This is a genomic window from Paenibacillus wuxiensis, from assembly GCF_040195695.1.
Classification (GTDB): Bacteria; Bacillota; Bacilli; order Paenibacillales; family Paenibacillaceae; genus Paenibacillus_B; species Paenibacillus_B suaedae.
Genome location: NZ_JBEFZI010000014.1, coordinates 1 through 115,343 on the forward strand (window position 1 = coordinate 1; position 115,343 = coordinate 115,343).

The 115,343-nt window shown below is 45.2% G+C and carries 102 protein-coding genes and 1 pseudogene (1 of these 103 running past the window's edge); 30 read left to right on the forward strand and 73 right to left on the reverse strand.

Annotated elements, in window-relative coordinates; all coding sequences use genetic code 11:
- Positions 1 to 83: 83 nt before the first annotated feature.
- The 8 genes from ABN764_RS25640 to ABN764_RS25675 all read right to left on the reverse strand — a co-directional run bounded on the left by ABN764_RS25640 (position 84) and on the right by ABN764_RS25675 (position 6,214).
- Positions 84 to 338, reverse strand: coding sequence for a hypothetical protein (locus tag ABN764_RS25640; protein WP_446673469.1), 255 nt, complete (start codon positions 336 to 338; stop codon positions 84 to 86).
- 268 nt (positions 339 to 606) lie between these two features.
- Complete coding sequence (locus tag ABN764_RS25645) at positions 607 to 1,539, reverse strand: DUF1266 domain-containing protein (RefSeq protein ID WP_446673470.1); 933 nt, start codon at positions 1,537 to 1,539, stop codon at positions 607 to 609.
- A 4-nt stretch (positions 1,540 to 1,543) separates the two neighbouring features.
- Entirely contained in the window at positions 1,544 to 1,789 is a 246-nt protein-coding gene (locus ABN764_RS25650) for an IS3 family transposase (protein WP_446673471.1), read from the reverse strand.
- A gap of 33 nt (positions 1,790 to 1,822) precedes the next feature.
- Complete coding sequence (locus ABN764_RS25655) at positions 1,823 to 2,737, reverse strand: tetratricopeptide repeat protein (protein WP_446673472.1); 915 nt, start codon at positions 2,735 to 2,737, stop codon at positions 1,823 to 1,825.
- Between the two features lie 77 nt (positions 2,738 to 2,814).
- The gene (locus ABN764_RS25660; RefSeq protein ID WP_446673473.1) at positions 2,815 to 3,942 is read right to left on the reverse strand and encodes an ABC-2 transporter permease; all 1,128 of its coding nucleotides are present in this window, start codon (positions 3,940 to 3,942) and stop codon (positions 2,815 to 2,817) included.
- Positions 3,942 to 4,811 carry an ABC transporter ATP-binding protein gene (locus tag ABN764_RS25665; protein ID WP_446673474.1) on the reverse strand — a complete coding sequence of 290 codons (870 nt, stop codon included), beginning with the start codon at positions 4,809 to 4,811 and terminating at the stop codon, positions 3,942 to 3,944. The genes ABN764_RS25660 and ABN764_RS25665 overlap by 1 nt, the downstream gene beginning before the upstream one ends.
- On the reverse strand, positions 4,783 to 5,664 hold the full coding sequence (locus ABN764_RS25670; protein ID WP_446673475.1) for a hypothetical protein: 882 nt from the start codon (positions 5,662 to 5,664) through the stop codon (positions 4,783 to 4,785). The genes ABN764_RS25665 and ABN764_RS25670 overlap by 29 nt, the downstream gene beginning before the upstream one ends.
- Positions 5,636 to 6,214 carry an RNA polymerase sigma factor gene (locus ABN764_RS25675; RefSeq protein ID WP_446673476.1) on the reverse strand — a complete coding sequence of 193 codons (579 nt, stop codon included), beginning with the start codon at positions 6,212 to 6,214 and terminating at the stop codon, positions 5,636 to 5,638. Before ABN764_RS25675 ends, ABN764_RS25670 begins: the two co-directional genes overlap by 29 nt.
- Positions 6,215 to 6,584: 370 nt before the next feature.
- On the opposite strand from ABN764_RS25675, the gene ABN764_RS25680 reads away from it, so the two are divergent.
- Positions 6,585 to 7,151, forward strand: a complete 567-nt coding sequence (locus tag ABN764_RS25680; protein WP_446673477.1) for a GNAT family N-acetyltransferase — start codon at positions 6,585 to 6,587, stop codon at positions 7,149 to 7,151.
- Positions 7,152 to 7,320: 169 nt separating this feature from the next.
- On the opposite strand, the gene ABN764_RS25685 is transcribed toward ABN764_RS25680, so the two are convergent.
- The gene (locus tag ABN764_RS25685) at positions 7,321 to 7,902 is read right to left on the reverse strand and encodes a TetR/AcrR family transcriptional regulator (RefSeq protein WP_446673478.1); all 582 of its coding nucleotides are present in this window, start codon (positions 7,900 to 7,902) and stop codon (positions 7,321 to 7,323) included.
- A gap of 92 nt (positions 7,903 to 7,994) precedes the next feature.
- Entirely contained in the window at positions 7,995 to 8,873 is an 879-nt protein-coding gene (locus tag ABN764_RS25690) for a fumarylacetoacetate hydrolase family protein (protein ID WP_446673479.1), read from the reverse strand.
- 194 nt (positions 8,874 to 9,067) lie between these two features.
- On the opposite strand from ABN764_RS25690, the gene ABN764_RS25695 reads away from it, so the two are divergent.
- Positions 9,068 to 10,090, forward strand: a complete 1,023-nt coding sequence (locus ABN764_RS25695; RefSeq protein ID WP_446673480.1) for an MBL fold metallo-hydrolase — start codon at positions 9,068 to 9,070, stop codon at positions 10,088 to 10,090.
- A 165-nt stretch (positions 10,091 to 10,255) separates the two neighbouring features.
- On the opposite strand, the gene ABN764_RS25700 is transcribed toward ABN764_RS25695, so the two are convergent.
- The 6 genes from ABN764_RS25700 to ABN764_RS25725 form a co-directional block, all read right to left on the reverse strand.
- On the reverse strand, positions 10,256 to 10,801 hold the full coding sequence (locus ABN764_RS25700; protein WP_446673481.1) for a nucleotidyltransferase family protein: 546 nt from the start codon (positions 10,799 to 10,801) through the stop codon (positions 10,256 to 10,258).
- Positions 10,802 to 10,830: 29 nt separating this feature from the next.
- Positions 10,831 to 11,220, reverse strand: coding sequence for a VOC family protein (locus tag ABN764_RS25705; RefSeq protein ID WP_072732084.1), 390 nt, complete (start codon positions 11,218 to 11,220; stop codon positions 10,831 to 10,833).
- A gap of 103 nt (positions 11,221 to 11,323) precedes the next feature.
- Positions 11,324 to 12,328 (reverse strand): SPFH domain-containing protein, encoded by a 1,005-nt coding sequence (locus tag ABN764_RS25710; RefSeq protein WP_446673482.1) that lies wholly within the window; start codon positions 12,326 to 12,328, stop codon positions 11,324 to 11,326.
- Between the two features lie 21 nt (positions 12,329 to 12,349).
- Positions 12,350 to 13,819 carry a TPM domain-containing protein gene (locus tag ABN764_RS25715; protein WP_446673483.1) on the reverse strand — a complete coding sequence of 490 codons (1,470 nt, stop codon included), beginning with the start codon at positions 13,817 to 13,819 and terminating at the stop codon, positions 12,350 to 12,352.
- Positions 13,819 to 14,853, reverse strand: a complete 1,035-nt coding sequence (locus ABN764_RS25720; RefSeq protein WP_446673484.1) for a TFIIB-type zinc ribbon-containing protein — start codon at positions 14,851 to 14,853, stop codon at positions 13,819 to 13,821. The genes ABN764_RS25715 and ABN764_RS25720 overlap by 1 nt, the downstream gene beginning before the upstream one ends.
- A 60-nt stretch (positions 14,854 to 14,913) precedes the next feature.
- Entirely contained in the window at positions 14,914 to 15,534 is a 621-nt protein-coding gene (locus tag ABN764_RS25725; RefSeq protein WP_446673561.1) for a PspA/IM30 family protein, read from the reverse strand.
- A gap of 446 nt (positions 15,535 to 15,980) precedes the next feature.
- Here ABN764_RS25725 and ABN764_RS25730 point away from each other — a divergent pair, with 446 nt between their 5' ends.
- The 3 genes from ABN764_RS25730 to ABN764_RS25740 all read left to right on the forward strand — a co-directional run bounded on the left by ABN764_RS25730 (position 15,981) and on the right by ABN764_RS25740 (position 20,353).
- Positions 15,981 to 17,816 (forward strand): Ig-like domain-containing protein, encoded by a 1,836-nt coding sequence (locus tag ABN764_RS25730; protein WP_446673485.1) that lies wholly within the window; start codon positions 15,981 to 15,983, stop codon positions 17,814 to 17,816.
- An 832-nt stretch (positions 17,817 to 18,648) separates the two neighbouring features.
- Positions 18,649 to 19,929 (forward strand): helix-turn-helix domain-containing protein, encoded by a 1,281-nt coding sequence (locus ABN764_RS25735; protein ID WP_446673486.1) that lies wholly within the window; start codon positions 18,649 to 18,651, stop codon positions 19,927 to 19,929.
- 283 nt (positions 19,930 to 20,212) lie between these two features.
- Positions 20,213 to 20,353, forward strand: coding sequence for an aspartyl-phosphate phosphatase Spo0E family protein (locus ABN764_RS25740; RefSeq protein WP_446673562.1), 141 nt, complete (start codon positions 20,213 to 20,215; stop codon positions 20,351 to 20,353).
- 622 nt (positions 20,354 to 20,975) lie between these two features.
- On the opposite strand, the gene ABN764_RS25745 is transcribed toward ABN764_RS25740, so the two are convergent.
- Entirely contained in the window at positions 20,976 to 21,674 is a 699-nt protein-coding gene (locus tag ABN764_RS25745) for a hypothetical protein (protein WP_251490937.1), read from the reverse strand.
- A gap of 176 nt (positions 21,675 to 21,850) precedes the next feature.
- On the opposite strand from ABN764_RS25745, the gene ABN764_RS25750 reads away from it, so the two are divergent.
- Positions 21,851 to 22,120, forward strand: coding sequence for a hypothetical protein (locus ABN764_RS25750; protein ID WP_446673487.1), 270 nt, complete (start codon positions 21,851 to 21,853; stop codon positions 22,118 to 22,120).
- Between the two features lie 595 nt (positions 22,121 to 22,715).
- Here the strand turns inward: ABN764_RS25750 and ABN764_RS25755 are convergent.
- The 13 genes from ABN764_RS25755 to ABN764_RS25815 all read right to left on the reverse strand — a co-directional run bounded on the left by ABN764_RS25755 (position 22,716) and on the right by ABN764_RS25815 (position 33,819).
- Positions 22,716 to 22,895: a hypothetical protein gene (locus tag ABN764_RS25755; RefSeq protein WP_028532681.1), complete on the reverse strand. Its 180-nt coding sequence runs from the start codon at positions 22,893 to 22,895 to the stop codon at positions 22,716 to 22,718.
- A 130-nt stretch (positions 22,896 to 23,025) separates the two neighbouring features.
- On the reverse strand, positions 23,026 to 23,214 hold the full coding sequence (locus ABN764_RS25760) for a hypothetical protein (protein WP_446673488.1): 189 nt from the start codon (positions 23,212 to 23,214) through the stop codon (positions 23,026 to 23,028).
- A 249-nt stretch (positions 23,215 to 23,463) separates the two neighbouring features.
- Entirely contained in the window at positions 23,464 to 24,249 is a 786-nt protein-coding gene (locus ABN764_RS25765) for an arylamine N-acetyltransferase (protein ID WP_446673563.1), read from the reverse strand.
- Positions 24,250 to 24,532: 283 nt separating this feature from the next.
- The gene (locus ABN764_RS25770; RefSeq protein ID WP_446673489.1) at positions 24,533 to 25,525 is read right to left on the reverse strand and encodes a helveticin J family class III bacteriocin; all 993 of its coding nucleotides are present in this window, start codon (positions 25,523 to 25,525) and stop codon (positions 24,533 to 24,535) included.
- Positions 25,526 to 25,782: 257 nt separating this feature from the next.
- Complete coding sequence (locus ABN764_RS25775; RefSeq protein ID WP_446673564.1) at positions 25,783 to 26,001, reverse strand: protein tyrosine phosphatase; 219 nt, start codon at positions 25,999 to 26,001, stop codon at positions 25,783 to 25,785.
- Positions 26,002 to 26,133: 132 nt separating this feature from the next.
- Entirely contained in the window at positions 26,134 to 26,910 is a 777-nt protein-coding gene (locus tag ABN764_RS25780) for a hypothetical protein (protein ID WP_446673490.1), read from the reverse strand.
- A gap of 336 nt (positions 26,911 to 27,246) precedes the next feature.
- A complete protein-coding gene (locus ABN764_RS25785; protein ID WP_446673491.1) occupies positions 27,247 to 29,001 on the reverse strand; it encodes an ATP-dependent nuclease in 1,755 nt (584 codons plus the stop codon).
- A 217-nt stretch (positions 29,002 to 29,218) separates the two neighbouring features.
- Positions 29,219 to 29,737: a hypothetical protein gene (locus ABN764_RS25790; protein ID WP_446673492.1), complete on the reverse strand. Its 519-nt coding sequence runs from the start codon at positions 29,735 to 29,737 to the stop codon at positions 29,219 to 29,221.
- A 367-nt stretch (positions 29,738 to 30,104) separates the two neighbouring features.
- The gene (locus ABN764_RS25795; RefSeq protein WP_446673493.1) at positions 30,105 to 31,469 is read right to left on the reverse strand and encodes a stalk domain-containing protein; all 1,365 of its coding nucleotides are present in this window, start codon (positions 31,467 to 31,469) and stop codon (positions 30,105 to 30,107) included.
- Positions 31,470 to 31,657: 188 nt separating this feature from the next.
- A complete protein-coding gene (locus ABN764_RS25800; RefSeq protein WP_446673494.1) occupies positions 31,658 to 31,945 on the reverse strand; it encodes a hypothetical protein in 288 nt (95 codons plus the stop codon).
- Between the two features lie 25 nt (positions 31,946 to 31,970).
- Entirely contained in the window at positions 31,971 to 32,531 is a 561-nt protein-coding gene (locus ABN764_RS25805) for a hypothetical protein (RefSeq protein WP_446673495.1), read from the reverse strand.
- Positions 32,532 to 32,536: 5 nt separating this feature from the next.
- Positions 32,537 to 33,193 carry a hypothetical protein gene (locus tag ABN764_RS25810; RefSeq protein ID WP_446673496.1) on the reverse strand — a complete coding sequence of 219 codons (657 nt, stop codon included), beginning with the start codon at positions 33,191 to 33,193 and terminating at the stop codon, positions 32,537 to 32,539.
- Positions 33,194 to 33,210: 17 nt separating this feature from the next.
- On the reverse strand, positions 33,211 to 33,819 hold the full coding sequence (locus tag ABN764_RS25815) for a hypothetical protein (protein ID WP_446673497.1): 609 nt from the start codon (positions 33,817 to 33,819) through the stop codon (positions 33,211 to 33,213).
- A 371-nt stretch (positions 33,820 to 34,190) separates the two neighbouring features.
- Here ABN764_RS25815 and ABN764_RS25820 point away from each other — a divergent pair, with 371 nt between their 5' ends.
- The 6 genes from ABN764_RS25820 to ald all read left to right on the forward strand — a co-directional run bounded on the left by ABN764_RS25820 (position 34,191) and on the right by ald (position 42,258).
- Positions 34,191 to 35,906: an alkaline phosphatase gene (locus tag ABN764_RS25820; RefSeq protein WP_446673565.1), complete on the forward strand. Its 1,716-nt coding sequence runs from the start codon at positions 34,191 to 34,193 to the stop codon at positions 35,904 to 35,906.
- A gap of 74 nt (positions 35,907 to 35,980) precedes the next feature.
- Entirely contained in the window at positions 35,981 to 36,709 is a 729-nt protein-coding gene (locus tag ABN764_RS25825) for an ABC transporter ATP-binding protein (protein ID WP_446673498.1), read from the forward strand.
- The gene (locus ABN764_RS25830) at positions 36,706 to 38,040 is read left to right on the forward strand and encodes an ABC transporter permease (RefSeq protein ID WP_446673499.1); all 1,335 of its coding nucleotides are present in this window, start codon (positions 36,706 to 36,708) and stop codon (positions 38,038 to 38,040) included. Before ABN764_RS25825 ends, ABN764_RS25830 begins: the two co-directional genes overlap by 4 nt.
- Before the next feature lie 45 nt (positions 38,041 to 38,085).
- The gene (locus ABN764_RS25835; protein ID WP_446673500.1) at positions 38,086 to 39,528 is read left to right on the forward strand and encodes a hypothetical protein; all 1,443 of its coding nucleotides are present in this window, start codon (positions 38,086 to 38,088) and stop codon (positions 39,526 to 39,528) included.
- A 124-nt stretch (positions 39,529 to 39,652) separates the two neighbouring features.
- Positions 39,653 to 40,942: a PucR family transcriptional regulator gene (locus ABN764_RS25840; RefSeq protein ID WP_446673501.1), complete on the forward strand. Its 1,290-nt coding sequence runs from the start codon at positions 39,653 to 39,655 to the stop codon at positions 40,940 to 40,942.
- Between the two features lie 185 nt (positions 40,943 to 41,127).
- Positions 41,128 to 42,258 (forward strand): alanine dehydrogenase, encoded by a 1,131-nt coding sequence (ald, locus tag ABN764_RS25845; RefSeq protein WP_446673502.1) that lies wholly within the window; start codon positions 41,128 to 41,130, stop codon positions 42,256 to 42,258.
- A gap of 210 nt (positions 42,259 to 42,468) precedes the next feature.
- Here ald and ABN764_RS25850 read toward each other — a convergent pair whose 3' ends face one another.
- Positions 42,469 to 43,521, reverse strand: a complete 1,053-nt coding sequence (locus tag ABN764_RS25850) for a YeiH family protein (RefSeq protein WP_142547031.1) — start codon at positions 43,519 to 43,521, stop codon at positions 42,469 to 42,471.
- A gap of 424 nt (positions 43,522 to 43,945) precedes the next feature.
- Between ABN764_RS25850 and ABN764_RS25855 the strand changes: the two genes are divergently transcribed.
- From ABN764_RS25855 to ABN764_RS25865, 3 genes are all read left to right on the forward strand, one after another.
- Positions 43,946 to 44,029 (forward strand): putative holin-like toxin, encoded by an 84-nt coding sequence (locus tag ABN764_RS25855; protein WP_227775197.1) that lies wholly within the window; start codon positions 43,946 to 43,948, stop codon positions 44,027 to 44,029.
- Positions 44,030 to 44,302: 273 nt separating this feature from the next.
- The gene (locus tag ABN764_RS25860) at positions 44,303 to 44,656 is read left to right on the forward strand and encodes a DUF4260 domain-containing protein (protein WP_446673503.1); all 354 of its coding nucleotides are present in this window, start codon (positions 44,303 to 44,305) and stop codon (positions 44,654 to 44,656) included.
- Between the two features lie 26 nt (positions 44,657 to 44,682).
- The gene (locus ABN764_RS25865; RefSeq protein WP_021255754.1) at positions 44,683 to 45,573 is read left to right on the forward strand and encodes a LysR family transcriptional regulator; all 891 of its coding nucleotides are present in this window, start codon (positions 44,683 to 44,685) and stop codon (positions 45,571 to 45,573) included.
- A 7-nt stretch (positions 45,574 to 45,580) separates the two neighbouring features.
- Here the strand turns inward: ABN764_RS25865 and ABN764_RS25870 are convergent, their stop codons facing one another.
- Complete coding sequence (locus ABN764_RS25870) at positions 45,581 to 46,429, reverse strand: HAD family hydrolase (RefSeq protein WP_446673504.1); 849 nt, start codon at positions 46,427 to 46,429, stop codon at positions 45,581 to 45,583.
- Positions 46,430 to 46,521: 92 nt separating this feature from the next.
- The gene (gene pdxR, locus ABN764_RS25875) at positions 46,522 to 48,015 is read right to left on the reverse strand and encodes a MocR-like pyridoxine biosynthesis transcription factor PdxR (protein WP_446673505.1); all 1,494 of its coding nucleotides are present in this window, start codon (positions 48,013 to 48,015) and stop codon (positions 46,522 to 46,524) included.
- 104 nt (positions 48,016 to 48,119) lie between these two features.
- On the opposite strand from pdxR, the gene ABN764_RS25880 reads away from it, so the two are divergent.
- Complete coding sequence (locus tag ABN764_RS25880; protein WP_065293273.1) at positions 48,120 to 48,761, forward strand: LysE family transporter; 642 nt, start codon at positions 48,120 to 48,122, stop codon at positions 48,759 to 48,761.
- Positions 48,762 to 48,824: 63 nt separating this feature from the next.
- Entirely contained in the window at positions 48,825 to 49,631 is an 807-nt protein-coding gene (locus ABN764_RS25885; RefSeq protein WP_446673506.1) for an HAD-IIB family hydrolase, read from the forward strand.
- Between the two features lie 274 nt (positions 49,632 to 49,905).
- Here ABN764_RS25885 and ABN764_RS25890 read toward each other — a convergent pair whose 3' ends face one another.
- A complete protein-coding gene (locus ABN764_RS25890) occupies positions 49,906 to 50,424 on the reverse strand; it encodes an NAD(P)H-dependent oxidoreductase (RefSeq protein WP_446673507.1) in 519 nt (172 codons plus the stop codon).
- A gap of 445 nt (positions 50,425 to 50,869) precedes the next feature.
- On the opposite strand from ABN764_RS25890, the gene ABN764_RS25895 reads away from it, so the two are divergent.
- From ABN764_RS25895 to ABN764_RS25905, 3 genes are all read left to right on the forward strand, one after another.
- Complete coding sequence (locus tag ABN764_RS25895) at positions 50,870 to 51,160, forward strand: winged helix-turn-helix transcriptional regulator (protein ID WP_072732098.1); 291 nt, start codon at positions 50,870 to 50,872, stop codon at positions 51,158 to 51,160.
- A gap of 227 nt (positions 51,161 to 51,387) precedes the next feature.
- Entirely contained in the window at positions 51,388 to 51,702 is a 315-nt protein-coding gene (locus tag ABN764_RS25900) for an antibiotic biosynthesis monooxygenase (protein ID WP_446673508.1), read from the forward strand.
- A gap of 23 nt (positions 51,703 to 51,725) precedes the next feature.
- Positions 51,726 to 52,454, forward strand: a complete 729-nt coding sequence (locus tag ABN764_RS25905) for a 3-ketoacyl-ACP reductase (RefSeq protein ID WP_446673509.1) — start codon at positions 51,726 to 51,728, stop codon at positions 52,452 to 52,454.
- Between the two features lie 118 nt (positions 52,455 to 52,572).
- Here the strand turns inward: ABN764_RS25905 and ABN764_RS25910 are convergent, their stop codons facing one another.
- The 7 genes from ABN764_RS25910 to ABN764_RS25940 form a co-directional block, all read right to left on the reverse strand.
- Positions 52,573 to 53,322, reverse strand: a complete 750-nt coding sequence (locus ABN764_RS25910; protein ID WP_138189467.1) for an alpha/beta hydrolase — start codon at positions 53,320 to 53,322, stop codon at positions 52,573 to 52,575.
- Positions 53,323 to 53,648: 326 nt separating this feature from the next.
- Complete coding sequence (locus tag ABN764_RS25915) at positions 53,649 to 55,403, reverse strand: CocE/NonD family hydrolase (RefSeq protein WP_446673510.1); 1,755 nt, start codon at positions 55,401 to 55,403, stop codon at positions 53,649 to 53,651.
- Positions 55,400 to 56,434, reverse strand: coding sequence for a P1 family peptidase (locus ABN764_RS25920; protein WP_446673511.1), 1,035 nt, complete (start codon positions 56,432 to 56,434; stop codon positions 55,400 to 55,402). Before ABN764_RS25920 ends, ABN764_RS25915 begins: the two co-directional genes overlap by 4 nt.
- The gene (locus tag ABN764_RS25925) at positions 56,434 to 57,000 is read right to left on the reverse strand and encodes an ECF transporter S component (RefSeq protein ID WP_446673512.1); all 567 of its coding nucleotides are present in this window, start codon (positions 56,998 to 57,000) and stop codon (positions 56,434 to 56,436) included. The genes ABN764_RS25920 and ABN764_RS25925 overlap by 1 nt, the downstream gene beginning before the upstream one ends.
- A gap of 60 nt (positions 57,001 to 57,060) precedes the next feature.
- Positions 57,061 to 57,888: an energy-coupling factor transporter transmembrane component T family protein gene (locus tag ABN764_RS25930; protein WP_446673513.1), complete on the reverse strand. Its 828-nt coding sequence runs from the start codon at positions 57,886 to 57,888 to the stop codon at positions 57,061 to 57,063.
- A 4-nt stretch (positions 57,889 to 57,892) separates the two neighbouring features.
- Positions 57,893 to 58,768 carry an energy-coupling factor transporter ATPase gene (locus ABN764_RS25935; RefSeq protein ID WP_446673514.1) on the reverse strand — a complete coding sequence of 292 codons (876 nt, stop codon included), beginning with the start codon at positions 58,766 to 58,768 and terminating at the stop codon, positions 57,893 to 57,895.
- Complete coding sequence (locus tag ABN764_RS25940) at positions 58,765 to 59,736, reverse strand: energy-coupling factor transporter ATPase (RefSeq protein WP_446673515.1); 972 nt, start codon at positions 59,734 to 59,736, stop codon at positions 58,765 to 58,767. The genes ABN764_RS25935 and ABN764_RS25940 overlap by 4 nt, the downstream gene beginning before the upstream one ends.
- A 288-nt stretch (positions 59,737 to 60,024) precedes the next feature.
- On the opposite strand from ABN764_RS25940, the gene ABN764_RS25945 reads away from it, so the two are divergent.
- Positions 60,025 to 61,326, forward strand: a complete 1,302-nt coding sequence (locus ABN764_RS25945) for a hypothetical protein (protein WP_446673516.1) — start codon at positions 60,025 to 60,027, stop codon at positions 61,324 to 61,326.
- Between the two features lie 54 nt (positions 61,327 to 61,380).
- On the opposite strand, the gene ABN764_RS25950 is transcribed toward ABN764_RS25945, so the two are convergent.
- Positions 61,381 to 62,022, reverse strand: coding sequence for a GTP pyrophosphokinase (locus ABN764_RS25950; RefSeq protein ID WP_021262317.1), 642 nt, complete (start codon positions 62,020 to 62,022; stop codon positions 61,381 to 61,383).
- A 170-nt stretch (positions 62,023 to 62,192) separates the two neighbouring features.
- Positions 62,193 to 62,456, reverse strand: a complete 264-nt coding sequence (locus tag ABN764_RS25955; protein WP_028532639.1) for a YqkE family protein — start codon at positions 62,454 to 62,456, stop codon at positions 62,193 to 62,195.
- A gap of 228 nt (positions 62,457 to 62,684) precedes the next feature.
- On the opposite strand from ABN764_RS25955, the gene ABN764_RS25960 reads away from it, so the two are divergent.
- Both ABN764_RS25960 and ABN764_RS25965 read left to right on the forward strand, forming a co-directional pair.
- Complete coding sequence (locus ABN764_RS25960) at positions 62,685 to 68,261, forward strand: hypothetical protein (RefSeq protein WP_446673517.1); 5,577 nt, start codon at positions 62,685 to 62,687, stop codon at positions 68,259 to 68,261.
- Positions 68,262 to 68,410: 149 nt separating this feature from the next.
- Positions 68,411 to 69,230, forward strand: a pseudogene (locus tag ABN764_RS25965) (glycosyltransferase).
- Positions 69,231 to 69,349: 119 nt separating this feature from the next.
- Here ABN764_RS25965 and ABN764_RS25970 read toward each other — a convergent pair.
- The 6 genes from ABN764_RS25970 to ABN764_RS25995 form a co-directional block, all read right to left on the reverse strand.
- Positions 69,350 to 69,826 carry a GNAT family N-acetyltransferase gene (locus ABN764_RS25970; RefSeq protein ID WP_446673518.1) on the reverse strand — a complete coding sequence of 159 codons (477 nt, stop codon included), beginning with the start codon at positions 69,824 to 69,826 and terminating at the stop codon, positions 69,350 to 69,352.
- Between the two features lie 49 nt (positions 69,827 to 69,875).
- A complete protein-coding gene (locus ABN764_RS25975) occupies positions 69,876 to 70,403 on the reverse strand; it encodes a hypothetical protein (RefSeq protein ID WP_446673519.1) in 528 nt (175 codons plus the stop codon).
- Positions 70,404 to 70,476: 73 nt separating this feature from the next.
- Positions 70,477 to 70,983, reverse strand: coding sequence for a hypothetical protein (locus ABN764_RS25980; RefSeq protein ID WP_446673520.1), 507 nt, complete (start codon positions 70,981 to 70,983; stop codon positions 70,477 to 70,479).
- 166 nt (positions 70,984 to 71,149) lie between these two features.
- Positions 71,150 to 73,432 (reverse strand): accessory Sec system translocase SecA2, encoded by a 2,283-nt coding sequence (gene secA2, locus ABN764_RS25985; RefSeq protein ID WP_446673521.1) that lies wholly within the window; start codon positions 73,430 to 73,432, stop codon positions 71,150 to 71,152.
- 31 nt (positions 73,433 to 73,463) lie between these two features.
- Complete coding sequence (locus tag ABN764_RS25990) at positions 73,464 to 73,766, reverse strand: hypothetical protein (RefSeq protein WP_446673522.1); 303 nt, start codon at positions 73,764 to 73,766, stop codon at positions 73,464 to 73,466.
- A 220-nt stretch (positions 73,767 to 73,986) separates the two neighbouring features.
- Positions 73,987 to 74,184, reverse strand: a complete 198-nt coding sequence (locus ABN764_RS25995) for a hypothetical protein (RefSeq protein WP_446673523.1) — start codon at positions 74,182 to 74,184, stop codon at positions 73,987 to 73,989.
- A gap of 741 nt (positions 74,185 to 74,925) precedes the next feature.
- Here ABN764_RS25995 and wecB point away from each other — a divergent pair.
- The 3 genes from wecB (at position 74,926) to ABN764_RS26010 (ending at position 79,108) form a co-directional block, all read left to right on the forward strand.
- Complete coding sequence (gene wecB / locus ABN764_RS26000; protein WP_446673524.1) at positions 74,926 to 76,083, forward strand: non-hydrolyzing UDP-N-acetylglucosamine 2-epimerase; 1,158 nt, start codon at positions 74,926 to 74,928, stop codon at positions 76,081 to 76,083.
- A 200-nt stretch (positions 76,084 to 76,283) separates the two neighbouring features.
- On the forward strand, positions 76,284 to 77,444 hold the full coding sequence (locus ABN764_RS26005) for an acyltransferase family protein (RefSeq protein ID WP_446673525.1): 1,161 nt from the start codon (positions 76,284 to 76,286) through the stop codon (positions 77,442 to 77,444).
- Between the two features lie 410 nt (positions 77,445 to 77,854).
- Positions 77,855 to 79,108, forward strand: a complete 1,254-nt coding sequence (locus ABN764_RS26010; protein ID WP_446673526.1) for an MFS transporter — start codon at positions 77,855 to 77,857, stop codon at positions 79,106 to 79,108.
- A gap of 310 nt (positions 79,109 to 79,418) precedes the next feature.
- On the opposite strand, the gene ABN764_RS26015 is transcribed toward ABN764_RS26010, so the two are convergent.
- Positions 79,419 to 79,760 (reverse strand): cupin domain-containing protein, encoded by a 342-nt coding sequence (locus ABN764_RS26015; RefSeq protein ID WP_446673527.1) that lies wholly within the window; start codon positions 79,758 to 79,760, stop codon positions 79,419 to 79,421.
- A gap of 316 nt (positions 79,761 to 80,076) precedes the next feature.
- Between ABN764_RS26015 and ABN764_RS26020 the strand changes: the two genes are divergently transcribed.
- Both ABN764_RS26020 and ABN764_RS26025 read left to right on the forward strand, forming a co-directional pair.
- Positions 80,077 to 80,457 (forward strand): VOC family protein, encoded by a 381-nt coding sequence (locus ABN764_RS26020; RefSeq protein WP_446673528.1) that lies wholly within the window; start codon positions 80,077 to 80,079, stop codon positions 80,455 to 80,457.
- Between the two features lie 156 nt (positions 80,458 to 80,613).
- Positions 80,614 to 81,834: a GNAT family N-acetyltransferase gene (locus ABN764_RS26025; RefSeq protein WP_065292801.1), complete on the forward strand. Its 1,221-nt coding sequence runs from the start codon at positions 80,614 to 80,616 to the stop codon at positions 81,832 to 81,834.
- 162 nt (positions 81,835 to 81,996) lie between these two features.
- Here ABN764_RS26025 and ABN764_RS26030 read toward each other — a convergent pair whose 3' ends face one another.
- The 4 genes from ABN764_RS26030 to ABN764_RS26045 form a co-directional block, all read right to left on the reverse strand.
- Positions 81,997 to 82,929: an aminoglycoside phosphotransferase family protein gene (locus ABN764_RS26030; RefSeq protein WP_446673529.1), complete on the reverse strand. Its 933-nt coding sequence runs from the start codon at positions 82,927 to 82,929 to the stop codon at positions 81,997 to 81,999.
- 28 nt (positions 82,930 to 82,957) lie between these two features.
- Positions 82,958 to 83,638, reverse strand: coding sequence for a YdeI/OmpD-associated family protein (locus tag ABN764_RS26035; protein ID WP_446673530.1), 681 nt, complete (start codon positions 83,636 to 83,638; stop codon positions 82,958 to 82,960).
- Between the two features lie 201 nt (positions 83,639 to 83,839).
- The gene (locus ABN764_RS26040; protein ID WP_446673531.1) at positions 83,840 to 85,366 is read right to left on the reverse strand and encodes a serine hydrolase domain-containing protein; all 1,527 of its coding nucleotides are present in this window, start codon (positions 85,364 to 85,366) and stop codon (positions 83,840 to 83,842) included.
- On the reverse strand, positions 85,363 to 85,962 hold the full coding sequence (locus tag ABN764_RS26045) for a DUF2087 domain-containing protein (RefSeq protein ID WP_446673532.1): 600 nt from the start codon (positions 85,960 to 85,962) through the stop codon (positions 85,363 to 85,365). Before ABN764_RS26045 ends, ABN764_RS26040 begins: the two co-directional genes overlap by 4 nt.
- Before the next feature lie 230 nt (positions 85,963 to 86,192).
- On the opposite strand from ABN764_RS26045, the gene ABN764_RS26050 reads away from it, so the two are divergent.
- Positions 86,193 to 87,113, forward strand: coding sequence for a GNAT family N-acetyltransferase (locus tag ABN764_RS26050; protein WP_446673533.1), 921 nt, complete (start codon positions 86,193 to 86,195; stop codon positions 87,111 to 87,113).
- Between the two features lie 101 nt (positions 87,114 to 87,214).
- On the opposite strand, the gene ABN764_RS26055 is transcribed toward ABN764_RS26050, so the two are convergent.
- Together ABN764_RS26055 and gnpA are read right to left on the reverse strand one after the other, a co-directional pair.
- Entirely contained in the window at positions 87,215 to 87,841 is a 627-nt protein-coding gene (locus tag ABN764_RS26055) for an alpha/beta fold hydrolase (RefSeq protein WP_446673534.1), read from the reverse strand.
- Positions 87,842 to 88,205: 364 nt separating this feature from the next.
- Positions 88,206 to 90,377, reverse strand: coding sequence for a 1,3-beta-galactosyl-N-acetylhexosamine phosphorylase (gene gnpA, locus ABN764_RS26060; RefSeq protein WP_446673535.1), 2,172 nt, complete (start codon positions 90,375 to 90,377; stop codon positions 88,206 to 88,208).
- A gap of 310 nt (positions 90,378 to 90,687) precedes the next feature.
- Here gnpA and ABN764_RS26065 point away from each other — a divergent pair, with 310 nt between their 5' ends.
- A complete protein-coding gene (locus ABN764_RS26065; RefSeq protein WP_446673536.1) occupies positions 90,688 to 91,395 on the forward strand; it encodes an alpha/beta hydrolase in 708 nt (235 codons plus the stop codon).
- A 187-nt stretch (positions 91,396 to 91,582) separates the two neighbouring features.
- Here ABN764_RS26065 and ABN764_RS26070 read toward each other — a convergent pair whose 3' ends face one another.
- The 17 genes from ABN764_RS26070 to ABN764_RS26150 form a co-directional block, all read right to left on the reverse strand.
- A complete protein-coding gene (locus ABN764_RS26070; RefSeq protein WP_446673537.1) occupies positions 91,583 to 92,785 on the reverse strand; it encodes a hypothetical protein in 1,203 nt (400 codons plus the stop codon).
- Between the two features lie 23 nt (positions 92,786 to 92,808).
- The gene (locus ABN764_RS26075; protein ID WP_446673538.1) at positions 92,809 to 93,654 is read right to left on the reverse strand and encodes a hypothetical protein; all 846 of its coding nucleotides are present in this window, start codon (positions 93,652 to 93,654) and stop codon (positions 92,809 to 92,811) included.
- The gene (locus tag ABN764_RS26080; RefSeq protein WP_446673539.1) at positions 93,651 to 94,337 is read right to left on the reverse strand and encodes an ATP-binding cassette domain-containing protein; all 687 of its coding nucleotides are present in this window, start codon (positions 94,335 to 94,337) and stop codon (positions 93,651 to 93,653) included. Before ABN764_RS26080 ends, ABN764_RS26075 begins: the two co-directional genes overlap by 4 nt.
- On the reverse strand, positions 94,334 to 94,750 hold the full coding sequence (locus tag ABN764_RS26085) for a GntR family transcriptional regulator (protein ID WP_174807822.1): 417 nt from the start codon (positions 94,748 to 94,750) through the stop codon (positions 94,334 to 94,336). Before ABN764_RS26085 ends, ABN764_RS26080 begins: the two co-directional genes overlap by 4 nt.
- A 390-nt stretch (positions 94,751 to 95,140) precedes the next feature.
- A complete protein-coding gene (locus ABN764_RS26090; protein ID WP_446673540.1) occupies positions 95,141 to 95,944 on the reverse strand; it encodes a carbohydrate-binding protein in 804 nt (267 codons plus the stop codon).
- A 38-nt stretch (positions 95,945 to 95,982) separates the two neighbouring features.
- Positions 95,983 to 97,578 (reverse strand): response regulator transcription factor, encoded by a 1,596-nt coding sequence (locus tag ABN764_RS26095; RefSeq protein ID WP_446673541.1) that lies wholly within the window; start codon positions 97,576 to 97,578, stop codon positions 95,983 to 95,985.
- The gene (locus ABN764_RS26100; protein WP_446673542.1) at positions 97,553 to 99,310 is read right to left on the reverse strand and encodes a sensor histidine kinase; all 1,758 of its coding nucleotides are present in this window, start codon (positions 99,308 to 99,310) and stop codon (positions 97,553 to 97,555) included. The genes ABN764_RS26095 and ABN764_RS26100 overlap by 26 nt, the downstream gene beginning before the upstream one ends.
- An 84-nt stretch (positions 99,311 to 99,394) precedes the next feature.
- The gene (locus tag ABN764_RS26105; RefSeq protein WP_446673543.1) at positions 99,395 to 100,582 is read right to left on the reverse strand and encodes a glycoside hydrolase family 88 protein; all 1,188 of its coding nucleotides are present in this window, start codon (positions 100,580 to 100,582) and stop codon (positions 99,395 to 99,397) included.
- A gap of 126 nt (positions 100,583 to 100,708) precedes the next feature.
- The gene (locus ABN764_RS26110) at positions 100,709 to 102,505 is read right to left on the reverse strand and encodes a DUF2264 domain-containing protein (protein WP_446673544.1); all 1,797 of its coding nucleotides are present in this window, start codon (positions 102,503 to 102,505) and stop codon (positions 100,709 to 100,711) included.
- A 157-nt stretch (positions 102,506 to 102,662) separates the two neighbouring features.
- Positions 102,663 to 103,469 carry a gluconate 5-dehydrogenase gene (locus tag ABN764_RS26115; RefSeq protein ID WP_021254845.1) on the reverse strand — a complete coding sequence of 269 codons (807 nt, stop codon included), beginning with the start codon at positions 103,467 to 103,469 and terminating at the stop codon, positions 102,663 to 102,665.
- 43 nt (positions 103,470 to 103,512) lie between these two features.
- Complete coding sequence (gene kduI / locus ABN764_RS26120) at positions 103,513 to 104,343, reverse strand: 5-dehydro-4-deoxy-D-glucuronate isomerase (protein WP_446673566.1); 831 nt, start codon at positions 104,341 to 104,343, stop codon at positions 103,513 to 103,515.
- Positions 104,344 to 104,553: 210 nt separating this feature from the next.
- Entirely contained in the window at positions 104,554 to 106,929 is a 2,376-nt protein-coding gene (locus ABN764_RS26125) for a glycoside hydrolase family 95 protein (protein ID WP_446673545.1), read from the reverse strand.
- A 289-nt stretch (positions 106,930 to 107,218) separates the two neighbouring features.
- On the reverse strand, positions 107,219 to 107,884 hold the full coding sequence (locus ABN764_RS26130; protein ID WP_446673546.1) for a bifunctional 2-keto-4-hydroxyglutarate aldolase/2-keto-3-deoxy-6-phosphogluconate aldolase: 666 nt from the start codon (positions 107,882 to 107,884) through the stop codon (positions 107,219 to 107,221).
- Positions 107,885 to 107,945: 61 nt separating this feature from the next.
- A complete protein-coding gene (locus ABN764_RS26135) occupies positions 107,946 to 108,908 on the reverse strand; it encodes a sugar kinase (protein WP_174807831.1) in 963 nt (320 codons plus the stop codon).
- Complete coding sequence (locus tag ABN764_RS26140; RefSeq protein ID WP_446673547.1) at positions 108,905 to 110,425, reverse strand: alpha-L-fucosidase; 1,521 nt, start codon at positions 110,423 to 110,425, stop codon at positions 108,905 to 108,907. The genes ABN764_RS26135 and ABN764_RS26140 overlap by 4 nt, the downstream gene beginning before the upstream one ends.
- Positions 110,426 to 110,796: 371 nt before the next feature.
- Positions 110,797 to 114,876 carry a polysaccharide lyase family 8 super-sandwich domain-containing protein gene (locus tag ABN764_RS26145; RefSeq protein ID WP_446673548.1) on the reverse strand — a complete coding sequence of 1,360 codons (4,080 nt, stop codon included), beginning with the start codon at positions 114,874 to 114,876 and terminating at the stop codon, positions 110,797 to 110,799.
- A gap of 132 nt (positions 114,877 to 115,008) precedes the next feature.
- A protein-coding gene (locus ABN764_RS26150; RefSeq protein ID WP_021254838.1) for an ABC transporter substrate-binding protein crosses the window boundary here: on the reverse strand, positions 115,009 to 115,343 show its 3' portion. It continues 1,036 nt past the right edge of the window; the window shows 335 of its 1,371 coding nt (coding positions 1,037-1,371); its start codon lies off the right edge, out of view — the gene reads right to left on this strand; the stop codon is at positions 115,009 to 115,011.

The following is a 115,343-nucleotide window of genomic DNA, read 5'->3' on the forward strand; positions in this document are numbered from 1 at the left end:
TCCTCACATTTACCATAGGGTGAAATCCTGCGAATTCATGAGTCTGAGTGAGGAAACTTAATCATTTTGAGGGAGCTTAATGATTAATTTGACTCGTCTTTATAATGAAAATGTTCGTGATGAATAGCATCCATTCCAACTATCTTTCCACTCTTTTGGAAATACGAAAAGTCTTTATTTATCGGCATCCGAAGTAACTGATAATTATTATCTCTGGGCATGGCTTCAATTTGGTTAATAGCTAATTCGCGTGTTGTAGATAGTCCAACTGGAAAGAAATTAGGGAATGGCTTTGAACTATCGGCTACAAATATCCCCCCAACAAATGTATCATCCATTGTCCCCGTCCACCTTACACACTCAATAGTTATACTAAAGTACCCGTTAGTTGAATGACAAATATTTATCTGCTTTACAACTTAAAGCGAAGAAATCGCTGGCTGTGTTTGCGCAGAATAATTATTTCCCTATGATTTAGTCATTTATTTAACCATCGACTTAACTTTTGGTACATGAATTAATCCGCTGAAGGTTATCTGTATTACTGATCCGGCGTGGAAATGGGCCACGAATTTTTGTTTTGCATCTAATCGAATCCTTTCATAATTACCAGTCTTTGTTCAATGGAAGATGAAAGTCTAAGCTATAAGGGCCATTTTCTAATTTTAATAACATTTCATGAATATCTTTGCGTTCTCTTGCATCATTCGTTTTTCCATTCAAGTCCTCTTTAGACCAAAAACTATATCCAAGCAAGTAGCTTTGCCCCATTTCATCAAAACTCGAATAAACTCTTTGCAGTATTTCTGCAGCTTGTAAACATAGATCCAATGCTTCTTCTTTCGTATAGATACCTGCAATATAGCACATGGAAGCTACATGGATAAGTCTAACTAAATCCCAAGCCAAAACCCCTTTATCGCCCATTTTTTCTTTTATAACATGACACAATTCATATCTAAATGGGTCTGCTACTTCTTTGGATTTTTTTAATTCTTCTATGTACTGTACATTCGTCTTGCCGGAAAATAATAATTCCATAACTTCATCTGCTTCTTCTCTGGATTCAATTCCCCAATCTGCTGCTAAAATAGAAAATTGCTCTTCTTTAGCCCCTTCGGTAGGAACCACTCCGCCAAACACTCCCAAATCCCTCCAAGTTGCTACAGCAAAAATAGCATATGCCGCATTAAACCATTTAATTGTCTCACTTGTTTCTTTATTGCTTAATAGTGGCCTCCATTCTTGTTCAAACAATTTTTCAAGCTTTTCTACACCCCTGCCTAATAAAGACTTCGTTAAATCTAATCTCCATTCTTCTCCATCGGCACTTTTATATAATATGACAAAGCTTTTTTCGCATAATCTGTAAGGCTCTGCGATGAAAATATTAATTATATTCTCGAAGTTTACTTTTTCGCTACTTCTTGGATTTTGAAAATAGAAACCGTCATTGTAGGCGATAAATATGATAGGTTTCTTAAAAAATCTCTTGCGCTTTAATTTAAATATCTCTTTGCTGATTACACTGGTTACCAATTCGTCATCTCCTTTTAAACACCCTGTTTTCCTTTATTATATATATTGGATTGTCAACAGTAAATTTCAGACAGGAAAAGGCTTCTTGGTGATACGGAACAGGCGTCAGATATCCCAGCGTTCCGTAAATTCGATGTTTATTAAACCAGTTGACATAATCGTATAGCTCCAATTCCAGATGGTGAAGATTCGACGAATGTCCCCGCCCAAAATGAGGATTGCTAATAATCAACAAAAAATGGGCTATCATCTTATGGATAGCCCATCAAATCAACTTTTCCTTTTATTCTTGGTACTCTGGGTGATTGTGTCGTTTACATCCGAACAAGTAACAGCCCGAGCTCATTGAAGTGTTAAATTCCATCGAGGGAATAAATCCTAATGAAATTTTCTCAAACATATGCTCATATTCTTTTTTCTCATCAAGCAATTGCTTAATGTGCTCTTCTTTCTCCCATTCTGTCCAATCCTCGTCACAATCATCTTCATGAGCTTCTTTTATTTCCTCAATTTTTTGTTGAATTACTTCATTCAAGATGTCACGAGCTCGATTTTCATTTTGGGTTTTACATAAAGCGTATACGAATCTACTAACCCAGTCTGGTGTTTTCCAATACTGTTCCCACCCTTTGTCAAACCAATAAATAGACTCATTGAAACAGTCTAATTCAAGATATAACTCTGCAACTTCTACATCACCGACAAAATCATCATCATCTTCAGAAAATACATCTAGTTTCTTCTTCGCTTCTATTTTTCTCCCAAGCTCGATTAAGCACTTAACATGACTGTACATTGCATAATCAGAATTTCGGGAACATTGAAGAAAAAAGTCTGAAGCTTCTTGTATTTGTCCAAGATGATATTTGGCAATAGCCAAATTGTTATAAGCTTCATTTGAAGGGTGTATGATCAAAGATTGGTTCAAGGCATCTGCGGCCTGTTGCCACATTTCCTTCTCAACATAAATTTCCCCCAAAATATTGTAAGGAAAATGAGATGAAGGATTTAATTCAATAGCCTCTTTGATAAGTATCAGGGCTGTTTCCTTGTCACATTCTTCATGCAGATATATCCATGCAAGGTTATTTAATGATTGTACATTACGTGATTCCCTTACGGCTTCATGGAAAAGATCTAAAGATTTGTCATATTCATTACTTTCCAAATATTCAATAGCTTTTTGATTGGCACTCAACGAATGTTTTCCCCTTTATAATCATCATTTTCCTTGTTTAACAGCCCTCAAGACCTAGCCAACATCCTTTGTCACCACTAACATGCTTGCCGTCGGCGGAATAACAAGGCTGTTACCCATACTAGAACGGCCGTTACTATCAAGAGAATAGCTAATGCAGCTATCGGATATAGGATAGGCTCCCCAAAGAGATTAACTGTACGGAAGCTGTTGAAAAGATGTGTAACCCGGATAAACTGACTGTAGCCGAATGTCACCATCCATTCGATAATCGGATAACGAATATTACGAACATCCAATAGTAGATAGGGAATTCCAAGTACGCCCCCCGCTAGCAACATCGTGACCAACGATGAACGGCTAAGTGAGGAAATAAACGTCACGGCAATCGCAAATGCTGCACAGCCAATGGTTTGCACCCCTAATTGAATAAAATAGTACTCTAACACGGTGAATGAATACGGATATTCTGCAAAAGGACGTGTGTCTCCATACCTTCTCATACTATCAAGAGGTGTGGTGGCTCCATCCAAGTTGCCAAACAACAAGGCCGTTACCCCCATATTGATCAGCTGAAATACCAGGACACACAACAAGGTGTACAGAATAGCTGCTAAGCATTTTGCATGAATAAGCTTGCTTCGCCCATGTCTGCTGCTTAAGAGCAAGCTGTCCATCCTCCTAGTATATTCTTCTGAATAGATTGGAGAAAGTCCGATGAGAAGCATGGCTCCCATGAAGGCAACACCAAATTGATCGACCATATAGATCAATTCGCCCCATGGCATATTATAGTATAATTGAGCGGTTGGCGGCCCTTGCTCCGACAGTAGTTTTTCTTGTAATTTGTTTTGTTTATATTCGTATGAGTCAGGCTTGCTTAGCATGAGCCGCATGTCGATATCGATCAGTTTCTGTTCATATTTATGCAGCATATTGGGTATTCCTGAGATATCCTCCATAATACTTTTTTCTTGAATCGGCAGCTGATGCCAGTTGCTCCTCTTGTATCTTTCATCCACCCGCTGAATATCTTCTGCTGTAATCTCACGCGCATATGAGCGGTATTCCTTTGACCCATCTTGATAATATTCAGCATGAAATGCAATAACCACCGTATAGATAGCTGCAATTAATAGACCAACAACAAATACGCTCTTGCGCCATACGATCTTCAACAGCTCGTACCTCAATAACTGTCTCATTACATAATCTCCTCATTAAAATAATGAAAATATAGGTCTTCCAATCCTGCCGTCACTGGCTGAGCTGTCAGCAGCGGCTTGTCTGGAGACAGGATACGAACCTCAACCCCACTGTCACGGCGAAGGATATTGACTATCTTGTAACGCTGTTTCAAGACGGGGAGCTGATTTTCATCAACTGTGACCTTCCATACCGATTCCTTCAATTCTTCCAATAAAGAGACGAGCCTATCTTGCTTGAGCAGACATCCTTGTTTCATAAGCAGCACATCTTTGGCAACGTACTCGATATCCGACACAATATGAGTTGATAATAGGATGATTCGATTTGCGGACATTTCCGATAATATATTGCGGAAACGAATTCGTTCTGTTGGATCAAGCCCGGCAGTTGGCTCGTCCAGAATCAGCACCTTCGGATCATTCAATAATGCTTGCGCGATACCGAGCCGCTGCCGCATACCGCCGGAGTAGGATTTTATTTTAGAATCTGCTTCATAACCAAGACCGACCAGTTGAAGAACTTCCTCGACCTTTGCAGCTGCAGCCCTTTTTTCAAGCCCTTTTAGCGCCGCAATGTACATGAGAAATCGTCGACCAGTGAACTGCCTGTAGTATCCAAATTGCTGGGGCAAGTAGCCAAGAACCTCCCGGTAACGCTCTCCCATCGAGCGTATATCCTGCCCGTTCAACTGAATCATGCCGCTAGTTGGTCGCAGAATATCCGCAAGCATGCGTAGCAACGTTGTCTTTCCCGCTCCATTCGGGCCCAGCAAGCCATATACACCGCAGCTGAATTCAGCAGTAAATTGATTGACGGCAACTCGCTCTTTGAACTGTTTAGAAATATTCTGAATCGTTAGCTCCATAGCTTAAGCTTCCTTCCGCAATAAAGGTGTGATTCCGCAGCAGCTTCCATCCTTGTCTTAATAGAAGATACACTGCACCTGCATTAACCAAAATCGTTATGAGAATATGTAAATGCATCATGCGCGTTAGCATGTCCGGGCGTGTAAGCAAGATCATTCCGACAGCCATCCATATGCTTATTGTCACCATCGAACTGACGGTACATCGTATACGCATAGCCAGCCATAGAGACGAACTAGCAACGATGATAAACGGTGTAAACCAAGTCCAAGTCAGACCCCAGAATGAAATATCGCCACGAACAAGATACAATAGGCCAGATAAGCAAGTGTTTAAAATAAGACTATTCATTACGATAAAAAGCAAACGCGACAGCATTAACTCCTGTGCAGAAACTTTGCAGGCCAACTCCATTTCCAGAACTCCCTGCTCCCTTCCCTTGAACACTTCTAACAGCCCAATCACGAACGGAAGCGGTGAAAAAAGAACGGCCACAACAGCAGGCATCTGCTGCACAGTCACACCAATCCATACCCCTGCCCCGAACAAAACAAGACAACTCATCCAATACAGCTTGCTGAATATGCCAATATCAGCAGCGGCTATCGTCCACAGATTGATCCATCGCCGCCAATGGCCCATCATTGATACTTCCCGCGAGTTTTCGCTTATATCAGGGACATATTGCCTCAGTACGTCAATGGTAGTATTGATTCGCTGTTCCTCTGGCAGTTCCACTCGGTATTGCTGCAATATCGATTCAAGCTCAGAATCAAAATATTCTGACTCCTTAACGTCATTCATGTCATCCGCCCAAACTGCTTTACCCTTGTTTTCTCTGTTCATGCTCATCGCTCATTTCCTCCTCTCCTAGCAGCATTTTCTTCAGCCTTGAAATTCCCGCACGAATACGAGATTTTATCGTGGATTCATTTGCTCCCGTCACATCCGCAATCTCTCGTATCTTCAGCCCGTTATAATAATTGAGAATAATTGCTTCTCGCTGATGTTCCGGCAGAGCGAGCACAGCCTGCTTCGCTTGTTCCTGCTGGTCATGCAACTGGAATAAGTCCCATACGTTGCTATGAGCATCCGGAATCGTCTCGTCCAGTTCGTCTTGGATGTGCGAGTTACGGTACTGCTTGCTGCGGTAGTAGTCGAGACAGTGATTAACAGCAATTTTCAGCAGCCAATGTTCGAACTTGCCGTGGCTCTGATAGCTGGACAGCGATTGCATCATCTTGATGAATACTTCTTGCGTCAGATCATATGCAGTATGATGGTTCCCGATCTTGCGATAGATGTAGGAGTAGATCATCGCGTAATGCCGCTTGACCAGCATCTCCATTGCAGCTTGGCTGCCGCTTCGTATTTCTGTAATTAGCTCCTCATCGGAAAGCACAGTACTCCCCCCCCTCATCTCTATTAACGATATGAATCATCAAAAAGACGATGTTCAGTAAAAATATTTTAAATTACAAAAAAAACCGACTCCCTAATAGAGAATCGGCGAAAATCATCGTATCTAATAATTCTCCAGTATTTCAGTGTGCCGGACAGAGCATACATCAGTGGCTCGATGGCAACGTCCTTGCAACCTCCTACTGCTGCATCTGCACAAGCTGCTCCTAGCTCCCACATGTCTTCACTCTGTGCAGTCTCCTAGCATTGTAAACCAATCAAGAGCAGTGAAAATGATGTACGATGTTGATAAATATGCTAAAATCATGAGCACATAGATTGCGACAACATTAATAGAAAGGCGAGCGTATATGAACCAAGATATTTACATTCGCATGGCAGAAGAAGCTGATGCGCAGGAGCTGTTACACATCTACGCTCCCTATGTCACCGATACGGCTATCACCTTCGAGTATACCGTACCAACCGTCCAAGAATTTGCAAGTCGAATTCGGCAAACGCTGCAAAGATACCCCTATCTAGTAATCCTTCAAAACGAGAGAATCTGCGGATATGCCTATGCATCTGTCTTTAAAGGCCGTGCGGCGTATGACTGGTCAGTTGAAACAAGCGTGTATCTGCGGCAGGATTGCCGCGGTGCTGGACTAGGCAAGAAGCTGTATTATGCTTTGGAGGACGCCTTGAAGCGGCAGAACGTCATTAACGTGAACGCATGTATCTCATATCCATGTGAGCCGAATGAATATTTGGACAACGGCAGCGAGAAATTCCACAGCCATCTAGGCTATAAGAAGGTAGCTCATTTCACCAAATGCGCTTACAAATTTGATCAGTGGTACGATATGATCTGGATGGAGAAAATGATAGGCGATCACACTGACAAGCCCGAACCTTTCATCCCGATTACCGAGTTGTAAACGGCGGCAGTCTTAGACTGCCGCTATTTTATTGAGCTATCGTTTCCCTTTAATTCAATAACATCCACAGAGTCTTAGTATGGTAAGAACTAACGAATCACAATAATGGTTGCAATAGATAGAGTGGATATAATAAGTTTAGACTTATCATTAAATAAATCGACAAAGCTTATGACTGAGACAAAATTCCTTTAACAAACAATGAGACACTGTGCTTGTAGAACTCTTCCTCGGTGACGAGTTGGGTCTGATATTGCCGGTGAATCAACTCGCTCATCTGAAATCCGTAGCACATCGAGAGGAAAGACATGGCGGCAAGACGCTCATCCTGTATGGCTATAACTTTTTTCTTCTGCAGGCGTTCAAAATATTCAACCAGTAAGGAGTGCAGCTTCACCGGCGGATCGGCCAGCACTCTGTCCAATTCGGGAAACATTCCTTTGTCACGGATGCCAATCAAAATGATGTCCGCATTTTTATGAAAAAACAAACGGTACTGCTGACTTACATTCAGCAGATCGACTTCAGGATTATCGGTCGCGTCCTCTTTTAACAGCTTCTCAAATTGTGGGATATCCGAGTGTCTTTCAATGATGGCTTCCAATACGCCTTGCTTGCTTCCAAATTGCCGGAAAATCGTAGATTCATTGACTTTAGCTTCCGTTGCAATGGCTTTGGTACTTACTCCCCGATAGCCGTTCTTTTTGATGAGCCGTGTCGCAGCTTCAACGATTCTGTCTGAAGTATGCATTGTATTTCTCCTTTTGTATATGTTAAACCCATTCTACTACAAGTTTTGCATATTCAGCATGGTCAGGGTTCATCATTTTCATAAACGTTTATTTAAAGCAAATCGCTTCTTTGTTCCCAGCGGCTTGGTTCCGTAATCTTGACATGATCAGGCACCAATTGGGTGAGCGTTCCTAATTTATCAAATGTAATCAGGATTCGGTCAGAGGGCAACAGCCATTGTTCGGTCTCGATTGCGCAGCAATCCGGTATCGTCCCCATTCCTATTATCGTGCCTGGTAGCGGCGTGAATACTTTGAGAACCTCCTCCATCACTTTTGCAGGGTGTGCAGAATACTCGGATGTGCTTCCCTTCCAGTGTAATCTCTCCCCGATGCGTACATCCACATCCAGTGCCAGCGGGTTGTCGATTTCATCCGGCGTAACCAGAAATGGTCCTATTCCTTTGCTGCGATCAAAATCTTTGCAGCGCGTCGGTCCGGTCAGCGCCTGGAAATCCGGCCACTGCACATCGCGGACAGTACTGTCGTTAAAAATAACATAACCTGCAATGCAGTTCCCCTTCCCTGTAACAAAGGCCAGCTCCGGTTCGATATCCAGGTAGGAAGAGTACGAAGGCCAATGAATCGTATCCCCATCGCCAATTAATGCATTATGGTTACACTTGTAATAACTGAAAGTTACTTTATTCGGATCTCGCTGGAATTTTTCGCCAATTTTCCGTTTAAGCTCTTCTCTTTCTGGCCCTGTATATTCTCTTCGCAGCAGATTTACACCAGCATTTCTTAGATGTCTTGGCGTCAGCCCGAAATCGATAAGCGCGGCCGGATTCGGAACCGGCGGCAGCAGTCTTACTGCTGCAATGGGGCAGATTTCATTTTCATTGAATTGATGCGACTGTTCGATAGCATATTGCATCAATTCCTTAGCGGCATCATAACTTGCCGGCAAATAATGAAGATAGCTATCCATGTCTTCGTTTGAAAGGTTACTAGCTTCATATTCCAGCGCCCCCATCTATGTAGTGTGATGTAGTTCTGCAACTATCATATAGCATAGAATAAATGCATGCAAGTACTTGCTTGCATTTATGTTTTCCATTCTCTATTATAAAGACATAGTCAGTATGCCTTACCTCAAAAACATATACGCAAAGGAGAATTCTCATGAAGTATGGACGTATTATCCAAAAACCTCGCGTTAAATTTTTTGAAGTCGCAGATGGAGTCTTTGCCGGTATTTCGCCGTATCGCGGCATCAGTTGGGCCAATGCCGGGTTCATCAACAAGGGTGAAGGGCTGGTGTATGACACGTTCTTTGATTTGTTCCATGCGCGGGAAATGCGGGAGGCTTTTATGGAAGTAAGCAACGGCAGATCTCCCGTATATGTGGTGAACTCACACTATAACAGCGACCATGCCTGGGGAAACAAAGTGTTTGAAGATGCTTGCATTATTATGCACAAGGAAGCGTCTAGAGAGCGTCTCACCGAAAATATCGCCTGGATGGACAGCGTCATCAGAAGAGGAAAGGATTCTCCAGAATCGACATCGGGCGAGCGTTTTTTTGCAGCGGAATTTGAAGGATTCGACCTGGAAGGCGTAGAATGGGTGCTCCCGAATATTGAGATAAAGGACGATATCAACATCCGTCTCGGTGATACGGAACTTATGATATACAACGTAGCTCCGGCCCACTCTGACAGTGACTTGCTGCTGTGGATGCCAAAAGAAAAAGTGCTGTTCGCCGGCGATGTCGTGTTTAACGGTTGTACAGCATACAGCGAAGAGGGAACCCTCAATTGGGTTAAAGTGCTTGATCGCATTATTGATGAAATGAAACCCGAAATCGTTGTTCCAGGACATGGCGCCATCTGCGGCCTGGACTTCGTGAAGGAGCAGAGAGACTACCTCCTGAACCTGATCAGCGAGTTCAACAAGCATTACAATGACGAAATTGATGCCTTGTCCCTGACCAAGCAAATTGATATTTCCCGCTTCCTTCATTGGATTCAGCCAGAACGCTTGTATGTTACAGTGGACATCCTATTGAAAAGCAAACGAGGGTTAGCCCCCCTTCCAATTTGGAACGAGGTGCCTGCTAAACTAGAAGACATGAAAGCTTTTTTGGCCGGAAAATATGGAGTTCAGATCAAGCCATGGGACCCTATGAGTGTTTGGCAAGAATAGCAATTTGAAGCTAGTCTGCGAAAAACAAAAATCGGCCCTGTCGCAGACGATGCGAACAGCGGCCGTTTTTTTGGATTGTTCCACGGAATTAAAATCGGTGCTTAAGGAGCGGTGCCATCGTCGATTTCGAAGTCGTGTTCAACCACAAATTCCATATTCAACCATTTATTCTATGATCGTAAGAAGCGTCCACTGATCCTTCCAATTCTTACGCTTAACACGCTCAACATAATAGCTGTGATTCGGAAACTGCGGACATCTTCTCACGGCGAGCTGAAATAAATCTTCCAGTCCATACGGTGCACAAATATCCAATTGATCGTGTTCGTCCAGACGAGCACCGACAGCCGTCGCCGTTTCTGGCCAGTGATACAGTGCGTCCCATGTTGATGTATAGGGTTCTACTCCATTATGAGTGTGCATTCTTGCTTGATTTTTGACCGACCATTTCTCATTTCCCGTCTGCTGAATCAGCGCCCGCTCCAAGCGAAGATCCCGTTCCTCGGATACATCATCGCGATCAAAATACACAACATCAATATCACTATGTCTGCTGCGATTATCGAACCCATGGAGCTTGTCCCATACATAGTTGCGGATGTATCCCGCCGCAATATAGCATTGCGGCAGTTGTAGCTCCTGAACGATACGCAAATCACGCATGAACGCTTCATGCTCACGCAAATATTGTTTCAGCTGTTGCTCTAGCATTCTTTGCTAACCCTCATTTCCATTGGAAACTATGATTGCTTCATTCCGACCGCGATCCATCTTCCGTCTACATCCTCGAATACGAATTCTCGATTGTTATAGTCAGTTGTCGTGAGTGGACGCACAATCTTGACGCCTCTCGCGGTCAATTCCTCCAGCATTCCCTGCTGATCTGTCGTAATAAAGTATCCGTCGTACCCATATCCATGGAGCAATCGATTCGGTTTGAAGTTCTCTGGATTCCCCTTCGTCAACACAATTTCCATTGCATCTCGGTACAAGCATACATGCGGTTCAGCAGATTCTAAATAATAGACCGAACGGTATCCTAGATTCTCATAGTACTCAGCTGTACGATGCAAATCTGGTGTCGGAAACATTTGAAGGCAGCAAGCAAATGATGCAGATGTTGTTGTCATTCCATTCATCTCCCTTTTGACTTTTGTATACTATCTATCGTTTCAATGACATGTCACTATTTAGGAACAACTCTATCACTTCTACAATCTATTATGGTTGACGTTACCCCAGCTTGTGGCCACAATTCGGACAGAAATTAGAGCCTTCATTCTTCGCTCCACAGTTCGGACAGAAGTTCGGCTTCTGATTGCCTTCCGTAAAAGCAGAAGTAATGGAAGCACTAGCATCGGATGATGATGCTGATTCGCCTGTTGCCGTCTGCTGGACTTGATTCATATTTTTCATCATCTCGTTCGCCATGTTCATTCCCATCATCATGCCTGCCATATCAGAGGCCATTCCCCCGCCGCTTACATCACCGGAAGCGATCCCGTCCGTCATCGCGACTTGCTGATACTTCTGCATATCGCCAATCATCTCGTGTGATGCCGTCTTCGTAATCATGTCTTGGATTTCTTCTGGGTAATTGAAGCTCATGACCTGGAAGCCTGTTATAGTAATTCCATTGTTTATTACTTCCATATCCAGATCTTCCTTTATCCCTCTGGAAATATCAAATGCATTCGCCTGCAAATTGAATAAGTCCTTGCCTTCTCTAGAAATCCATTTCATTAACAATTGATCCAAAATGGACGTAATCCGAAACTTCACATCCTCAACGAGATAGCTCTCTTTGACTCCGGCAATCTTATCAATCAGGGTAACATAATCATTCACCTTAAAGTTGAACGTGCCGTTCGCACGAATTGGCATGCCGCCTGGGAGTTTTGGGTGAGGAATCAGGATTGGATTTCGCGTTCCCCATCTGACCATGAACTCCTTCGTATTGACGAAAAGCACCTCTACCCGCATTCCGCTGTTGAAGCCGAACTTAAAGCCTTTGAGTGTAGAAAGGAATGGAATGATATCGGAATCAATGCTATACTCGCCATCATCCTGAAAGATCCCTTCGATTTTGCCATTATTGATAAATATCGCATCTTGACCCGCGCGAATAATCAGCTTGCTCCCTTTTTTAATCTCTCGATTACTCCATTTCCAAAAGATCATATCATCGCGGAACTCTTCCCATTCCACCACATTTGCAAATTGATTCTTGAAAAACATATGCTAACCTCCGTCTCTCCCCTAGAATGATCCTCTGCTGCCGCTATGCGAATGACCACCTGATGTCGTGCCACCGCCTCCGCTGCCACCACCACTGCTTGAACTGGAGCTGCTGCTATATCTTCTCGTTCTTGTTGTACAGGTACGGATATATTGATCCGAATAATCAACCAAACCTGCCGAATTCGGATCTTCATACGTCTGAGCATCTACGGTAACTCGTCCGCCGGAACGATATACGAGCAGCGTAACGATGCCGCCTCCCATGACTAAAGCCGCACCTAGTTGAACCCATATATTCAATAAGAGATTGTCAGGATTCACTCCTGGGCGGTAGCCCATGTATTTATGAACCGTCTTCAGATAGGTTAAAAATCCATCCTTGTATTCCTTATCCGCTAAATACGGGGCAATCTTATCTCTGATTTGATCCAATCTATCATCGTCGAAATATACCTTCGCCTTATAGAATCCAGCAAGATATATCTCTCTATGTGTCATGTCTACCATTAAAATGATAGCGTTGCCATGACGCATTTTATAACCAGGGCCATATTCATCATAGAAGTCTTGAGTCATTCTCTTTACGTCATAAGCAGATGGATCATTTGTCGTATAAATAATCATGTCCGTTTTTCGCTCTTCGCTGTACTGCTTTGCCAGTTCTTGCAGCTCTTCGTATTCTCGCCCAGTCAGCAGCTTTGCCTCATCGAAGATCAGCTGATTTCCTTTTTTATTGCTCGCGTCGCTCCATTTTTTGAACATGCTTGGATTGGAGCTATTCATTGCACCATTTGAACTCTCACCGCTGCTTGAACTAGTGAAGCTAGTCCCATTCGTAGTGCTGGTGGTGGTGCTCGTAAAAGTGCTGCTGGTTGTGCCTGATGTACTACTGCTTGTCGTAGTTGTCGTGCTCGTAAACGTAGTCCCATCGTTCGTGCTGCTGATCATACTGCTAACGGTACTGTTCTTACCCGAATCAACTGCTTGCGATCCCGTTGTTACATACTGATAGACGGACTCAATATACCTTTGAAAAGCAGCCTTATAACGGCCTTCCCCGTATTCATCAGCGACAATATCGGTTATGCTGCTTAGCCGTTCATCGTCCAAATGATCTGCCGCCTTTTGAGATACATTTATGTAGATTTTCTCGTGATTCGTATTCAGAATCAGCACAGCTGCATTACTGACAGAAAAATCTTCATTGGAGTTATTCTTCGCGTATAAATCCTGCAGCACTTCCCAAGTCCCTTGATCTTTATCTGTTACAATCCCGATGATATTGATCCCTATTTCCGATCCATACCGATTAGCCAACTCGTTCAATTCTTTTACTTCCTTCTTACTGAGTACACCCACGGAATCATCAATTAACTGCTTGTTATTCTTGGCAGCCGCACTGACGCTTCCCGTGATCACCTCCATGGGGATGGCGAGCAGCAATGCTGCGAACAGCAGGACGACAGCGATAACACGATGCCTTCTCATCAGAATTTCCCTCCTATATACAAATAGGACACAACCTGAAATACGAGGAAGAATATCGCCGATAATCCCGCAAACCATGCGAACACCTTCGACTTGCTGATCGGAGGCTTGCCGACCACCTTGCCCGTCTGTCCATTCATCGCAAACGTATATTCCAGTTTATTATAGTCATAATGCAGTACCCAGACCGGGAGCAGAACATAGTCAGCTCGCTGCGTCTCCGTGTGAATATGAACATTGTCATACTTCGCTGACGTATACTCCGTTACGGTTGAATCTATGAATTCAAAAATATACTCTTTTATTTTTTCCTTTACCCGCGGCAGCAGCTCTTCCTCGTTATAACTATACGTTTCAGCAACATAACCTGCTAAGTATGGAGTCTTGAAGTTCTCAAGCTTTTCATAGGGAAAAGGTTCAAGCTTATCCATAAGTTCATCTGTCATCTTTGCCGAAGCATCCACCGGAACTTTTATATAGTCCAGGCAAATCTCGCGATAGAAATCATAATGTGCTGTTTCCGTATAATCGTAATCGCCTGAGCGGTATTTGCTGACCTTCGTGGCGCTGCCATGAACCTCAATTTCATTCTGCAAATCATAGAGCCAGAATGGGACATACATCCCCGTTATACCCTTAATTCGGTTCGCCGACATGAACCCTTTCGGAGTAATGAGTCCCTTTCCACACCATCTTTTGAACTCCATCACTGCTTCTTCCTTGCTAATGGCAAAAGGAATAATCTTCACCGGCGCCAAATTTCCCGTCAATCGATCTCCTAATACAATGGCAGATCCACAGAAGCTGCAGCTCGTTGCGCTCGTCTCTGCTTCTGTGATAATGACAGCGCCACAGCTATGGCAGTGATATTCCTCCGCAGCATCTTCCTCTGTGAACACGTATTTGGTCATCGGATCCTGCATGTCCTGAACATTGTCTTCTCTTCCACAGCTATGACAGGTTAACATCTCCGAATACGTATCATACTCCATCCCGCTACCGCAGTTCGGGCATTTATATTCAATAACCGGCAACCTATTCACCCCTAGAGCATAGAAAGTATCTATTAATATGTAATGCCTATGAATCGAGATTCAATTCTTTTCCTTCTTCAACTGCTCAATCAGTTCGTCCAAATCGTCTTTCTTCTCACCTCGAAGTTCAGCAAGCGCCATCGCTTCGTCGTAAGCACGGTTCACCTTGTCTTCCATCGCATCGAATGCCGAAGCCTGATCTCCATGTATAGAGTTACTTGCATTTAATCGTTCCTGTGCCTGGGCCGCTGCAAGCTTCCCCATAAGTGCTGCACGCCGCGCCTCCAGCTCGCCGATATCAGAGACCAGCTTGTCCTGCAGCTGCTTCATTTGAGAAGCAGTTGAAGCTGCAATATCATAAGCCGTTTGCAGCTGCTGCAACTTTTCCGAATGAACTGCCTTTTTCTCTAAAAAAGCACGTGCCCCTGCTTCATTCCCATCTGCCTCTGATTTCTCTGCATATCGCTGCAGTTTTGCGATTTCCGCTGCGCATTCGTCCAATGCTCGTTTGGCTCGCTGCTCTGCTGCAACAACGGAAGCCGTCTCAGCCTTCACCTTGCCGAGATCATCGTTCAACTTCCGCATGTAATCATCAATGGTTTTCTCAGGATCTTCTGACTTCTGAAATAGACTATTGATGTTGATGGACATGAGTTCCTTGACTCTCGATAAGATTTCGATAATGCTTCCCTCCATTAGAAGAATTTTCATCTACAATCTATACGTTAATCATACAGCAAATATAGGTAAAAAGGATGGGGAAATTCGACATTTTGAACTACGGATCGATTTCTTGCGACATGTGTAAGGAACCACACCCTAACCAAACTGCTGCTAACATCATTCCAATTGCGCTTACTTATTTGGTGCAAATAGGAAGGGGTTAAGTAATTACCATAAATATAACAATATCATTTGCTTTTTTCACCGGAGCTTATGGGTAGGCCGTCCCTATCGTGCAGGATTAAAAACCGTTCGAGCGTCATACAGAATTATGCAATTCGTGGGATACACAGGAATGATGATCCAATGAATAATCATAATAGAGCCTATCCACACCACTTGCTTCGACAGCAATCATCAAGCTTAAAGCTTCAAGCAATAATTCATGGAGAGAGGTGAGTCATTTGTTCAACACATGTACACGCTTGATAGCCGCGTGCGTTGCCGGAATCATGCTAACACTCGGGTTACAGGGCACGATGAGTCCAGCAGCTGCCGAGCCATCGCAACCGCGGGCTGCCGTGGAATGGTTTAGGGATTATGGAAGTAGTTCCAGAGGGGAAGCGGTCATCCCTACCTCCGATGGCGGTTATTTGACGGTAGGGAGCATTACGGAGAAGGAAATGATTGGGCAAGATAGTTGGCAATATGTCGTTAAGGCTTATATCATTAAAACGGATGTAGAAGGACATCCGCTATGGGAGCAAAAGCTAGATCATTATTCGTCCGGGAATGCCGCGTACCGGGCGATAGAGACTAGGGATGGAGGATATTTAGTAGCCGGAACCTACAGGTCCTACGACGGCAAACCGATGGACAAGCTATATCTCATTCGGCTGGATGCGTCTGGACAAGTACTGTGGCACAAGGCTGTTGAGGATGGACAATTCCACCACACTCCGGTAGCTATTATTGAAACGGATGACGGCAGCTTTATGATTGCCGGGAGAGGGATGTTCTCTGCCAGCGCCTATGAAAAGGGCTACATCCTGAAGGTAGATAGCAACGGAGAAAAGTTATGGTATAGAGACTATCGCTTTATCGGCAGCGAATTCTTTGCCGATATGATACCCGCCAGTGACGGAGGTTATATTGTAATTGGCGGCATAGGCTATCCAGATTATGAGCCTGGCGATGAGGATGCCATGCTTATGATGAAGCTTAATGAGCAGGGCGACATCGTATGGTCACGGCCGTTCCAAGAACCAAATACGAAACGGCGTGCCTTTTCTATCATCTCTTCCGATGACGGAGGTTATCTGGTAGGCAATCGTAAAAAAACGAAGCAGGGTGAAGTCACCATTCTCACCAAGACGGACGTACACGGTCAGCCGGAGTGGGAAAAAACATATACAGCCCCGTGCCCGGAATCGTTCAGAAGCTTGGTGCGGACGAAAGACGGGTATGCCCTGCTCGGTACAGGTACGTTAAGCGAGAGCTCGGACAAGAAATGGGAATATGCGATAGTCACGTTCGACGTAAACGGCGAGTTGACAAGCCGCGAAGTACTCCCAGGACCGCCGCTGAGCGACGTTGGGAAGGCAGCGATAGCTCGCGACGGCGGGTTTATTTTCACCGGAACCGTGAAACGAGGAGAGGTATGGAAGCTTCAGCTCATGAAGCTGGCTCCATTCGAGAACATGCCTCCTACAGAACAGACATTGGCAAGCATTTCATTCATGGAGAAAGAGATGCAAGTAAAATCAGGCACCAGCATGCCGACTGTACTGCAAGCCGTGTACGGTAATGGAATGGTCAGTGATATATCAGGCGTAGCCGTGTATAGCTCGGATGATTCCCGTATTGCCGACATCGACGCATCGGGTTGGGTCACGGGTCATGCGCCTGGAGTCACTTATATTGGGGCCACTTACGGAGGGCTCAATGCCAGCTTGAAAGTAACCGTGCTGCCTGAGGATTGGGTTGAGCCTGAACCGGCCCGTGGAGACCTCCGGCTGGATTCGAACGACTACTCGCTAAGTGCCGGCTCCATGATCGATGTAAGGGTCATACTTTACGACTATTCCGTACATAAAGAAATAGACGTGACCAAGGAAGCAACTTTCCGAAGCGCCAATCCGGACATTCTCGAATGCGATGATGAGGGGAACCTGATTGGCCGTAAGGCGGGATTCACGAAAATCCATGCTGCCTATAGGGGACTCCAGGCGACGTCCAACGTTCAGGTGCTTCGAGCATCCATTCCACAAGAAGTGGAACAGCCGGAGCTAGATTTGTAATCAGCCATTATTAATCTTCGTTACAAGTAAAGGCTTAGCTAGAGCACGGAGCTCGGAACTAAAAAATACTTTTCTACCTTACTCCATATTCAATCCAATATCGAATGCCGTGCTCTAGCATTCATCCTTTTATAGACGAATTATTTCCCGAGCAATAATCTTGTACATATAATTAGGTAGCTTTTCCTTTACAATGACTAATATATCAATATCACTTTGTTGAGGAGTAAAGCCCCCATCGCCATTGAACCGTGTAAATAGATTCCGACTAGCGATTGCGATAAATCATATTTCAGGAGATTCGTGATATGGTCTAAAACAACTTGTTGATTCATTCTAAATGTTTCCCCTGTCTGTTATGTTGTCTCTATTTCTTCTGAGCACATTGACCAATTCCATTTCTTCTATCCTTCTGTAAGATCATAAAATCATATATTACATGTGTCGGTTCCGGATCAGTATCTAAATCCTCAAAAAGCACGACCAAAAACCAAACGAGTGTTCCAGATAACTCGATGAAATAGGGATTCCACAGCTTGTCGCCTTCCCATATTTGCGAATTTCGCAAATACCAACCCCAATTATCTATCGTCAAAGAAATCATTCCCATGAAATATATGCCAATTCACTCTTCAAATTTCGTTTTAAAATCCTAACTGATATTAATTTTATTTTTTCTCGTCTTAACCCAAATGCATCCCCTAATTACAAAACAAAAGAGGGAGAATTATATCACTCCGTTTCTTGTCTTTCTCATGTCATCAATCAATTTACATGAGCTACACAACATGGTAAAATATAGGTAATGAAAACAGAAGAAGGAGGGCTGATATTGAAGACAACATCGATCATAAAAACAATCGGAGAACTAATTCACGACACTAGATTTGCATCGAATATAACGATTACGCAGTTATCAGAGCTGTCAGGCATAAATAAAGGTACGATATCAAGAATAGAGAAAAGCGAAATAAAACGACCAGATTTTTCAACTGTAAGGCTATTAACCACTTCATTGGATATCCCTTTTGAAACATTGGTTGATTATTACGTCGAAGATGAAAAAAGATCAGACTTATTGTTTGATATCTTGGAAGCGACGATTAAGCAAAAGAGCAGTAACGAATTAATACGCAAGGTTGCAATTAAGTATCTCAAGGCTCCGAATGAAGACAGCGTTGACTTAACAGGAAAGCTTTATAAATACATCGGCTCCATTGAAGACACCTCCATGAAATTGTCCTTATATGACCTCATCATAGAACACTCGCGTTCGCACGGAATAATGCCCTATATAGCTAAAGGTTTGTACCAAAAGTACTTGATTGAAAGAAATGACTTCATGCGAATGAAGGGAACTTATTTCGATGGGAAGTATGTTATTCACTACATCGATTTTCTATCCAAAGAAGAACGAATCGAGTTGTATTATAAACTAGGAATCCATACATACAACTTAAGGCTCTACAACGAGAGCGTTGAATATTGTAAGAAAGTATTTGTAGAGGATGATGACAGCAGTAGTCCTTACAGAGTACATGCTATCGCTGTCCTTAGAGATTGTTTTTTTGCTTTAGGTGAATACAAAGAGTCGGAGATATATTCAATTCAATATAAACAATTCAACTATCCTAACACTCAAGAACATGTTGTATTGATGGAAGCTTTATTTAAAGCGGTTAAGGGGAACGAAGACCAAGCTATTAAAGAACTCAAATCATTTTTTGAAACATGTAGTGACGCATTTATTCTCCCAGCAGCAAGACATCTCATACGATTGTGTTTAGATCAAAATCGCATCGATGACGTTAAAATTGTTTTGGAAAGTGGTAGAGTGAACTCATCCATCATGACCAAAAGTAATCCATTAACTTATTATGGATACGGGGAATTTCTGAAACTGCAAGGTGATTATTACTTAGCTATAGGGGAAATTGAAAAATGTATAAATGCTCTAATGGATGGAGCGTTGTGCTTTTCAAAAATTAGCGATACAATCAAGGAGAAAGAATGTCTTCATAAGATTTTACATATACATTTAGAAAATAACACCCCCATGAGTAAAGACATTCTTGAAAAACTTAGCGACTATTATTCTAATAGCACCAAATAAACGGAGGGCTAGGTATGAAAAACTCATTGAAGAGACTATATTTTAAATCCCTTCTTTTCACAGTCGTATTTATAACAACCGTCGCGGCATTTGGTGATACAGGTGTTATCCATCCATGGTAGGAAGTGAAAAAGAGCAGCGCCAATAAGGTGTTGCTCTTTTTCATTTTTCGACACGGAGTTGCAGTGGGATTTTTCCACATATCTGACTTGTAACGTACATTATACTCAATAGAGAGATAGTGTACGTGAGGTGAGATATTATAGATTCTTTAGAGGATAAAATTGTTGAACTAAGGAAGAAGTTAATCAAGATTGTCGAGAATAATAAGGGGGGATTTTCAAACGAAGAAGTGGTTCTTATCAGCCAAGAACTAGATAGATTAATACTAGAAATGCAGAAGAAGAAACGTTCGAGAAATTAACACTTGTTTATCTTAACTTTAATTTAGTAGAAAGGTATAGAAATGCATTGGTTTCGCTAATAATATTTACAGGTTGTATGGAAATTAGCAGCTGTCCCTATGTCCATCATGGGGACATTTTTAGTGTTCGTGGATACGATGAATTCAAATAATTAGTAATTTATTATTGTTGTTGTCCTCAGTACGGTGAACTAATAATAGTTGCATTAGAAACCCTAATATCAAGGCTTTTTTATTATGCAATTACTTTAAGTTCAACAGACATCATATGGTGCGGCTGTTCGCAGTAGAACCCTAATTATATGTATATATCATCATATTGACACAAAATCACCCCATTTATTAAAAAAACTTATTCTGAATAAGTGAAATAAATTTGGATTTTCCATCCTTGTCAACTATTTGTCAAGATGATGAACTGGACTACGCCAAAAACAATTAAGATGATGACAAGAACTAAAATAACTGCAATAGTTCTAAGAATAAATTTCAAAATTTTCCTGGTGTCCTGATCCATAAATACCACCTCCTACATTAAATGTATTAAATAAAGAACACTCCTATCACAATATAAAAATGCCTTGTCGTAAAACAAGGCATTTTTGAATATGTTACATTAACATTAGAAATAAACTTTCTTAATAAGTTGTCCGTCAGGATCGTAAACAGTCCCATATCCCGTGCATTTGGATTTACTTGTATTTCCATTTGGACCGAACCATTCCCAATAATTGATTTGACGCCAAGTAGTGTATAATTGAAATCTAATTTTTTCTCCTTTTTTGATTTCAGTAGTGCTTGACCATCTGACATCGCGTTCAGTTCCAATTTTAATCCCTACTTTAGCCTCTAACACACTTACATCGAGCTTGATTTCTCCATCGAAATAGGTATGCTTCTTAGTTGATTCCGAAATTGTAAAATTGTCGGGACCATAAACATAGAACTCCTTATACATGTCCGACGATGAATAGTGACCGCGACCTTTATCTTGAGATGTTAAGAAGTATACGTCTGCAAGGGTGGTAAATTGATTGGAGTTTTGATCCTTATCTTTAATCGGAACGTATTCATATTCAACTTTTTTTGGAACTTCTTGCAAACCATCTTGTACAGCGATTTCTTTCAACTTTTGTGGATCTGTGATGGTAATTGTGGCATTGCCAGTTTCACTCAGACTCTGATTCAGTAACTCGAATGGCACGCGATTAGGCTTCTTGTTGATCGGCTGTGGGATGTTGTCCGCATCTGCTGAAACCGCCGACACAAACAAACTACAGATCAGGAGCAGAATCATTGATGTAATAGATACTTTTTTCATCTTTTCATTCCTCCTATAATATGGTACATTTAGGTAAATTCCTAAATGTTGATCTTAATTTAACATGTGGTCAAAATGCTTGTCTGTCGAATACTGATGGTATAAAAAATATTATTTGGGATTTAGTTATCAAAATGTCGATTATTGACATCTTTCTTTTTTAGGAGGTTCCGTATTTGCTTATCAAGAGAATTTTTCTGAGCATCTATTTGATTGTAATTACAGTTTTAGGCGTGTTCAAAGTTCCAGTGACTGTAGTTTGGGGAGAAGAAATGAGGTATCATTCTAAGAAATACGTTTCTCTATGGGAACTGCAAGGCGAACATCAAGTGAATGAGTTCTTTGTAACTTATCAATTAGACTATTTGAGGTTGTTGTTTGAATTGGGTATCGCTACACTTATTGTTTATGTAATGTATTTGATCTTTAAACCTGATACAGAGTAAAAGGATGCCTCTTTCGAGGCATCCTTATTTTATAACAGCCAAAGTAACCCCCTTTCATTTCTCCAGCATATTCCTCACATCCATTTGTTCACGATACGCTCGATGTACGTATTATTGAAGGAAGATAGTTGCCTTTTCGATTTCCTTTTTCTCAATCGTCTATCTTCGTTAACGTTTCCCATTCCACTCTTTCTTGATGTTTTTGGATAACTCATTCCTTTCGATCTTTCAAACAATTATCCAATTAGAGCTGTAGTTTTAAGATGCCATGTACCCGAATAAATGGTCGACATGACAAGCTTCTCACCAAATGAAAGCTGGTAGGCTCCTTACCATCAGTTCAGCCTGCTAATGAGTTTCACTCAAATCACGCAGCATTTTCCTATGTTAAAACAAATAAACCGCCAAATTGGCGACTTATTATGTTTGCATTTGATTTCTGTTTGGAAACTTAACGCACTCGGGTTGATCCGTTTGACGATTATTTAAAACCTCCCATCATGTGTTAATCGACACTAAGTTGCCCCCCATTAATGAATCAATTTCTTATTTAATAAGGACACCCGAAGGTGTCCCTGTTTTAGCATTGTTCCCATCACTTCCGCCGTTTCATACCTCTTACTGTAACCACAATCCAAACAACAGCTAAAACATATGCAATAATATCTGTAACCAAGTAGTTCATTTTGAGCAAAACAAAGAATGTGACAATAAATAATATTGGGAGAATGACAGCTGTTGCAGTGGTTAGCTTATTAAACTTTTTGTCTTCCAACCTCTCACCACCTCTAGATAAAAGTTGTACTCAGGACTTTTACTTACAGCAATAACATCAATGCTTTAGTGACCCACCAAGCAACCGTCTCGTTCCCTGTTACTGCAAGTGCTCCTTCGATTCGTGGGAACTAATCCTTCTTTTTGCTGCTTTTATCCTTTCGAACCAACAAAATTAGTGCTGAGGAAACGAACAACAACCGTGAAATTCTAATCGCCAGATTGAACCCCTCACCACCTAAATTACTTATACCAAACAAAATATCAAGTACGGATACTAAACCTGTAATAATAAATATAATCAGTGCCAGTATATACACGCTTAGTTCCTCCTTTATTTACCTTACAACAGAAAGAAGACTATAGCTCTAGCTGCAATTTCCGCCAACCATTTAGGCAATCCAATATATTCAAACGCATATGTGAATCCATCCTCCGCTATACCCGTAAAGTTAAGCACAACATTTAAAAGCCAAGATAATATTTAAGTTTATCTTTTGCTCGTACACGCTAGCATATAGGATCTGCTTCCTATCTAATAACATGTATTCTCGATGAGGCTCCATACATTATGTTTTCTTCTCATTGAATATGCTTAAGGCATTTTCGTACATTTGCTGATCGATTTGAAACTTTTCCGTAACCCATTCTCTCAGCTCGTCAGGGTTTAGATGTCTTTCCACCTTCTCATGCTGAAAATATTGCTTCAGCACATTATCGTTCAACGAAGTCGGAATTCCATTGATGTAGCCGAAAATTTGAATGTTTTGCAGCATAGGCGATGTATCCCAATTGTTCGCATTCCTAATCAGCGGAGTCATTTTGTCTAATGCTATCGGATTGGGATCAAGGGTTTTAGTAGGTCCGGGGTTTCGAATAATCTGAATTTCATTCTGAGATACCTGATAGGTAAAGACTTCCCTTACATTATTCACTTGAAAAGATTGATACAACGGGTATGCCTGAAATAGCGGAGCACAATACCCGACATCTACATAGTAAGGTTGATCGAGGTCCACGCGCAAACACAAGTGGCCAGGATCCATGTACATATAAGAAACGGAAAATCCAAGCCGGGATAGCAGCCAATGAAACCCTATTGCATTTGTCCAGCATGTTCCTCCCATCCCTTTGTTCACGATGCGCTCGATGTACGTATCAATAGAAGGGAGGTAGTCTCCTGTTCGGTTTCCTTTTTCCCAATCGAGTATTTTCGTCAGCGTTTCCCATCTTACTCTCTCTTGATGCCTCTGAATAAGTTCATTGAGAAACGCCAAGCTAATAGGCTGCTTTTCAACCGACAGAAAATGAAGAAACCGAGCAACTAACGCTTCATGTTCCTGCTTTCGCGATATTTATCTCATTGAACAAGGCGTCTTCCTATATTTATTATCTCCCTCATCGCTTGTAATTTCCATATTTTCCAGTCTATATTTCAAAAAATAATCTAATTAGAGCTGCAGTTGTAAGAGCGATATTCCCATGTACCCGATGATGGTCGACATTCTAATCATTCATCTGTTTTGAGCTCAAATACTTCTTCAAGACGACAAATAAGCCACCAAAATGGCGGCATATCATGTCTGCACTTGGTTTCTGTTAGGAAACGTTACGCACTAGGATTGACCCGTTTGACCGTTATTTAAATACGCTATCAGGAACGTAATAAACTTTCTGTGTATCTTTCTTATTTACGGGATCCGTAACGATTGTAAAATATACGTTATCGTTTTTGGTCTGTACTCCCTCGATTTCATGCGTTCCCACATTCGTAATTTTCACGAGGGTTTTGTACGCTCCAGTGTTTGTCAACATCGCAATCTGCGGGGTTTCACCTTCTGCTCCGCCTGACGTATAAATTTCTGTGCTATCAAGCATATCAGCCCCCTGGAAAGATCCATTAGGTCTGACTATACCATCACCTGACTGAGTAAAACTGGTCACACATGCGTTTATTGCCGCCGCACTATCCAGACGAACTTGTTCGTTGCTATCAAGAAGTTTATTCAATGCCACTGTGTCATATATCGACCAAGTTACGGTACCTTCTTTCGTTTGTACCCGGAAAACCGTATATTTACTATTGCCTCCCCCATCAACACGATAGGTCTCCCCTAGTCTTGCGCCCGTCTTATTCGCATAATTCATGTAGGTGACCCGATGAAGAGCCGTATAATCAACTGTCGTGCCGGCAGCGTATGTAAGTCTTGCCACCTGGAGGGACCAGTTATACGATGTTGAAGGATCCGCTTTTGAACTAAAATAGAAATAATTGATATCGTTGTATGCATACATATCGAGGGTTTGACAATGTCCGGTATTGGTAACGGTCATTTCATCCACGTACGTTGCATTATTTCCGTTTATGAGCAATCGTGAAAGATAGCATGTTCCCCCTGACCGCTGAGTTACGTAAAGATACTTATCTGCGATGTAAGCTTTCTGCACAGCCACATTGTGATTCAATCCTTTAAGATTGTAAGCGAGCGTTGCCGATGCGCTTGCCGTTTTCCCAGGAGTAGCCGCAAAAGCGGGCAAAACAGACATTCCAAAAATAAGAATGGTGAGAACAACAGATGTGAACATTTTCAACTGTCTTTTCAGAAGCCCCAAAGCTTGAACTTGCAACATATCAATACCTCCATTAAGAAAATATGATTGGACAAGATACTGGAAAATGTAATCAATTAATTGAAACCACTTTACTCGATTATGGACAAATTCATATTGAGAATGCAAGAATGTAGGATGTTAAATTTCTGAAAATGTCCCTAGTGGTTAATCAACATTTAGATTCCTTCTCTTCAACAGTAACAGGAACAAGTTTGATGTCCATAATGTCGCCTATGTTCACTTTTTATTCGCAGTTGAGGCTTCTTCTATTTCTTTCAAAATTCGTCTGGGATTTCTATATATTCGGATACTCTTGCTTTCAACAACTCGATTAGTTCTTCATCCATATATGTATAAGCATCCGGGATATCCAAGCATATTAGTTTCTTACCATTCAACTCAAAACTATTCTTATCTTTTAATCTTCTGATATGCTTCTTCTCCATCACGAAAATGATATCTGCCCAGCCAATATGACCACCTGTAACTTTAATCCGAGCACCCTCTTCGAACTACTTACATTGCTTAATAACCATTACCCATTAACTTAGGTAGGTACTCCAAACATAAAAACTATGTATCAGAGGGGATCCAAATAGAAAAGTGCGCAAAGAAGCATTCCTTCTTTATTTCCTTTTAACTACATCCAACAATGTATTTTGAAAAAATTCTATAGTATCCATAACATGAAATGCCGTATCACCAAGACCTCTTTTTTCATCCAATCGACCAATTTCGGCTATATAACTTTTTTCTACACGATGATTTAGTAATACAATTCTAAATTCACGTTGGTACTTGAAATAAATGTCTTTTGTAAATAGAGGTGTGGTTGTCGGGACTCTATAACTTTCAATTTTTTCCACTCGGTTTACTGACAAGTCTTCATATTTTACTTTATCTGCTTGATACTCGATGCCTTTTTTCCTAAAGGCTTCATCAACCTTATTTATAAATGAGACAGGGTTGATTAGGATTGCTTTTGTCCCAAAATCAGCGATCATTTTGTCTACTTCATGACTTGCTATATCAAAAACTACTTTATAACTATTTTCGGTCTCATCGATTATTTTAAAATCACTCGAATCAAAAGCAGTGAAACAGAAAATTGGGATATTATCAAACACATGATTTCTTTCAATGATTTGACCTGCTGTACCCTCTCCAATTAAAGTATCCGTTCCTTGTAAGTACATTTTAAACGTTACATTTGAGAGGATATTAGCTGCCTCATACCTGTCCCCCTGCCCTTTAACCTTTGTCTGATTCTCAAGATCAACAAAATATTTGATGTTGTTCATAAAAAGTTGGCCATTAACAATGCTCTTTACATATTTTTCTTGAGTAAACTTTGTGAGTAGAAGTATTTCCGACTCAAATCCCTTAGCCCTACAAAGCTTCAAAATACATCGTCTCCTTTAAACTCAATCAAAAATTTTTAAGCAACAAAAATATAATGATTTATGTTTCTAATTTTTGCGCTGATTTCTTATAACGTCTCTCGCATTCGCGATCCCCCGTAGGGCGTTATCGACAGCATCAGCTTCTTTGAAATATCGTCTCTGACCAAAGGGAATGAAGTGGTTTATGAAGGATGGTGCTTCGTTAAATTAGCTATAGATTCTTCGTAATTTTTCAATATAATTGTTTTTTATGTCTTCCCATTTATTCTCGGAAAGAGTAATTTCAAACGAATCAAATAATTTGTTTTTGAATTGAATGAGATCAATTTGGTTCTTTTATATAATGCATTCAAAAGCTCTTTGAAAAACTGTCTTCCATGATTCAGGGATATCACTCTTCTCTTTCCATTTACTTGTTTCTAAATGAGTTCTAAACGGTTTATCACTGCTAGGAGCTTGATATCCTAAGCACTCCTCCAAGCATTCTTCTAACACAGACACACAAGCAGAATTTCCGACTGCTGTTACAATAGGAAGATTGAATTTTTCTGCTCCAGCCACACCTCTATCCCGATCATGGATAACATATATGGGAACACTAAGCTTTTTTAAATATTTTACTAAAGGTATTATTGTAGCTTTTCCTCTTGCTTTTATAACTTGTGTTTTTGATAGAATATCTTTTCTAGTACTAGCATCAAGAACCTTCAATGTATTTTTTATCGCAATGACTTCGGAATCCCCTTCTACAATGACACATCTATCAGCAAAGAAAATTCGCGATAATTCGTCATCAAAAGTTTTTACCATCTTCAATAATTCCTTTTCTTCGGTCTCTAGTTCATCAACGGCATCATTCAAACCATAATTGAATGATTTACTGTATCCGTTCGAATCAGTGTATAGTTTAGTCAAGCTTAACCAATCTTTTGACAGATCTATCATCCAAGGGGAATGGGTCGAACAAATAATTTGATCAGTTTCACCAAGAGAATAAATCGTATCCCTCAAAAGATTCGCCGCTGCAGGATGCAGATAGATTTCTGGTTCTTCAAAAGCAACCAACAATGGCCTAGTTTTAGCTTCTCCCATTGCTTTTAAGTGCGAGTGATATCGAAGCATCGAAAAAATACCAGTTCTCACCAACCCAGTTCCTTGCTTTTCCGCACTCGTATTAACATTAGAGAACATTTCGACTTCATACTTAGGTTTCAAAACACTATTTAAATCTTGGAGAGAAGGACTTATTTTAATTCCACAACCTGGAAACACTTCGTCGATAACCGAATTGACGTCCTCACATAATCCACTTATCAATGAACTACTATTGTCTGGAGACATAACCGTTTGCAATTCTGTAAGTTGACCTTGAATTGAAGCAGCCAATTCGTTCTGAGACAATAAATCTTCAAATAAAATCCCTAGGCATTCCCCTAGTAATGTTTTGTTCCCATCAGCTTTTCCTATATCATCAACATTCGCGTAAGATGGTATATGAACCAAACGTGGTAATTTTGAAGCAACATTACTAGCAATTCCACCAGGATTCTCTATATACTTAGGTTCCGATTCAAAGTCCCAAACAACAGCATCTTCTACTATGAATTCCCATCCTGATGAAAGCTTTCCATTAGAGGGCTTAGAGCCAAATAAATCTGTCAACGTTTCTTCTCCGAATCCAATTTCTATTAAATCATTCCACTTGCTCACATTCTTGAATTCGTCTTTGAGTGTGTAGTGATATTGCAGAGTCCATATTTTGGCTTTGGTTGAACCTATATCGAATGTTTTTTTATATATGTATTGTCCATCTATTACCCTACCTTTGAATCCCCTTGATTTCGCAGTAGTTGCATCAATATCTGTGAAATATCCACAAATCTCAATTTCCTTTTCTCTTTGCCCATCTGAGAGTACCCTAAAATCATCTGGCTTTATTGTATTACTGAGAGAAAGTAAAGCTTCAATAGCTTTAATCACAGATGTCTTACCTACATTATTCGGACCAATAATAAAAGACGCTGTATTCAGGTTTAGATCAACATACTCAATTCTACGAAAATTTTTAATTACAATTCTTGATAGTTTCATAATTGTTCTCCTTTGTTTGTTGATTTCAGTTATGGTTGTTGTATCTATAAACCCGAGAGACTTTAAAGGAGCATCAGCGACTGGGTAACTTCCCCACTTAGCCTTGCAGGGTTGTCTGCCTGATTACATTTCTTCAAAAACCATCGGGAAGACCAAGGAATGAACATGACGCAGTGTAGATATTATGTTATATACTGTTGATGCCACACTCGATTTTCTATGGGAAAATTTTCATCAATTCATTTTTAATTTGTTTTACTCTTAACGTATTTCTTTGAACATCATTAGCAGAGCCTCGGCCTCCATTATCTGCATTAATAACTACATGATTAACATTGTTTATTCCAGCATAGTGATTCATAATCTCTTTAATTTGTAATTTAGCATGATAATCCCATTTATTTTCTAAATAAAGTATGTAAATATTATTGAATTGTTTAAAAAACAAATCATTTAATATATCCTTTGAATCATTTTTAATTTCTCTAGTTGGACAAAAAGCTGCTAAAAGATCATGCTGGTTGCATATTAAGTTTCCGAATTTACTTTTGAGCATAGGTATGTACTTACTTGCAGCAACATCATCATTTGAATGAGATTCAACAACAAAACTCGAATTGACTCCATTGATTACATATTTATGTCCTTCCCTAAACTGCTTCCTTTTAAATAAATCATATATAATTGTAGTTTTACCCCAATTATTAAATCCTGTTATTAACACAGCGTTGCTCATAAATTTTCTCCTTTAAGTAATTTTTTGAATGTTTGCATCAATTGCAAATAAAAATATATCTGTGAACTTTGTAAGCCTCACCACCAATTATCCACAGTACAGGTAGATATGGCCATGAAAATTATACCATTTATTTGACGATCCTATTAAATCTATTAACTTCTCACCTTAAAATAATTCTCAGGCCCTATTCCAAAACAAAAAGACACGCCAGCATCCAGGGACTTTCCCTAACAGCTTGCGTGTCTTTCGACTCACCTATAATTCTAACCTTTTATCTTCTCTTTGTAATTTCTCTCTCTATCTATTTATCTCTTTAATCTATTTATATCTAAACTGAAGCGATAGCCTCAGTTCATCCCAATCCTTACTCTTTATCGCTAATCCCCACAACGCCTGTCGGGTCTACACCGAACTTAGCGCCGAAGACATCTTGTATGGAGTCGAGTGGCATGAAGAGCTTGCCGTTCTTCACGACTGGGGCTTCCTTCAGCTCGACGAACATTTTAGCAACAGATGCTTTCTTGTCGCCTTCTTTCAACGCTATCCATCTCGCTCCGCGCATGAACTCGTATGCGCCAGTCTTCTCGTTCTTCTCGAATTTGTAGCCAAGCGCCTTGCCGATCTCTTCGATTGGCACCATGACGTTGTGTTCAGTCGTGAATACTTCCTTGGATATCTCGCCAAGACCTTCACCGTTTACAACAAGTACCCAATGCATGCCGCCGAAGGAATCCTGTGGAGTTTGGTTTGGATCTTCTTTCCCTTCCGTTCCTTCACTAATACCGATTACGCCAGTTGGGTCGATGCCGAACTTCACGCCGAAGACGTCACCAAGAGAGTCAACCGGCATGTACAGCTTGCCGTTCTTTACAGCTGCTGCTTCCTTGAGCTCAACAAGCATTTTGCCTACTGAGGCTTTCGTGTCGCCTTCCTTCAGTGCAATCCACTTGGCAGCGCGGGAGAACTCGTATGCGCCAGTCTTCTCGTTCTTCTCTACTTTGTAGCCGAGCGCCTTGCCGATTTCTTCAACGGGCACCATGACATTGTGCTCGGTCGTGTACACATCCTTCTTGTCCACGCCAAGGCCTTCGCCATTTACGACAATGACCCAATGCATGCCGTCGAAGGAGTCTTGTGGATCTTGGTCTTTCTCAATCTCGATGTGACCGTTGGCATCTATCGTCACACCTGCATGCAGCACATTGGAGACGAACTGCAGCGGTACATACAACGTCTGTTCCTTGAGCAATGCTGCTTTTCCAAGATGCAGAATGTCCTCCGCTTGACGGTATTCATCTTTGTTCAGTATAGCCGTCACCATCTTGTCGCCTTTTGCCGCGGTGGACGATTTCTCTGCCTGATTCCATGTGAGCTTGTAGCCAAGTCCTTCAGTTACCGCACGGAATGGTACGAGGATGTGATTTCCATCTACCATCACTTGTCCGGACGCTTTTTTGCCGTTAATCGTAACCGACTCTTGTGCGCCGACGTTATGTACCCATGTTGTATCCAGAGAAGCGCTAAGTTTTATCCCTACAATATCGCCATTCTCGTTATATACGAACTGCTTCACATATTTGTCGTAGAAATTCGTGCCCAAGTCTTTCACTTCCATGTTCGTTGCAACAGCCTTCGTGTCGACTGGTTGTGTCGCCGGGGCTGCATACGCTTGTGCGCCCATCAATCCAAGAGCTAATGCTACGGTAGTTGCAATGGTTGTCTTCTTCATAGGTGTCTACTTCCTCTCGAATGGTTCGTTGGTGTTGACGCATTGCGCAATGATATCTCAGCTGATTCACACACTCAGACGGGACACTCGATCGAAAGGTTGCACAGAAGGTTATCTCCATTTTTTACCAACCAATTTGTTCATACCCACATATATACATGTACTAGACCATGGTTCATCCTAGCGAATTACGTCAACATGCCCGTCATCGCCCAAATCCAGATCCCTGCGAATCCGAGCACAATCCCGATTAAAAACAACATAAACAACTCCGAACCTAAAAGCCTTTTCACCATGCTCCCGACCAAGGCCACGATTCCGATAACGCTACCGATAAACAACACGATCATGAACGGACGAGTCAAAAACATATCCTGAACGGAAGGCTGTAGCAGCAAATAATAACTTCCCCCACCGAACAGTACTCCCACTGCGAAAAGGAACGCCAGCAGTACACAAACCGTTGATTTTCTCATGGCCGCTACTCTCTACTTATCCTGGCTAGGCCAGCTCTTCTTGAGCAATTTCCGTCTTGCGTCCGCGCGAGTTCACGATTGTGATACTGATCGCGTCGTATCCATTGCGCTTCGCCTCATCGAAGTCGCATTTCTCCCCGCTAATCAGTTGCAACTTCCCGTCCTCATCCACTTCTTCTTCGAATTCCTCGTCCCAGTCGACATTATAATAAACGGTTACGAATACTTCGAATACATCCTCTCCGTCCCCATCTACATAAGGAAGCAGCGGCTTCCGTTCATTATGCTGTTCCGCAGTGAACGTATCGCACAGCATCGCATCATATCCATGCTTGCATCCATCGAACACCACATAGCGCTTCCCTGTTGCTGGATCTTCAGCAAGAATGAGCGGTGGTGCAAAGTCCGTCGACGCTATCAGATCATCGATAAGCTCCCCATAATAGAAAATATGGAACCTCTTCGCTCCACCATCAATAGCCAGCCTTCCTGTCCATTCTACCTCATGCCATACCGCAGGCTTCTCTGGGATTGCAATACCATCCAAATAAGCAGGCCCTTGTCTGCATTCATTCTGAATCGTCAATATCTTCACGTCCTGTCTCGTGTCATCACGATCGTTACTATACGATTGTCATCGTCAACTTTTAGCTTTACCGTAATATCTAATTTGTCCTTGAACAGCTTCGTCACATTGATGTAACGATCGACGGCCTCCGTAGTTCCCCCACCTGCCGATGTCCGCGACATGCCAGCATGAATAATATCCTTCACATAATCCGTGTCCATGGGAGCGGACGGATCATAGGTATATACATGATTTCCTTTATCATCGAAAAATTCATACATATTCGTGTAGTCGTTGGCATTTTCAAACTTCGGAACTGTTTTGATATATGCATGTACACGCTCGTTATCATACTGAATTTTGCCGTCTAAAAAGGGATTCTCCTCAGAGGACTTCACCTCATATTGGCCATACGCCAGCATAAACAATTCATCCAAGTCTCCCGTATCTACCCGATAATAGAACTGCCGCTCTTCTCCCTTCTTATCCATTGCGGAATTATAGTTAAGAAGAGGCCATGCATTATACCTTTTGCCGCCCTTCTCAATCGCTAACGCATACTTGCTTAAGACGACCTCGCCTTGGAACACACCAAATGTACGGCCAATAAAGTAAGCAGGAATGCTCAGAATAACAACAATGACTAGTGCAATGGCCAATTTAAGCTTGAGTTTGCTCATGATGCCTCCTTATCCAATTACATATCTATACGCTGCAGCTTATGTAGCAGCTTCACGATAGCTTCTCGGTTCTTCGCTTCTTTCATATATTTGGGCAGCGAGTGTGAAGCCGTACGCTTGATGACAGCAGCTGGCTTCTCACGCAGTTCTGCCGATATGTAGCTGATCAAATAGTTCAAATGCTCTCGGTTGGCCGCCCATACCGGTTTCCCACGGAAATAATCCAAGTAGTACAGCTCCAATTGAAAGATCGGATCCCGTTCATTTCGAAAATCCAAGTAGCAGCCTGAATAGGCCACAATCTTACGTATAGCCACTTGATTCACAGCTGAGCAATGCGGGCATCCGATACGCACTGCCTTATGGGTCTGCTGCTTGTGATCGGTAACCTCTTCATTGAACCATCTCTCGCACACCGTGCACACGCCGCTGGCTGTATAACGATAATCTTCGGGTTCCTTCTCCTTATGGAAGCATGCCGTGCAGTTCACTACGACTCCCTGCTCCCCTTTAGAGATGTAGGCCAAGCCAGTGCATTTCGGGCACTTCACGGCAACCTGCTCATTCCGACGCAATATCGCATAAAATCCAAAAGGAAGGCCAAGGGGGTCTATAAAGCGCTCCATGTTGTCGTTCTCCTCCCGCATTTTTACCAAATCATTACCAAGTATAGGTATTATACGATAAACAATCAATGGACTACCTGATTATCATTACAGGTCTTACGTCCCATTTCTGTTCGATTACTCACAACTAGCTGCCCATACCGACACATGCAGCATTTCATTTGCTAAATCTACTCATAAAAGCGAATCTTATAACCTACTGCTATTCAGGCCAGACATAGGCGTATCAAAGATCGCAATAAGGGTGATTTACAAAATATACAAGTCTATTTGATTTTCCAATTACATTTATTTACACAACCGCTAACAATCCTTGACTACAATAAACATGTAAATTACATACTTGGTTGGAGGGATTTCGGTTGAATAAAATGTTACGCAAGTCGCTGGTGACGACTCTGGCGCTTCTCATGCTGCCATTCGGAGCTATGCAATCCGATGCAGTACTCGCTAAGGGCGCAGCGAAACTACAGCCCACTTCGAAAAATCTCATCGTCCTTATCGGTGACGGCATGGGACCTGCTCAAGTATCTGCCGCACGAATCTACTCCAAGAACAAGCTGAAGCGTCCATCCTTATATATGGACAGCCTGTATGTGGGCCAAGCAACAACCTTCGCTGACAAGGGCGAAGACGGAGACACGATCGTATCCGGTGAAGTAACAGACTCTGCATCTGCGGGTACTGCATTTGCAACAGGCAACAAAACATACAACGCTGCAATCAGCGTATCAAATGAAGATATCTCGAAGCCATTCGCTTCCGTAATCGAAGCTTCCAAGGCTGTTGGCAAATCAACGGGTCTTGTAACGACAGCTCGTATTACACATGCGACACCTGCGGTATATGCATCCCATGTTCGCAATCGCGACAATGAAAATGCTATCGCATCCCAATATTTAGAGTCAGGCGCAGTTGACGTTCTGCTCGGAGGCGGCAAGCGTCAATTCGTAAGCAAGCAGGAGAAAGGCAAGCGCGAAGACAAGACAATCATCCCTGATTTCGAGAAAAAAGGCTATAAAGTTGTATACGACAAAAAGGGCCTGCAATCGTTAACTTCGAAAAACGGAAAGGTTCTCGGCCTCTTCCACGATTCCCATGTGGACTACGTGCTTGATCGCAAGCCTGAGACACCAAGCCTTGCAGACATGACGTCTGCAGCAATCAAGTCTCTCTCTACAAATCCGAAAGGCTTCACGATGATGATTGAGGGCGGACGTATTGACCATGCAGGTCACGCGAATGATCTGGGCGCTATGATTCAAGAGACGCTTGATTTCGATGCAGCAGTGAAGGTTGCTCTTGATTTCGCGAAGAAGGACGGCAACACTTCCATCGTAATTACAGCCGATCATGAGACAGGCGGCTTCTCCCTGTCCCGTGATAACATCTATGAATTGAATGTAGATACGTGGGACAAGCAAAAAATCTCCTCTGAGCTTCTTGGGCCTCAGCTTGCAAAAGCTGCATCCACTGACGAAGTGAAGGCGTTAATCAAGAAGCATACGGGCTTCACTGATATCACCGATGAAGAAGCTCAATACATCATGCAAGGCGACGGTTCCTCCTATAAGCAAGAAGGCGCATTCAACCAGGTGATGGCGAAGCGCTACTTGGTAGGCTGGTCAGGACACGGCCACTCTGCGGTAGATGTAGGCGTATGGGCGTATGGTCCAATTACGGAATATGTACAAGGTCAAATTGATAACACAGCAATTGCGACAAGCATCGCGAAAGTGCAAGGCTTGGATCTGAAAAAAGCAACTGCCGAGCTGCAAAGCAAGCACTTGTATCCGAAATTCAAGGTAAGCCGTGACGGCAAGGTTCTCTTCCCTGCTGTGAAGCTGGCACAAGCATTGCAAATTAAAGTAACGAATGATAGCGCATCGAAGACGACTACATTTACGAAAGACAAGGCGACATTGAAGGTTCAAGACGGATCTTCCGTTACGTTGAACGGCAAAGCGGTTTCGATTCCAACAGAATTGGATCGCAATGTCCTCTACGTGGATATTGACGCATTCAGCAAGCTGACTGGCAAAGCATTGAAGTGGGATTCCTTGTCTGAGCGCATCATTTTGAAATAATCAAATCGATTCGAATGAGAACGGGTGGGGTGACAGTGTCATCCTGCCCTTTCCTTACTAAATGAGGTGATTCTATGATACAGCTTCATCAGGTACGCAAGTCCTATCGGAATCAACAGCAGCTTCTCCCCATTCTCGATATTCCACATTGGCATGTTGCACAAGGAGATCGAATTGCGCTGCTTGGCCCTAGCGGCAGCGGCAAGAGCACTTTGTTATACCTGCTGTGCGGCGTACTCGCTCCAGATGAAGGAACCTGTAAGGTCGGCAATGAACCTCTGCACCAGATGACAGAACTGGAACGCGATCACTTTCGCGCGAAGCATGTGGGCATTATTTTTCAGGACTTCCATCTCATCTCTTCCCTATCTGCGAAGCAAAATATTGAGCTGGTCTACGATGGCAGCTTGCATGGACGGGAACGGCATTCGCATATTCTGCAATGGTTCGAGCGGGTCGGCTTGCAGGATCGGATGAATCACCTTCCAGGGCAGCTGTCGAGAGGTCAACAGCAGCGGGTTGCGATCATTCGTGCCCTTATTAATCGCCCTTCCCTTCTCCTAGCGGATGAGCCAACCGGAAGTCTCGATTACGATACGGCACAGTATACGATGAATCTCCTGCTCCAACTGGCGCAGGAAGAAGGTTCAACCTTGCTGACAGTCACCCATGACCAGCACTTGGCTTCACAGTACCCGATGCAGCTTCATATCTCCGCCATTAATCGACTTGCTGTACATCCTTATCCGGCTGAAAAGAGCATTATGAACAGCATGCGGCTTATGGAGGGAGCAGCAACATGAGCGTGTTCCAACTACTGTGGCGCAACATGATGCATCGGAAGACGCTCTCCCTCCTTACCATTGTATCGATTGCGATTACCATCGCGCTTCTGCTCGTACTCCTTCAGGTTCGTGCGGGAATCGAGCACGGTGCTGAGAAGGGCTATGGCCCCTTCGAATTAACACTCGGTTCCAAAGGAAGCTCCACACAGCTTGTGCTGAATACCTACTATCGAGTCGGCACTCCTGCCCAGAACATCCCTCAACAGGTTCTGCATGAGGTGCTTAAGGAATCAGAGGTTGCTCATGCGTATGCGATGACAGCTGGCGATTCCTATCAAGGATATCCAATCGTCGGCATGGATGCAGCCTACTTCTATACCCGCTACGGGGATCAAACGATGAAGGCTGGCGGCATGTATGCGAAGACCGGTGAAGCCGTCATCGGCTCGCATGTGGCAAGTCAGCTTGGTCTGCGTGTTGGCGATACATTCCACGGCAATCATGGCCTTGTGAATAGTGGCAGTCATTCCTTTGACAACCCTGCTAATGAGAAATCGGGTTCGGATTCAGGTTCGGAGGCATCTTCTAATGATCATCATCAAGAAACACACTCGGAACAGCAAGCAGAAGCAGCGGAAGAAGCAGGATCAGAACATTCCAATGAGTCCGACGAATCGCATCATGATCATGAGCACTTCGAATATCGAATCGTAGGCATTCTTCCTACACTCGGAACAGCGGACGATCGCGCTGTCTTCACGACACTCGATTACGCCTGGCATGTACATGGCATTACACACGAAGAAGATAAGATGATTACAGCCATTCTCGTACAACCTAAGTCCCTGCTCGGCGCACAAGCAATAAAGAACAAATTCAATCAGCGTGCCGATGTGCAGGCGGTATATACGAGCAAAGCCGTAGCGGATGTCGTCAATGTAGTGGATCGTGGAACGGAGCTCGTGCAGTTCGTATCGCTCCTCTGTGTTCTGCTGGCCGCAATCACCCTCTTGCTATCGCTCACATCCGTCGTGACAGAGCGCAAGAAAGACGTCGGCCTTATGCGGCTAATTGGCAAATCACGGTTGTATGTATGGACGATCTTAATCGGAGAGGGCTTGTTCCTAACGGGAATTGGCGCCATCCTTGGCTTATTCCTTGGACATCTCGCCACATCGTTCAGCGCAAGCTCCATCTTGGAATGGAGCGGCGTACATGTCGATGCGCTCCGGATTGCACCAGGAGAGATCCAACTGGTTCTTGGCGCGCTGATAGTAGGATTCCTTGCATCAATCGGACCTGCATGGAAAGTATACCGAGTTGATCCATTGCAGCTGTTCCGCAGTTAGCCAATACCAATACTCCCCCCAACAACAATTGCGCGGAACGGATCATTGTACATTACATGGAAGCCTACTGGCAATGAAGGCAAGGGCAATAACGGGTTGGAGATTCTGAAGTCGATAGCATTGTGGATGTTGCTGTACTACACATCAGGATCGAATCTATATACGAGAGAAGGCGAGTTGCTCATGAACATACGTTATCGAAACTTTGCATTATGTTCCTTGTTTAGCCTAACCGTATTAGTGGCTGGGTGCTCATCACAGCCAGCAACAGATGGAGCAGGCGCACCGCAATCCTTTGCAGCAGCGGCTGCATCGTCCAGCATGCAAGTGAACACTACACCTGAGGCAAGCGCTGTACCCGAAACCGGAAGCACGCAGACGACCAGCACCGGCAGTTCTTCTACTACGAATGTTTCGACGGTAGGTTCTGCTAGTTCTTCGAATCATGCTGCGGATAATAAAAATAAAGCAGTGACAGGCGATGCTGCTACGAAGGGGAATCCTGTCACCCCCACTTCTACAGGGAAATCCACACAACAAGGAGACCAATCATCAAGTTCTGCTTCCTCACCCGTTAGTGTAACCAATGAGGCAACAGCTGAGCATAAGCAAGAAACGAATCCGAATGCTTCACCAGAAAATCAGTCTGGGCTAAAATCAGCAGCACAGGTACAGGATAAGCAGGCGTCAAACGTAACAAGACCAGTAGACGCAGTGGAAACAACGAAACCCAAAGGAATCGTTCAACCAACCGCTGCTGCTTCAAATAACACCAAACCGAGCAACGGCAACATTTCACAGATCAGCGATAAGACGGACTCAGGCATATCATCACAGACGAACGGAAAGGCATCTTCAAGCATTTCTGTCAAAGCAAATACCAACAGCAACAATAACAGCAACAGTAACAGTAACAGTAACAGTAACAGTAATAGTAATAGCAAAGCCAATGTCAAAAGCAGTAGCACTAGCAAAGAAAATACTAATAGCAGTAGCACTAGCACCAGCAAAAATATCAGTAGCACTAGAACCGGCAAAGCAAATACAAACAACAGCACCACCAGCAGTAACACCAACAAAGCAAATTCCAGCGCCGCTGCTTCAAAATCGAAGCCTGCCTATTCGAGTACGCTGCAGTGGTCCGAATTTTTCGATAATGAGAAGCAGAACACGCCGTCGGACAAATTCTGGGATCTCTCTGGCCAGCAGGTTACGATTAAAGGATATATGGGAGAAGTCCTATCATTCGATAAACACTGGTTCTTGCTCATCCCGGCACCAGGTGCTGAATGTCCCTTCGACAATGGCGACGAAACCTACTGGAACAAAATCATGATGGTATTCGTTCCTTCCGACACCAAGCTTCGATATACGTCCGGCGCATTGGAGCTGACGGGTACGCTGGATGTTGGCATTAAGATCGATGAGTCCGGCTACAAGACGATGTTCCGGTTATACGATGCCTCTTTCAAAGAAATCAAAGAATAATGAAACGTACTTAGAAGCTGCCCCCAAGCAAATAGTAGGTCATTCGACCTTGTCCGATGTAGTCGGCCAGATGGATTTCATGCTAAAATAGTCATGATCTTCCTACTGTTGAGGAGCCATGTGCATGAATGAAATGAACCAGCTGTTCGAACAGCATTTTGACAGCTTAGAAGCAGTTGCGGATTTGGTCAGTGATCTGCTTCATTGCCCTGTCACAATTGAAGATGCCGGACATAAGCTGCTTGCCTACAGCACGCATCAACCCGGCACGGATCCTGCAAGGATCGCAACAATTATCGGACGGCGCGTCCCTGAGCAAGTCATCAGCGCATTATGGAGAGACGGCACGATGCAGCGGCTCATGTCCAGTCTAGAACCGATACGTATCCAACATATCGACGAGGTTGGCCTCGGTAATCGCTTGGCGGTTGCCATCCGTCATCAACAGGACATTATCGGCTATATATGGGTGCTCGACAGTGAACAATCGCTGCCAGAAACAGCTCTCCAGACATTGTCACAAGCTGCTCAGGCTGCCAAGGCCAAGTTAATGCAGCATCAGCTGCACAGCAGACGCCAGGATCAGCATAAGCATGATTTCTTCTGGCAGCTCTTAACCGGACACCACACCTCAGAGCAAGCCATTCGGGAGCATGCGGCACGACTCGGCATTTCGTTCCCTCCTGAATATTTCATATGGATGATACAGTTCAGTACACCTATCCAAGAGAAGTTATATCGTCACATTCATTACACGCTCAAAACAACTCAGCATATGCGCATGCTGCTTCATGTCATTGATCATGATCGGCTTATTATGATGTCTGCGCCCGTGCTGTCATCACATGTAAATAGCTCTGCCAATCTGTACAAGGAACCGTGTCAACAGCTTATACTGCATATGAAGCAGCGATTCGGCGCCTCACCAGTTCGCAGCGGAGCAAGCACTCTATCCTCCTCGTTCCTGCTCGTATCACGGTGCTATGAAGAAGCCATGACAACGCTCAATCTAAAAAAAGCATTCCCCGATGAATTAGATTCTGTACATAGCTATGGCGAGCTCGGTTATTACCGGCATTTGCCCTTATTGATCGAACAGCATACTGCACATTCTGCCGCACGAGGAACACAGCAGACTTTTCAACATATAGGCTTAGAGAAGCTGCGCATGTATGATGCCGAGCATTTAAGCGGACTCGTGCATACCATTGAACAATTTCTTCGTTATGATTGCAATGTGAAGAAGACAGCGGAAGCCTTACATATTCATACGAATACCCTCATGTATCGATTAAAGCGCATTGCAGAAGTCGGCGGTGTCGATGTCGACAGCATGGATGAGAAGATGTCGCTATTTTTGGAATTAAAATTGCATCGATTGGCAACGATAAACAAGGACAACGAATCTACGTAACACGTCATCCGTTGCCAACCTTCCCTGCGATCGATTACCCGATACGCAATTGTCCCTGGCTTTGTGGGAATTACACAAGGACAGGGTATTTTTTTTGGAGCTGACGACAAAGCGCTGGCGAGAGCTACGATTTATACTTTAATTGGATAACCAAACAGGTTCAGGATATTTGAGGAGGATAAGCAATGATTATCGGAGTTCCCATGGAGATCAAAAATAATGAAAATCGCGTTGCGCTCACCCCAGCTGGTGTTGCAGCATTCCATAAAGCCGGCCACCGTGTCATCATTGAACATGACGCTGGAATTGGAAGCGGTTTCGACAATGCCTCATATGAACAAGCAGGTGCCACTATCATTCCTAGCGCTGCTGAGGTATGGGCACAGGCCGATATGATTATGAAGGTGAAGGAGCCTTTATCATCCGAGTACGGTTACTTCCGCCCAGGGCTTATCTTATTCACGTATTTGCATCTAGCAGCTGAGCCTGAACTGGCTCGCGCATTAATCGAGCATAAAGTTACTGCAATCGCCTATGAGACGGTTGCAGTCAATCGCACGCTGCCTCTGCTCACACCAATGAGTGAAGTGGCAGGACGCATGTCAGCCCAAATTGGGGCACAATTCCTCGAGAAGCCGCATGGCGGCATCGGAATCCTGCTTGGCGGAGTACCTGGCGTACGACGCGGCAAGGTTACGGTTATTGGCGGCGGTGTTGTCGGAACGAACGCTGCCAAGATCGCAGTAGGTCTTGGAGCAGATGTTACTATTATCGATATGAACGCAGATCGCCTGCGCCAGCTGGATGATCTATTCGGCTCGAGTGTGAATACCTTAATGTCGAACCCACTCAATATTGCCGAAGCGGTAGCCGAATCCGACTTGGTCATCGGTGCAGTTCTTATACCGGGCGCTAAAGCGCCGAAGCTCGTAACGGAAGCGATGATTCGCTCCATGCAGCCTGGTTCAGTTGTCATCGATGTCGCCATCGATCAGGGTGGTATTTTCGAAACGGTTGATCGCATTACTACTCACGACGATCCGATATACGTCAAGCACGGTGTCGTTCATTATGCTGTCGCGAATATGCCAGGTGCTGTTCCGCGCACATCAACGATGGCGCTCACGAATGTTACCGTTCCTTACGCATTAAGCATCGCGAACCTCGGACTTGGCAGAGCATTGCAGAACAGTCAGCCGCTCATGCGCGGCGTCAATACTGCAGGCGGAGCGATCACATACGAAGCTGTAGCCCGCGACCTCGCACTTCCGTACGTGCCTGTCGAAGAGGCGCTCCATAATGCAAGTGTGATTTAGTAACAGGATTGTACGGCAACAAATGGGTTTCCTCTCCCCCTCAGGAGATATCATATTCCATGTTCTGTATGTGGGACGCTCAGCAATTGGGCGTCTATTTTTTTGGAAATGAACAGCCTATAAAAGTAAGCTTAGAAATCACAAGAGGTCAACAACCAATGCTTAATTGGCATGTTGACCTCTTTCATTACGTATTTCATTCATTATGCATTACGCTAAACCGAACCCATGCACCAGCCCAAAGCCTAGCAGGGACAGCAGAATGGAACCAATGAATCCCGCCGCGAACGACTTCATCCCAAGTCTGCGGAATGAGACAAGATCGACATTCAAGCCGAGCCCCGCCATCGCCATGGCAATCAGCATGTAGGCCGCAATGACGATATATCCTGCAATTTGTTCTGGAACGATCCCTAGTGAATTAAACCCGCTGACGAGCAGGAATCCAAGGATGAACCATGGAATCGGTACTTTGGCTTTCTCCGTCCGAGCACCTGCTCCTGCTTCCTTGCGGCTCTCACGTGACGACCAGATGCCGATCAGAATAGCGACAGGAACTAGCAAGGCTACACGCGTAAGCTTAACAATGACCGCCATATCGACCGCTGCGCTGCCCCCTGGATCTGCTGCTGCAATGACATGGGCAATTTCATGCAGTGTCGCACCGGCAAATATCCCATATCCGTTATCCGACAAGCCAAGTACCGGGAACAAGAACGTATATGCTAATGTAAAAATAGTGCCCAATATCGCAACCATCGCTGCACCGATTGCCGTTTCTTCGTCCTTGGCTTTAATTTGCGGCGCTATCGCTACCACAGCCGCCGCACCACAAATTGCGGTTCCGCACGCCGTCAATATACCGAGCCTTTTATCAACCTTGAACAATCTCGTAAGTCCATATACGACCGACAAGGTAAATACAATGACGATAACCGCCATCATGAATACTTTAGGGCCTGCACGTACTATATCCATAAGGTCTAAGCGCATCCCGAGCAAGATAATGCCGAGACGGAGCAGCTTTTTACTCGAAAAATTCGTTCCTGCAACAATCTCCTGCGGCACCCCGATGGTAGCACGCCACGCGATACCGATCAGAATGGCGATCACAAGCTGTCCCATAATACTAAGGAAAGGCAATCCCGCAAGCAGCTTCGCTGCAACCGCAATAATGAGCGTTAGCGCGATGCCGAGCGCAAATCCTCTATATTGTTTATTTCGCTTCGGCTTGGTGGCCAGAAGAACTTCCCCGTTATTCATATCCATCCCCCGTCTCTAAGCAGGCGTAACCTGATGCTTACGATGAATACTATATATGGCTTCGCTCGTGAGGGGAAATACGGATATGCAATCCCTAGCATAAGGAAAACTTATTGTCGGTATATTTATCTATAACATAAGGAGCAATTTGGTGCCTCTATGTGCCGTCCGACATTGACCATTCGCCAGGCATACTTAAGTTACATACAAAAATACCCCCAAGGCATTCTTTATATCGTCCGATATAAGAACTTGTCCTTAGAGGTGCTTGAATGGTCTTATATTAAGGGTAGTCTAGACTACTGTGTTCGAATGAAGGTTCAAATATATATTCTGACTGTAGAAAATTATGGTATGATACATGAGTACAACTGATTCGGCATGAAGGGCGGTCGGCTAGTCTCCCTGACGGGAGGTGATGCCCATGACAGTATTCGAAGCACTAACGCTAATGATTAGCTTTGGTACGCTTATCGTGATGCTGTTATCGTTTAATAAACGGAAATAGACCGCCCCATAGCAAGGTATCGGTCTATTTCATGTCCGCCTTTGCAGCCGACCGTTCTTACATGCGGCCGTTGTGCAGGGATCGTGTTGGTAGCACGATCCCTTTATTCATTGTATCGCTGTTATTACATATTATACCTGATTGCTGCAGCTTAGCAACTTGAAATATAACACCTATCATTTAAGAACTGCTTCTGCCCAACCTTATGCTGTCAGGCTATGATCAGGTAAACGTATAACTTCGACATCAAGAGTGGAGGATCATGAACTGGAAATGAGCAAAGCAATCTTACATTTAGAAGGGTTGTCCGTATTGTTAGGATGCATCTATTTTTACGATTACTATCATTTCAGCTGGCTGTTGTTTTTTGTTCTGCTATTTGTTCCTGATGTATCCATGATCGGATATATACTAAGTAATAAAGCAGGGGCAATTATTTATAATGTATTTCATACCTACTGTGTATCGTTCGGAACCATGATGTGTGGAATCCTCTTATCCAATCAGACTCTCTTAGCAGTGGGGATCATATGGACGGCCCATATTGGAATGGATCGCATGTTTGGATTTGGGTTAAAGTACACGACAACATTTAAAGATACTCATTTTAACCGACTATATAAGTAAAGAATCAACGGAGGATCGTTAGCCAAATGATCGTAGATACAATGAAGGTATATGTAGCGGTCGTGGAGCAGCGTAATTTCTCGCGGGCCGCAGAACTGCTCCATCTCTCACAGCCTGGCGTCAGCCAGCATATCCGCAACTTGGAGCAGGAATTCGGCGTGCAGCTCATCCACCGCTCGCCTAAGCATGTGAAGTTGACCGAAGCTGGAGAGATATTATATAAGCATGCGAAGGAGATGATCGCCCGCTATGAGGCGGCACGCGAAGATATCGGGCTGCTGCGGGATGAGGTGACCGGATCGCTGCGCATCGGAGCCAGTTTCACAATCGGAGAATATATATTGCCGCGCATCGTGGCTTCATTCGCACGCCAATACCCGAGCGTAGATGTTCAAGTAACCGTAGCCAATACGGAGCAAATTGCACAGTCCGTACGCGCGAATGAACTGGACATCGGACTCGTAGAAGGCAAAATCGAATATACAGATCTTCAGCTCGGCACTCCGTTCATGGAGGATGAGATGGTGCTCGTTGTACCGCCAAACCATTCGTTTGCTTCCATGCCCACCATCGAGCCCCGCATGCTGCATGACGAGGTATGGGTGCTGCGTGAGCAAGGCTCGGGTACAAGGGCGTACAGTGATCAATTCATGAGCGATCTGAAGCTGCACATCAAGCGTTCCTATGTCTTCAACAGCAGTCAAAGTGTCAAGGAAGCTGTCATGGCCGGACTCGGGATTGCAATGCTCTCTTATTGGGTCATTCGCAAAGAGCAAGAGCATGGTGATCTGCGCTTGGTGCACGTGAAGGGCAAGAGCGTCAAGCGAGCGTTCCACATTCTTCAGGACAATAACGCTTCTGCCACGATGGCCATGACGATGTTCATCGACCAGGTAAGGCATTTCCAAATGCGGTAATGTGATCTCACCTGGCCGCCAATGCAGCTAAGCATGCTGGAAGCTCTATGATGCTGTGGATGACGAAATCAGGTCTAATCTGCTCCGGCAGAACTATGCACTCGTCATCCCCGAACAGCTCCCTGTGCAAGCTCTGGCATTCCCGCTGAAGCTGCTGGCTGCATAGCGGCAAGAAGATCTGTTCATGCACGCGCTTTTCAGGATCTAGCTGATGCAGTTCCTGTGGAAGCTTACGGTTCACCAGGATAGAAGCTGCTCCAGATTGATTCGCCATGTACACATCCTGATCCAGCCGATCCCCAACATGGGCAGCGATTGTACCGTGCTGACGGACAGCACGAAGCATATGTGCATCAGGTTTGCCGCCGCCTGCAATCTCCGGTGTAACGATAAGCTCGAAATATGACGCAATGCCAAGCGCCTCGAGCACAGGATATTGATATTTATAGTATCCGTTCGTCGCAACCGCCAATCGATAGCCATCCTGCTTCAACTGCTCCAGAACGGTCTTCACCCCTTCTTCGAGCAAATAGATCTTCGTTGGCGGCTCTGCATGCTTGCGCACGAGTTGTTCTACTTGAATATTTATACTTGGAGCCACACCGAGTTCAGCAAGGACTACTCCCACCATATCGTCCCAATCGTAGGCTGCAACTGTCTCACCAGCTTCCATTCGCTTCCGATGTTCCGCATGAAGAAGCTTCCCCATATCGAAACTCGTGTCATCGTACGCTTCGATATCTGTACGCAATTGCAATTGCTCCCGCACAACACTTGTAATCTCCGGAAAGATCCATGCAGCAAATGGATTCTGCATCAATGTCCCATCTAAATCAAAGGTAACCCAGCTGTTCATCCGCTCGCTCCTTCCCTATCCCTTGCCTTGCGCAAAATAAACATGAATATAAAGATAAAGATTCCTATGATAAGTAGGCAGCTGCCAAACCATTACCCGAACCAAACCTTACTCAGCCGCTCAACACCTTCTCTTATCTGGTGCAGACTGAGTCCACCGAAGCCAATGAGCAAGGAGGGCATCTCGTCTTCTCCTTGCTGAATTCGATAAGTCGAGGTCGGATACACCTTGACACCAACAGTTCTTGCCGCTTCGATTAATTGCTGTTCATGATGTTCATGCTTCACTTGAAGCACGATGTGAAGTCCAGATTGCTGACCAATTACACGGACTCGATCACCCATCGCTTTTTTTAGAGCTGTCAGTAATGTGCTGTGCTTCTCTTGGTACAGCTTGCGCATTTTCCGCAGATGCTTGTCCCAATGCCCTTCTGTCATGAATCGCTCCATTGTCATCTGATGCAGCTTCGAAGCCGTCTGCTCATAAGCAGAGAATTCAAGCTTATACCGCGTTAGCAGCCATGGAGGAAGCACCATATAGCTTAGGCGTATGGAAGGAAGCAGAGACTTGGAGAACGTTCCAACGTAGATGACCCGACCATGCCCATCCAGCCCTTGCAGTGAAGGGACAGGCTTCGCACCGTACTTGAACTCTCCATCATAATCATCTTCGATAATAATGCTTCCTCTCTCGTTCGCCCATTGCAGCAGCTGCATCCGCTTCGCAATAGACATCACCATGCCTTGTGGAAATTGATGCGACGGCGTTACATATACCGCACCAGCATTCCGTTCTCTTAGCTGCTGTACAGATATGCCTTCAGCCTCCAGCGCAATCGGCTCTATCTCGAAGCCATGATGATAGAATATGGCCCGCGCCCCGTCATATCCCGGCTCCTCCATCGCAATCGAACGCGTATCTTGGCGAATCAGCTGACAGATAAGCATGAGCAGCTGCTGGATGCCAGCCCCCATCACAATCTGCTCCGGCGTGCAGCGCACTCCCCTTGATTGGTACAAATATTGAGCAATGGCCCTGCGCAATCCCGCTTCGCCCTGACGGTGTCCGTACTGCAGCGCCTCATCCTGCCTATATCGAAACAAATCATTCGCTAACTTCCGCCATACGATTAACGGGAACTTCTCCCTATCTACATTGCCATGGCGAAAATCAATCTCAATTTCTGCATCCTTATCAGATCCATCCCTGTCCTCCAGCGATACGGAAGTTGGTAATGGCTGCGTCGGCTCTCGTTCAACTTCTTCTGTGAACCCTCCTGCTAGCTCTCGGTCAGATCCTCTATCTCTACTCTCTGCATGCTTCACATCCCCTTCAATCGGCATGACAAACAAGCCAATTCGGGAGCGATTCTCCACATACCCTTCTGCTATCAACTGCTGATAGGCTGCCTCAACCGTATTGCGGCTCACCTGCAAATGAACAGCCAGTGTTCGGATCGAAGGCAGACGCGTACCCGCTACTAAAGTTCCGTTCACTATCTGCTTCGCAATATAACTGTACAGCTGTGCATACTTCGGCTCTGTTGCATGATCATCGATATGCGGTGTCAGTTCAAGCATATTCATTTCACCTCTGTCCCCATCCAAATCTATAAATCTGCCACTTATCAACAGGACAGATAGTCAGTACAATAATACCATTATTTCGTAATGACAGGAAGGAAGATCAGATGGCTAGCGTATGGTTCAGCTATGTATTACTCGGGCTGTCTCTCTCAGCCCCCGTCGGCCCAATCAGCATTGCACAGATTAAGGCCGGGTTAAAAAATGGATTCTGGAACGCTTGGTTCTTAGGTCTTGGCGCAATGAGCACAGATGTCATCTTCATGCTGCTTATCTATTATGGAGCCACCTCGTTCCTAACAACGCCGCTCGCCAAGCTGATCCTATGGATTGCAGGGTTCATATTGCTGCTGTATCTTGGATATGAGAGTATTCGCGAGGCCAGATCTACAGTACAGATCACAGATTCTGATGCCAAGAAGGAACATGTCGGTTCTTCTTTTTTATCGGGCTTCTTGCTGGCGTTATCCAACCCGCTTAACATCGTGTTCTGGATTGGCATATACGGCTCGGTTATGGCGTCAACCATAGATGTAATAGGCAAGCAGGATACCTTGCTGTACAGCAGTGCGATCATTATCGGTATTCTCATATGGGATCTGTTCGTCGCAATCGTGACTCATGTCAGCCGCAAAGCCGTCACGCCACGCCTTATGCAATACGTATCGATTGCCGCAGGGATTGTATTTATTGGCTTCGGCATCTATTTCGGCTATTCCGCCGTCCAACAAGCCCTCTCATTCTTTTAAATGCTATCACTTCCGCTGGATCGACTAGCGATTATCTTATACATACAAAGGAGACAGTCACACATGCACTTCATTTTCGATATCGATGGTACAATTTCATTCAAAGGACAGCCGGTCTCTGCACCAATTATGGACTGCTTGGCACGCATTCAAGAAGCTGGACATGTCGTCGGCTTCGCGTCTGCCCGCCCGTGTCGGGATATGCTGCCCGTGCTTGATGAACGCTTTCACCATAACCTGCTCATCGGTGCCAATGGCGCCATGACCTATTTCAAGGGAGAACGTCTTGCAAGCAGCCCGCTTCCGCAGATAACTTCAGATACAATCATAAGCTTGCTGGAGCAATATGAGGCTTCATATCTCGTAGACGATGAGTGGAACTATGCACATAACTTGGAGGATTCACATCCCTTCCTATTCAATGTCGATCCCCTACGATTGGCAGCTCATGTACCGATGAACGAAATTCACAGCACCATTAAAATTCTTGTTCTAGGCAGCAATCGCTTAGAGGAACTCACTGAAAAGCTCAAGTCATTGAATACAACGCTTCACTATCACTCTGCGGAAGGCATCCTGGACATGACTAACGTTGGAGTTAACAAAATGGCTGCCCTGCGCTCATTCGGGATTAACCCTGGTCAATTCGTCTGCTTCGGCAACGACATGAACGATATTCCGATGTTCGAGCAAGCTGGATACGCTGTTGCCATTGGCAGCTTCGATAAGCTGCTTCCACACGCATCGTGCAGCATTCCAGTTGGCGACGATACCGAAGATCGCATTATTGCTAAGCTTGAAGAGCTGGCGTTCGGGGAAATATTTGCTGACCGTTCAGACGCTTCTTCCGATACCATTCTGTCTTCGTAATCGACAATAGCCCCGCCTGCGACTGCAAGCGGGGCTGTCTTTTCTATATAGAAGATAAACACTGCTTCCTATTTCAATATATAAAATATACTGCTTCGCACTTTCCTGAATCGCAGCTTCCTCCGCGCCCAATGCGCCATGGAATACAAAGGCAGGCAAGATCTTAGAATCAATAAGATTGCTCGTTGCCTGGAACGGCTTCAACAGTCTATTCGGAAAATCTCCTCAAATGGGACACTCCTATTCCCAATATGAAGCTAACCTGCATTCCATTCTATTTCAACAGATAGGATACATATTCCTTGACACCATTTTGAATCGCAGCTTCTTCTGCGCCCATCGCGCCATGGAACACAAATGCCGGCAAGTATGTCATGCCTAGTAAATTGCTCGTTGCTTGGAACGGCTTCAGCAACTCGCTCATGGAGTAGTGATTGAGACCACCAGCTTGATACTTCTCTTGCGGACTTCCCGTCGATACAGCCAGCATCAGCTCTTTGCCACGCAAGCGCCCGCCACCAGAGCCATATGCCCAGCCATATGTAAGCACACTGTCCAGCCATTGCTTCATCAATGGCGGCGAGCTGTACCAATAGAATGGGAACTGCCATACGATACGATCATGGCTTTCACACAATGCCTGCTCCTTCTCGACGTCGATTTGTCCATTTGGATACGATTTATACAGCTCGTGTACGGTGATGTTATCATGCTTGCGAAGCTCTTCGGCCCAAGCACGGTTCACGTTGGATGCATCCAAGTTGGGATGTGCAACAATGACAAGTACCTTCATGACATTCCTCTCCTTCTGTCTCTAACAAGTATCACACTTATATCACATCTATTTTATCATACATAAGTCATTCATTACATAATCAGCAAGTGCCAACAAACTGCAATCCTCCATGTTCTTCAGTTCGTTTGCTATCGGAAAGATATCGGATGCCTATTCTCCACTCCGCTATTGTAAGCGAATATCCTCCCCCAGCATTTCATTATGGATATGGATGTCTTCATATCGACTGCACATTGGCGATATCTTACGTATTACACTATACTAAATGAAGTATAGACACCAAGGGGGGATACACATGTCAACTTCAGAACAAACGACAACCTTACCGTGCCCAGAGGGAACATCACAATCTACTGCCTCCCCAGCCACTATACTTGAGCACCTAGAACACGAATCTACTACGGGGACAACTCCAACCATTGCTTGCCCCATCGAGCATACGATGAATATCATCGGAGGCAAGTGGACTTTTCTTATACTGCGTGAATTATTCTACGGTACGAAGCGGTTCGGAGAGTTGGAGCGCTCGCTCCACGGGATCAGTCCGCGCACACTGTCACTCCGATTGAAGGAACTGGAACAGCGGCATATTATCCAGCGGACTGTATTCTCCGAGATCCCACCGCATGTTGAATACTCGCTAACCGAGATGGGGCTAACACTCCGTCCTATTTTCGATGCGATGAAGGACTGGGGAACCACATGGAATGTGATGGGAGATACTCACGAGTGAATGCTACCCATATCGCACATGCCCAGAGAGCCTGCCTGTGTGGCCCTGGGGCATGTATCTCGGATCTATGCCACGGTTAACTAATGCACCTCACACCCACAACCTTCCAATGTGCATATAGAATGCGAAGGTGTGATCTTGTCCATACGTTCGAGTATAATAGAGAGGCAGACATATGATCTGTACAAATGAACATCAACACCATCATGCACACAGGAGGCGATAGCATGTTAGTCGTTACGAACACAATCCGAATTCAAGAAGGATTCGGCAAGCAAGTGGCAGAGCGATTCGCGCAAGCCAAGGGCGTTCAGCAAATGAGCGGATTCATTCGCATGGAGGTATGGCTTGGAGCAGGCCAAGAAGGCGAGGAGGAATTGAAGGTATGTACAGTATGGGAGAACGAGGAGTCGTTCCGCAACTGGACATCTAGCGATACCTTCCGCGAATCTCACCGGGGTGCGAGCGACAGCAAGCAGTACATGCTCGGCGCTTCCTTGAACAAATATGAGCTTGTTGTTAGTCATAACGGACAAGTATAAACATCTGAAGGAGATTATTGAATATGAAATTGCAAGATCTAACGAACAAAACCGCACTGATTACGGGAGCAGGCAAAGGAATCGGCAAAGCGTTGGCCGAATTGCTGGCACAAGAAGGTGTGCACCTTGGTCTCATCGCTCGAACTAGCGCTGACCTTGAAGCACTTCAAGCTGAGCTGACTACAAAATATGATATTCGCGTCGCAATCGCTACAGCTGACGTTGCGGTACAAGATGATGTAAACCGCGCTGTTGCCTCCCTTACAGAGCAACTGGGTGCTATCCACATCGTGATCAATAATGCAGGCATTGCGAAATTCGGCAAGCTTGTCGACATGGATCCACAAGAGTGGGAACGTATCATTCAGGTTAATCTGATGGGAACTTACTATGTAACACGTGCTGTGCTGCCTGCGATGATCGAGCAGAATGAAGGCAGTATCATTAACATCTCCTCGACAGCTGGCGAACGCGGCTTCGCTACTGGGTCTGCTTATAATGCTTCTAAGTTCGCAGTGATGGGCTTAACTGAAGCGCTCATGCAGGAGGTGCGCAAGCACAATATCCGCGTGACTGCATTGACGCCAAGCACAGTAAATACAGATCTCGCAGTTAATGCAGGTCTTAACATTGGCGACGAGGATCGCATGATGCAGCCAGAGGACGTAGCGGAACTGGCACTTGCGGCTCTTAAGCTTCCACAACGTGTATTCGTGAAGACTGCTGGCATTTGGACAACAAATCCACAGTAATTCGAATTATCCATTTTCTATTTCATTGCAGCACTTGCAGGCTGGTCGTGGAGAATACTCCTATGACCAGCCTTTGTTATGCTGAAGCCAGCATATCTGTGCAGCTTCCACTCGTCATTTAGTCCCGTCCTGCCTCAACAAGCTTCTCCGCTACAAGAAGCGGATGAATATGGAATGGAGTCATATGATCGCCATGCGCTGTAATAAGCCGGAACATCCCCAGTCGGCTTGACATATGAGGGTGCCAGCCATACTGTTCTCCTTGCGGAAGTGCGGTATCATCCGTTAAATACAAGTAGCTTTTGGGCATAGATAAACGATAGAATTCCGTCAGATCCAGCTTCTCGAATAATGGCCCCGCAGGCTCTGGTGTAACGGTACAATAAATTTGAAACGCTAATTCAATGCTTGCATTGTTCATAAAGGTCTCTCTCCATACAGCGAAGGGCAGCATGATCGTATTATCAGATGACTGCTGCGCCAACTGAATCCACTCCTGCTTGCCTTGGGGAGGAATCTCATCCGCCGTGCTGTATCCATTGCGTACCACGAATGCATCCATATATACAAGGCGCCGAACACGGTCAGGCACAAGCTCCACTACCTTGCTAATCACCGTTCCACCGAAGCTGTGACCAACAAGAACAATATTCGTAAGCTGATGATGAATAATACACTGAATGACTGTGTCCACATACATGGCGTGGGTTACATTCTTGTTCCGATCCATTCCATGCCCTGGTAAATTCGGCGTATAGACGGTATGCCCCATGCCATGAAGAACTTCAGCCGTCTTCCACCAATAACTCGAATCCCCCCACGAGCCGTGAACGAGCACAAATGTTATGGATGGACTACACCAATTCATATCTCTTGCACCATCGTATGCATCCTGTGTCTGTATATTGGCATAAGATGACTGGCTCTCTGCCGCAACTCCCCCATACATTTCCTGATTCATAGCCGTTCCCCTCTCCCCTCGTTGATCAAACATCGATTCCTTACCTACAAAAGAACCCCATTTCCATATGTATGAGCAACAGAAGGTAATAAGCATATATGCCGATACTTGAAGTTTAACCCTTATGATTCCACCCTGTGATCGCATTAGAGATATGAAGCTTCATAAAATAAGCACAAACCGAGGATAAACAAACAAAGACCGCGTTCAACAACCGTGAACGCAGCCTTCTCTCAACCTTTTACGACCGGCAAAATAAAATGTGAGGGATAATCCGTATTTCGAAATATTGTCTGTGTGGCAAGCTTCAAATCCGATATTGTCACATCCCCAGGCGGGATCATACTGTTTGGGTTCCGATCGTATGTCGGGAACAAGGAGCTCGTAATTTCTAACCGAATCGCATGCCCTTGTTGAAAAACGATAGAGGTTGGTCCAAGAGAAATGTCATAAGCGACCACCTCTCCCGGAACTACTGGCTCTGGATGCTCCAACGAGCTACGATATGCGGTACGTACAATGCCTTCGGCAATGTTATACGCCCTTCCATCAGGATAGACATCCATCAATTTAGCAACGAAGTCGGTATTGACTGCTGTCGTCGCCGCATACACCCTAGCGACAACTTCTCCAGCAACGGTTACTGATCTATCAAGAGGCTCTGTCGTATAGACAAGCACATCATTGCGGACTTCATTCGCTAGCTGCAGCTTCGGCCCCATCGGGGTTAGGTCGGGCACTGCACCCGATCGTCCTCCAAGCGCAGGAACAGGTATGTGCGGATCATAGATGTATGTATCTGCAAGCAGCGGGTCGACAGATGGCAAGTCCTGCGACAATCGACCGTCTCCATTTATGGAGTTGGCCCGATCTCCATGCAAATAATATTTCCTTAGCTCCACCTGAGGGGGCGGCCAAGTCTGAGTATGTTTCCACTGATTCGATCCCATCTCAAAGTAGCTAATCTTGTACCACGATTGCAGTGCATGCTCATCCCCCTTCAGCCACCTATCAAACCATGTCAGTTGCCACTCATTTACTCGATTCGAAGCCTCAATGCCGAAGTCAAGCTCACTGACATATCGCGACCATGGCATGTGATACCACGGCGTGATTCGCAAGTATTGATTCTCCCTCGCTTCTTCAATCGCCCCCTGCTGCCGAACCCCTTCGTAATTGCGAATGGTTCCATCTACAAACGGATCATACCAACCGCCGATATGTAGGACGGGTACGTCAATGCGATCATATCGCTCTTCGATGGACAGTGCTCTCCAGTATTCATCTCGTGTCGGATGCTGCAGCCAATCCTGATAGAACGGTGCAAACTCATCATTCATGAGCGGCATATCCTGAAGCGGCAGCGTGCTGTACAAGCCGTGTATGACAGAACCCCCGCGCGCCAGCTCCCGCTCCCATTCGGGACGTCCATGTCGTCTAGCCGTGTTCTGTGTAAGGAACATGATCCACGACTGATTGCAGGCAAGGGCAAATGCCCCATTGCGGTATACACCGCCCTGATAGGCGTCCGATCCAGTCATCGCGGGCATCATACAAGCCAAGTGCGGAGGCCGTGCAGTTGCCGCATGCCACTGAGCCGTGCCTGCATAAGAAAATCCATACGTGCCCACCTTCGGGATCACATCAGGCAAGGCTGCTGCCCATTCAATCGTGTCATAACCATCCCAAGCTTCGTTGCGGTAAGGCTCAAACTCACCTTCCGACTTCCATCTTCCTCGTACATCTTGGACAATCACCACATACCCATGCTGTGCATACCAAGATGGATGCGCATAATTCATCGTCTGTGCATCTTCCTTATTGTACGGGGTGCGCAATAGAAGCACGGGGTGGACTCCTACTTCTGGACGGTAAATATCGGCGTATAAGATAATCCCGTCTCGCATTGGAATCGGTACATCCCTTTCAAAGATGACAGCGAGTCTTGTGGGGGTTGTATGGGCTGTGGTTGTATGAGCTGTGCTCATTGCAACGTCGCCTCCCCATAATAAGTTTCTGTTTCATTCTGCTTATTCTTATGGACAGCCGGAATCACATCTCCGCAAGCCAAATCTCTGTAAGCCAATAACCCTCCAGCACGAACAGCCGTGCGAACTCCCCTTGCAATGGCTTTCGCCACCACATCTGCGGCAAGTGTTCCGACGAGATCCACTGTGGCCTCGATTGAGCCTGTGGAGGCAGCAAAGGCAATATCACCATCGTACATCGTATGAACCGGATAGATTGCTCGCGCAAACCCATCATGTGTCATTTCAGCTACCTTCTTCAACTCCGTCTTCGTAAGTCTCGCATTGGTGGATACAATGGCTAACGTCGTATTTGTCCCTGTAAATGAAAATGGCTTCTCCTTCAGCAAGTGTAGGCTTGCACCATCTTGAAGTTCGCCTTCATCACTGAGCGGCCCAGCAAGCAGTTCTCTAGTATCTGGATCTCGAATTTCCCCAAGCGCATTCACCGCTACGATCGCTCCTACAACCAGCCCATTTGACAGCTTGATCGAAGCCGTTCCAATACCACCCTTCATCGCACGCTCGAACCCGCCGATCTTGCCTACAGAGGCTCCGCATCCCGCACCTACATTGCCTTCGGCAACATCTCCCGATGACGCATCAGATGCTGCTGCGTATCCCATTTCACGATCTGGCCGAGCATTCGGACTGCCTACAGACAAATCAAATAGAACAGCCGCTGGCACAATCGGAACAATCCCGTAGCCTACATCAAATCCGATATTTCTCTCCACCAAATAGTCTGACACGCCAGATGCCGCATCGAGACCGAAACTCCCTCCACCACTCAATACGATGCCATGTATGCGATCCACGAGATTGGTTGGCTGGAGCAGATCGGTCTCTCGGGTTCCTGGTGCAGAGCCTCGTACATCAACGCTGCATACCGCACCCTCTTCCCAGATCACCACTGTGCATCCTGTCATTCCTTCCTCATCATGCGCTTGGCCAACCCGTGTACCAGGTACATCCGTAATCTGCCCGTTCATTATCCCTCCACCTCCTCGCCCAGCAGCTTCGCCTTCTGCTTCCGATTCGGCGTGAGCTTCTTCCAGCCAGCAACGACAGCAGTTGTAATAATGACGGAGACAATCGCCTCCGGAATTCCGTTGGTAAGCCCCACACTAATCGCCACTTCTAGGGACAAATAGTTGCGAAGCACAGCCGCCGTCAGTACGAGTACCGTGTTTGTGATTGAACCTATAAACCCTGCCGCACCGATGGCAATGTACTCGTTTTTTCGCTTTAGCGCAGCATAGATCAAATAAGCAAATAGGCCAATAAACAAGCGCGGAACGATCGCGACAAGCGGATCTTTAAATAAAGGAATGGTAGACTCCAGTAAGGAGGTAACGCCGAAAATCAGACCGATGGCCGTGCCGACTCCCCAGCCCTCCAATATAGCTCCAACGATGACAGGGATATGTACAATGGTTACCGTGCCCGCTGCGGTCGGAACAGGAATAAAGCCTAATTGAGTAACGCCAAGCAGGATGGCAATAGAGCCGAGAACACCGGCAATTACAATTTTGCGAATACCTGGATTTGAATTCATAGGGGTTCCTCCATGTTCATCTGTGTTAAGGGGATGTGAGGCACTTCATCGTCCATTCCATTACAGCCAAATCAACAGATAGGCTGCTACTACCGCCACAAACAGCAGCATCACATCAGGAGTTCGCGCTTCAAACGAACGGAACGAGGTTCTGCCATGCGATCGGTATCCTCGCGACTCCATTGCTGCAATTAATTGCTCCGCACGTTGAAGGGCTAATTGAAATAACGGAATGATGAGAGGGAATACCGATTGTGTTCGCTTAATGATCCGCCACCATGGGATCGTACCGAAGGATGCACCGCGAGCAGCCTGCGCCTTGCGAATCTTATCCATCTCCAGCGCGAATGTTGGAACGAAGCGAAGGGCAATCGTAATCATCATGCAGAAGGCATGAACAGGTACCTTCATCTTCTCCAGTGGGCGCAATAAGCTGTGCATGGCCCGTGCAAGCTGAGTTGTTGTGGTGGTCAGTGTCAGTACACTCACGAGGAGCATCATATCTACGAACCGCATCGTGGATACAATGACAAGCCGTACCCCGCCTTCTGTCAGCCAAATGAATCCATACTGCCAGTACACCTGACCATTCGCATACACTTTTCCATTGAACAATAATTGAAGAAGGGCCAGAATTAGGAGAAAAGGAAGTGCAGGCTTCAATCCCTTCAAGGCATATCCGATTGGAATGCGCGCAAAGAAGACGATGAACAGACTTATTGCGAGTCCAGTTATATTACCTGCATAAGATTGACAGAAGGCAACGGCGCCTATATATAAGGTGAACGCCGCCAGCTTATACCGTGAATCCCATTGATGGATGAGTGAACGTCCCGGCATGTACTGCCCTATTGTAATATGCCGAGCCGAATCAAATGCTTCTGCCATCGTTCTACCCCACCTCCTGATGAAGCAATTTCCTTACTTCCGCTACCGTCTCCTCAACCCCGAATGTGCTGCTGCTCATGTCATATCCGTGCGCAATCAACGTATGAACAAGCTCCACACTTTGCGGCGTTCCAATCCGATAGCGATGAATGAGCTCCCGATTAGCAAAGATTTCACGTGTCGTTCCATCAGCGACATTGCTCCCATCTGCCAGTACATATACTCGATCTGCGAGCAGGGCCACTTCTTCCATACTGTGGGTGACAAATATGATGGTTCTCCCCTCATCACGCGACAATCGCTTGATCTTGTATAGCAGTTCCTGACGAGATGTCGGGTCAAGCCCCGCAGTCGGTTCATCAAGCACAATGACTTGCGGATCTAGAGCTAGCAGTCCTGCAAGTGCAACCTTGCGTTTCTGTCCACCGCTAAGCGCATAGATAGGCCGATTCCTCATTGTTTCAAACGGCAGCCCAACGAAGTCCATCACGTGCTTCACGCGTTGGATGACCTCCTTCTTCGGCAATCCATATTGAAGCGGGCCATAAGCGATATCGTCAGCTACATATTTCTCGAACAGTTGATCCTCTGGCTGCTGGAACAGAACCACAACTTGCCTCCGTATTTCGGACAGTGAGCGCTTCGATTCGGACAATACATGGCCAAGCACGTTGACTTGCCCGGTTTGAGGAAGCAGTAAGCCATTCAGATGCTGGATGAGCGTCGACTTGCCGGAACCCGTATGTCCGATGATTGCCACGCATTCCCCTGGCTTAGCATGAAAATACACATCGTGAAGTGCTTCTTGCTGAAATGGCGTTCCCTTCATATACGTGTGGGACAACTGCTCAACCTGTACTGCAAATTCAGACAGACTCATGAAGATAACGCCTCCTTCCGCTGCTGCCACCTCACCATGTGCTCGAACTCATCCACCACTTCAGATACCGTCAACCGATCGGATCGGAACAATTCCTCATGTCGATGAACGCCCACTGCTATTCGATTCATTTCTGGCGGCTCCAAATGATAGGCAGCAAGCTGCTCGTGATTCGTGAACAGCTGCCTCGGAGTGCATTCACGTACAATACGGCCTTCTTGAAACACAATGACACGATCGAAATGAACGACTTCTTCCATATGGTGAGTAACCGATACGATGGCCACCCCCTGATTGCGCAGCTGTTGGATCACTTCCATGACCTCCCGCCGACCATAGGTATCGAGCATACTCGTTGACTCATCGAACACAATACATGAAGGCTGCATCGCCAGTACCCCTGCAATCGCAATGCGCTGCTTCTGGCCCCCTGACAAGCGATGGGGCGGTCGGCCTCGAAATGCCGACATTCCCACCACTTCCAATGCCTCATCTACACGGCGACGAATTTCATCTTGAGGCACACCGATATTTTCCGGCCCAAATGCAATGTCATCTTCAACAATCGTCTCGACCAACTGATTGTCTGGATGCTGAAACACAATGCCTACTGCCGAGCGGAGTCGCTCCCTTGCTTGCTCATTTTTCGTATTTGTATCCGAAACCCATACCTCTCCACTTGAGGGATGAAGCAACCCGTTTAGCAGCTTAGCGAAGGTGGATTTGCCGGAACCGTTATGCCCGACGATGGCCACCGCTTCCCCCTGTGCCAGTTCGAAATCAACATCATAGAGAACTGGAATTCGCTCTTCACTTTCTCCATAATGAAAAGAAACTCGTTCTACCCGAATGATCGGATCCACATAAATTCCCTCCTTCTCGAAGTGATCAACAACTGTGTTCTCAGGAACGAAAAAAGACGCCATTCCCCATGATGGGAATAACGTCTCCGGTCGTCCGGTCAACATCAACCTATAATTCCGATGTGATTATAATGATTTGAACAGCATCATATCACCGGCTTATTGAACTGTCAACGATTGTTTTGTGCAGTTTCTTACCCCCGCCTCACAAGTTAGTCGATTTTTAATGTTGATAATTCCTATTGACATTTACGTATATATTGAAATAAGATACACACAATAACATACAGGCGGATACGCATCGGCGGTTCGACCAGTCAACTGGAGACACCCGATTCCTACAGGAATTGGCGTGTCTCTTTTTCTATTTTCCCAACTAAGGAGGTCTTCCACTTGTCCGTTCAAACCCATCATCATATCGATGAACAAACCCTTCAGGATTTGCTTCAATTCCCTCTGCTTGACGCCTTATTCGGACGACGCTCGCGCCGCTTCTTCAGAGGGGCTGAAATTCCAGACGGATCTCTGGCCTATACGTCCAAGCATGAGTCGCTTCCCTTGGATGAAATAGAGAAAATTCTTATCCTCCTGGCAGTTGGCGGTGTCACCGGCTGGCATCATTCCGTAACCCGTCATGAACGATATAAGCCGCATCTATCCAATTATTCAGGCTCAGCCTCAGGTCGAACGTTTCCATCAGCGGCTGGCTTTCATACCTCTCAGATTTTCTTTACCGACGACACAGGAACGTATCTGTTTGACACGCGAGACACACCTCCGCTCACGGAACGGAATTCAGATGGCAACCATCGTCTCATTGACCTCATTCAAGCTTATTCTGGCAATATTCGCCGCATTTCCAATCAACGTCTACATATTCCGAATTATGAGCCTTATATGGAGGGGCATAATTCATGGGTTGCGAACAAGCCAGGTACGCTGCTCGTCTTTCCAATAGGAGACTTGGCTCAGCATACGATTGCAAACCTATGCTTCTATGTCCAAAATGGGCTGTGCATTTACGATGATGTGAACGACCGACCTATTCCGGGCATTGAGCAGTTCCGTGACATTGTCGATGTTGACAATCCGCTTCCGCTTACATTCCTCGATCAATATTCATTAGCAGAACTGTCGGCTGAGTTGTCGACCGCAACCTATGCTGGCATGCTTATGCAGCAGGCACTCGGATTAGGCGGCTGGATGTTCGACGGCATTGACCGACTTACTGTGCTCGGAGCTAGCGGGGATCCGAATGTGCCTGGACTTGGGTTCCGCTATGATACTGACAAGCGGTGGTCGCTCCCTAATCCAACCGGCCTTGAAGGAGTGTTCACTTCGTTTACACCGCCGCATTTTGCAGATATGCGCGCCGCTGTGGATGCGTTCTGTGATCGCAAGTTTGGCAAAAACGGCCCCTTCCATCCCGATACGCCAGGCCCATGGAAAGATAGCCGCCAAGTACGAGGCAGCGCACAAATCCACGATGAGCCGTTCCGAGAAGCAGTCAGCCATATGGCGCAATACATTTATGACGCCTTCGGCAAATTTCCTGCCACGGTTCCATCCGTCTTTTCACTTATGTATTTGCAGACCCACCATTTGGATTTGGATTATTATGATCAATTTTTTGGCCCACATGCTTATTTGCGCTCTCATGCGGAGCACCTTGCCAAGTGGCATGGCATCAAGTAATTTGGACATTACAAAGAGGCTCTCCTTATCAAGGGGAGCCTTGTGGTGTTCCGTTTATTTTAGCAGCTGATTACGCAGCATGGACATCTGCTCGTCCATTTGGAACGCGGATTTGGATAGTTCATAGAGCTGGTTGCGCGCATCCTCAGGCACTTCTCCGCCTTCATATTTATAGTTCAGCTTATGTTCTGTCGCTGCCCAGAAATCCATGGAAGATGTGCGCAGCTGAATTTCAGCGGGTACCCACAATACTTCGTGCGAGAGAATAACCTGTGTCTTCACCACCATGTGCAAACTTTTATAGCCGCTTGGCTTCGGGTTCTGAATGTAATCCTTCACTTGAAGCACTTGGATATCCTCTCGCTGCTCGATGTGCTCTTTCATCATGTATACGTCATCCAGAAATGTGGTAACGATCCGCAGTCCCGCAATATCACGAATATTGTTCTGAACCGCATCCATGGAGAACGGAATCCCTTTGCGTTCAATTTTTTTGAGCAAGGACAGCGGATTCTTCACCCGTGCCTTCATATGTTCGATCGGAGAATATCCGAATTTGGTCTTCCAATCGAGATCAATGATTTGAAAATCACTCTGAAGCTCGTTCAGAGCCATTTCATATTGACGAAAAAAGCCACCCCAATGCTTCTGTATCGCCTCGAACAATTCAAATTTATTTAAGATAGGCAAGTTCATGCTGTCTCCTCCATCCGATATGTGAACAATGTAACAATACTATATAACCAAGATTACCTCCTCTTGACGCTGAGATCAAATGTACAGGATTGGAAGGAGACGATCCCCCATTTATTTTAAGGTGTATAAAGAAGGAAAAGCGTGAGACTCTCTCGTCTGCACGCTTTTCCTTACTTTTTATATTTGCGCCAATCCAGGCTGCTGTTATTCAATAAATATTCGAAGTTGTTGTCCAGCTTCTTCTGCTCGGCACGGCGGGCTTCCTCAGCCTTCTGGCGCTCTTGTTCCTTGCGAGTGTCTTCTTGGACTTGCAGTTCCTTGGCTTGAGTCTTCAGCTTGTTCAAGACATCGGGACTTAACAAATCCTTCAAGGTAGCCGGCTTCTCCGTGGCAGCCTGAGTCGGAGCCGCTGCTGTTCTGCGTTTTTTCCCCATTCTGATCACCTCGATTTCCCTTTCATTATAGCAGTATTCCTCATGAAGCACCATCTTCCACACAGACAACCCTAAACTGTAATACGATTGATTGCTGATTCGTGTTGCGGATACACATTCATCTACATACATTGTGGGTATTGGTAGAAATGTCCCTATGAAAACTAGTCTGTTTCCAATACATCGTCTCTGTCCATCCAACTTATTCTGAAGGAAGGAGCGTACACCATGGATGGGGATCTAAGGAAAAATAGCTACAGCAACCTAGTCCGGTCTAATATTTTCCCTCCGCAAAGTTGTGCAAATGTATTTCCACCCCCGTTTGTCCCAATCCCACCTCATACTGGCCCAACGAGCCCGACTGGCGTACCTACAGGTATAACAGGGCCAACGGGTCCGACCGGCCCAACAGGCGCTACGGGTGCCAACGGACAACGAGGGGCTACTGGTGCCACTGGCTTCACGGGCGCGACTGGGGCTACGGGTGCTACGGGTGCTACGGGCACCACCGGTGTTACTGGCGCTACCGGAGCCACTGGGGCGACTGGCGTTACTGGTGCCACTGGTGCTACTGGCGGCACTGGGGCTACTGGTGCCACTGGCGCTACCGGCGCTACCGGCGCTACTGGCACTACTGGTGCTACCGGCGCTACTGGCTCTACTGGTGCTACCGGCGCTACTGGCTCTACTGGTGCTACCGGTGCTACTGGCTCTACTGGTGCGACTGGCGTTACTGGCGCTACCGGCACAACCGGTGCTACTGGCGCTACCGGCGCTACCGGCGCTACTGGCGTTACGGGCGTTACTGGCGCTACGGGGGCTACTGGGGCGACCGGCGCTACGGGGGCTACCGGCACTACTGGCGTTACTGGTGCTACGGGCGACACTGGCGCTACCGGCGTTACGGGAGCTACCGGCGATACTGGTGCTACTGGCGTTACTGGTGCTACTGGCGTTACTGGTGCTACTGGTGCTACGGGCGACACTGGCGCTACCGGCGTTACGGGAGCTACCGGCGATACTGGTGCTACTGGCGTTACTGGTGCTACTGGTGCCAACGGCGCGACTGGCGTGACTGGCGCTACCGGCTCTACCGGCTCTACTGGCTCTACTGGTGCGACTGGCGCTACGGGCGACACCGGAGCTACTGGCGTTACTGGTGCGACTGGGGCGACTGGCGTTACCGGCGCTACTGGTGCCACTGGCGTTACTGGGGCGACTGGGGCGACTGGCGTGACTGGCTCTACTGGCTCTACTGGAGCTACTGGCTCTACTGGAGCTACTGGCTCTACTGGAGCTACTGGCTCTACTGGTGCTACTGGCGCGACTGGCTCTACTGGCTCTACTGGCGCGACTGGCGTTACTGGTTCTACTGGAGCGACTGGCGTTACTGGTTCTACTGGTTCTACTGGTTCTACCGGCGCTACCGGAGACACTGGTGCCACCGGCGCTACGGGTGCGACTGGCGTTACTGGTGTTACAGGCGACACCGGCGCGACTGGGGCTACCGGCGTTACTGGCTCTACTGGTACGACTGGCTCTACTGGTGCGACTGGCGCTACCGGCGCGACGGGTGCTACCGGCGCTACCGGCTCCACTGGTGTTACTGGCGCTACCGGCGCGACTGGCACTACTGGTGCTACCGGCGCTACTGGCACTACTGGTGTTACTGGTGTTACTGGTGCTACTGGCTTTACCGGTGCTACTGGCGACACTGGCGCTACTGGGGCTACTGGCGTTACTGGCGTTACTGGCGTTACCGGTGCTACCGGGGACACTGGTGCCACCGGCGCTACAGGTGCGACTGGCGTTACTGGTGCTACCGGCGTTACTGGTGCTACGGGCGACACTGGCGCTACCGGCGCTACGGGGGCTACCGGCGCTACTGGTGTTACTGGTGTTACTGGCGCTTCGGGCGCTACAGGCCCTACTGGTGCTACTGGCGCTACTGGTGCTACGGGCGCTACCGGCGTTACTGGTGCTACTGGCGCTACTGGCTCTACCGGTGCTACTGGCGCTACTGGCTCTACCGGTGCTACTGGCGCTACTGGCTCTACCGGTGCTACTGGCACTACCGGTGCTACTGGCACTACTGGGGCGACTGGCGCTACTGGCACTGCCGGTGCGACCGGCGTGACTGGTGCTACTGGCATTACTGGTGCTACTGGCGTTACTGGCGCTACCGGCGTGACTGGCGCGACTGGCGTTACTGGCGTTACTGGCGTTACCGGTGCTACCGGCGGTACGGGGGCTACCGGCGGTACGGGGGCTACCGGTGCGACTGGAGCTACTGGCGTTACTGGTACCACTGGTGTTACTGGCTCTACCGGTGCTACCGGCGTTACTGGTGTTACTGGCTCTACTGGAGCTACTGGCGCCACCGGCGTTACCGGAGACACTGGTGCTACTGGCGCTACGGGGGCTACCGGCGTTACTGGCGTTACTGGTGCTACGGGCGACACTGGCGCTACCGGCGCTACGGGGGCTACCGGTGCTACCGGAGCAACTGGTGTTACTGGTGTTACTGGTGTTACTGGTGTTACTGGTGTTACTGGTGTTACTGGGGCGACTGGAATTACTGGGGCTACCGGCGTCACTGGCTCTACCGGTGCTACCGGCGTTACTGGCGTTACTGGTGCTACGGGCGTTACTGGCGTTACGGGTGTTACTGGCGCTACCGGCGTTATTGGGGCGACTGGAATTACTGGGGCTACTGGGGCTACTGGGGCTACTGGTGACACTGGCGCTACCGGTGCGACTGGAGCTACTGGCGTTACTGGTACCACTGGCGTTACCGGTGCTACTGGTGTTACTGGCGCTACTGGCGCTACTGGTGCTACTGGTGTTACTGGCGTTACTGGGGCGACTGGAATTACTGGGGCTACCGGCGTCACTGGCTCTACCGGTGCTACCGGCGCTACTGGCTCGACTGGCTCTACCGGTGATACTGGCGCTACTGGGGCTACTGGGGCTACTGGCGCTACCGGCGCTACTGGTGTTACTGGTGTTACTGGTGTTACTGGCGCTTCGGGCGCTACTGGCCCTACTGGTGCTACCGGCGTTACCGGAGCCACAGGTGCTACTGGCGTTACTGGCTCTACCGGTGCTACCGGTGCTGCTGGTGCTACGGGCGACACTGGCGCTACCGGGACGACTGGCGTTACTGGGGCGACTGGGGCTACTGGCGATACCGGAGCCACAGGTGCTACTGGTGTTACTGGTGCAACCGGCGTTACGGGCGTGACTGGCGTTACTGGCGCTACCGGCGTTACTGGTGCTACTGGCGTTACTGGCGTTACGGGCGCTACGGGGGCTACCGGCACTACTGGCGTTACTGGTGCTACTGGGGCTACTGGGGCTACTGGGGCTACTGGCGCTACTGGGGCTACCGGCGTTACCGGAGACACTGGTGTTACTGGCGTTACGGGTGCTACTGGCGCTACCGGCGTTACTGGGGCGACTGGAATTACTGGGGCTACTGGGGCTACTGGCGTTACTGGCGTTACTGGCGTTACTGGTGCTACGGGCGACACTGGTGCTACCGGCGTTACGGGTGCTACCGGCGTTACTGGGGCGACTGGCGTTACTGGGGCGACTGGCGTTACTGGGGCGACTGGCGTTACTGGGGCGACTGGCGTTACTGGTACGACTGGTTCTACTGGTGTTACGGGCGTTACTGGCACGACTGGCGTGACTGGCGCCACGGGTGCCACTGGCGTTACTGGGGCTACCGGCGTTACTGGCGTTACTGGCGTTACTGGTGCTACTGGTGCTACGGGCGACACTGGTGCTACGGGCGACACTGGTGCTACCGGCGTTACGGGTGCTACCGGCGTTACTGGGGCGACTGGCGTTACTGGGGCGACTGGCGTTACTGGTGCAACCGGCGTTACTGGCGCTACGGGGGCGACCGGCACTACTGGCGTTACTGGTGCTACCGGCGTTACTGGCACTACCGGCGTTACCGGAGACACTGGTGCTACCGGCGTTACTGGCACTACCGGCGTTACTGGCACTACCGGCGTTACCGGAGACACTGGTGCTACCGGCGTTACTGGTGCTACTGGGGCGACTGGTGTTACTGGCGCTACTGGTGCTACCGGCGTCACTGGCTTTACTGGCGCTACTGGCTTTACTGGTGCTACCGGCGTTACTGGTGCTACTGGTGCGACTGGAATTACTGGTGCTACCGGCGTCACTGGCTCTACCGGGGCTACCGGCGTTACTGGGGCGACTGGCGTTACCGGCGCTACTGGTGCTACCGGCGCTACTGGTGCTACCGGCGCTACTGGCGCTACTGGTGCTACCGGGGCGACTGGTGCTACCGGGGCGACTGGTGCTACCGGCGCTACTGGCGCTACGGGCGCTACTGGCGCTACTGGTGCTACCGGAGCAACTGGTGTTACTGGTGTTACTGGCGCTACCGGCGTTACTGGCGTTACCGGCGGTACGGGGGCTACCGGCGTTACTGGCGCGACTGGCGTTACTGGCTCTACCGGGGCGACTGGCGTTACTGGCGCGACTGGCGTTACTGGTGTTACTGGTGTTACTGGTGCTACTGGGGCTACTGGGGCTACTGGGGCTACTGGGGCTACTGGTGACACTGGCGCTACCGGTGCGACTGGAGCTACTGGCGTTACTGGTACCACTGGCGTTACCGGTGCTACTGGTGTTACTGGCGCTACTGGCGCTACTGGTGCTACTGGTGTTACTGGCGTTACGGGTGCTACCGGCAGTACGGGGGCTACCGGCGTTACTGGCGCGACTGGCGTTACTGGCGCAACCGGGGCGACTGGCGTTACTGGCGTTACTGGCGTTACCGGTGCTACCGGTGCTACGGGCGCTACTGGTGTTACTGGCGTTACTGGCGTTACGGGTGCTACCGGCGGTACGGGGGCTACCGGCGTTACTGGCGCGACTGGCGCGACTGGCGTTACTGGCGCGACTGGCGTTACTGGCGCTACTGGCTTTACTGGTGCTACCGGCGTTACTGGTGCTACCGGCGTTACTGGTGCTACCGGCGTTACTGGCTCGACTGGCGTTACTGGTATTACTGGCGCTACCGGCATTAATGGAGCTACGGGCGCTACCGGTGCCGCTGGTGCTACTGGGGCGACTGGTGCTACTGGGACGACTGGCGCTACCGGCGTTACTGGCGCGACTGGCGTTACTGGCACTACCGGTGCTACTGGCGTTACTGGGGCTACGGGCGTGACTGGTGTTACTGGTGCCACGGGGGCAACCGGCACTACGGGCGCTACTGGCGTTACTGGTACTACCGGCGCGACTGGTGCTACTGGCGTTACTGGCTCTACCGGCGTGACTGGTGCTACTGGCGTTACCGGCGCTACAGGTGACACTGGAGCTACGGGGACTACCGGAGCTACAGGAACAAGTACAACTGCAACTTCTGCATTCGCTGCAAATACAACTGGTGCAGCGATCTCCGTTATTGTTGGAGGAACCCTCGTACCACTTCCAAGTGCTCAAAATATTGGCCCAGGTATCACTATCAACGCAGCAAATGACACATTCACTGTCTCCACTGCCGGTAGATATTATATAACCTACCAAGTCAATTTAACTGCCGGTCTACTTCTCGGGTCGCGTCTAATTATTAACGGCGCTGCGAATGTCGCATCCACCATAACGCCAGTGCTTACGCTATCCAGCTTTAATAGTGATGTCATCGTAACTTTGGCTGCAAATTCAACGATTTCCCTTCAATTGTTTGGACTCCTTGGGACAGCTACATTAATCAATAATGGTGCCGGAGCAGCGGTAACAATCATCCGACTCAGCTAAATGCATATATTTATAATCCTCCTTGATAGCCGTGTGAATAGCTTCTATTCGCACGGCTATCGTTTTCATTTGTAAGGTCAATTTCAGCACAACGGAAATATATATCTACTAGCAAGCACCTACAACCTTGTTCGAATGGAGGGATCAACTTGCCAAGCATAAGCCTGTGCATGATTGTCAAAAACGAGGAAGATACGTTGGCACGTTGTCTGTCTTCAGTCGCTGATTTTGTAGATGAAATAATCATCGTAGATACAGGCTCCACCGATCAAACCAAAGAAATCGCTCGTCCATTCACAAGCGATATTTATGATTTCGTATGGATAGATGATTTTGCAGCGTTGCCGTAACCCATGCCAGCATGCATCATGACAGGAATCGGAATATCGCCATTTATGAAAATGCGCTGCAGCGAGGTGAAACTTTTTCACCGAGGGACTTGTATTATTACGCAAATGAACTGCAAGATCATGCACGTTATGAAGAAGCCATTCAATATTACGAGCGCTTTCTTGAAACTGGCCAAGGGTGGATCGAGGACAATTTATCTGCTTGCGGAAAGATGGCTGACTGTCATCATGCACTTGGAAACGAGCAGCTCGAGTTAGAGAGTGCGATTCGTTCCCTTCAATATGCCGCTCCACGTCAGAAATTTGCTGTCGCCTCGGATTTTACTTTTTGCAAAAGAGTGAATGGCAGAGCTCCATCTTTTGGTACAAAACAGCCACTACCCTTAATCCATCTGACGATGTTCTTGGTTTATCGAATACAGCATGCTCTACATGGCTCCCCCACTTGCAATTATGTGTGTGCTATGATCGCATCGGAGAACATCAATTGGCCTCAGCGCATAACGAATTAGCCGCTCAATATCGCCCAGAAGACGAACGAGCGCTGCACAATCGAGCTTATTTCGAGTCCATCTTCTCCCCATCAGACACCCCTATTACAAGTGATGCATCTCATTAATTCTTATGTTCAAGCTCTCCTTCTGCTTGCTGCTGCACAAATTCAGATACATATCTTCAATACGTGATTTCATGCAGCAGCAAGTACGAGGTTTAATCTTATTTATGTAAGATACTTCTCTAACTACCGATGGATAGTTTGAACTTTTGACGTGAGCCCCCTTCTGGGCCATTCGGAACCATCTCATCTAGAGGCAAAAATCCAAATTTCTGATACAATCTTCTTGCAGGTTGTCCATCTGGAATATCTTCACCGAACGTAATAACGAAAACTTCCGCAGGAGGATTTACCAAGCTTAAAATATGATCAAGTATTGCCGAACCCACGCCTTGTTGTCTGGCATGAGATGACACCGATAGCCAATGGATTTTATAGATCGGGGCATTTGATGAGGAGAAAAGCACCCCGCCCAACAGCGGTGCACCAGGATCTCCGTCTTTCTCTCTTATGCAAAACGCCCTTCCCATCTCGATACTCTTCTCAACAGCTTCCACAAAATGAGGATCGTCCACCATTGGACCGAATAAATATTCCACCTCTGCAGCCAATTTCAGCCACTGTTCAAGGTCTTCATGTGCAGCTCTTGTGACTTTCATAATGTGTACCTCCTAGTCTGCTGTACTCTAGTTGTTTGCATTACTTCGATTACCGTGAATTGCGCAGCATGCCAATCAGTTTTTTTATCACGTATACAAGAAGAATGATTAGAATGCTAGAAAAGTATACAAAATACGCGAGTATTAGAAAATAGTAACCTAATAAAGGTATGCCTTCGTTATCATCTGTACTAAGAGTAAGATATTCAATTGGAGCAAACTCCCTTTTTCCTTTATCTAAAATGAATTCATTTTTTGAGCAAGGGAATTTACTCATGCTAATCACTTCTTTTCCATAATGACCTGTTACTGACGGTGCTACCTTCGATGAAGTCGTCGCCCTCCATTCATTCACCGCACCACCTGGCATTATCGTAAAAGGCTGCAAGATGTCTGCTCTTACTACGATTTCTTCCACATTCTCATGGCAAGTGTCCCTATACAATTTATGAAGTGCGGTTTCTATTTTACCCAACGTGTCATAGTGTTGTAGGATTTTCACGAAAAGAGGTAGAGTAAGAAGGACAAAAATAACAATGTACGCGATAACTACTTTGTTTCGAATCCACCTGTTCAAGAAATTTCCCCCTCCGTAAGAAACAAAAGTGTCCTGCTATTGTAGTTCAGGCAGAAAAACGTAAAACTCAAGCTTAAGCTTCTTTTTTACCTATACGCTTGCTTCGAATATACGAATGTAGGATATACACCGTTAATACGGTGAAGTAAAAAAGATAAACAATGAAATATAAGAACATTACCTCAAAACTAATCCCTGCTTTATCATTTGAATCCAAAAATAATAGATCTACTGGAATAAATCTTTCTTTTTCTCTATCAAGCACAAAGTGTTTACTCGAACATGGAAAATCGCTGATGCTGATTACTTCATTTCCGTGATGCCCTGTCAATTCCGGGATTTTCACAGATGACGTCACTGCATTCCAATTATGTCCAGTCTTCCAGAACCCGAATTCTTGAATCAATTTTGTTTCAACTTTGATGTTATCGACATCCCCACCGCAATAATCAATGAATAGTTGATGCAATGCCTGTTCAATCATTTTACTTGCTGCGTAATCTTGATAGAGCCATTTCAATAGAGGCAAACTAATGACAATAAATAAAACTAGAAATTTTATTGCTCGCCTTCTCGTCATGTAATATCCTCCACCAGAACAGATTGAAATTGTACACCTGTGTGCCTCATCCGATATCTATTTCGCGGTGTTCCCTTTTGACTCTTACTGTCATTTACGATCAATTCCGGCGAAAACAAATATCCTTGATGGGATATGTGCTTTCGCCGGAAAATGTGCCGCTATATTATAGTAGTTGAACTCGATTCGGGAAAAATTGATCCGTTATCGTATATGTCCATGTTGCAGAAGGAATCTTCAAATCCTCATCATTAAAATGAAGCTCGCTGCCGCCCGAATCGATGTTGGAAAAATGCTCGAGCACTTTCTGCACTATGACCCCATCAATCTGCTCAAATGCTGCGATGACGAGTCGATTGAACTCATCCAACGGATTGTTGTTTCCGAGGCTCTCCAAATGGATGCCTTCCTTCACATAGGCGACATACGCTAAATGGTCAGCCCAGCATTGATCCATGATTGCCAGAAGCACTTGTCTCTCAGCCGAATGAACAGTTGGCACACCGAACTTTTCACATAACAGCTCATATCGCTCTGGTGCATAATTAGCAATAATGTTAGATATTTGTCTCCCATGCAGGATTTCATTGCGTCGATTGAGAAAGATCATTCGCTGCTGCTCCAATAAATCTGCGTATTTGTTCAACGTCTTCTTCATATCCAGATGCTGTCCATCCACAACTCGCTGTACATGCTCAATCAACTGCAAGATTCGGCTATCATTCAAGGGCTCGTCCTGCTTACGAGCAAGGAGATCATTTGGCAGTACCTCAGCAAGACCATATCGAATGAATAGATCATCCTCCAAGCTAATCATGTAACGTGAAGTTCCTGGGTCTCCTTGACGTCCCGCTCTCCCTCTTAGTTGATTATCAATTCTCGCATGCTCATGTACATTCGTTCCAATTACATAAAGGCCGCCCAGACTTGCTATTTTCTTATAGTCTTCCGAGCTTCCGCCGCCAAGGAGGATATCTACTCCCCTGCCTGCCATATTCGTAGACACCGTAACAGCCCCTAGCATGCCTGCCTTGGCGATAAGCTCGGCTTCTTCCCAGTCGTTGTACGCATTGAGAACCTGACAGGATACTCCATTCTTCCGCAGTGCTTCAGCATATTGATTCGATTCCTCAACGCTGGACGTTCCGATCAGGATGGGTCTCCCTGTTCGATGGACAGCCCTAACTTGATCCACAATGGCTTGCTGCTTCGCAGCTCGATGCGTAAATACCATATGCGGCTCATCTACTCTTCGACTGGCCTTGTTGGGCGGAATGGAGATCACTTGAAACCCGTACATGTCCATGAACTCCTGAGCTGCCAACTGTGCTGTAGCCGTCATACCGCATTTCTTTGGATACAAATGAAGCAGATGCTGTAGCGTAATGGTTCCTAGCATCTGGCCATTCGTGCGTATGTCCAATCCTTCCTTCGCCTCTACCGCTGCCTGCAGCCCATCCGGCCAATGCCTGTGCTGTGCGATTCGACCCGTACATTCATCAATGAGCTGGACTCGCCCATTCCTCACTATATAATGTACATTTCTCTTCAAAAGCGCCTCAGCATGCAGCGCGCATTGCAGCATAGTCAGTACGTTAATATTGTGATCCTCGTATAAATTGCCGCAACCAAGCGTGGCTTCCACTTTATCGATGCCAGAGTCTGTAGCGTATACATTGCGCAGCTCCTGGTCTGTCTCATAATCTTCTCCAGAAATGAGTTGCTTAACAATGCCTGCATAAGACACCGCATCCCGCTTCGAGACTCCCCTCTCACCCGCAATGACTAAAGGGACTCTCGCCTCATCAAGCAGAATCGAGTCAGCTTCATCAACTAGTGCAGCATGAAATGGGCGCTGGACGAGTTGCTCTGTGTCCCTAGCCAGCGAATCCTCCAAGTAGTCATAACCTGCCTGCTTGGCTGTCAAATACGTTATGTCAGCAGCGTATGCTCGCTTTCTATCCTCAGAATTGCGCCCCTCCGTAATACAGCCAACTGTTACGCCTAAATATTCATAAATAGGTCTCGTCCATTCTGCATCTCTGTTGGCCAAATAATCATTGAATGTAAGAACATGTACCCCGCGCCCTGACAAAGCTTGCAAAAAGGCGGGGAGAACGGCGGCTAACGTTTTACCCTCACCAGTTTGCATTTCAATGATGCAGCCTTCATGTAAAGCCATGCCCGCGAGCCATTGCACGTCATATATTCGGATTCCCTTCACTCTCCACACGGCCTCATCAACCAGTGCTGCTGCCTCCATGACATCCTGATCCGATGATACTCCCTTTTGAATCCTTATTTTCATCGTTTTCGCACGCTGCATGATTTTCGAATCACTCCATGCATGTGCATGAAGCTTCCTCATTTTTCTCACTTGCTCCAAGTAAGGCCTCAGCTTCCGATTGCGATATTTCTCGCTCCATTTCTCAAACCATTTACTTGTCATTCTCGTACAGTCCTCCTTACATTGAGCGTTTCTATCCGCACAAAAGGAGGTGTGTGTCAGGTTCCTTCCAAAGGTGGTAACGAACAAGAATCAACTGATTTCGAATACGAATAAATTCATATCCCTGAACAAGATGATTAGAGAGTGGCCGGTCATCGCCTTGTTGCTCTACAGTGACATGTACCTTGCCTAGATATAGGAAGTTCTCCATAAAGAGAAACACACAGTCCTGTACCCGTTCGAAGTCGAGATCACCTGCTAGCAGGCGTTGAAACATGACATATATCCGAATGAGATAGTCGATTTCTTGAGCATGATTAACTTGGTTCATCATCTAACCTCGTCTCACATCCATATTTTACCTTGTAAAGAGTGTATCTATTTCTCTCTCCCGCGTCAAAGAGAAGTTGAGTTCTTGCGGGAACATGCTCTATTGGGATGCAATCTGTAGCAGTCCGCGGAACCCATGATTTGACGGGCTTTTTGCCAATGGACTTCCGTTCTGGAAGGCTGAATTCCGTACGTTTCTGTTGATGTTTTACATCACTTTCACATCAACGTTTTGAATACTTGAACTCATCGCTTGCCAGCGATGCGTTCTCCCGCCCTTGGGTATTATTAAAATTAAAAATTGACCCAAATGAGAACAGGTTTTCGGCAATAGCCAGTCCTACTGCAGAAATACACCCAATTACCCCTAAAGTCTCTACTTTTGAAGTATTATAGAATTTATCTCCATCTGTAATATACATGCCACCTGTGTAAGCACTCAGCCATTCGGCAGTTGTTTGGGTCCTTGTTCAATTACTTCATCAGGTATAGCTTCAATTAGGTATAGGGTTTTTTCGCCGGGAGGAGGGGTTAATTTGAATAAAAAAAATATCTTTTTTGGGTTAGTGGTTCTAGTTATTGCTATTATGGGTTTTATTATTTCTCGGACACAAGTTGGAACATTCCAAGTGATCTTTAATATTTTTGCAATTCTAGTAATTATCCTGATTTCTCTTCTGTTTTTTAGAAAAAAATCGTAAAGCTGACATGAATATAAGTAACGTATTTTTGACTCCACGTGCTTTACCAAGCGTTTCAAGAGGCGTACAACAAGCGAGAAAACAACGAGACTAGTTTGGTCCCTTAATCGGTGGCTTTTCGCTGAAAAGTAGAATATGCTCGCCGTGGTTGCCCACTGGCTCTTTTGTAAAGGAGCTAGGATCTTGCAGGATCGTAGTCTCTTTTTTTATTGTATCCAGCAATCAAACATATTGTTTCATCACCTAGTTTTGAGCCACTACATAGATTTCTTAATGCTTTTAACTTAAAAAGGTTCTTGCCCAACATATCACTTGCACGCCACCTTTTCTCCACAGGTACAGGATTTCCAATGTCCGTTTCATTCCTATATAGGGAAGCATACTTCATACATATGACTTCCATTTCGACCCATGGTAATATGAGGAATGATAATTAGAATTGCTTAAGAGGGGGACTTTCCATTGGAGACAAAGAAAAAAATCATGGTCATCTTCGGAACGAGACCGGAAGCGACGAAGATGTGCCCAGTCGTTCAACAGCTGAAGCAGCATTCCGATTGGTTCGATACCAAGGTTGTCGTCACGGGACAGCATCGAGAGCAGCTCTATCAGGCACTCTCTCATTTCTCGTTGTCACCGGATGTTGACTTAAGCTTAATGAAGGAAAATCAATCGCTAGCCTACTTCACCTCTGCTGCAATCGCAGGGCTGGATAATATCATTTCAGAAGATAGACCGGATATGATTCTTGTTCATGGCGACACGCAAACGGCGATGTGCGGCGGACTAGCGGCCTTCTTTCACAAAATCCCTGTCGGGCATGTAGAAGCAGGCTTGCGTTCCCACAACAAATACTCCCCATGGCCAGAGGAGGTCAATCGCAGAATTGTAGATGTCGTAACCGATCTGCTGTTCGCGCCTACCTCAGTTGGGAAGGACAATTTACTTCGTGAAGGGTATGATGCTGGGCATATTTATATAACGGGGCAAACAGCTGTAGATGCTGCGCTGCAGACATACCAAGAGGATTATACATTCCATGAAGCTTCATTAAATGAGCTGATTCACCACCGCGGAAGACTTATTACGGTTACTGCTCATCGCCGGGAGAACTATGGGGAACCGATGCAGCACATGTTCCAAGCGATTCGTCGTCTTGTAGACGAACATCCTGATACGGCTGTCATTTATCCTGTCCATATGAGCCCAGTCGTGCGGGATGCAGCACATACTCTACTGTCTGGTCATGAACGGATTCACTTGCTGAACACATTGGAGTATCCAGATATGATTAACCTGCTTGCTCGCTCTTATCTCATAATGAGTGATTCCGGTGGTCTGCAGGAGGAGACAACGGTATTCAACAAGCCGCTCGTGCTGATGCGAGATACAACGGAACGGCCAGAAGCCGTGGCCGCCAATATGGTTGCACTGGCTGGAACAGAGGAAGACATGATTTTCAACATTGCCAACCGACTGCTTGCGAATGAGCAGGCCTACCAAGACATGACCAAGTCCAGCAATCCGTTTGGTGATGGACAAGCTTCCAAGCGGATCGTGGACATCATTGCGCATCACTTCGGCTTTGCGTCGGAACTCCCTGTTCCATTCGTAGGCTAGAGAACGATAAGTTCAATCATCATGATCTAACTGTTCCGAATTCCATCCAAGTTGTAGTCTTATAAAAAAGATTGATCATTAAAAACAAAGTATGCGTATTTAAAATAAAGATTGATCATTTATAAAATTATTTTCCTGTAGTGGTGAAAAATACATTGCTATTATCTCAGTGTAACTTTTAATGGGAAAGGGGTTTATAGGTGAATAAAGAGAGCGATCGTTTATATTTCATCGATAATCTAAAAATAGCTTTAATTATGCTTGTAGTAGCTCACCATGCTGGACAAGCATATGGACCAGGTGGTTGGTGGTATTTTATGGATGATGAATCTATCAACTGGTTGGGCAGGTTTTTCTCTGTAAATGCAGCATTTTTTATGAGTATGTTTTTCTTTTTATCAGCCTATTTTCTCCCTCAATCAATCGCGAGAAAAGGGCCGAAACGGTTTTTAAAAGAACGGCTTATTAGAATTGGTATTCCATTACTACTTGGATTTCTCGTGATAATTCCTATTCTGATGTATTTATATTACATTAATTTCAGAGATTATGAACCCATCTCATTTTTTTCTTACTATGTTAATATATTTTTTGGACTTGGTAATGAACCCTCGAACTGGTCCGGGCCATCATGGCCTGATATGCAATTTGGACATTTATGGTTTTTAGAGCATTTACTTGTGTATGCGGTTGTTTTTTCAGTCTGGACCTTCTTTACATCTAAGAAAACAACAAAAAAATTTGATGGAAGCATTAAGGTTTATCAGATTCTCTCCCTGTGGTTGATCGTTAGTTTAGTGACTTTCATTACAAGGATATGGTTTCCTATTGATCATTGGACAGCTTTCGTAGGATTTATTCAAACAGAATTTGCACATGTACTACAGTATGTGAGTTTCTTTTGTTTAGGCATTATGGCCTATCATCGCAAATGGTTTTTAACTTTGAGTGCGAGAGTAGGATACATCTGGCTTATTATTGGAGTATTAATAGTAACTATTTTGTATTTTGGAGGGAATACGGTAGATCCTTTTCTTTTAAAGGGTGGACAAAACTTTGGTTCGTTGACTCGATCATTAATTGAGACGTTACTGTGTATTTCGCTTGTAATCGGTCTTCTAATTTTATTTAGAGAAAAAATTAACGGCACTAATCGTTGGTCAAAGAGGTTATCAAACAATGTATTTGTTGTTTATTTCATCCATGTGCCAGTAGTTGTCTTCCTTCAATATACATTGACTGACCTACCAATACCGGTCATGGCTAAATTTCTTATAACGGCATTTTTAGGAATCATTCTAAGTTTTTTGCTAAGTCATTTTGTATGGCGAAAGATTCCATACCTCAAAAAAATGATGTAAAGGAAATAATTTTTAGATAAATGGAAAAGCCAGCATTATTGCTAGCTATTGTCTTAGTAGGATAATGAGTAAAAATAATGATTCTTGTTCAACTAACGGAGGCGTTAGTTTAAGTCAATGTTTGTAGCACCTTCTTAATCAATATTTTTTACAAAGCAACAACAAAAGAGTTCGAACATATTTGATATATTTAATATGTTTGAACTCTTTATTTACATATGTTTGAATGTCGTTACCCTAGGATAAATTTTTAATAAAGTTTGATTAAAATTATCATTTCTAAGGAATATTCTATGTACTAATATTTCCATGAAGTTTTGCAAGGAGGATATACTATGAGTCTAGTAGATTGATTAATCAGATTTTAAATAAGAGGAAGGTAGTAAATCGATTTTAAGAGGTGTTCAAAAGTGAATAATTTAATGATTAATGCTGATTTTGGGAAGTTGTGGTTTCATAATATATCTAAAATCCTAAGTGAACGTTTTCGCGAACTAATCATACCTATTATCATATTGGGTCTGTCTGGATCACCATTAATGACTTCATTAGTGCTTTTATTTCAGAGAATTAGTTCCGTGTTTTTTTCTATTCCAATAGGTACTTGGATTGAGAAAAAGAACCTAGTTTTAATTTCTTCGATCTGTAATTTCATATATGCTATATTATTGTTTCTACTGGCATATTTAATAACAATCGACATAACGAGCCTTTTTGTTATTGGGCCAATATTATTTTTCATGGGTTTAGTGGAATTGATGTTAAATATTGCCTTTTCAGCTATGTTACCTAAAATTGTTGGGAGGCAACGTTTATTAAGTGCTAATAATTCATTAGAAGCCGCTGATGCGATTGTAACCTTAATTGGTCCAGCCTTAGGTGGAATTATACTTGCGAAATATGGCCCGAACATTTCCTTAACTATTTGCGGTAGTTTATTACTTGTTTCAATGTTATTTATTTCACTTATAAAATACCGAAATGTACGTAAGGAAACGGATGATAAGCCCATGAAGGGAAAACAGAAACTGAAGAGTTTCATTCGGGATTCCCAAGAAGGTGTAAAGTACCTCTATGCTAATGGAGCTCAAATTGTATCGACAATTTCAGCTTTGGTTCTCGGATTTTCAACCAGTTTTATTGTGCTTAGTGTTACCATTCATTCTAAATATACTCTCCATTTTTCAGAAGAGCATATTGGAATACTATTATCTTGTGCTGGTATAGGTAATGTCGTTGGCGTTCTTATAATGAACAAATTTAAAAATGCAAACTGGTTATATCTTCTCAGTACTTTAATGATTATATCTTCATTTGGTATTTTATTATTGATATCAAATTCATTTATCACCATGTGTTTCGGAATGATAATCTTTGATGGGGCACTTTCTATGGCATTTGTTGTTCAGATAACTGTTCAACAGGGGATTACTCCAGACTATTTGATCGCCAGGGTTCGAAGTTCCATATACGTTTTTGGTGGAATTGCAGCAATGATAGCGACTATACTATCTGGTTTGATTTCTGAATGGAACTCTACGGCAGCATTGGCATTTGGATCATTGGTTTTATTAGTCAATGGCTTGTTTATTTTTAAATATAAGAAGCAAGGAGTAGCAATGGATAAAATCAGTCCAATTCATGCTACATCCAAAAGTAGCTGAATGATGGAAAGACTTATTCCGGGCGCAGACGACAAAAGGGTTTAGGGATAAGACCATTCAGAAAGCAAAAAACCGCTAATATCCATATTGGGTTTCTCTTTTTTTGATAATAACCAATTATGGGGAAAGTTTGTGAATATATAAACTTAAACGATCGGGTGCTTTAGTTAAATAAGAAATGATCAAACAATATTATGAAAATTTATATTTAATCAAATAATAAACCGTTATTTTGATCAATCTCTTTTCAAAATAACGGTTTTTTGATCTCGGGGCACGAATCCACCAATTTCTTCATCCAACGCTTTGATCAAATATTTTGGGCATAGCGCTCACTCGGCATTTTCGTCAACACGACATATAGACAGGAAACGGCATCTGTTCCGCTTCGGTAAGAGAAGCTCTCATCACCAGTAATATGAAGGATGTCACCTTCGGCAACTCCAGTCTCCACCCCATCACTATTCACGATCCCGCTTCCGTCCAGAACTAGAACATTAACGTTTGCGCCCGGATGACGATGTGTCGGCAATTCGGCTCCCGGACTGAAGTTCAGTACGAATATCACATTTTCCTCATCCTTATGAATAATTCGTTTCGTAAATTTGTTCTCTACATATTCTTGATACTCGGTCACGTGATTTTTCTGCATGAGCTCTCACTCTCCTGGATTTTAGTTGTAGTTCCTTCTTACCCTATTTCACACAAAGCCAATCCTTCAATTATCACGAAAGTATACATTTATCTCATGGCTTCCTTTTTGACTTTTTAGACTTCATCCCCAAGTACTTCTATTATATTGAACTTGTTTACATACTTTGTGATTCCAATCACATTTAGGAATATCCAAATATACCGGCCTACAACAGAGGGCTGCTCACTTACTCACCTCCGCTTGCATTCATTGCCTAAAAATTGTACGATCGATAAGAATTCAATCACAAAACGTTAGAATTGGAGAATGATCCATGATCAATCAAATCGGACAAGTTATGCTGTATGTCAATGATCAAGACCAAGCGGTTCAATTTTGGACAGAAAAAGTCGGATTCATTGTCGTGTCGGAAGATAACAACGGGCATGGAATGAAGTGGATTGAAATTGCACCTGCACAAGGCGCACAGACATCCTTCGTGCTCCACAATAAGCAGCTTATTGCCGAAATGCAGCCAGAACTCAACCTAGGGACACCTTCGATCATGCTGTTCTCCGACAATCTAGATGCACTGTATGAAGATTTCAAGAACAAAGGCATTACAGTTGGTGATGTTGTGTCAATGCCTGGTGCCAGGGTATTCAACTTTGCTGATGATGAGAATAACTACTTTGCCGTTATGGAACGAAAGTAAGCGATATGTTGCAGAATGCAGCGCCATCATATCCTGTGGTGGCGTTTTTGCTTGTACGGCAGCATTCTAGACAACACACCATTGCATGATTGAAGCATGAGAAATTAGTGTAAGATAGTATAAGGTGATTCATCCATGAAAAGGAGGTTCTCATTCATGAGCCGCCAAGAGCTGCAAGAGAGACTGAAAATGAGGGACGTTGAAATCCGTCACGGCGAGCAATTCAACGCTCTGCTGCGCTATGTATTCCAAGTGACCAATCATGATCTGCAGGCGCTCGGATGGGAGAATCGCGAAATCGCGCAAGCGAAGCTGCCCATACTGAAGCAGGCCGATGTACTAGGATGGTTCGATGGCGACAAGCTGATATCCCAACTCGCCGTGTATCCATTCCAAGTGAATATATTCGGTCAAATCTACGAAATGGGTGGACTAACAGGTGTCGGAACCTACCCAGAATATGCCAATCTTGGCTTAATGAATAAATTAATGCGTCAAGCACTGACGAACATGCGCAAGCGCAAGCAATCCGTGTCCTACTTATATCCTTACTCCATCCCGTATTACCGTCGCAAAGGCTGGGAAATCATCTCTGATAAAATCTCATTCGATGTGAAGGACACTCAGCTGCCGAAGCTCAAGACGGTTCCTGGCAATGTCGAACGCGTCACCATTGAGCATCCGGATGTACGGCAAGTCTATCATCGCTTCGCCCTGCTGACACACGGCGCTATGCTGCGCAACGATCTGGCGTGGGAAGAATACCTGCGATGGGATCTCGATGACATGACGGTTGCAGTCTATTATGACAGTAACCATGAACCTACAGGATATTTGCTCTATTGGATCGCCGAGGAAGTGTTCTATATGAAAGAAATGGTGTATGTCAATCAAGAGGCACGCAACGGGTTATGGAACTTTATTAGCGCACATTTCTCCATGGTGACCCGTGTGAAGGGACATATTTACACGGATGAGCCGCTTGCGTTCCTGCTCGAGGACAGCGATATTAAAGAAATTATTGCACCCTACTATATGGCACGAATCGTGGATATCGGATTGTTCCTGGAGCAGTATCCGTTCCAGCCGCAAGAAGCTGAATGCAGCTTCACCTTCGTACTTCATGATCCGATGCTGGAATGGAATCAGGGCGTATTTACATTAACCGTAGATAAGCAGGGCAACGGGCATCTTACCAAAGGCGGGAATCAGCGAGATGCTGAATTCGATATTCAAACCTTGACGACGATGCTTATGGGATACAAGCGTCCATCCTACTTGGCGAAAATCGGTCGATTCCAAGCCAACGAGGCCACCATCGACCTGCTGGAGAAGCTCATTATTCGGCAGATCCCCTACTTCTCTGACTATTTCTAAATATACGAAGAAGAGAGCACATCCGGCTCCCCTACGGGTTCGGTGCGCTCTCTTTCACGTGATGGACTTTTTTAATGAATCGCCATTATTAATTTTTGTATGTTCTATTTGTTTAAGAGCTTAGCATTGTTCTATAAATTTGTTTACAGAGTAGCCATCCCATCAACCTGGCAAATGCGCCTGCAGCATTCTCTTCACTTCGTAAATATCCGTTAAGGCTTGTGCCTCCTGATCCGAATATTTCTCACAAATCATTTTTACAAATACAAACCCGAATTCATGCAGCAATATCGCGAGGAACAACTTATCGATGAACGCTTCGCGGCTGCATCCTATCTCTCTCCTAAACAATTGAATCAGATCCGCATCAAAATCAAACAAAGAGAACAGGATTGGCGGGTACTCATACTCGGCAGGAGCGATCGTACTGTCCGCAAAGTCGATAATGAACAATTGGCCTCCATCATCCACCATCACATTTTCCGCTGTAATATCTCCATGTACATATACGGGTTGGGATATCGGGCTTTCTGTCACGATTTCAGCAATTTGCGCCCGGATGGACGCTGAAAAGAAGTTCCATCTCGTATTGCGTATAACCCTCTGCTTTATTGCACTTGCATCAACGTGCTCCGAAGGCAACGTATTCAGCTTGTCCAAATTAGCAAGCAGCTGCTTGACGAACGCTTCCTTCTGGGGTAGTGTCCAGCCTGTGAGTACCTTCCCCGCTTCCTGTCCTTGTATAAAGTCCATGATGATGTATCGGAACAAATACTTATCTTGAATATAGGACGTTGCGATCACATTCGGTGCGTGGATCCCCTGCTGGATAGCGTGCTCCATGGCACTTATTTCTGCTTGATAATCCGCATCTGTATTCGCTCCGGATTCCTTGGGTGCAAATATTTTAATCACATAGCTGCCGGCACGAAATACCGCATTTGTACCCGGCGTCAACTGGAATATGTGCTCTGCCCCGCTCAGATTTTCTTTTCGGTAGATGACTTCAATGAGCTGTCGAAAATCTTCAATCGATTGATACACCGCTCCCCATGAATCCCAGTTGTGAATCTCTTTTGCAAAAGCGTGACTCATTGTCTCTCCCCCACAAACTCATGATGCACTACTTATCCCGTCTGCGATACAAATCAAAAGATTTATATCCTTCGGCCAAGATGGCCTTCATCTCTTCAAGCCTTTTGTCCTGTGTTTCCTTCCGCTTAGCACTGTACACGTAACGCGCCCAATCCTTCTGATATCCCGGTGTCAGGCTGTTATAAAACCCCAGTTCCGCACTGCCTGCTAAATATGCCTGAATATCTGCAACATGCTCAACATAATCATCAACGCACTGGCTCTTTTTTGGAGATGCTGATTTGACTGCTTTTTTGGCTTCGGACTTCAAGCCGATTACGGTAAAGACGTCATCCAAGCTAACCATCCGTGCAAATTTAAGTTCACTGCTTCCTACATAGCCGTCCTCATTAACGAATCCGATGCTGAAGAAGCTGTCGCGTTCAATATATTGCTCGTATTTAGGATTATTTTTCTTCGGGTAAGCGGTAAATAGATATCCCTTGCTGTTCAGCAGCTGCTTATCGATAACCATTTGTACCAGCTCTGTAAATTGCTCTAGCGAGTAGATGAAGGCAAAAATAAGATCATAGCTGTCCCGCTTGATCGAAGTGTCATAATCCAACCCGTCGAATTCCACAATGTCGTCAGGTTTGTTCAATATTAATTTCACCGGATATTTGTTCACATTCAATTTATCAATGATGCTCTTCTTGGAGTTCTGGTTCATACCGTGTCATTTCCTTCCCTTATCGTGCTGTCCATTATTATACGCAATCAAATCCTTGATGCAAACGTTATGCCATCCGTATCTCAAGCTACACACTAATCATGCTATAAAACCACGCTACAAAACCACAGATGCTAAATGACTACCCGTACTTTACATGGCTTACATTCGATATGGAATACACAATACACTTCCTGCATACTACAAGTTTACCTTGTAACCAACGGCTGTGAAGCTGAACAAATGAAAAGACACATTGATATCAAATTCCAACTCAATCGACTGCGGCTGGAACTTCAACATATAGGTCACCACGTAAGGAGTTTCGATATAAAATAGCTTCGCTTGCAGAGTACATTCATTCAGCCAAAATGCATACACAACGACTTCCTGCAGCGGCATGGATAGATCTTTGTGAAATACAGCCTTCGTACGCATCGGCTGCGCTACGTTTATAGGTAAAGCAATATCCCGTTCATCTCCATACAACAAATGAAGCTGCATCGTCTCATCCTGAGCATCGAAGCGGATTTGCTTCAATCCACTAGCATTCGGTTGCATGACGTACACATGCTGATGTAGTTCCGGTAATTCTAGTAGTTCCAGCACTTGCTGCACATGCTGTAACCTTACTGCGTTTCGCGCTTCTCTATGTAACGGAATCATCCAAGACCAAGGCTCAACGGGAGGCCACTGACTGTTATGATCAATACTTGATGGATTGCCCTCTTGCTGCACATCTTCATGCGAATGCTCCCGAGTATCACCAATGCTGTCAACTTCGTCAAGGAGATGTTCATAAATGAGATTCAGAAGTGTCTGCAGCATATCCATAGTCGGATAGCTAGCTGTCGCAGCAATGACAATCCCATCCTTCGGAGAGACGAAGCATAACTGACCGAATGCCCCGTCTGCTCGGAAGCAGCCGTCTCGACAGCGATGGAACTGATAGCCATAGCCCTGAGCCCAATCGATTCGATTGGTTCCTTTGCGATTATCGCTTTGCTCGCTTGTCGCCATCTGGATATATTGCTCTGACACGATGCGCTTTCCCTTGAACATGCCCTTGTTCAGCAGCATCTGACCGAATGCCGCTACGTCACTCGTCGTTAGACTCAGCCCCATCCCCCCAGCAGTAACTCCCATCGGACAGGTTTCCCATACAGGTCTAGCGATGCCTAACGGCTCGAATAATCGAGGCATGAGAAAGTCTACTAGATTCTGCCCCGTTACCCGCTCCAATATGGCAGACAGCATATAGGTCGAATGTGTACTATATTGAAATTGAGTACCCGGCTCATGATCCACCTCTTGTGCTAGAAATGCCTTGATCCAGTCCTGTTCCTTAGCCACAACAGGGTAGATATCACCCTCATGACCTGCTGTCATAGATAGCAGATGATGGATCGTCATCGCGGATAGTTTGTCGGATACTCGCTCTGGCAGCCGCTCGGGAAAGAATGAAATGACCAGATCGTCCAGACGAATGAGTCCCATGTCCCATGCAATACCAACCGCAATAGAGGTCACACTTTTGCTTACGGAATACAACAGTTGCGGGCAATCCTTGCGATACGGCTCGCGCCAGAACTCTGCAATCGTAGAACCATGGTGACACACGATCAAACTATGAACCGGAAGTTCGCATTGCTCGATCTGATTGAAAAATTGCTGGATACTCGCGGATTTCCCCCGATATCCAGCAGAACAGTCGCTTCTCGTACTCAAGCAAGATTCACCCACTTTGCCCACAATTCCTGCGGGTTCAGCTCGTAGATCTCCTTTTCTCGGAATAAAAATTGATGCATAATGAACTCCCGACGAATCGTTGCGAAGTCCTCATGGTAGGCCTTAATGTATTCGTTGATTTCCTTCTCGCTATATCTGCGTCCCGCCTCCAGATTAGTCACCATATGCTCCAGGATGATAAGCTTCTTCTTCAACTGTGACGGGATATTTTTGAGCTTGCCCTCTTTCGAGAAGAAATTTCGAATCACCGAATCCCTCAAACGCTGCTGATCCTCATTCAACATCCCTATACCTCCATCAGCTCCGCGGTAAATAAGATTGATAGCCGCAGCAGCATTATTCTTTAGAAAATAATCATTTAATGAAAAATAAATCGTGTTCTTCTCTCTTCGTTCGTTGATAAGGCTCGCTTCGCGAAGCTTGGCCGCATGATGAGTAATCGTGGCAGGAGTAACCGACAGCTTCTCCGCTAACACCTGACCATTCCGCTCACCTTCCGCAAGCAAGATGAGCATCTTGACACGTGTTGGATCTGCCAACGCCTTATGATAGGCAACTACCTTGTCTAACTGCATACAGGCATTCACTCCTCCTCGGATTAGGTAAGTAATGATGCGTGCGGTAATCGCAGAACATGCACGAATTAAACAATAATCTAATTAGATAATCACCTAATTAGATAAATGTTAAAACAGATAATACACAATCGAGGGATATATTGTCAACCCAGTTTTTGTATACTATAGTGAAAAGGAGCAGAACAACCTGCCAGCACGAAATTACTACTTACAGAGAGAGGTAACGAATGGAGCATACTACGACTGAATTGCAGATTCGTCATTTTCAACAAGAGGACATGCCATTATTAGGGGAGTTATATCAATCCGTTACGTCGCGTCCGAACGCGATATTTTGGTGGGTTGGTGAAGAAGCGAATTGGAGCAACGTGTATTGTGCCTTTGAGCATGGCAAGATGGTTGCCAAGGGGCAAGTCGGCATCATTAATATTGTACCGCCCGGTCGCGCTCAAGAGAACAAGCATGCCATTTACGTTAATATCAAAGCGATCCCAGAACGTGAGCATGACTATGTATTACTTGCCCGCATTTATGAGCTGCTGTACGCAAGAGCCGTTGAATTGAAGGCAACACTTCCTGCCGAATACGGAACGAGACTCTGTGTTGGTAATGATTCAACTGAAGAGGTGAACAGTCAATTCTTCCTGCAGCGTGGTTTCCGTCATCTGATTAGTCTATATCGTATGAAAAGAATGATAGAAGCACCTATCCCAGAATTGCAACTGCCTGAAGGTTATCAATTTTCTCATTGGAATTTGGATACGGATGAAGAAGCTCATGCCTATCTGGATATCGACACAGAAATTTGGCCAGATAATCCGCTTGGATTGGAAAGACTGAATGAATACAGGCAGTACCCGCTCTGGAATTCAATGGTTGTCCGCCAAGGGGATACCGTCGTAGCCGGTCTATTGATATGGAAAGAAGATGATTATGCCCAAATCGAAAATGTATTCGTTCGCGAGCAATGGCGTGGACAGGGCCTTGCGAAGTTCCTGCTTGCTCAAGCACTCCAATATGCGAAGTCTCATGACATACCACGTGCGAGCCTTGAGGTATTAACCGATAATCGAACAGCATTGCAATTGTATGAGTCGCTCGGATTTGAGCAGAAAGCAGAAGAAATTCGATATTGCATAGAGTTGTGATATTGGGGTCGCATTCTGTGCCATTTTTATAATTTATGTACATAAAAATCCCCGTAGAGTGGCTCGTTTATACCCATTCTACGGGGATTTGAGAGAATTGCTCAACTTCTACTCTCCTCTAGCATATTCATGATCTCCTCTACTACGATTTCAGGTTCATCATGATGAATGTAATGTCTGCTCTGATTGGCTATTCGAATCTTGCTTGACGTCGACAATCGCTGAAACTCGGATTGCAGCTTTTGTTCTACTTCTAATATTTCCATGTGAGGCCATCCTTCATGGTACTCATCGGGCAACCCTCTTATGATAATAGAGAGTGGAATGTCATATAGTTGTACATGTTCGGCAATTTGCTCATAGCTTCGTATCTTGTCGATTCGCTCACTATTCTGCAATGGGTTCAACAGATATTCCCTATTTTCCGCAATCCGTTCTTTCGGAAGCACCTTTTCGTATGCCAACTCTTTGTATTCAGGCGCTGCATCTACCAGCACGATTCCACATATGTCTTGCGGATAAAGGCCTGCATATAATCTAGCGACTAAGCCGCCGAAGGAATGCCCCACCAATACATAAGGAGGTTCTACGTTAAGCACTTGCAGCAATTCGGAAAGTTCTTCGACTAAACAACGACATGTTCGTGTTCCTGATACGGATTGGCTTCTGCCAATACCTGCTCTATCATAAGACAAGGTCGACGCTGCTTCTGATATTCGATTCTGCACGATCTCCCATGTCTCACTGCTATCACCTAATCCGGCAATAAAAATGACGCTCGGCGGTTCGCGAATATTTACTATATAACTTTACATTGTCGCATACATGATAGGCTTCCATATATCTATCGCGCTCTTCACTCCTACCTTCCATCATGTCCATCCCCTTCTTTCGATGAATTCGCATTTTCAAAATTATTGACTTCATAAAAATATTACAGAATCAAACGATCTGATTATTAATGGAGTGCCTGTAATGAATGTAGCAATAGGTGATGATGATGTCAGCCAAAAACAGGATTAGGCTGGAACAATTATCTCACTAATTGCCCAGCCTAATCTAATTGTTATTCAATTGTAATACGACGTAACCTTACATATCAAACCAACGCAATTCGCCGCCCTTGAGCTCCAATTCGAAGCTCTTTCCATTCGCGTACACAGTCGTGTTGCGCGGCTCTGCCGTGTTATTGACAACGCAATACGTACCTGTTTCTGGATAGACATGGATTTCCGTATGGGCATCCGAACTAAACCAATTGTGCAATTCGTGATCCTTGCTGCATGACCATAATATTGCACGATGCAGCAAGCGGGCGTTCTCCGCACTATACGGCAGTCCACCGATATAGACAGATCGGCCGCCGAAGTAATTATTAACTGCAAACTGCACTTCTTTATCCTTACAAGCTAAAATATCAGCGCTCGTTGCGTATACATTTTTCTTGCCTTCACCGAAGTTAATGTCACCATTCATATCGGCGGTAATAAAGTGAGACGGCTTTTCGTCCCAATTATATTTATCGTAGCCGAGGGTAAAGCCGCGCTCCAGTTCTACGCCAAGAGCATCGCCCAGCTGGAAGAAACGACCTTGATGTTGAACCGCAGAAGGTTCACCTACCCCGATAAAGCCGCCTCCGCCAGCAATAAATGCACGGATTTGCTCAACAATATACGGGTCTTTCCAGTTTTCACCGCCGGTATGTGCGGTGTCAGCGTCACCGACATTAATAATGACATCGATATCATTTAGCAGCTGCGGCTGCTCACGAATGTCGTCAAAGCTAATGAACGATACATCAAAAGGAGCTCCGCTCAAAATTTCAATAATGCCCGCATAGCTGTAGTTTTGTTTCTGGTACAACGCATGATGCACCATATGGCAGCCCCAAGAGCGCATTTTCCCCCAGCAGTTCAGTACAGCAACTTTAGCTAAGCACATCGGCTTCGTGCGTGCCTTCTCATATAAATCGCGGAATTCATCGGCAACTTGTGTTACATAATCCACAAAGTCTGGGAAGTCCAGCGCCAGCTTCAAGTAACCGCCATAGCCAATGCGATCTACAGGCTTACGCAAAATAGCTCGTCTTGCCGTTAACCAGTTCTCTTGGGCTTCTGCCGTTGGATTCCCGCCGGGATGGAACGTATCCGGGAAGAAGTATGGCAAGAAGCGCCCTTCTGTATATTTCACCCCAGGAATGTCGCTAATTAGACGCAGTGTTGAACCATTGCCGACGCTGCCCACGACTGCATCCAGCCCAATGGTTTTAAACTCATCCATATAAGGCTCAGTGCCAATAAAATGATCCCCTAAGAACATCATCGCTTCGCGACCTTCTTCATGGGTAATATCAACGAGTTCCTTAGCGAGCCCCGCCACTTCGCGACGTTGGAAGGCCATAAAGTCCAAGTATTGTTGGGACGGAATCCGATACTGGTTGTTGTAGTACCCTTCGTCAATAATGTATTCCGGACGGAACTTATAGCCAACTTCACGCTCGAACTGTTCGAGAATATAAGGGCTGACGCTCGCGGAATAGCCGTACCAGTCCACATATTTCTCCCGACGCAGTTCATCGAATATGAGCGTGAACTGATGGAAGAACGTCGTGAACCGTACTACATTTACATAAGGCTTGTCCCGCAAAAATTCACGAAGTCTGCCTTTGGAGTATTCCCGTGTCTTAGGCTGACGTACGTCAAACGTAATTTGTCGTTCGAAATCCTTCCAATCATTAACGACAGCATTGTACATATGAACGGGATCCCAAATCAGATAGGTTAAGAAGCTCACGCTATACTCATGATAAGGTGTTGTATTCGTAATCATTACACAGCCGCTAGCTTCATCATAGCTCCAGAGATTCGTAGGTACGACCTCGCCAGTGGTACGATCGATAACTTCCCACCAACGGTAAATATCATCGCGGTTGTTGACTTGCAATAAGTCTTCGCTGATTCCCTCTAACAGACGAATGGAAAGTTCAGCGCCTGTGGCAGGAACAAATTTCGTTGAAATATAGCATTGCTGTACTTCATCTGGGTTTGCCTTCGCCCAATTGTTGTCTTTGCGGGTTGTATAGTAAGTAGCGTATACTTTCGCTCCACATTCTGCTAGCTCTTGCGGGAAAGTTGTGCCGTCTGCATCGCGCACAGCATCAGCACCCCACAACTCCATCGTTTTCAGCGTTTCTCCTACGACATCAAGGTCGGTAGGGATGGTGAGGCGCCCTCTGCCTTGTCTGTTCTGGTTCTGCTCTCCCATTTGAAACATGCTCCTTCCACATAACTGATTGTTGATACCATCATACTCAGCGAGAAGGAGAGACCCAAGGACGGATTATGACCTTCCACGGGTAAAATTTTGACCTTTGCTTAAAAAATGGCTACGTTTAAATAGATGTTGAAAATTAATATATTAATAGAAAACACATAGTATAATTAAGCCATATATATAGGTTTGGAGGTATTATATGGAAATTCCATTTCTTTGACTTCATTCAAAACTAATTAGTTTAATGGTGTTGCAACTAAATAAATCAGCAATGATTTAATTTCATGGAGGATAAATTATAATGATAAAAAAAATTTTGAAAATAGAAAATATTCCAGCGATTTTGTGGGGTGACAAATCAGATAAGTTATTTGTGGTGGTGCATGGTAACATGTCAAACAAGGCAGATGACTCGATTATTGTATTTGCAGAAGAAGCAACAGCAACAGGTTATCAAGTACTTAGTTTTGATTTACCTCAACATGGTGATCGTAAGGATGATACTTACCTTTGCAACGTTCAGAACTGTGTTCAAGACCTTCATACAATTATGACCTATGCAAAATCGTTATCAAATCATATAAGCCTTTTTGCTTGTAGCATGGGAGCGTATTTTAGTCTATTAGCATATAGCCATGAGCCGTTGAAGCAGTGCTTGTTTCTCTCTCCTGTGGTAAATATGGAACGTATTATAAATAATATGATGACATGGTTTAACGTAAGTGAGAGTAGATTAAAAATAGAGAAAGAAATTTCTACACCTATTGGACAAACTCTCTACTGGGACTACTACTGTTATGTGAAAGAACATCCTATTGTTGCTTGGAATATTCCAACTTCCATTCTCTATGGTTCAGAAGATAACGTATGTGAGTTTGACGTTGTATCTGAATTTAATAAACGTTTTAACTGTAATTTGCAAGTAATGGAGAATGGAGAACACTATTTCCATACTGAGGAACAGTTGCAGGTTTTCAGACAATGGCTGAAAAAACATATATACGAATAACCTATTCGAGATTTGGGGAGGTACTCCTTTTACTATGTCTGATAGGTAACCGTCCGTACCCGATAATTCTTAAGTTTCCACATCATTTTTGTATTCTAGTTTTCAACTAAAAGGCCGAGCTAATTGACTATTAGAAGTCATTAGCTCGGCCTTTGTTGCCTTTTTATATCTCTTTATCTCTATTTTTCTATTCTAACTGACCAAGATCGATATTATTCAAATCCATGTTAGCTTCATCTTCAGCCTGATTTGCAGCCTCTGTTGATACTACTTTTCCTTCGTATTCAAGGTTACCGCTTGTCAAATTGAATACATATAGACGATTACCTTTGAAATTCTTATGACCCACAATATAGAGATAGTCTTGTTTAAAATCATAGGTAATGTTTCTACTTAAATCTATATTTGTATTCTTCAGAGTAGTCTTATATTCTTTACTCACGAGATCATAAGAAATAACAGTAAATCCTATATTTCCCTTACTCGATACAGCTTTTTGCAGGAAATAAATTTTCTGTCCATAGGCATTCATAATATTATTCAATAACATTTCATGCCCTTGGAACGCGAGCGGCGAGATTTGCCCTGTTTTAACATCCACTTGATATGCCTTTTTATGATTATCTTTACTAACACTTAAAATCCATTGATCCGTGTGATCCAGATCTTGATTGGCTAACCTTACGAATTGATCATCCCCATTTGCTGCTACAGATTTAGCTCCTGGTAACGCGAGCGGCTCATTCGTAATCTCCTTTGTTGTTAGATTAACACGGATAATCTGCGGTTCAGATACATAACCTTTGGCACTGTGATTCAAAGACACCATTGCAACAAGCTGTTGATCAACAAGCTGTACATTTTCTACAAAGATATCTGAAACATCATGATCTACATTGATATCGGATCTGATTTCCTGCGTATTGTCCTTCTGCTTGTTAAGCACAGAAATACTGAGCTTAGCATTTTTCTTCGCTGATGGATCATTTGATTGCTGCTTATCTACGGTACAATTCACATAAGCAAGTATATTCTGATTTTCATAGAACCCAGCTAAGTTGTTCTTCCCACGCATGAACTGACGATGCTGATCCACCCATTTATCCAATTGCGTTTTCACTGGTCTTCGGTTGAACCTTTGGCTTATCGTTAACTTTTTATCTGTATAATCTGTACCATTTGTCGTGATATAAGCTGATTCGATGCCAAAAACACTGTCCTTACTCATGTAATTTCCGTATAAAGCTATACCTTCAACGAGAGAAGCATCCCCTTGAACCATCGTCAGCTTATAATTAGGTCGTGTCTCTTGTGAAGCCTGTACATAATACGTCCCGATTGTAATAACCGCGAACACTACAAGAATGGCGTTAACCATATATTTTCTCATTCCTTAACCTCCTAACCCTTCAATTATACCGATATTTTCTTACGCAATAGATACAAGCTGTACCAAAGCGAACCTCCAGCAACGATCACTATTAATCCGAGACAAGCACCTATGATTTCTCCTGGATAGAAGTAGCTATCGTATCTGCTATAACCCATAAGATAGGGTATTGAGGCTAATCCAGCTAGAACCGCTAAGTATAGTACGATAAAGCCGATCCCTTTCAGTCTGTAGCTCCGCTCCATTAGAATCGCTGTGAACAAGACGATCAAGCCCGTAATGACCAGTCCATAGTATAGGACAAATTCAGAAAAGTTGGGCGGAACCAGAACTTTAAGCACAGTAGGATGCTTCAAATAATCAAATACCGAGATGTTTCGATATAATTCAGCAGGAAGAATCGACTGTGCTATCAAATTCTCCAGTGGAACAAGGACAATTTGCAGGGCGACAAATCCAAAGGCGAATAGCAAGATCGTAACCAGCTTGGCAAAATACAAATTCGCACGATTGGACGGCAACGTGAGCAGGCGATATACTACCGTATTTTTACCTCTCCAGTCACGGTACCAGATGAAGCAGCTATATATTAGCAGCACTGTTATGCTCAAAAATATGGGTCCGAAATATAGAAGTTTATTATAGTGATCATACACCGTACTGTTTAGCTGAATATATCCAGTCACATTGTGATATTGCTCAAGGGTCCATTGATTCACTCTCATTGCCTCATTCGCAGAATCCAGCCAATGATTAGCACCGATGGCGACTGCTGCAAGTTGCAAGGCGGCTGTCAGCACCATGAGTCCAATATATATTTTGGCAAATCGGTTCATTTCAAAATTCAATAGCTTCACAAAAGCTCTCATTTTATGTACACCTCTCTCATTACGTCCGTAATGGACTTACCTTCCTGCTCGCGAACTTCTTCACAGTAGAATTCACGTTCTACCTTCCCGTGCTGTAGCAAGAGCGCTTTATCAATTAAATACTCAATATCGTTAATTTCATGAGTTGTAATAATCACACCACGATCCTCGATCAATTCACTCGTGAACACATCAGCAATTTGCTCGCGGCTGAACATATCAATCCCCGAGAACGGTTCGTCCATTAGGATGTAATCACAATCCAAGGCAAGTCCGAGCAACAAATTTAACTTCGCAGCCATCCCCTTCGACAATGAGGATACGCGATCCGAAGAGCTCAGTTGGAAGAACTTAAGTAATTCCTTTGCACGTTCAGCGTTCCAATTCCGATAAAAGTCAGCCATAAAGCTCAAGCAATCAGCAATTCGCATATTGGAGGGCATCGTTAACGAATCTGGAATGAAAGTAATTTTCTCATACATCACAGGTGTTAGTGATACATTATCGATTAAGACTTCACCTTTGTATGGTGTCAGTCCCATGATGGACTTCAGCACCGTTGACTTCCCGGCACCATTGATTCCGATCAGGCAGGTAATCTCTCCCTTGGCAGCAGTGAAGCTAACGCCATTTAGTACCTTCTTGAATCCATAATTCTTCACCATCTGATTCACTTGGATCATTTTGTGTCACCACCCTCTGGAGATAACTTTCGCTCGGATGTATATTTTGTCTTTATGATATCTACCAGTTCTTCAACTGGAATTTGAATATTCCGAATGGAACTGATAAGTATATCCACTGCACTTTCGATTAATTCAGCACGAATCGAGCTTAGTATTTGCTGATCCTGTGTAATTCGACTCGGTGAATTTCCTTCTGTTACGATCAAACCCTGTTCCTCCATCTCCTTATATGCCTTCTGCGCCGTGTTCGCATTAATCTTCATTACTGATGCCAGTTCACGCCGTGAAGGAATTTTGTCTCCCGCTCCGATTTGCCCTGTAGCAATCTGTTCCTTAAAGTAGCGGACAACTTGAATATATACCGGTTCTCGAACATTAAAGCTGACACCTAATTTTTGTTCTTCTGTCATGCAACCAACTCCATACGGTAAGTGTGTGTACTAAGTGGTTCATACATCTTATGCGTGTACTATACGTGTAATACACTTTTGTGTCAATAGTTTGATTTCGAGCACAGGCGCTACAATAAATAATGAACCAAAAAGAGCTGCACTAGGCAGCCCATACTAAAATGAATCAATTTCATAATGTTTGAACCTAAAAAACTGTAGACTACTCCAATTCAAATTTTATCGTTTTTTTGCTAAACAGCTTGAGCCAGGCACTGTTTGTTTAGGCGATCACTTGCCAGTTTCATACTATTCAAAGGTATATAGTTTCAACATTGTTTTAAAACATCACCAAAAAAAAGATATAGACCTCCCTGTTTGCAACAGGTTAGGTTCTATATCTTTTTTCGATCACTTTACTTCATAGCCATAAGCTTCAATTTGCGTTAGTGCAGGGAACGGCGACGGGTCAGCAGACTTGATTAAGTGCTTTACTGTCAATGACTCTACCTGACGCGGCGTAAGCTTAAAAACCTGCTTGGCATGCGTTTTCGTTAGATGAATCGTCTCACAATCACCATTGGAGAAGCAGACGGTTACTTGCTCCCAATAGTTATCGTGAGGGAAGTCCGCTCGCAGCGTAAGAGCAACGCAGTCAATTTCTACAGTGCGTCCAAATTGCACGCTCATTTCAGCATCATCTTGCTGGTTAATGCCCCACGACTCAAATGGCCATGCCCCGTGACCTGCATTAAAACAATTGCCATTAATGGCATTGCGTGCGGCAAACACGGACTCTCCACGCGTCTCCACATTCGCAATCGCATGCGGATAACAACTGTCATTCTCATGTTGGTCGAACGGATTAAGCGCTACATTTTTGTAACTGGAGATTTCCGCTTCAGTCGCTAGACGCACACTAAGGGCATGGATGTCACCACTATATGATTTCGGATTATAGGAGATTTTCTTCTCTCCAAATGGAATCGTAAGCCGATAGCAAGTTGTCGCTAAATATACGAACGTTTCTGGCATCGTATCATCAAGCTGCAACATTACATATTGATTGGGATGCTCGCTCTTTACAACAATTTGGTCACCCTCTTGATAGGGCTGATGATATACAAGCTGGGCTTGCCCCTGATCAGAAGCAGCTGCCAATACGGTATGATTTGCATCGTGAATTTCAATCGTAAACTGCGTTAGTGGTGTCATAAGATGATCATCTCTTTCTTCCGTTATTTTTGATAGATTTACGAGCACTCGTTCTTATACTCGCTCGGTGTTACGCCCATATACTTCTTGAACACTTTAGAGAAATAGGTACGGTCTGAGTAACCTAGTGTCAGTGCGATCTGTTCCAGCGTATGCCCAGATGTCTTCAACATTTGTGAAGCAATGTTCATCTTATACTGATGTACATAATCCGTGAAATTGCTGCCCGTCATGCGTTTGAAATAGCGTGAGAAGTAACTTGGATTCAAATACAGATATCGCGCAATATCAATGGAAGTAATACTATCAGCTAAATTTTGTTCGATATAATGTTGAATTTGCTGTAACTTAGGTTCATAGCTATTAGCTAGTGTACCTTGCCCTTGTTTCCCCTGTTTATCGCTAGGCATAGCCATCGCGGTTAGTGTGCGTTCCGCTAATGCAAGCACATCAACAAGGGTTCGTGACTGCTCCATATAATTGAAGATCGCTTCATCAAGTCTAACCGAAGCAGCAATCGTCAGCTCGCGTAAGCAGACTTGCAGCTCATGCATGAATGAAGCAGGTTCAATCATCCTTGCTTGAAAATGTTGCTTCATACTCCCGATAATACGTTGTATGCCATCTATATCATGAATAGCTAGCGCCTGCTTCAGTTCAACTTTATAGTTGTCCAACTCCCCTGCAGGCAATTGCAGCCATGTTGATCCTATCGCCTGCTGGCGATCGGCAATCTGCATCGACTCCCCAACATAGAACTCATATTTATGGCGCAATAAGGAGTGATAACAAGTACCCATTTGCTTAAGTTGCAGCTTATCACTTACCGTGACGCTTACCAGCTGCAATTTCATATATTGGGCAACTCGCTCTTTCAATTTTTGCAAATAGCTGTTGAAGTGCAACACGGTGTTATCTGCTAAATTATCGTGATAGTTATACACAATGACAAGATGCTGTTGCTGCAAAAATGGTGTGATCCCTTCAAACTTGCGTGCTAATTCTTCCGCAATATTGTAGACGGCATAGCAAATTAACGATAACGATTGCTGTGAGTAATGTTCATCGTAACTAGCATATTGTACATGCACAAGACTGAGCATATACCAAGGACAGTTCCACCTTACTCCAATGCCAGCAGCATATTTAAGGATTTCGTCAACATTCGTTCGATCAAGCACACTCTGTAGTAAACCTTGTTTGAGCAACTGTTGATTGTAGCTTGAAGGTTGTACACTGACAGACGATGATTGTTTTTTCAGTAAGCGCAGAGACTTATGCAGACTTTGTTGCAACTGCTCTTCTGTTAACTGATCTTTAATTAAATAATCGTCAGCTTGAAGCTTAAGCGCTTGTCTCGCGTAGTTGAAGTCTTCATGACAGGTTAAGAAAATGACGCGCACGTCAGGTTTGAGTTGGCGAAACTGTTCTGCTAACTCAATCCCATTCTTCTGCGGCAAGCCAATATCTGTTATCACAATATCTGGAACGGTCTGCTGAAACAGGTGTACTGCTTTTACGCTGGAATAGGTGGCAGCTACCACTTTCAACTGTAATTGTTCCCAATCAATCATTTGCTGCAATAGTTTAAGCATTGGCACATCATCATCAATAAGCATCACTTTGTATATCACTGGTGGTCCCCCCGCTTGATGTCACTGGAATCTGCATTCGTGCCGTTATACCGTCATACCTGTTAGGAGCAAAAGAAAGCGTAGCCTCTGAACCAAAAGATAGTTTCAAGCGTTGAGCAACATTAACCAATCCGACCCGCTTATAACTAGGATCAGGTTCATCACTGCAACGCAACACACTTTCATTCAGGCGATGCAACAAAGACTCGTCCATACCTGCTCCGTTGTCGGCAACCTCAATGACGATGGTATCCGTGTCCTGATAGACGGAGATCCAAATTTGAGATTGCTGGCGCCCTATATCATTGCCCTCTATTTCTACATCAGTATCGACAAAACCATGTAAAATTGCATTTTCAACTAACGGTTGTAGTAATAACTTTGGAAACTTAAGCAACTGCAATTGCGGCTCTACATCGACTTGCAGTTGGATTGGAATATCACTGCGCATTTGCATAATATCAATGTAGTGACCCATTAACTCACACTCTTCTTGCAGTGTTGCTAGTGCATTGAAATTCATATAGGCACGCAGCAGGCTCATTAAAGAGTCAATCATGCCGCTATGCAGGCGATCTTTCTGCAACATTAGGCTGCACTTAATTGAGTTAAGCGTATTCAACAGAAAGTGGGGACGAATTTGCATAAACAGCGCCTCAAGCTCCAACACTCGTCTCTGCTCCTGTTGCCGTTCCATGTCATGAATGGACTGTTGCAGCTGATCCAACATCAAGTTAATCGTCTTGCTAACCGCTGCTAGCTCATCATCTCCCTTAACTTGCAGCCTAACATCCAGCTTACCGTTGCCAAATTGTCCTGCAACCTGCTGTAATTGCTCAATTGGACGATGCAATCGTTTCGAGATCAGCAGTGCAAACAAAGAGAATATAATGACAAAAAGCATGACTTCAGCAGAACCGATATAAAGCGTCTTTGAAATGATGCCTCTAAACGTGTTGTTGCTCATCTCATACACAAGCTTCCACCCGTTTTTGCTCAGCACGACTTCCGAGCGCATTCGATCGTCCACCTTATTTGAATCGGATGCAAGCAATTGTGTTGAGCCAGCAATCCGGTCACCATGCTCATCCAAGAGAGCAACATCCCATGACTTCACAGCTTGTAATGCTTTTTCGAAATAGGACTGTTCAATTCCAATCAGCAGCACGGCCGTATGCTCTTTACTAACGCGATCATAGATGACACGAGCAATATAATATTTACTAGCTCCCTTGTCCTCGAGGAGTCCTAACCACTGCAGCCTTTCCGGCTGCTGGAAATTAATTTTGCTATACAATTCAGGTAAATGTGGTAGTAGTTTCGCCGGTTCATCATCTCCTGAAGGGATAATAAACTGCTGGCGGTTAATTAAGTACATCTGCGTCTGCCTATTCAACGTTTTTGAATTGATAAGCGAGAATACAGCTTTGATTTGTGAGAAATTCTCATAATCAGCATAACTATTTAATTGCTTCACATCAGCGAAATTACGTAAGCTAGTTTTGAAGCCTTCATCGTTTACAATGAAATGGGAGGCAAATGTAGCATCATCGATTGTTTTGCTAAATTCTGCTCCTATTACGTTCAACATGTTCTCATTCGTTGCATGCAGCTTATCCAGCATCGATTCTTTAATTAGATAAAAAGATTGCGCAGATACAGCAACCATCGGTACGATAATAAATAGCATGAAGGAAAGTAACATTCGTTTATAGTAAGTTAAATGGAACATGAGGTTAGCGTCACTTCCCTTCCTTCAATCCTTCATCATTTCCGTTACTGTTCAAGCCAAATCATCGACTTTCTTTTCCTATTTCTATTTACGCTCATACCAGTAGCCAGGAATACCGCGTGTAAGACGCATGAGCGCTTCCAAGTAGTAATAATCGCCCCAAATCATATAATCATCAGGGGACAACCCACCATGGACATAGTACGAGCCATGCTTAAGCAAACCTTCCGCTGCATCGTCACCAATCGTAGCATAGTTGGTAATCAGCGACTCCATACTGGCTGTCAGCATCTTCTCGAAATAAGGACGGTCGGGGTCAGCAGCATCCAAATGTGAGATAAGCTCTACCAGTCCGGCAGCCACAATCGCTGAAGCTGAACTATCGCGGTACGTATCAGCCGTTACAGGCGCATTGAAATCCCAATAAGCAACACTGTCTTCAGGCAAATGCTCAAGGAAGTAGCGCGCCATACGCTTAGATGTCTCCAAAAATGCTGCATTTCCCGTATAACGATAGGAAAGTGCAAAGCCATATACGCCCCAAGCTTGCCCCCGCGTCCACGTCGAACCGTTGCTATAGCCCTGATGAGTCGCGCCGCCAATTGGAACCCCCGTCTCGGTATCGAAGAAGAACGTATGGTATGAGCTATCATCTCCACGAACGATATAGCGTCGCGTTTTCTCTGCTTGGATTTCTGCAATTTCTCGATACTTTGGATCACTAGTCTGTTCGCTAGCCCAATACAACAATGGCAGATTAAGCAAGCAGTCGATAATGATACGACCCGCTTCTTGCTCGTTATCTTTCGTTCCCCAAGCTTGAATGTATCCGCTTCCATCGCTCGTGTTACGCCAACGATTCAATAAATGATCAGCTGCCTCCAGTGTCAGCTCACGAGCACGATTATCGCCTGTTATGATCCACTGCGCTTTGGAAGACAAGCTAAATAGGAAGCCAATATCATGATGATCCAATACAACTTTTTGATCAAAGCGCTGACGGAAACTAGCCACTGTAGCTTCTGCTGCCTGCCGATAACGCTCATCTTGTGAATATTCATAGCATAACCACAATATTCCCGACCAGAAGCCATTTGTCCAGTCGTTGTTATCATTCAGTTGATATTTCCCATTAAGGCTAACATGCGGAAACTGAGTTCCAAACTTATCAATATTGTTCAGCGTCTTCGCTAGAATATTTTCAATTGCTTGTGTGTAAAGCTTATTTGCTTGCATGACCGTTGTTTGCGTTCCCTCTGTAGACATCTGCATTTCAGCCCTCTCCCAGAAAAATAACTCAATGCATTTCTTATGATAGCGGATACATTCCGCAGAATGTACGCCTTAATTTGTGTGAAATGTGAACAATTTTGACTTTTTTGTTGTATTCGCTTTCCTCTATTTCACCTTAACCGTTGTCGTCTGCTCGTTATGGTGCACAATTATGCGATCCGATGTCAGCCTCACCTCAGGCAGCTGCGACTCACAACCAGCAGGAACTCCTGCCATCACACTAACTAATAAATGTGTCCCTGGCTGAAGTTCAGCTCGCAGTGCAGGCATCAGAGTACGCTCATAGAATACATTGGTGTTAGGCTCGGTGCGAATCATCTCCGCTTGTGTGAATCCTCTAACCGCCTTGGCGATGGTGCTCCCAACAGGCGAATCGTAACTTGCCCAGCTTGTCTTGACTACGGCTGTGTCGTCACTGCTAACCGTGGCGAACGGCGCTGAGAAACTGGCATCATAGGCAATTAAGGCACGGCTAGTTTCCAACTCGTGTATGCGTACATGGCTGTCACCACAAGGGATAATCGTACTGCGAATCGTAACTCCGACTTGCGGCTTCCAGTTATGTATAAGTCGATCTTCATGCAGCTCATAGCTCGAATCAAGCGGCTTATCACGAAAATGTACGCCATCCTCACTAACAGCAAGCACGCTATCAAAAGCACCTTCATAGTAGTAATAATTACTTCGCGGCACACTAAAGCCAAATACAGTCGAATAGGCAAATTTAGAGTACTTGGCGCAAGCATGGTTCTGATAGCCAATAAATTGACCTACCGGATACATAAGCACATGTTGTGAATGATGCGTATGTTCAATCAACGCCTTCATGCTCGGCAGCGGCAGCCGGCCTGGTGATACCTCTTGCTCTACTTCCTCTGCCAGCCAATAAGGATGGTCTTCCGAAACAGCAAGCAATAAGAAACTTTTGAATGCCCAATACGGTGAACCCGCACCGTTATAGCCCTCGCCCATCACCAAGTTCTGATAGTGATAGCCTACGCTTAGCACGCCATCTGATGTAAAAATATCATGATTCATCCAGCTTCGCATATTGCGCGCATACAACCCTTTAATGACGCCCCATGGCAGAGCTTCAACGTCGGCCAGCACAAGCGCGCTCCAGAAGCTTGCTTGCGCAAATCGATACGCTAGACTACGACCGAAAGGAATCGCTTCTCCCTTGCTATCGAACCAATACTGATAGCTGCGCGCAAAAAGAATAGCCCGCTCTCTCAACCTAGCTGCCCGCTCCGGATCTTCATCCGCCATAAACGTAACGTAGATTAAACTATAATAATGGAACGCCCATGGGATGTAATAATCAAACTGCTGATCCACTCCGTCAAAATACCAGCCATCGCCAACATAGCAAGACTCAATCAGGGCAAAATCTTCTTCGATCTTCTCCTGAGAATACTTCATGCCAAGTCGCTTCAGTGCCACATTCACTAAGATGCGAAAGAAGTGCCAGTTATTCGGTGCCAAACGGCGTTCATTAATTTGCCATAGCCAGTCCGCCAAATGCTGCTGTTCTGTCTTCGAAAGAGTATCCCAAGTTTTGTGCGGTGCAAGCAGCAGTGTAGTCGCGATAGAAGCCATCTCGACCAGCAGCTGATCGCCATCCATCATCTTGCCATAATAATGCTCGCTGTGTGGGTTGCAACCTTCCGCTAGTCCACGCATCCATTGATGCTGAAGCTGCTCGTCATCATAATGAACGAGGAAAGGCCCCAATCCCCACAGGATTCGTAAGAATCCTTCGGCATCTCTGCGATTTTCGGTATAGACCGTGCCGTGGCTTCCTAATGCTAAGTGTCCAGGCTGTTCTGTTAACCGTGACCTTAACGGCTCTACTAACGTCAATAGGGCTTCCGCTACATCGTCACGATGATTCCACTGCATGCTACGTATTTTCTCCATCACGATTATTCACGCTTCCTTCAACAGTTTTCACAGCACAACAAACCTCATAACTCACATCGTACACATCAGATAAATTACAAAGACTAACAGCAACGTACTCCTGTTAGTCTCTATATTTTCATCTTACTATTCGAAATTAAGGCTGCTTACCAATATAGGCAAGGATTCCACCGTCAACATATAAAATGTGCCCATTGACAAAGTCACTAGCTGGCGAAGCTAAGAATACCGCAGGACCTGCTAAATCCTGAGTTTCGCCCCAACGCTCTGCAGGTGTCTTCGCAATAATAAATGAATCGAACGGATGACGGCTGCCATCAGCTTGAAGCTCACGCAACGGCGCTGTTTGTGGCGTAGCAATGTAGCCTGGTCCGATACCATTACATTGGATGTTATATTGGCCATACTCAGAAGCGATATTGCGGGTTAGCATCTTGAGGCCGCCTTTGGCAGCAGCATAAGCAGACACCGTTTCCCGTCCTAATTCACTCATCATCGAGCAAATATTAATTATTTTACCGCCACCTTTTTTAATCATCCCTGGAATAACCGCTTTGGAAACTATAAATGGTCCGTTCAAGTCAATATCAATGACTTCACGGAACTCTTCCGCAGTCATTTCTGTCATTGGGATCCGCTTAATAATGCCAGCATTGTTGACTAGAATATCAATGACTCCAACTTCCGCTTCAATCTGTTGCACCATCGCTTGTACACCTGGCTCGTCGGTCACGTCGCATACATATCCATGCGCCTCAATGCCGGCTTCCTTATAAGCAGCCATACCGATCTCTACCGTTTCTGGCTCACGAGCATTAAATACAATTTTTGCACCCGCACGCGCCATAGCGCATGCCATTTCCAATCCGATCCCATACACTGCACCTGTAACGAGAGCTACCTTGCCATCAAGGCGAAATTGATCTACCGAAAATTGTGACAACTCTTCATACTCCCCTCTCTATAAACCCTATCTATTCATCTATCTACTTTAGATCGTCCATAGCGACCATATCCATATCGGTGTATGTGATATTCTCGCCGCACATTGCCCAAATAAACGTATAGTTGCTAGTGCCAACACCGGTGTGAATGGACCAGCTTGGACTGATAACCGCTTGCTCATTGCCGACAACGAGATGCTTCGTCTCATCAGGTTTGCCCATGAAATGAAATACCTTGTTGTCCCCTTCCATATCGAAGTATACATACGCTTCCATGCGTCGCTCATGCGTGTGGCATGGCATCGTATTCCAAGCGTTTCCTTCTTCTAGGTGCGTATAGCCCATTTGCAACTGGCATGACTGACACACATTCGGATGAATGTACTGATAAATTTTACGCTTATTCATTGTGTTATCAGCACCTGTCTCCATTGGCTTAATGTTATCAATGGAAATACGTACATTCGGATATTTGTGATGAGCCGGGCTAGAAGAAATATAAAATTTCGCTGGATTACTAGCATCTGCACTAGCAAACAGCACTTCTTTCGTCTCTTTGCCGATATAATAGCCATCCTGATTGTTCATCGATTCACGCACACCATCAATCGTAATAAACCCAGGACCACCGATATTAATGACACCTAGTTCACGACGCTCTAGAAAATACTCAACACCCAAATCTTTACTAAGCTTAATCTCTAACGGCTCTTTCGCAGGTGTTACGCCACCAAAGATCAAACGGTCATTATGCGAGTAAGTCAAGCGAATTTCACCGGGAACAAACACCTGCTCCACTAAAAACTCCTTGCGCAATTCTTCTGTTGTCATGCGTGCGATCGATTGTGGCGCATACGCGTAGCGTGTCTCCATAGTTTGCATATTTTCTAGTTCCTCCCGATTTCATAGACTTGGATTCATCACAATGAACAATGATGATCATTCGATATTGAACCTACAATCATCATAGTAAATGCTCCCAGCAATAGTAAGTCAATTATTTTGCTCGATTGTGAACAATTTTGACTTTATTGCTTAATTGACTTTACTTTTTCCTTTTTATGTTATTAGTTCGATAGTAACCTACGCTAAGCTTGCTATAACCGTAGCTCCAAGCGGGATATCCAGCTGATACGTATGTGGCGTGGGCTGTGTTACGGCCACTGCCATTGATGGCTTACCAGTACGGAAAGTAAGCGGAACCGTACTATAAATAACACAAGGCTTGCCAAGCGTAGACGTTATCTGCGCCTGCTGCAGCTTGCCTTCCTTCCAAGCCATATCAACGGTAAATCCACCGCGGGCACGTAAGCCAGTAACATGACCCTGCCGCCATGCAAGTGGAAGAGCCGGCAGTAGCCGGATTTCATCCCCGTGCGACTGCAATAACATCTCTTGCATCGCTGCTGCTCCACCAAAGTTGGCATCAATTTGGAATGGAGGATGGTCGCCGAACAAGTTCGAGTGTACCGCTTTGCTTAATAGATTGCGCAAACTCAGATGTGCCTGCTCTCCTTCGTCCAGCCTTGACCAGAAGTTTGCAATCCACGCTTGACTCCAGCCCGTATGTCCTCCACCATGAGCTAAGCGCCGCTGCAGCGTGAACTTCGCAGCTTGTCCAAGATCAGGGCTGCGATGAGGAATGATCTGTTCCCCCGGATGCAAAGCGAATAGATGAGAAATATGGCGATGCCCCAGCTCTACTTCCTCATAATCAACCGCCCACTCCATAATTTGTCCATGGCGGCCGATTTGCGGCAGTGGCAGCTTACTGCGTACTTGCTTCCACTGTGCCAATAAATCTTTGTCCTCTTGGCACACCTGTTCCATATGCCCTTCATCCAGTTGCAACAGCTCACCGGCACGGATGCATGCTGTAAACAACGCATACAAAATTTGCGAGTCCATCGATGGACCATAGCATAGCGCCCCGACTTCCCCCTGTTCACTGCGATACGAGTTTTCTGGTGATAGTGATGGTACGGTCACCAGCTGTCCTGATGGCAGCTCCAATAAGAAGTCTAAGAAAAATAACGACGCTTCTTTCAACACGGGATACGCACGTTCGCGCAAAAATGATAGTGAGCCGTTATAACAATAGTGCTCCCACATATGCAGCGCAATCCATGCGCCACCCATCGGCCACATATTGGCGCTCACATATTCACCGTAAATGCCTGTATCCGCCCACAGATTGCTGCTCGTGTGAGCAACAAATCCACGTGCACCATAAATGTTGCGCGCTGTTTGGCGTCCATTGATGACCAAGCGTTCAATAAAATCAAATAGCGGCAGGTGACATTCCGCTAAATTCCCCGTCTCGGCAAGCCAGTAGTTCATTTGCAAGTTAATGTTCAGATGATAGTCCGATTCCCATGGAGGAGTAAAACTATCGTTCCAAATTCCTTGCAAGTTAGCTGGCAGAGTTCCTGGTCTGGAGCTGGCAAGCAGCAAATAACGCCCATACTGATAAAACAGCGCCTCCAGCCCATTATCAGCGGCACCTTGCCGGTATCGTTCTAGTCGCTGCGACGTGGACAAGCATTGCTGTCTAGGAAACTGATGCTGTGGCTCAGTTCTTTCTCCTTCCTCCAAATCCAACGTCACACGGTTAAACAGCGGCTTATAATCATCCAAGTGCCGCTGCTTCAATATCTCATATGGCACTTTTGCTGCCTGTTTTGCCTGTTGACAAGCAACAGCATAAGCATCAGCACAGCGAAATGAAGTCTGCGCTGCAACAATAAGCGTGACTGCACGAGCTTGGCGAATATCAAGATAACTGCCCGCCGTCTGACACTGTCCACCCTCAACTACTGCCCGCAACACAACGGCATAACGTACGCCATCTGCTCCTAATTGACCTTGCATGGCAATACCCTGTCCATCATCTGTCTGAACGATTTCACCGGTGAATGGTCTACGATCGAATTTGGCTGCAAAGGTTAAACCTGCGGCGGCGGTCGAAGTCATCCGGATTACCAGCACTTGATCAGCGGCACTAGAAAATATCTCACGGCTGTATTGAATTGCATCTTGCCGTCCCACTTCATAATTTACCTGAACCAAAGCATTATCCAAGTCTAGCTCACGACGATAATGATGAATTGCATGAACATCTATATCCGTATCAAAATCCAACAACAAGCTGCCTAATGTCTGATAAGGGTGGAAATATTGGGGTACGTTCGTCATATGCTTCAACACTAACTTTTCTGCCTTGCGCACGTTGCCCTGCAGCAACAAGTTTTTAATTTCCGGCAACGCCGTTTGCGCACCTCTGTTATCGTTATCCCTTGCACCACCATACCAAATTGAATCTTCATTTAATTGAATCTGTTCGCGCTGTATACCGCCATATACAACTCCCCCTAAGCGCCCGTTACCGATTGGAAACGCTTCCGTCCATTTGCTGGCCGCTGTTCGCTCAAGCAAATAATAGTTGCTTATATGATTCATTAAGCTACCCTCATTTCTGTAAAGAATCATGTGTAATAGCTTGTATCTTTTCCCCTATATCGTACTTCGCACCATTATATCGACATTCTACTCAAAAATAGATGCACGATTATGACCATGTATGTGTCGTTTATTGACATATCGTACACTTCAGCTGCTTACATCCTGGTCCATTCAAATCGTGTAACAACCTATACTTGTCACTCTATTTTCTGGTCATGCTGCACAAAAAAATCGGACGATTCATACATGCTGAATCGTCCGATCTGCGTATATTATTTCGAATGTTTTAAAGCCCTTTTGCCTGACGATATGCATCTACATAAGCAGCAGCTTTCTTCTGAATCAACGAGAAATCTTTGTTCTTAACTGCTTCATTCGTCAAATCGGAGCCGATCCCTACCGCTACCGCTCCGGCTTTCACCCATTCACCTAGGTTATCCAACGACACACCGCCGGTTGGCATAATGTTAGCCTGCGGCAATGGGCCTTTGATCGCCTTGATTACGGATGGCTCATACAGGTTGCCTGGGAACAGCTTGACGATATCGGCTCCAAGCTCAAGCGCTTCATTAATTTCCTTGATCGTCATCGTTCCTGGCATAACCGGTACGCGATATCGGTTGCACATGGTTACCGTCTCAGCGCTAAGGAAAGGAGACACTACGAATTGAGCGCCGCTAAGAATCGCCGCGCGTGCCGTTTCAGCATCCAGCACGGTTCCTACCCCAATAATTGCATAAGTAGATTCATCCGACGAATCCCATTTATATTTTTGAGCTAGTGTCTCAATCGCTTTCAATGCAAACGGAACTGTCATCGTTATCTCTATCACTTTAATTCCACCGCGTATCGCTTCCTCGGCCATTGCAACAACTTCTTCTGCCGTCTCCCCGCGTAGTACTGCAACGACACCTTCCTGCACAATCTTCTGAGTAATCTGCATTTTCTTCATATTGTTCTCCTCCCCATTTATCGAATGTCGTTTCTATTAATAGTCCTCAATGAAACACATCTTACCGCTCAACATGCACCTTACCAGCTAGCAATTGCTCGATTTGTGCTCCACTAGGGAGACCTTCCCAATCGCCAACCGTCTGGATTACCTGCGAGCCTAACAAATTACCGAGACGAACCGCCTCTTCAAGGCTATATTCCCGCAGCAAACCAGCTAGAAATCCAGCACAGAAACCATCTCCAGCTCCTACCGTATCGACTACATGATCAACCTTATAGTAAGGAACTGATGACAGTTCACCGTGCTCCAGAATATAGGTTTTGTCCTCGCCACCTTTAATAATGCTTACAGCGGACAGCTCACTGAGCTTGGCAACGATCGCATCCATCGATTCCGTCTCATACAGCAGTTTCAATTCATCTAATCCCGGTAAGAAATAATCCGCTTTTCGCGCCAATGGCAACAGAACCTTTTGGGCTGCTTTCACATCCCATAGCTTCAAGCGCAAATTCGGATCGAAGCTCACTTTGACGCCGTGCTGCTTCGCGATGTCCATCGCTGCTGCCGCCGTCTCCGCACAGGATGTGCTTAAAGCAGGTGTGATCCCGGTAATATGTAAAATCTTTGCTCCAGCAATATATTCCTCATCCAAATGCTCAGGAGTCATTTTACTTGCCGCCGATAGCTTGCGGTAATAATAGACAGAGCTTCTTCCAGCCGCATTCTCTCGAATCATTAGTCCGGTTGGAGCTTCATCTGTGAATGAAGCGCGTGTAACATCTACGCCTTCGCCCCGCACCATCTTATAAATCCGCTGCCCGAACGGATCATCTCCAAGCCGACCGCACCAGCCTACGGAATGTCCAAGCCTTGACAAACCGATCGCTACATTCGTCTCAGCTCCACCAAAGGAAGGCGTCAAATTCGATGTATATTCAAGACCTTTCCCACCCTCGGCGATCAATAGGGCCATACTTTCACCGAAGGTGACCACTTCCGGATGAGCATTTCGATTATTCATTCCCCTTCACCACCCTGAACCTGACTGTTGTACACTTCGAATGTGGACAAGTTTGGCCACCAGCGGGAGCCAGTGATCTGAAGACGCAAGCGACAGCTGCTTATGGCTGGAAAATGGCAGATCCGCTTGTGACCGATAATGGTACCCTCCAGAATGGGCTGCCACGTCCCTCTGCCTGCAGCAGTATCCGTTCTATCCTCTGTCGGTGCAGCAATTGCAGCATCGTCTTGCCAATACTCTAAGCGGAAACTCTCAATCCTCTGCGTATAGCGATACTCCTGCAGTACGATATGGTCGAACGTCTGCACTGTTCCTAGGTCGACAGTGATACTCGCCACCTCTGTGCCTTGCTCAGGAGCCCAATACGTATCTCGATTGCCATCCAATACATTGGCCGCCTCATGTCCTGGCATCGCTTCACTAGCCGCAGCAGCTGCATCGCGCGCTATATTCGTCTCAAACGTATTTCGAATCCAAGCCCCGAGCTCCTCTAACCGCTGCACATCATTCTCGTGGAGCAGACCGCGCGTATCGGCAGGAATATTAAGCAAGAGCATAGCATTGCCTCCGACCGAACCATAGTACACATTCCGCAGCTCATCCAGCGATTTGACTTGATCATCTTGACTCGCATGATAGAACCATCCCGGACGAATCGACGTATCCACTTCCGCTGGATACCAGACAAGCTCCGATACATTTGCAATAATGTCGCGGCTACCCAAGTCTTCATCCTCTGAAGTGAAACGCTTGGCGAATTCAGCATTATCTTCCTGCTGTGAATGTTCCTGAATTCTCTCCTTATCCTGCAGCTGCGCAGGTACTACGCTCCACTCCGACTTGCGACAATGCCCCGCCTCATTGCCACACCAGCGCACATCCGGCCCACATACCGAAATACTCGCTTCTGGCTGCAATTCACGAATCAGTGCATAATAGCCATTCCAATCATATATTTGCCGTTTGCCGTTAGGACCTTCACCACAAGCCCCATCAAACCACACACAGAAAATATCCCCATACCTAGTCAACAGCTCGCGCAGTTGATTGGTAAAGTACTCATTATAAGCTGGCGAATCCCCATAACACGGCTCATGACGATCCCAAGGCGATAAATAAATCCCAAACTGCAACCCGCCTTCACGACAAGCATCTGCCACCTCACGAACGACATCACCCTTGCCATCTTTCCATGGGCTATTCTTCACCGAATGCTCTGTATACTCACTCGGCCATAAACAAAACCCATCGTGATGCTTACAAGTCAGAATCAGCCCTTTCATTCCTGCAGCCTTACAAGCACGCACCCACTGCCGTGCATCCAACTGTGTCGGGTTAAAAATATCAGGCTGCTCCTGCCCACTGCCCCATTCCTGATCCGTAAACGTATTCACTGTAAAATGTACAAAAGCATAAAACTCCATCTCTTGTATCGCCAACTGCCGCTCAGACGGCCGCACCAACGCTGCCGCTTTAACTTGCTCTTGTCTTATAACTCCACTGCTGTTCATTACCATTCCCCCCCTCTCATTTTCCCGCTGCAACATCTTGAAAAATATAAAAAGATATCATACATATCTATATGGAAATTAAAAACTCAACCTAACTTAGGCTAATAATAGCAAATCAAAGATAGGTAGAAACACGCATTATTTTTTTATATATATGCAATATTTTGACCTTAACATCGAAAGCCAAGATCCTAAAAATCGGATCTTGGCTTTCGATTGGTTATTTTAACCTCTGCTAACTGTAAAATGGAAATATCTTCATCTAAACTCAAGCCTGCTGGGAAGCCACCTTCACTTAGATGATACAGTTTGGCACCTACTTAAGTCGTTGACCTTAAGACGTGACTAATGCAGATGGCTTGAATAGACAGCATCTCTTATTTCAAATCATTTAACATGCCTACAATCAAAGTAACTGCTTCAGCTCTGGTTGCAGCAGCATTAGGATTGAATTTTCCAACTCCATTTCCTTTAATCAGGCCTGCTGCTTCTGCAGTTGCCACATAAGGCTTAGCCCATGCTGGCACTTGATCCGCATCTGTAAACGTCAGAGTTGCATTTGGATGTACTTCAAGACCCCGTGCACGAACAATCATAACAACGAGTTCACTTCTGGTGATATCTTTATTCGCACGGAATGTACGGTCTTCATAGCCTGAAATATATCCAGCTTTAGCAAGTGCTTGAATGTATGGCTGTGCCCATACTGGTGTTTGACTTTGATCCGCGAAAATAAACCCTTTATTTACTGGTTCCAACTTTAGCGCTCTAGCTAACATTGCTGAAATCTCACCGCGAGTTATCGTAGCATTCGGCCTAAAGGTTCCATCCTCATAGCCACTTACAAAACCAAGCTCAACTGATTTTTCAATGGAAGCCTTCGCCCAATGATCTGCGATATCAGACAAATCTACTTTAGGGTTTGCTGGTTTAGTAGGTTTTACTGGTTCAGCTGGTTTAGGTTTAGGTGTTGGTGTCGGCGATGTTGGTGTTGGATCCGCTGATGGCGTCGATCCGCCACCTACCGGTGCATCGTCTTTATACGTTGCTGTTACTTTAACTGCTTCACCTGGCATGATGAACGTATACATGTTGTTATTCGTTGTATCTTGGGTCAACGTCAAGCTTGCTGGCGTAACGATCCACTTGTCGAACACTTTACCCACAGGCGTATCTAGTACTACAGTTACGGTTTCACCTTTCTTAGCAGTCTGTTTATCTGCTGTTGCACCTTCCACGGTTACGGTGTAAGTCTTGCCGAGATCAAATGTTGCCGTGTACGTCTTACCGAGCGATCCCGAAGTATTGACTTCAATGCTAACTCCATCTTGTATCGGTGTAACTTTCATCCCCGTATCTGCAGTTAGCAATGTCAAGTTCGGTTGAGGGACTTCAATCGTCACTGTGTTCTGCTTTTGCGTTGGATCGGATATCGCAATTGTCATTTCGCCACGCTCTTCTTTCATGATGACCGTAGCTGCAGATTTAGCTTGGATGCTTCCTGCAGTATCCGCACTCCAGAAGTTCGCAGCTGTGATGCCAAGCTGCTTATTGCTAACGGCCTGTACGGTTGATGTATTGCTAAGCACTTCTACTGCCGGTTGTTCACTATAAGCTTGTGTTTGTGCCGTTGTCTTACCTGGAAGCAGCACATATTCGTAACTAGCGGCTTGTGGATTATTCCCATGATCAAAGGCAATGCTGGCATAGTTGCGCGTGAGCTTATCTTGCGATTGACCGTTGTTAATGTCATACCAAGAGCCTGTTCTCGCCTCGCGAACGACATGGAGTGTGGGTGCAGTTGGGAAGTAATAGCCCATATCCGCACCAGAACCTGCACCATTGCCCGCCAGATGCGCCCAGTTTACATCATCAATATCTGCCGCATAATCCAATGCTGTAGGCACCTGTACACCGTTAATCACAAAGGCGTTATCACCGCTGCTATTCAACTTGCGATTATCAACAATCGTTTCTACCGATTTTGTAGCGGCCGATGTTTTACGAATATCTGTACCGAGTGCAACAATTTCATCATCGAACATGAACCATGATTTCTTACCACTTAAATCACTGCCCGTTACTTTCGTTAATGAGGAATCCATGCCGCTTGCACTATATAAATGATCTAGTGTTGCACCGCCAACATGGCTTTTCGTATTGTAATAGTACGCCCATTCGCCCGGCATCTTTCCTTCTCCAGATCCGTCTGTTGTTGTTCCTGGCAGACGGAAACTGTTAACCGTTGCCCAAAATCCATCGCGATATTGCAATAAGTCTTCGTTATAGATATAGGTCATGCCAAGACCGGTATCCCAGCCTTTTACATTTTCTTTATTGCCCATTTCAAAGGCAGAAATGCGGTCTGAGAACATGCTTAGCCCAAAAGCGTAGTTCGGACGATGATGCGCGACACGGGCCATACCGTTGAACATATAACTGCTCGACAATTCACCGCGTGGTGCGACAGTATCATCGTTCATCACTTTCTTCAGCAACATCACACTATAAATTGGCAAGCCTTTATAGTAATCATTAAAGGTTGTATCCTTGCTTACCCATTCCTTAACCATACTGCGAATATTAGCGCTAACCTCTGGTGGTGCACCCTCTGCTAAACTTGCTAAAGCTACAATCGTGCCGCGAGCCGTACCCGAGTCTTTTCTGGAGATCCCCCGCCCGTTTACCATATCCATGTACAGACCTTTGTAAATAACTGGTTCGAATGTATCACTTGCCCACTTATAAATGTTAGCCACACGTGGATCAGTCACAGGCCATGGTGAAGTGTTGAGCAAATAAGTGATGTCCGCCGTGCGGCTGAGCCAGACTGCACCATAGCCAGCAGTGTAAGCGATATTCGCATGCTGCACCAGTGAACCATCCTCATATACACCATCACCTTTCGTGACATAGTTAAATTCGGAACCAATCGAATCCCGTCCTTGCGTAATTTTAGCGCTATTTCTACCAATTACGCCGCGAAGAGTTACAACAAGTGCTTTGTCCAGCAAATTGCCACCGGTTTCGATCACGGAGCTATTTTGCACCCGCTTTGTTGGATTAGGACAATACTTATCAATTGTCCGCATGAAGTTGCCTATTTGCTGATCGTTCAACTCATCATACATAAGGATCAAACAATCATTTAACAACTGCGGTGCACCGATTTCAAATCCCCACCAGCTGCTGGCGCTGCTGTAGGATAAACGCTCGTTATAACGCTTAGCGTACATCCAATCCAGGGCACCTATAATTGCATCCCGCAGCTGTGGATTGTGATAGAAACGGGAAGTTCCTGTATTGTAAGCGGTTGCAATTGTCTTAATACGAGTAAACTCGCTAACGATGTTGTTGGCATGCTGCTCCTTGGTATCGGCGCTATCGACAAGATCCGACCATAAGTATCTGCGGCTGCTATCATTAGCACTAAGCGTATCAAGATAACCCGTCTTAGCGGCATTGGATACATTATTGTCCATCTCAGCTACTAGTGCCAGAATAGCGGGATCAGAAGCGAGGTTATCGTCTACAGCTCCTACTAACTTCTGCTTCCAGCGTTCACGCAATTGGTCGTAAGCAGCCGCTGTCTCTGTAGAGTCTACACCAATGGTACTTTGTGCCTTTATCATCTGGTTTTCTGTCGCAACAGTGATTGTTGCCACGCCCGCTGCAACTGCTGTTACCTTACCAGCTTGATCAACAGCAGCTACGTTCTCATCACTAGTACTCCATATTACTTTGGGAGATGGCAGGTTATTTGGAGTGACGGTTAATGTTAGCGGCTTCGTCTCCCCAACCGTCATCATCGTTGCCGTCGGTTCAAGCGCTAACCCCGTTATGCCGTCATATTCCTCCAGCCGAATGTTATCAAACCACACTTTGCCGGTGCTATTTTCTAAAAACAATTCAACAAAAAATTTGGCACCACCAGCCGGCACCGTTATAAAAACTTGCTGCATCGTCCAATCGTTCGTACCATACACCTTCGTTGAAGTAGGTCCATCTATTAATTTTGTGTTAGAAGGATTCAGCACAGAAGTGCGGAAATAAGCACCGCTGCCACCTGCAATATTTTCGGTTTTATACCACACTTGCAGGCGGTACGATTTCCCAGCCTCCACGGGTGCCTTAGCATTAATCGATACACGGCTTGTCCCGGAAGCATCTATCAGCATCGATTGCTGACCACTATAAGAATCATAGGTAGCGACCGTTACACTTACTGTCCTACCAGCTGGTTTACCAGAACCTACAGGAATCCATGTGTCCCAATTGACAGGTGCAGGGTTCGTATCCGTATATTGAGTCCAAGTACCGCTCGGCGCTGCTGTTGATTCGAAATCACCATTCGGAAATAAATTAGCAACATTTGATGACATCGCTACACCTGTGCCAACAGGCAAGAACGTGACTACTATCGCAACTACTAGTAACAAACTTAGTATTTTTTTCATCACTCTTCACCCCTTCTCTGAGCACCATATAGAAAAGGCGTCCCTCTTCCCACTATTTGTACTTTATATAGCATGGAATATAGAGACGCCTAGTTTCAGCGGATTTCTATTTATTATATTACTTACAAATCGTTACTTCTTCTCTTTTTCATTAATAATCTTCGTTGCTTCTTCAACCATCCATGCTTGTACTTTCTCAATTGGCTCCGTGCTAAGCATAAATTTGCTGAAGCCATCGTCGATAACTTTTGTTAAATCAGCACTCGAAGTGGTAAGGACCTTGGAAGCATCCAAATACTTAATATCGGCGCCAAACAGCGTGTTCTTCAATGACTCTACATCGTACTTGTCCGTGTTTTTACCGATCATGCGCTCCAATAGTTTTGTCTGATCTGCTTTCTTCCAACCGGAAAACTCTTGTCTATTGGCTGAATCTGCTGTAGACATGAAGCGCATCAGCTTATATG

Coding starts and splice junctions, on each gene's coding strand:
- ABN764_RS25970 (WP_446673518.1), bottom strand. CDS start 69,826: ATGAAAGTCACAAGAGCTGCACATGAAGACCTTGAACAGTGGCTGAAA.
- ABN764_RS26100 (WP_446673542.1), bottom strand. CDS start 99,310: ATGTTCCATTTAACTTACTATAAACGAATGTTACTTTCCTTCATGCTA.
- ABN764_RS25800 (WP_446673494.1), bottom strand. CDS start 31,945: ATGAGAAAATCAACGGTTTGTGTACTGCTGGCGTTCCTTTTCGCAGTG.
- ABN764_RS25960 (WP_446673517.1), top strand. CDS start 62,685: ATGGATGGGGATCTAAGGAAAAATAGCTACAGCAACCTAGTCCGGTCT.
- ABN764_RS26110 (WP_446673544.1), bottom strand. CDS start 102,505: ATGCAGTGGAATCATCGTGACGATGTAGCGGAAGCCCTATTGACGTTA.
- ABN764_RS25895 (WP_072732098.1), top strand. CDS start 50,870: ATGAATATCATCGGAGGCAAGTGGACTTTTCTTATACTGCGTGAATTA.
- ABN764_RS25795 (WP_446673493.1), bottom strand. CDS start 31,469: ATGAAGAAGACAACCATTGCAACTACCGTAGCATTAGCTCTTGGATTG.
- ABN764_RS26070 (WP_446673537.1), bottom strand. CDS start 92,785: ATGAGAAAATATATGGTTAACGCCATTCTTGTAGTGTTCGCGGTTATT.
- ABN764_RS25665 (WP_446673474.1), bottom strand. CDS start 4,811: ATGGAGCTAACGATTCAGAATATTTCTAAACAGTTCAAAGAGCGAGTT.
- ABN764_RS25990 (WP_446673522.1), bottom strand. CDS start 73,766: ATGATGAACCAAGTTAATCATGCTCAAGAAATCGACTATCTCATTCGG.
- ABN764_RS25890 (WP_446673507.1), bottom strand. CDS start 50,424: ATGAAGGTACTTGTCATTGTTGCACATCCCAACTTGGATGCATCCAAC.
- ABN764_RS25715 (WP_446673483.1), bottom strand. CDS start 13,819: ATGAGAAGGCATCGTGTTATCGCTGTCGTCCTGCTGTTCGCAGCATTG.
- ABN764_RS26140 (WP_446673547.1), bottom strand. CDS start 110,425: ATGGTAATGAACAGCAGTGGAGTTATAAGACAAGAGCAAGTTAAAGCG.
- ABN764_RS25685 (WP_446673478.1), bottom strand. CDS start 7,902: ATGCATACTTCAGACAGAATCGTTGAAGCTGCGACACGGCTCATCAAA.
- ABN764_RS26020 (WP_446673528.1), top strand. CDS start 80,077: ATGATCAATCAAATCGGACAAGTTATGCTGTATGTCAATGATCAAGAC.
- ABN764_RS25650 (WP_446673471.1), bottom strand. CDS start 1,789: ATGATAGCCCATTTTTTGTTGATTATTAGCAATCCTCATTTTGGGCGG.
- ABN764_RS25745 (WP_251490937.1), bottom strand. CDS start 21,674: ATGAAAAAAGTATCTATTACATCAATGATTCTGCTCCTGATCTGTAGT.
- ABN764_RS25680 (WP_446673477.1), top strand. CDS start 6,585: ATGAACCAAGATATTTACATTCGCATGGCAGAAGAAGCTGATGCGCAG.
- ABN764_RS25880 (WP_065293273.1), top strand. CDS start 48,120: ATGGCTAGCGTATGGTTCAGCTATGTATTACTCGGGCTGTCTCTCTCA.
- ABN764_RS25920 (WP_446673511.1), bottom strand. CDS start 56,434: ATGAACGGGCAGATTACGGATGTACCTGGTACACGGGTTGGCCAAGCG.
- pdxR (WP_446673505.1), bottom strand. CDS start 48,015: ATGAATATGCTTGAACTGACACCGCATATCGATGATCATGCAACAGAG.
- ABN764_RS25695 (WP_446673480.1), top strand. CDS start 9,068: ATGAAGTATGGACGTATTATCCAAAAACCTCGCGTTAAATTTTTTGAA.
- kduI (WP_446673566.1), bottom strand. CDS start 104,343: ATGGAGACACGCTACGCGTATGCGCCACAATCGATCGCACGCATGACA.
- ABN764_RS26045 (WP_446673532.1), bottom strand. CDS start 85,962: ATGCAGTTAGACAAGGTAGTTGCCTATCATAAGGCGTTGGCAGATCCA.
- ABN764_RS25995 (WP_446673523.1), bottom strand. CDS start 74,184: ATGTATATTACAGATGGAGATAAATTCTATAATACTTCAAAAGTAGAG.
- ABN764_RS25860 (WP_446673503.1), top strand. CDS start 44,303: ATGAGCAAAGCAATCTTACATTTAGAAGGGTTGTCCGTATTGTTAGGA.
- ABN764_RS26080 (WP_446673539.1), bottom strand. CDS start 94,337: ATGATCCAAGTGAATCAGATGGTGAAGAATTATGGATTCAAGAAGGTA.
- ABN764_RS25840 (WP_446673501.1), top strand. CDS start 39,653: ATGAATGAAATGAACCAGCTGTTCGAACAGCATTTTGACAGCTTAGAA.
- ABN764_RS25820 (WP_446673565.1), top strand. CDS start 34,191: ATGTTACGCAAGTCGCTGGTGACGACTCTGGCGCTTCTCATGCTGCCA.
- ABN764_RS25855 (WP_227775197.1), top strand. CDS start 43,946: ATGACAGTATTCGAAGCACTAACGCTAATGATTAGCTTTGGTACGCTT.
- ABN764_RS25910 (WP_138189467.1), bottom strand. CDS start 53,322: ATGAATTGGTGTAGTCCATCCATAACATTTGTGCTCGTTCACGGCTCG.
- ABN764_RS26135 (WP_174807831.1), bottom strand. CDS start 108,908: ATGAATAATCGAAATGCTCATCCGGAAGTGGTCACCTTCGGTGAAAGT.
- ABN764_RS25825 (WP_446673498.1), top strand. CDS start 35,981: ATGATACAGCTTCATCAGGTACGCAAGTCCTATCGGAATCAACAGCAG.
- ABN764_RS25785 (WP_446673491.1), bottom strand. CDS start 29,001: ATGAAACTATCAAGAATTGTAATTAAAAATTTTCGTAGAATTGAGTAT.
- ABN764_RS25710 (WP_446673482.1), bottom strand. CDS start 12,328: ATGTTTTTCAAGAATCAATTTGCAAATGTGGTGGAATGGGAAGAGTTC.
- ABN764_RS25925 (WP_446673512.1), bottom strand. CDS start 57,000: ATGAATTCAAATCCAGGTATTCGCAAAATTGTAATTGCCGGTGTTCTC.
- ABN764_RS26145 (WP_446673548.1), bottom strand. CDS start 114,876: ATGAAAAAAATACTAAGTTTGTTACTAGTAGTTGCGATAGTAGTCACG.
- ABN764_RS26090 (WP_446673540.1), bottom strand. CDS start 95,944: ATGACACCACTAACGCAGTTTACGATTGAAATTCACGATGCAAATCAT.
- ABN764_RS25870 (WP_446673504.1), bottom strand. CDS start 46,429: ATGAACAGCTGGGTTACCTTTGATTTAGATGGGACATTGATGCAGAAT.
- ABN764_RS25830 (WP_446673499.1), top strand. CDS start 36,706: ATGAGCGTGTTCCAACTACTGTGGCGCAACATGATGCATCGGAAGACG.
- ABN764_RS25940 (WP_446673515.1), bottom strand. CDS start 59,736: ATGTTGACCGGACGACCGGAGACGTTATTCCCATCATGGGGAATGGCG.
- ABN764_RS26035 (WP_446673530.1), bottom strand. CDS start 83,638: ATGAACCAGAACTCCAAGAAGAGCATCATTGATAAATTGAATGTGAAC.
- ABN764_RS26130 (WP_446673546.1), bottom strand. CDS start 107,884: ATGAAGAAAATGCAGATTACTCAGAAGATTGTGCAGGAAGGTGTCGTT.
- ABN764_RS25955 (WP_028532639.1), bottom strand. CDS start 62,456: ATGGGGAAAAAACGCAGAACAGCAGCGGCTCCGACTCAGGCTGCCACG.
- ABN764_RS26075 (WP_446673538.1), bottom strand. CDS start 93,654: ATGAGAGCTTTTGTGAAGCTATTGAATTTTGAAATGAACCGATTTGCC.
- ABN764_RS26015 (WP_446673527.1), bottom strand. CDS start 79,760: ATGCAGAAAAATCACGTGACCGAGTATCAAGAATATGTAGAGAACAAA.
- ABN764_RS25815 (WP_446673497.1), bottom strand. CDS start 33,819: ATGGAGCGCTTTATAGACCCCCTTGGCCTTCCTTTTGGATTTTATGCG.
- ald (WP_446673502.1), top strand. CDS start 41,128: ATGATTATCGGAGTTCCCATGGAGATCAAAAATAATGAAAATCGCGTT.
- ABN764_RS25690 (WP_446673479.1), bottom strand. CDS start 8,873: ATGGATAGCTATCTTCATTATTTGCCGGCAAGTTATGATGCCGCTAAG.
- ABN764_RS25640 (WP_446673469.1), bottom strand. CDS start 338: ATGGATGATACATTTGTTGGGGGGATATTTGTAGCCGATAGTTCAAAG.
- ABN764_RS25980 (WP_446673520.1), bottom strand. CDS start 70,983: ATGACGAGAAGGCGAGCAATAAAATTTCTAGTTTTATTTATTGTCATT.
- ABN764_RS26050 (WP_446673533.1), top strand. CDS start 86,193: ATGGAGCATACTACGACTGAATTGCAGATTCGTCATTTTCAACAAGAG.
- ABN764_RS25905 (WP_446673509.1), top strand. CDS start 51,726: ATGAAATTGCAAGATCTAACGAACAAAACCGCACTGATTACGGGAGCA.
- secA2 (WP_446673521.1), bottom strand. CDS start 73,432: ATGACAAGTAAATGGTTTGAGAAATGGAGCGAGAAATATCGCAATCGG.
- ABN764_RS25865 (WP_021255754.1), top strand. CDS start 44,683: ATGATCGTAGATACAATGAAGGTATATGTAGCGGTCGTGGAGCAGCGT.
- ABN764_RS25950 (WP_021262317.1), bottom strand. CDS start 62,022: ATGAACTTGCCTATCTTAAATAAATTTGAATTGTTCGAGGCGATACAG.
- ABN764_RS26105 (WP_446673543.1), bottom strand. CDS start 100,582: ATGCAGATGTCTACAGAGGGAACGCAAACAACGGTCATGCAAGCAAAT.
- ABN764_RS25670 (WP_446673475.1), bottom strand. CDS start 5,664: ATGAGCATGAACAGAGAAAACAAGGGTAAAGCAGTTTGGGCGGATGAC.
- ABN764_RS26025 (WP_065292801.1), top strand. CDS start 80,614: ATGAGCCGCCAAGAGCTGCAAGAGAGACTGAAAATGAGGGACGTTGAA.
- ABN764_RS25915 (WP_446673510.1), bottom strand. CDS start 55,403: ATGAGCACAGCTCATACAACCACAGCCCATACAACCCCCACAAGACTC.
- ABN764_RS25930 (WP_446673513.1), bottom strand. CDS start 57,888: ATGGCAGAAGCATTTGATTCGGCTCGGCATATTACAATAGGGCAGTAC.
- ABN764_RS25850 (WP_142547031.1), bottom strand. CDS start 43,521: ATGAATAACGGGGAAGTTCTTCTGGCCACCAAGCCGAAGCGAAATAAA.
- ABN764_RS25935 (WP_446673514.1), bottom strand. CDS start 58,768: ATGAGTCTGTCTGAATTTGCAGTACAGGTTGAGCAGTTGTCCCACACG.
- ABN764_RS25770 (WP_446673489.1), bottom strand. CDS start 25,525: ATGTTGCAAGTTCAAGCTTTGGGGCTTCTGAAAAGACAGTTGAAAATG.
- ABN764_RS25900 (WP_446673508.1), top strand. CDS start 51,388: ATGTTAGTCGTTACGAACACAATCCGAATTCAAGAAGGATTCGGCAAG.
- ABN764_RS26030 (WP_446673529.1), bottom strand. CDS start 82,929: ATGAGTCACGCTTTTGCAAAAGAGATTCACAACTGGGATTCATGGGGA.
- ABN764_RS26125 (WP_446673545.1), bottom strand. CDS start 106,929: ATGAATCATATAAGCAACTATTATTTGCTTGAGCGAACAGCGGCCAGC.
- ABN764_RS25885 (WP_446673506.1), top strand. CDS start 48,825: ATGCACTTCATTTTCGATATCGATGGTACAATTTCATTCAAAGGACAG.
- ABN764_RS26085 (WP_174807822.1), bottom strand. CDS start 94,750: ATGACAGAAGAACAAAAATTAGGTGTCAGCTTTAATGTTCGAGAACCG.
- ABN764_RS25660 (WP_446673473.1), bottom strand. CDS start 3,942: ATGAGACAGTTATTGAGGTACGAGCTGTTGAAGATCGTATGGCGCAAG.
- ABN764_RS25810 (WP_446673496.1), bottom strand. CDS start 33,193: ATGAGCAAACTCAAGCTTAAATTGGCCATTGCACTAGTCATTGTTGTT.
- ABN764_RS25700 (WP_446673481.1), bottom strand. CDS start 10,801: ATGCTAGAGCAACAGCTGAAACAATATTTGCGTGAGCATGAAGCGTTC.
- ABN764_RS26065 (WP_446673536.1), top strand. CDS start 90,688: ATGATAAAAAAAATTTTGAAAATAGAAAATATTCCAGCGATTTTGTGG.
- gnpA (WP_446673535.1), bottom strand. CDS start 90,377: ATGGGAGAGCAGAACCAGAACAGACAAGGCAGAGGGCGCCTCACCATC.
- ABN764_RS25705 (WP_072732084.1), bottom strand. CDS start 11,220: ATGACAACAACATCTGCATCATTTGCTTGCTGCCTTCAAATGTTTCCG.
- ABN764_RS25790 (WP_446673492.1), bottom strand. CDS start 29,737: ATGAGCAACGCTGTGTTAATAACAGGATTTAATAATTGGGGTAAAACT.